The organism is Nonomuraea sp. 3N208 (genome assembly GCF_052245935.1).
In the GTDB taxonomy this organism is placed as follows: Bacteria; Actinomycetota; Actinomycetes; order Streptosporangiales; family Streptosporangiaceae; genus Nonomuraea.
On sequence record NZ_JBQQBR010000001.1, the window covers coordinates 339,210 to 452,781 of the forward strand.

The following is a 113,572-nucleotide window of genomic DNA, read 5'->3' on the forward strand; positions in this document are numbered from 1 at the left end:
CGAGAGCAACGTGACCGAGCGTGGGCTGGCCGGCGATCGGGCGCGGGCGGTGCTCGACGTCGCGACCGGGAAGATCGCCAGCGCGAAGAACCCGCGGCTCTGGCGGGATCTGCTGACGATCGAGGGGGCGCGTGTTCCGGGTGACGCCGAGTTGTCCAGGCTGCTCGGGCGCGAGGTGCGGCTGATCGACGTGCCGCCGGAAGGCGCGGAGTTCGAGCGTTCCGTTCCCGAGCGGGTGCTGGCCGAGGGGATCGAGGCGGAGGTGCCCCACACCGTCGGCACGCTCGGGGCCGCCTCGCCCGGCGGCACGTTCTTCGACTTCGCGCCGGTGCACCTGATCTCGACCTCCGCCGTGGAGCGGATCGGCGCGCATAGCCCGCGCGGGCACGTCGAGGCCCTCCGCTACCGGCCCAACCTCGTCGTCGCGACGGCCCACCCCGGCTTCCCCGAGAACGACTGGGTGGGCAGGGAGCTGCACGTCGGCGACGTGGCGCTGGAGGTCATCGTGGCGAGCCCGCGCTGCGCCGTGCCGACGCTCGCGCACGGGCCGCTCGGGCGGGACGTGGAGGCGCTGCGCACCGTGGCCAGGCACAACCGGGTGCAGGTGTTCGACATGGGGCCGCAGCCGTGCGCGGGGGTGTACGCGCGCGTGCTGCGGCCCGGCCGGATCAGGAAGGGCGATCCGGTACGCCTCGCCTGACTCAGGCCAGCGGCGTCAGGTACTTGTCCAGGTCGTCGATGATCTTGCCGGCGGCCGTGACGCCGATGCCGAGCATCCAGATCTCGTCGTCCACGTTGTGGGCGTTGCCCGACTTGACCGCCTTCAGGTTCTTCCACAGCGGCCCGCCGGTCACTGTGGCCTGCGACTTGGCGGCGGCCTCGCCGTACGCGCTGTAGAAGATCGCATCGGCGTCGGCCTTGGTGATGTTCTCCTGGCTCAGCTTGCCGAAGCGCTTGTCCTGCTGGTCGGCGAGCTGCTGCGCTGCGGGCCTGGGGATGCCTGCGTCGCCCACCACGATGCCGCTGAACGACTCGGGGCCGTACATCCGGATTTCGGTCGGCATGAACCGCACGATGCCGACCTCCAGCTTCGAGAACTTCGCGCCGACCTCCTTGGCCCGTGTCTCGTAGGCGGACAGCAGCTGCGTGGCCTGGTCCTTCTTGCCCAGTGCCTCGGCGTCGAGCAGGAAGTTCTCCTTCCAGGTGACGCCGACCTTCTCGGTGAACACGGTGGGCGCGATCTTGCTGAGCTTGTCGTAGAAAGCCTCCTGCCGGAACTTGGAGCCGAGGATGAGGTCAGGCTTGAGCGCCATGATGGCCTCGATGTTCGGGGCCTGGAGGGTGCCCACCGCCTTGGTGGCGGACAGGGCCGAGCCCAGGTAAGCCGGCCACTTCTGGTTCTCCTGGGCCTGTGCCGCGCCCACGGGCGCCAGGCCGAGTGTGACCATCGTGTCGAGCTTGTCCGTGTCGAGCACCACGACCCGCTGCGGGGTCATCGGCACCTTCGTCTCTCCCATGGCGTGCTTGACGGTCCGGGTGGGGCCCGTCTCCTGGGAGGTGGTTGAAGTGCCGCATGCGGCGAGGGCGAGGAGGGGGAGCATGGCGGTGACGGCCAGGCGGAGACGCATGGGGATTCCTTGATCGCTAAAGTTAGGCAACCCTAAGTATCGCATGCTTGAAATCGCAATGCCGGAATGGGGCCTGTGAGGCGTCCGAAACGAACCTGAAACACCCGTGCGGCGAGATTCACGAATGTGAAACAAGCCTGGTCGCGCCACGAAACTCCGGGAGAACACGCTGTGGCAACACGTCACACGTAAGGAGGGTCGCTTCGATGATCGACAGCGGCACTACCGCCTGGATGCTGGTATGCACCGCCCTGGTGCTGCTGATGACTCCGGGCCTCGCGTTCTTCTACGGGGGCATGACCAGGGCCAAGAGCGTCCTGAACATGATGATGATGTCGTTCGTGAGCATCATCGTCGTCACCGTCGCCTGGGTGCTCTACGGCTACTCCCTCGCGTTCGACGCCGTCGGCGATGGCTCGGGCGTCGTCAACAAGATCGTCGGAGGGTTGGACTACGTCGGCTTGAGCGGGGTCTTCAACGCCGTTTACGAGGGTCTCGTCCTCGAGGGCGGCAATGTCACCGCCGAAGCCGCGGCGGCCGACAACTTCCCCCTCATGGTGTTCTCCGCCTTCCAGCTGACCTTCGCCATCATCACTGTGGCACTGATCAGCGGTGCGATCGCCGATCGGGCGAAGTTCGGCGCCTGGGTCGTGTTCTCCTTGCTGTGGGCCACCGTGGTCTACTTCCCCGTCGCTCACTGGGTCTGGGGCGGCGGCTGGCTCGGCCAGCTCGGCATCGAGGACTTCGCCGGCGGTACGGTCGTCCACATCAACGCCGGTGCCGCGGCGCTCGCGCTCGCGCTCGTCCTGGGCAAGCGCAAGGGCTGGCAGAAGGAGCCCATGCGGCCGCACAACCTCACGCTGGTGCTGCTCGGCACCGGACTGCTGTGGTTCGGCTGGTTCGGCTTCAACGCCGGCTCCGAGCTGGCTCCCGACCAGACCGCCGGTCTGGCCTTCATGAACACCCAGGTCGCCACGGCCGTCGCCGCCGGCGCCTGGATGCTGGTGGAGAAGCTGCGCGACGGCCACGCGACCACGCTCGGCGTCGCCTCCGGCGCGGTGGCCGGTCTGGTCGCCATCACCCCGGCCTGTGGTTTCGTCGACCCGTGGGCGGCCGTGGTCATCGGCCTGCTCGCCGGTGTGGGCTGCGCCTACGCCGTGGGCCTGAAGTACAAGCTGGGCTTCGACGACTCCCTCGACGTGGTCGGCGTGCACCTGGTCGGCGGTGTGATCGGCGCCGTCTCGCTGGGCTTCGTCGCGGCCTACCCGTTCCTGCCCGGCCAGAACAAGGGCATCCTGATCGAGGGCGGCCAGATCAGCCAGCTCGGCCTCCAGGTGCTCGGCCCGGTCGCCGTCGGCGTCTACTCCTTCGTGATCTCCTGGATCCTCGGTAAGATCATCGACAAGACGATGGGCTTCCGGATCCCCGAAGATGCCGAGGTCACCGGCGTCGACATCACCACCCACGCCGAGACCGGCTACGACATCGGCACCTTCCACGCCTCTGGCGTGACGTCCTCCAACGGCCCCGCCCCCGCTCCTAAGAAGGTGGACGCATGAGGCTCATCACGGCGATCATCAAGCCCTTCAAGCTGGATGACGTGAAGGCCGCGCTGGAACAGTTCGGCATCAAGGGAATGACGGTTAGCGAAGCGAGCGGCTACGGCCGGCAGCGCGGCCACACCGAGGTCTACCGCGGCGCCGAGTACCAGGTCGACCTGGTGCCGAAGGTCCGGCTCGAGGTCCTCGCCGAAGAGGATGACGCCGAAGACGTGATCGACGTCATCGTCAAGGCCGCGCACACCGGCAAGATCGGTGACGGCAAGGTCTGGTCCGTGCCCGTGGACACCGTCATCCGAGTGCGCACGGGAGAGAGGGGCCCGGAGGCCCTGTGACCTGTGATGGATCCGCAGCGAAGCGAGGACGTCCATCACAGGACCGTCCTCGCGGAGCGAGGCCATTAACACAGCAGCGACGCTCTGACAACGGGGTCCGGGCGGAGCACGGCAGGGTTTCCACGATGGATCCGCGGCGCTGCCCGGACAACGGCGTCCGGGCGGAGCTCGGCAAGGGGGCACAGGAGTGAGGGGAGAGGCCCGTTCGTACGCGGCGGCCCGCAAGGAGCGCACCGCGGACACCGACCGCTGGCTCAAGGATCTCTTCCGCACGGCGAGCGACGGCGACCACGTCTCATTGGTCGCCGTCGGCAGCCTGGGAAGGGGAGAACTGGCCCCTGGCAGCGACCTCGACCTGGTCCTGCTGCACAACGGGCGGCCGGACGTCGCCAGGATCGCCGACCGGATCTGGTATCCGGTCTGGGACTCGGCGGTCAACCTCGACCACTCCGTGCGCACGGTCGAAGAGGCCGTGGCCGTCGCCAGGAAGGATCTGAAGGCCGTGCTCGGCCTCATCCAGGCCAGGCACGTGGCCGGCGACCCCGAGCTGACCAGGAAGGCCAGGGAGGCGGTGCTCGCCGAGTGGCGGGCCGACTCCCGGCGCAGGCTGGGTGAGCTGCGTGACGCGGCCGACCAGCGGTCCCAGGTCAGCGGCGAGCTCGCTTTTCTCCTCGAACCCGATCTCAAGGACGGCCACGGGGGGCTCCGCGACGTCCAGGCCATGCAGGCCGTGGCGGCGGCCTGGGTCGCCTCCGCGCCGGGTCCCCGGGCGCGGGAGGCGTACGAGTTCATCCTCGACGTGCGGCATGCGCTGCACGTCGTCACCGGCCGCGGCACCGACCGGCTGGTCCTGCAGGAGCAGGACGCCGTGGCGGGGCTGCTCGGCCTGCTCGACGCCGAGGCACTCATGCGCAGGCTCGCCGAGGCGGGCCGCACGATCTCTCATGCTTTCGACGGCACCTGGCGCACCGTTGACAGACTTCTGTCAGGCCCCGCTCCCCGAGGCCGCCGGCCGCTGGCGGACGGTGTGGTCGAGCACGGCGGCGAAGTGGTGCTCGCCCGAGGGATCAACCCTCGCAAGGACCCTGTCCTGGTGCTGCGCGCCGCGGCGGCCGCGGCCGACTCCGGGTTGCCGCTCGCGCCCGCGACGGTGTCCGTTCTCGCAGCTCAGTCGCCTCCCATGCCGGTGCCGTGGCCCGACGAGGCCCGTGACGCGCTGGTGTCGATCCTCGGTGCGGGCCGCGCCGCCGTGCCCGTGTGGGAGGAGCTCGATCAGGCGGGCATTCTTGTCAAGCTGCTTCCTGACTGGGAACGGGTGCGCCACCGCCCGCAGCGCAACCCGATCCATCGCTTCACCGTCGACCGGCACCTGATCGAGGCCGCCGCGAACGCGGCCAGCCACACCCGCGACGTCTCCCGCCCCGACCTGCTGCTGATCGCCGCGCTGCTGCACGACGTCGGCAAGGGCTGGCCCGGCGACCACTCGGCGACCGGCGAGGTCGTGGTACGCGACATCGCCACCCGCATCGGCCTGCCCGCGCACGACGTGGACACCCTGGCCACCGTCGTACGCCACCACCTGCTGCTGCCCGAGACCGCCACCCGCAGGGATCTCGACGACCCCGTCACGATCGAGAAGGTCGCCGGCACCGTCGGCTCACGGGAAGTGCTCGACCTGCTGGCCGCGCTGGCCGTCGCCGACGGCCACGCGACCGGTCCCGCCGCCTGGAACAGCTGGAAGGCCGGGCTGGTCGCCGATCTCGTGCGCCGCGTCAGGTCCGTGCTGGCCGGCTCGCCGCCGCCCAAGCCGCCCACCCTGTCGCCCGAGCAGACCTCGCTGGCCAGGCACGGCGGCGGCGCCGTGCGGGTCAACGGGGGTGTCGTCACGGTCGTCGCCCCCGACCGGGTGGGACTGCTCTGGAGCGCCGCCGGTGTCCTGTCCGCGCACCGGCTCATCGTGCGCTCCGCCTCAAGCGCCTCAGCGGGCTCCACTGCTGTGATCGAGTTCTCCGTCATCCCCGAGTACGGCACCCCGCCGGACCCCGCTACTCTGGAGTCCGATCTTCGTCTCGTCCTTGCTGGCCGTCTTGACATCGAGCAGCGGCTGGCCCGCCGTTCCCGTGCTGTGCGGCCGCCCCGCGTACCCGTGGCCCCACCTCGGGTGACACTGGTCGAAGACGCCTCCGCGACGGCCACCGTCGTGGAAGTCAGGGCCCATGACAGGCCGGGACTACTGTGGCGCATAGGACGGGCGTTCGGGGAGTGCGGTCTTGACGTGAGAGCCGCTCGCGTAGAGACTCTCGGCGCGGAGGCGGTTGACGTCTTCTATGTTGTCGATCGCGCCGGTCGCCCCCTCAGCGACGACGCGCAGAGGGCACAAGTCCGCGATCAAGTGCTTGCCGCACTGCGATAACCAACAGCACACGACTGCCGGTCACATATGTAACGATTGTGTCGGAATTGCCGGTTAAGTCGGTTGCTCGGATACCTTGTGGACGGCTTAGGGCCCGTTGCCAACGGGACGATTTGAGGGGTAGCGGAAGCAGTGACGACGGGGAACTCCGACAGCGGCATCGCCGCGAAGCGGGACCGCGGGAAGCGGTCGCTGCCACGCCTTGGCTTGCGCAACTGGCGCGTGCGCTGGCGTCTCACCGCGCTCATCCTGGTTCCCACCATCGCCGCCGTCGTGCTGGGCGGTGCGCGCGTGGTGGGCTCGGTCCAGAGCATCGCCGACTACGACCGCACGGCCAGCTCCGCCGAGCAGGCAGGCCGCATCCGCGACCTGGTCCAGGCGATCGGTCTGGAGCGTGACACTGGCGGGTGGATCGGCGCCAGCCGCGCGATGCGCAAAACGCTCGCCGAGCCGCTCGCCGAGCGCAAGGCGGCAGTCGACAAGCTGGTCGCGACCGTCCGCGGCGACATCGACACGATCGACGACTCCTACGGCTCGCGCGTGGTCAAGGCCGCCGAGCAGGCGCGAGGCGACCTGAGCCGGCTGGCGCGGATCAGGGCCGAGGGCCAGACCCGCACCATCCAGTACGACTTCCTCACCGACAGCCTGCTCAACCTGCACGACGAGCTGAGCCTCATGTCCGAGGACTCCCAGATCATCGGTCAGTTCCGCGCGTTGAGCGCGCTCGCGCGGGCGAAGGAGGAGATCTCCCGGCAGCGGGTTCTGCTGCTCCAGGCCTCCTACAACCCCAACTCCGTGGACTCCAAGACCGTCGAGCAGTTCATCGCCTCCAACGCTCGCCAGCTGGACGACATCGCCACTGTCGGCACCGAGGCCGGCGTCGAGGCCGGCCTGGAACTGTCCAAGACGCTGACCGCCAAGCCGGAGTACGTCGGCGTCCAGCTGACCAAGTCCCGCGCGATCACGCTGGCCAGCGGTCGCGCGCCCGGCGTCCGCATCACGGACAACCTGATCTCCGCCAAGGCCAGCCGCCAGGAGTGGTTCGAGAGCAACGGCGTCGTCATCGACGTCTTCCACGACATCGAGCGGGGCCTGGCCGACAGGGTGAACCTGCGCAGCCAGGAACTGCGCGGGTCGGAGATCCGCAACGCGATCATCGCGGGTGTGCTGATCGTCGCGCTGCTGGTGCTGGTCCTGCTGCTCACCGTGGCCATCGCCCGGTCCATGGTCACCCCGCTGCGCAGGCTGCGTACTGAGGCTCTGGAGATCGCCGGCTTCCGCCTGCCCGACGTGGTCCGCCAGCTGCGGGTCAACGGCGATGCGGCGGTCACCGACATACGGCCGATCGAGATCGAGGGCAACGACGAGATCGGTGAAGTGGCGCGCGCCTTCGACCAGGTGCACCGGCAGGCCGTGCGCCTGGCGGGCGAGGAGGCCGAGCTCCGCGGCAACATCAGCTCGATGTTCGTCAACCTCTCGCGCCGCACCCAGACGCTGGTCGAGCGGCAGATCTCGCTGATCGACGGCCTGGAGAAGGGCGAGCAGGAGGGCGCCAGGCTGGCCGACCTGTTCAAGCTCGACCACCTGGCCACCCGCATGCGCCGCAACTCCGAGAACCTCCTGGTCCTCGCCGGCCACGAGGCCACCCGCCGGCGCAGCCAGCCGGCCAAGCTGGTCGACGTCGTCCGCGCCGCGCTCTCGGAGGTCGAGGGCTACGAGCGGGTCCAGGTCCGGGTCCACCGCACCACGTCGGTGCTCGGCAGCTGCGCGAACGACCTGGTCCACCTGGTCGCCGAGCTGGTCGAGAACGCCATCCAGTTCTCCCCGAACACATCCCAGGTCATGGTCACCAGCAGCCTCATCGAGGGCGGCGGCGCGCTGCTGTCGGTGAGCGACACCGGCATCAGCATGACCGAGGAGGAGCTGGCCGAGGCCAACCGCCGCCTGGCCGAGCCGCCGGTCGTTGACGTTTCAGTGTCGCGGCGCATGGGCCTGTTCGTGGTCGGCCGCCTGGCGCTGCGCCATGGCATCAGGGTGCAGCTCAGGAAGGGCGAGGGCGCCGGCCTGATCGCCATGGTGCTGCTCCCGCCCACGCTGATCGCCGACGGCACGCAGCAGCCGCTGCCGCAGCGCCCCGCGTTCGGCGGCGGGACCGTGCCCACCCCGGCCTTCGGTGCGAGCTCCGGCACGCCAGGACCGCAGACGCCGCAGAACGGCACGTTCCGGTCGTTCAGCGGCTTCGACTCCGTCGACCGCGGACCCGCCAGGCCCGGCTCGTACGACAGCACGGCCGGTGCGCCGAAGCCCGCATTCGGCTCGTTCGGCCCGGACCCCGGCCGTAGCGAGGTGTCCGGGTTCACCGCCGACACCGATGGGGGCTCCTACCGCAGGCAGGCGCCCTCGTTCGACTCCGGGTCCTACTCGTCGTACCCGAGCACGGGGTCGTACCCATCTGGCAATGGCGCGTTCCAGACGCCGCCGTCTTACGCCACGAACGACGTGCGCAGACCCGACCCGACGCCGTCGGTCGAGGTGTCGCCGATGGAGCCGGAGCAGGAGGAATTCCTGCCGATCTTCGCATCGGTGGAGTCCGCCTGGTTCCGCAGACCGCCCGGCGAGCAGCCGAAGCCGACGGGCGAGGGCGGGGCCACTCCCGCGCAACCCATACCCTCTGGGGAGGAAGCGTGGCGAACGGCCGCAGACGCCGGATGGCGGGCGGCGGCCGCAGCCAGCGAACCCAGTCTCGGCGGCACCACCGCCGCCGGGCTGCCGAAGCGCACCCCCAAGGCCAACCTGGTGCCGGGTACGGCGAGCCAGCCACCCGCGCCGGCCCAGCAGCCGCAGCAGCGGCAGGCGCCTGCGCAGCCGGTCTCAGCGGACCGGATTCGCAGCCGGATGGCCAGCTATCAGCAGGGTGTGCGCCGCGGCCGCCAGGAACTTCGTGGACAGGAGGACCAGAGTGAGTAAGCGTCCCGCCGGGGAGGATGCGTGACAACCCTTAGCCATGAGGCGCACAAGTTCGACTGGCTGATCACCGACTTCGTCCGTAACACGCCCGGAGTCGCGCATGCCGTCGTGGTCTCCGCGGACGGCCTCTGCCTGGCCGCCTCGGAGGGCTTCCCGCCGGATCGAGCCGACCAACTGGCCGCCGTTTCCGCCGGCCTGCTGAGCCTGACCGTGGGCGCGTCCAGGGTGTTCGAGGGCGGTGCGGTGACTCAGACCGTCGTCGAGATGCAGCGCGGCCTACTGCTGGTCACGGCGATCAGCGACGGCTCGGTGCTCACGGTGCTGGCGGGTCCTGATTGTGACATGGGGTTGGTGGCGTATCAGATGACGCTGCTGGTAGACAGAGCGGGACAAGCGCTGACACCGGCCTTGCGCGCCGAACTCCAGGCCGCCAGGGCGCGGTGATGTGATGGAACTGATGGGAGCGGGTCGTGTACGGCACTGACGGAATCGGGGAAGAAGAGCCCCTGTTCCGTCCTTACGCGGTGACAGGCGGCCGTTCCGAGCCGCGCTATCACCTCGCCATGGAGACGTTGATCTCCTCCATGTCGGTCGCGGACGAAGAGATGGTCCTGCTCACCCCCGAGCAGGAGGCCATCATGCACCTGTGCAGAACGTTCCGATCGGTCGCCGAGATCTCGGCCCTGCTCCGCGTCCCGCTGGGCGTGGCCAGGGTGCTTGTGGCGGACATGTCCGACGAAGGGCTTGTCCGCCTGCACCAGCCACGCCTCAGCCAGGGACAGCCAGACCTCAACATGCTCGAAAGGGTGCTCAGTGGACTACGCAGGCTCTAGCCCCGGGCTTACGTCGACGAAGATCGTCGTGGCCGGGGGGTTCGGCGTGGGCAAGACGACGTTCGTGGGTGCGGTGTCGGAGATCCTCCCGCTCACCACGGAAGCGGTCATGACCGACGCGTCCGCGGGCATCGACGACCTCGGGATGACCCCGAACAAGCAGACCACGACCGTGGCCATGGACTTCGGCAGGGTCTCGCTCGACCGCGATCTGATCCTTTACCTGTTCGGCACGCCTGGGCAGCACCGCTTCTGGTTCATGTGGGACGACCTGGTGCGGGGCGCGATCGGCGCGGTCGTGCTGACCGACACCCGCCGCTTGGCCGACAGTTTCCCCGCGATCGACTACTTCGAAGAGGCCAAGCTGCCCTTCGTGATCGGCATCAACGGGTGGGACGGCCAGTTCCTGCACTCCGACAACGAGGTCAGGGAGGCGCTCGCGCTCCCGCCGCACGTGCCGGTGGTGCGTACGGACGCTCGCGACCGCGAGTCGGTGAAGTCGACGCTGATCGCGCTGGTCGAGCACGTCGTCCGCCTGCGCGCGGCGCCCGTCCACTAGGCCCAGGGCGCCCTGGCCAGCGAGTTGAGCACCTGGGCGAGCCCGGACCCGATTGCCGTCAGCCGCTCCCTCTCGGGTAGAGCGGATGACCGTCCAGACGCTGCTCACGTACGAGCGGGCGCTGTCCGAGGACTAGCGATCGAGGCGCTGGTAGAGGCGAACGGACAGGACGAAGAACACGACGGTGATCGCCAGCGGCCACAACACCGCCATGAGGACCGAGTGCTGCGCCACCCACGAGACCCCGCCCCAGCCCGGGTTGCCGAACAGCTCCCTGGCCGCCGCCACCGTGGCCAACAGCGGATTCCACTCCGAGATCGTGCCCAGCCAGCGCGGCATGGTGTCCGGGGCGACGAAGGCGTTCGACAGGAATCCGATCGGGAACTCCAGCGTCTGAATCGCCACCACCGCACTCGGGTCCCTCGTCAGCAGCCCCAGGTACATCCCGGCCCACAGCAGCGAGAAACGCAGGAACAGCAGCAGGCCCATCGCGCCGAGCGCGCCCGGCAGCGTGGCCGGCCGCCAGCCGACCGCCAGCCCGCAGACCAGGAGGCCGGCCAGCACCAGCACCGAGTGCAGCAGGTCGGCGATGGCACGGCCGATGAGCACACCCGACGGCGCCATGGGCATCGAGCGGAATCGGTCCGTGACACCCTTGGAGGCGTCGGTGGCGACCGCGACCATGGTGGCGCTGAGGCCGAAGAGCATCGTCATGCCGTACATGCCCGGCATGAGGAACGCGAAGTAGTCCGCCCCTTCCGGCACCTTCACCGCGCCGCCGAACAGGTAGCCGAAAGCCAGTGTGATCATCACCGGGAAGAGCACCCCGAAGATCACCGTCATCGGCTGGTTGGCCCAGTGGATCAGGTCGCGCCGGGCGACCGTCCACCCGTCGGCCAGCGCCCACCACAGCCGATGTTCCTTCGTCGAGATCGTGCTCATTTCGCGCCGCCTCCCGTGAGGTCGAGGAAGACTTCGTCCAGAGTCGGCCTGCGCAGCGCGACGTCCTCGGCCTCGATCCCGGCCACCGACAGCGCCGCCAGCACCTCCGTCAGGGCTCTCACCCGATCGCCCACCGGCGCGGAGACGTGCCTGGTGTCGTGATCGACCTCTGCCGGGCCCGACGCCACCCGCCCGACGATTTCGGCGCCCTCCCCGACCCGCCCGGGGTCGTGGATCACCACGTCGAGCCGGTCGCCGCCGAGCTTGGACTTGAGCTCGTCGGGTGTGCCCTCGGCCACCACCCGGCCCGCGTCGATCACCGAGATCCGGTCCGCGAGCTGGTCGGCCTCCTCCAGGTATTGGGTGGTCAGCAGCACGGTGGTGCCGCCGGACACCAGGTCGCGGACCGCGCGCCAGATCTCTGCCCGGCTGCGTGGGTCGAGCCCCGTGGTCGGCTCGTCGAGGAAGAGTACGGGCGGGGCGAGGATCAGGCCGGCCGCGAGGTCGAGTCTGCGCCGCATGCCGCCCGAATACTCCTTGGCTGCCCCTTTGTGCTCCAGCCCGAAGCGTTCGAGCAGCTCGTCGGCCCTGACCCGGGCCGCCGCCCCGCCCAGGTGGTAGAGGCGGCCGAACAGCTCCAGGTTCTGCCGCCCGGTCAGGAGCTCGTCCACGGCCGTGTGCTGGCCGACGAGGCCGATGTTGCGGCGCACCCGGCGAGGCTGGGTCTCCACGTCGAACCCGGCCACCTCCGCGCGGCCGCCCGAAGGGCGCAGGAGCGTGGTGAGGATGCGGACGGCCGTGGTCTTGCCTGCGCCGTTGGGGCCGAGCAGGCCGCAGACCGTGCCACGGCCCACGTCCAGGTCGATGCCGTCGAGCGCCGCTTTGCTGCCGTACGTCTTGCGCAGCCCGTGCGCGAGCACTGCTGACATACCGCCTCCCTTCTCGTACGGCGTACCGTACGCCATACGAACCGAATCAGCAATCGTACGGTGTACCGTACGAGGGTGAGCGTCGAATCCTCGGGAAAGGGCGACCCGGCCCGCAGCCTTGCCCTGCTCTGGCGCAGCAGTGAGCGGACCAGCCGCAAGGGCAAGCCGGAGCTGAGTGTGGACCGCATCGTGCGCGCGGCCATCGAGGTCGCCGACGCTGAAGGGCTGCAGGCGCTGTCCATGCGCCGCGTGGCCGAGCGGCTGGGCGTGGGGACGATGTCGCTCTACACGTACGTGCCGGGCAAGCCGGAGTTGTTCGACGTCATGCTCGACACGGTCTACGGCGAGACCGCCAGGCCGGAGGACGTCCCCGGCGGCTGGCGGGGCAGGCTGGAGCAGATCGCCAGGGAGAACTGGGCACTCTACCTGCGTCATCCATGGCTGCTCCAGGTGGCGGCCAGCCGGCCGGTGCTCGGGCCGAACGTGACCGCCAAGTACGACTACGAGCTGCGCGCCGTGGACGGCATCGGCCTGACCGACGTGGAGATGGACTCGGTGATCACCTTGATTACCGGCTTCGTGCACGGCGCGGCACGGGGCGCGGTCGAGGCCGCGCAGGTCGAGAACCAGACGGGCATGAGCGACGAGCAGTGGTGGGCCGCGCACGCGCCCTTCTTCGCCCGGATCGCCTACGCCGACCGGTTCCCGACGGCCGCCAGGGTGGGCCAGGCGGCCGGTGAGGCACTCAACGCGGCCTACAGCCCGGAGCACGCCTTCGAGTTCGGCCTGCAGCGCGTGCTCGACGGCATCGAGGCCCTGGTGAACCAGCGGGCGAGGCCTACTTCGCCGGACCAGTGAGCGAGCCATGGGGTGCCGACCGAGCTGACCTCAGACCCTCCAGCGTTCCGAAGAGTAGTGTGTCGATCACTGCATGAGACTACTATAGATGTGTTCTTTATACGATAACTTTGTAGTGCACATCGTGGAGGCTGTGCAGTGTGGAAGCTGGAAATCGTCGAGCCTGTTCGCGAATGGCTGCGTACCTTGCGGAAGGACGATCCAGAGCTTTCCCGCGACATCGCCGAGGCGATCAGCGTGGTCCTGGAGATCGCTCCGGCGTTTCGTCGACCGCTCGTGGATAGTCTGGCAGGGGAGGCTGCCAAGTCCATCGGGCTGAAGGAACTACGGGCATGCGGCACGCTGCGCATTGCCTTTGTGGCACATGGCGGGACGGTGGTGCTTCTGTTGTCTCACGGTGACAAGCGCAACGTTGACAGCAAGAAGTTCTACAGCGAGTTGATCGACGTCGCGCTGGAGCGCTACCGGCAATGGCTCGCTGGCAAGGAGGAGGGCAAGTGAAGCACGACGACAGCGCCCTGGCTGAAATCTTCGACGCGCCCGGTGAAATGGAGGAGATTCGCCGCCGGGCGGCGCGTCGAGTCGCTGGGCTTCGCCTGGGAGAGATCCGCAGGCGGATGGGGCTGACGCAACAGGTGGTGGCGGACCGCATGGGCGTGAGTCAGAAGCGGGTGTCCGCCATCGAATCGGCGATGCTCTCCAACATCAAGGTGTCGACGCTGGCCGCCTACGCCGAGGCGCTGGGCGGGAACTTGGGTGTGTCCATTGACATTGATGATCTTCATCTAACCGTGGCCTGATTCATCGGGAATGTAGGTCAGGCCGGTCGCGGAGGTGATGCGGACGCCCATCGCCCTTGTGCCTTCGAACAGGAACCGTTCCACGAAAGCCGGAGTCCTGACTTCGAGGTTGCGGCCGTAGCGCACCGGATGGAGGGAGGCGCGGGCGGCGATGAGCCGGTTGGCCGGCGCGTACCCGTGCTTCCGCCGCCCACGATGACGTAGTCGAACCTCAGCGGGGGATCCAGTCCTTCCACACGATCTTGTTCTCCGCCACCCACTGGGCGGCGGCCTCCTCGGCGGTCATCTTCTCATTGATCATGTCGCCGGCGACCGCGTTCTGGTCGTCGTTGGTCCAGCTGAAGTTGCGGACCAGCTCGTACGCCTTGCCGCCGTTCTCCGCGAACCGCTTGCTGACGATCTTGTCGATCAGGTACGGCGGGTAGTCGCAGGCCACCTTCCGCGGGTCCGCGTCACAACCCACGGCGTACGGGGGGAGCGCGATCTTTACGAGTTTGACCTTGCTGAACAGCCATTGCGGCTCGTAGAAATACATCAAAAGGGGTGTCCGGTTCCGGGTCGCGTTCTGCGCCGCCTTGATCAACGCGTCCTCGCTGCCGGAGTAGACGACCTTGTAATTCAGCTTGAGATTCTTGACGAGAGCCTCGTCATTGGTGACGAAGGTCGGATCACCGTCCAGGATTTGTCCGGCATTTCCGGTTTTTTCGGTCCGGAAGAGGTGTGCGTAGTTGTTGAGGTTCCGGTAGTCCGTAATGTCGGGATATTTCTTGACCATCCACTCGGGGACGTACCAGCCGATCACACCCCTGTTCCCGGTGAGGCCGGCCGACAGGGCCACCTTCTTCTCCTCGATGAACTCCTTCTTCAGGTCCGGGTGACCCCAGTTCTCGATGATCACATCGACCTTGCCGGATTCGAAATCCCGCCAGGATTGATCTTCCTTAACCGCCCGCTTGTTCACCTTGTAGCCCAGCTCGCGCTCCAGCAGGTAGGCCAGCACGGCGGCCTGGGCCTCGTACCCGACCCAGGCGTGGATGTCGAGGTTGACGGTCCCCTTGGACCCGGCGGCGGTTTCGGGCTCCTCGCCGGTGCAGGCGGTCAGGAGCAGGGCCGCGACCAGCGGCCCGACGAGCGTCTTCAAGCGCATGGGAGGTCTCCACGGCCGCGGCCCCCGGCCAAATGGGGGCCGCAGCGTGACATGGCGATCTCATGCCGACTTCTGAGATCGCACGAGGGGGTCACTTGGGGATCCAGGCCTGCCACTTGGCGGTGTTGGCCTCCACCCACTTCTTGGCGGCCTGCTCGCCGGTCATGCCGTTGTTGGTCATGTCGTCGGCGACGGCGTTCTGGTCCTCATTGGTCCAGCTGAAGTTCTTGACCAGGTCGTAGGCCTTGCCGCCGGTGTCGGCGAACTTCTTGCTCACGATCTTGTCGAGGTCCATCTCCGGGTAGTCGCAGGCGACCTTCTTGGGGTCGGCGTCGCAACCCTCGGTGTAGGCGGGCAGGTTGACCCGGACCAGGTCGGTCTTGCTGAACAGCCAGTGCGGGTCCCAGAAGTAGAACAGCAGCGGCTTCTGCTGTGCCTGCGCCTGCTGGGCGCCCTTGATCAGGGCCGCCTCGCTGCCGCCGACCACGACCTTGTAGTTCAGCTTGAGGTTCTTGATCAGGGCTTCCTCGTTGCTGACGTAGGACGGGTCGCCGAACAGCAACTGGCCCTTGTCACCGGACTCGGAGGTCTTGAACAGCTCGGCGTACTTGTTGAGGTTCTTGTGGTCAGTGATGTCCGGGTACTTTTCGGCCATCCACTTCGGGATGTACCAGCCGATGACGCCCTTGTTGCCGGTGGAACCCGCCTCGACCGCGACCTTCTTCTCCTCGATGAACTGCTTCTTCAGGTCCGGGTGGCCCCAGTTCTCGATGATGACGTCGACGTCGCCGGTCTCGAAGCCCTCCCAGGCCAGCTGCTCCTTGATCGCGGGCAGCTCGACGTTGTAGCCGAGCTCGTTCTTCAGCAGGTACGCGACCACGTTCGCGCTGGCCTCGTACCCGACCCACGGGTTGATCGCGATCTTGACGGTGCCCGCGGCGCTGCTGGCGCCGCCCTGCGGCGCGGCGGCGGTGGAGCTGGGAGAGGTCTCGACCTTGGCCCCGCCGCAGCCGGCGGCGAGTCCTAGTGCGAGGAGGCCTGCGAGCAGGCGTATCTTCATGTGAGCTTCCTCTTTCGGGGGGAAGGGCGTCTGTCTGCGCCCTGCGTGATGCGGTCGAGCATGACTCCGAGCAGCACCGTGGCGATGCCGGCCACGAAGCCGAGCCCGAAGTCGGTTCGCTGGGAGAAGCCGAGGACCACGTCATAGCCGAGCGCCCCCGCCCCCACCAGGCCGCCGACGACGACCATGGCCAGCGTCATCACGATGCCCTGGTTGGCGGCGAGCAGGATGGCCCGCCTGGCCATCGGCAGCTGGACCTTCCACAGCAGCTGGCCGGGCGTCGAGCCGGCCGAGGCCGCCGCCTCGACCACCGTGGCGGGCACGGCCTTGATGCCGTCCTCGACCAGGCGTACCACCGGCGGCACCGCGTAGATGATCGAGGCGAAGATCGCGGTGAACCTGGTGGTCTCGAACAACGCCAGCGCCGGCAGCAGGTACACGAAGGCTGGCATCGTCTGGGCGGCGTCCAGCAGGGGACGCTGCACGGCCGAATACCGCGGCGAGCGGGCCGCGGCCACCCCGAGCAGCAGGCCGATGACGAGGGTGACCAGCACCGCGACGGCGACCGTGGTCATCGTCTGCATGGCGTGCTCCCACATGCCGAGCAGCGCGATCGCCAGCAGGCAGCCGAGCGCGGTCAGCGCCGGGCGTACACCGCTGACCCGCCAGGCGACGACAAGCACCGCGAGGGCGACCAGCCACCAGGGGGCCGAGGTGAGCACCGACTCCAGCCGGTTGAGCAGGGCGTTGGTGACGAGGTCTTTGATGAACGTCGTGACGGGATACCAGCTCGTCTCGGCCCAGAGTACGGCGGCGTTCACCTCGGCGACGACGTTGATCGTCCAGCTCTCCGGCCACATGCGCGGCAGCACGGGGATGAGTGCGAGCCCCGCGACGCCCAGCACGCCGGCCGCGGCGAGATCGATCCTGCTGAGCTTGGCGTGCGGTCCCCGGCGGGAAACCGCCATCATCGTGCGGTCAAGCATTACAGCCATGATCACGATGGCCACGCCCGCTGGGAGCATGATGCCGACCTGCGCTCGCGACAGGCCCTGGATGATGTTCTCGCCCAGGCCCGGTGCGGCGATCAGGTTCGCGATGACCACCATCGACAGGGCCATCATGATCGTCTGGTTCACCGCCAGCGCCATCGTGGACCTGGCCAGCGGCAGGTGGACCTTGAACAACGTCTGTCGGCGGGTGGCGCCCAGCGACCCGGACGCCTCGACCGCGGTGGGGGAGACCTCCGAGATGGCCAGCGCGGTGATGCGGATGGCCGGAGGGATCGAGTAGATCATCGTCGCGATGGCCCCGGCCGGCGCGCCGATGTGGAAGAACAACGCCAGCGGCGCCAGGTACGCGAACGTCGGCATGATCTGCATGACGTCCAGCACCGGCGTGATCGCCCGTCGCCCCTGGTCCGACAGCCCGGCCCAGACGCCGATCGGGATCCCGATCGCCAGCGACAGCAGCACCGCCGCCGAGACCAGGGCCAGCGTGTCCACGCTCGACTCCCAAAGGCCGAGGAAGCCGAACGCGCTCACCCCCGCGACCGCGAGCAATGCGATGCGCCAGCCGCCGGCCAGCCAGGCCAGCGCGCCCATGACGCCGGTGACGCCAGGCCAGCCGAGGGCGTACAGGGTGGTGTGGAACAGGTCGTAGAGCCCGCCGACGAAGAGCCTGATGTAGTTGAGGAAGTACAGGAAGAGCGGGTTGTCGTTGCGGTGGTCGTCGATCCACTCGCGCAGTTCGGTGACGGCCAGGAACTGCGGCGCCTCCTTGTCGTGCGGCAGCGTCCCCGTGCCGCGGAAGACCAGGTACGCCGCCGCGAACAGCACGGCGGCCCCCGCCGGCGCCGCCCACCAGGGCAGTTTTACCCTCGAAGGCGCGCTGACAGCAGTGGTACTGCTCATGCGCCCGCCTTGACCGGGACGTCCTGCCCCGAGAGGAAGGTCAGCAGGTCCACGCGGTCCACGACGCCCACCAGCTCGCCGCCGTCCACCACCTTGATCGGACGGGACGAGGCGGAGGCCAGGCCGATCGCGTCCTTGATGACCGTGGTGGCCGGTACCTCCGGCCCGTCCAGCGGCTCACCGGGCTCCGGGTCGCGGCAGATCCAGCGCAGCGTCAGCACGTGGCTCCTGGGCACGTCGCGGATGAAGTCGGACACGTAGTCGTCGGCCGGCGCGCCCACCAGCTCCTCCGGAGTGCCGAGCTGCACGATCGAGCCGGCCCGCATGATCGCGATCCGCTCGCCCAGCTTGAGCGCCTCGGACAGGTCGTGGGTGATGAACACCATCGTCTTGCCGACCTCGCGGTGCAGGCGGATCACCTCGGCCTGCATGTCCCGCCTGATCAGCGGGTCGAGCGCGCTGAACGGCTCGTCGAACAACATCACCTGCGGGTCGACGGCCAGGGCCCTGGCCAGGCCGACGCGCTGCTGCATGCCGCCGGAGAGCTGGTCCGGGTAGGCGTCGGCGTATCCGTCGAGGCCGACGAGCGAGAGGATCTCCCCGGCCCGCGCGTGCCTGGCCGCCTTGGGCGTGCCTTGGATCTCCAGGCCGTACGCCACGTTGTCGATCACCTTGCGGTGCGGCAGCAGGCCGAAGTGCTGGAAGACCATGCTGACCTGATGGCGGCGGATCTCGCGGAGCCGGGCGGGGGAGGCGCGGCCGATGTCCTCGCCGCCGATCCTGATCTCGCCCGCGCTGGGCTCGATGAGCCGGGTGAGGCAGCGTACGAGGGTGGACTTGCCGCTGCCCGACAGGCCCATGACCACGAAGACCTCGCCGGGGCGCACCTCGAAGCTCACGTCCCTGACGGCGGCGGTGCAGCCGGTCTTCCCTCGTAGCGCGGCGGGTTCGAGATGCCGGTCCTCGCTGTCCAGCACCTTTTGCGCCCTGGACCCGAAGATCTTCCAAAGGCCCTCAACGGTGATTGTCGCGCTGTCGGGAGAATCCCCCACACTCGCCTCCTCGTTTGCCGGGCTCAACATATGTGGTGAATAACGTCAATCTCAACGCTGTGACCGTCCGGAGACCGGGGTGCTTCCTGCGTGTTATGCGGTTGAAACGTTCAAATCGCCCATATGTAGACATGGGGCGAGTTGTAGGTTTATTTCTGACTTCTTGGACTTGCTAGATGGAGTTCCAGGTTTGTCCCATCAATCACAGAACTTCAATTTTGCCAAGTTATGTTCGGGTAGCCTCCCCAGCGTGTGATGTGTTCCAATTACCGGCACTTGCTGATTTCCTCAGGGGACACAGCACCCCGACAAATACGCCGATCCGGGCGAGGTGCGTTCGGTGAGTACAGAGCTGGGCCAGAGGCAGGCCAGCGAGGGTAACTGGCGCCTGCGAAATTGGCGTGTCCGGGCACGGCTCGTCGCCCTGATCCTGATTCCGACGGCCGCCGCCGTGCTGCTGGGCGGCATCCAGGTGCTCGCCTCGACGGCCGCGGCCGGCGACTTCGCACGGACGAACCAGTTCGCCCAGCTGTCGGAGGAACTGGGCGCGCTCACCCACGCCGTCTCCGGAGAACGCGCCAGGACCGCCTGGTACATCGCGCGGAACCGGCCCGCGAGCGGGCTGGCCGAGGTGCAGGGCCAGATGGCCGAGGTGGACCTGGCGGCCAAGGACGTGCGCGACATCGCCAAGCAGCTGGCGGTCGACGTCACCGGCCGTACCGCCGACCAGCTCGAGCAGTTGCTCAACCGCCTCGACGACCTGTCGGCCCTGCGGAAGCAGGCGCTGGACGCCAACCTCCTGCCTGGCCCCGCCGTCGAGCTCTACACGAAGGTGATCAACGACCTGCTCTCCGTGCACAACGAGCTGATCAAGGGCAGCGCCGACGACGAGTTGTTCCGCCAGACCCGCATGCTCGACGCGCTGGCGCGGGCCAAGGAGAGCGTCTCCTACCAGCAGGCGCTGGTCACGGTGGTGCTGGTGGAGGGGGCATTCGACCAGGACCAGCTCAAGCGCTTCCTCGGCGAGCAGTCCAAGGAGACCAACGAGCGCGAGGGCTTCATGGCCGAGGCCACCGCCGAGGAGCGCCGTTTCTTCGACGAGACCGTCAACGGCAACACCGCCGACCGCATGTTGTTCCTGCGCGAGCTGGTGCTGATCAGGGCCACGAACGGGCTGCCGCTGCGCGGCCTCGACCTGGGCAAGCGCGACGACGCCAAGGAGTGGTACGAGGCGTCCAAGGTCATCGTCGACTCCATACGCAAGGTCGAGGACCGCCAGGCCCGCGGCATCGTGGCACGCAGCGAGGCGCTCAGCGCGGACGAGCGGCAGCGCGCGTTCGTGACCGCGGGCGCCGTGCTCGCGCTGATGGTGGCCGTGTTGCTGATCACCACCGGGGTGGCCAGGTCGCTTGTGCGGCCGCTGCGCCGGCTGCGCGGCGAGGCCCTGGAGATCGCCGGCAAGCGGCTGCCCGCGTTCGTCCAGCACGTGCGCGAGTCCCGCGACGGCACGATCGACGCCGAGGTGCCGCCCATCGGGATCTTCTCCAAGGACGAGGTCGGCGAGCTCGCCCGCGCCTTCGACGAGGTGCACCGCGAGGCCGTGCGGCTGGCCGGTGACGAGGCGCGGCTGCGCGCCAACGTCAACGCGATGTTCGTCAACCTGTCCAGGCGCAGCCAGACGCTGGTCGAGCGGCAGCTGACGCTGATCGAGAAGCTGGAGCGGGGCGAGCGTGACGACGCCCGGCTCGGCGACCTGTTCAAACTCGACCACCTGGCCACCCGCATGCGCCGCAACAGCGAGAACCTGCTCGTCCTGGCCGGGCAGGAGGCCGCGCGCAAGTGGAGCGAGCCGGTCGAGCTGATGGACATCGTGCGTGCCGCGCTCGGCGAGGTCGAGAGCTACGACCGGGTCAGCATCCAGGTGCAGTCGGACGTCGCCATCGCGGGGCAGGCCGTCACCGACACGGTGCACCTCCTGGCCGAGCTGATCGAGAACGCGGTCTCGTTCTCCTCGCGGGACACGAAGGTCATCATCTCCAGCAGCCGCATCGACGGCGGTTCGCTGATGTTGTCCGTCACCGACAACGGCATCGGCATGAGCCAAGAGGAGCTGGGCGAGGCGAACTGGCGGCTGGCCAACCCGCCGGTGGTGGACGTGTCGGTGTCGCGGCGTATGGGGTTGTTCGTGGTCGGCCGGTTGGCGCTGCGGCACAACATCCGGGTCCAGTTGCGTCGCCAGGACATCGGCGGGCTGACCGCCATGGTGCTCATCCCGCCGATGCTGCTCACCGCCATGCCCGGCACGATGCCCGCCATGCCGCCTGCCACCCAGACGCCCACCACGCAGCCGCCGGCCCGGCAGCCGTTCGGCTCGGAGCCGTCGTACGGGTCCCAGTCGTTCGGCTCGGAGCCGTCGTACGGGTCCCAGTCGTTCGGGTCGGAGCCGTTCACCTCGGAGCCGCAGCCGTTCGCGCCCGAGCCGTTCGCGTCGGAACCGTTCGGCTCCCAGCCGTTCGCGTCCGAGTCGTTCGGGTCCGGGTCGTTCGAGTCGGAGTCGTTCGGGTCCGGGTCGTTCGGCTCGGGGTTCCAGGGCGACGTGCCGGTGCCGCGGCAGGGGCAGCCGTCCTTCGGTCCCGGGCACCCGTCGTTCGACGTCGCGCCGCCCGCGCCCGAGCCGTCGTCGTGGTTCAGCTCGCCGCACACGAGCACCGGCTCGGCGTCCCTAGAGTCGTCTCCCTCGTTCGCCACACCGGCGGCCTCCAAGGACGAGTTCCTTCCGATCTTCGCGTCCGTGGAGGACGGCAGCTGGTTCACCAAGCCGGCGCCCACCGCCGACCACCGGGACCCCGCCTGGTCGTCACCCGCCGACCAGGGCTGGCAGGCCGCCGGTGCGACCGCGGAGCCCGCACAGGGCGGGACCACAAACTCTGGCTTGCCGAAGCGGACGCCGAGAGCGAATCTGGTACCGGGCACCGCAAACCTGAAGCCGCCGCCCGCTTCCGCTCCTCCGCTGTCCCCTGATCGCCTGCGTAACAGGCTGGCCAGCTACCAGCAGGGTGTGCGCAAGGGTCGATCAGAGCTCGAGGAGGACTCATGAAGGAGCTGAGCCAAGCCGCCAGGGACATGAACTGGCTGGTCAGCAGCTTCGTCGACGAGGTCCCCGGCGTCGCGCACGCCGTGGTCGTCTCCGCCGACGGGCTGCCCATGGCGTTCTCCCGAGGCTTCCCCAAGGACCGCGCCGACCAACTGGCCGCCATCGCCGCCGGGCTCGTCAGCCTCACCCATGGCTCCGCGCGGGTCTTCGAAGGCGGAAGCGTCACCCAGACCCTCGTCGAGATGGACCGCGGGTTGCTGCTGGTGATGTCGATCAGCGACGGATCCTCCTTGGCGGTGCTGGCCGCGCCCGACTGCGACATGGGGCTGGTGGCGTACCAGATGACGATTCTGGTCGAGCGCGCCGGACAGGTGCTGACGCCGGCCGTGCGCGCTGAGCTTTCTGCAGGGCGCCTGTGATGGATCCGCGGCGAAGCGAGGACATCCATCACAGGACCGTCTCGCGGGGCGAGACCAGAGGGGCGCAGCGATGAGGAGCAGTCGTGGCATCGTGGCATAACGGGGAGCCGGAGGCCGAGCGCAGCTCGCTGGTCCGGATGTACGCCGTCACGGGCGGCAGGACCGCTCCGCGCAGCAACCTCGCCATGGAGGCACTGGTATCGTCTGCCACCTCGGCCCAGCTCGGCCCGACCTACGCCCGCGAATACCGTGCGATCAGCGAGCTGTGCCGTCAGGTCAGGTCCGTGGCGGAGATCTCCGCGTTGCTGAGCGTCCCGCTCGGCGTCGCGCGGGTGCTGGTCGCCGACATGGAGGCGGACGGGCTGGTCAAGGTGTACCAGCCGCAGTTGGAGGCAGGACTGCCGGACAGGGGCCTGCTCGAAAGGGTTTTAAGTGGACTTCGCAGGCTCTAGCCGGCTCACCTCCACGAAGATCGTCGTGGCAGGCGGGTTCGGTGTGGGGAAGACCACATTTGTGGGCGCGGTTTCGGAGATCATGCCGCTGACCACTGAAGCGGTGATGACCGAGGCCTCCCAGGGCATCGACGACCTCGAGCACACGCCCGGCAAGACCACCACCACCGTGGCCATGGACTTCGGCCGGCTCACGCTCGACAACGACCTGATCCTCTACCTGTTCGGCACGCCCGGACAGCACCGGTTCTGGTTCATGTGGGACGACCTCGTCCGCGGGGCCATCGGAGCCGTGGTGCTCGTGGACTCGCTGCGGCTGGCCGACAGCTTCCCGGCCGTCGACTACTTCGAGGAGTCGGGGATACCGTTCGTGGTCGGGCTGAACGGCTGGAACGGCGAGTTCCCGCACATCGAGAGCGAGGTGCGGGAGGCGCTCACGCTCTCAGCCCACGTGCCGATCGTCCGGACGGACGCCAGGCAGCGGGAGGCGGTCAAACGCACGCTCATCACGCTCGTGGAGCACGCCCTCGCCGTGCGGGCTCACTGATTCCACCAGTACGCGGCCACCAGCTCGGCCACCAGCGTCTCGGTCAGCAGCGCCACGTCCCGGTCGTCATCGTGCACGTAGCGGACGGCCGCCACGGCGTCCGGCACCTCGGCGCCCACGGTGATCACGGTGGACCCGCGCTCCCGTACCCAGTCCATGGCCTGGGCGTCATAGCGTGAGCCGGGGAAGAGCAGGGCGCGGTAGTCGAGAGTCTTGGTCAGGTACACGTCCACGTGCGCCCAGTCGCCCGTCTCGCAGGCGTCGGCCGGACGGCGCGGGCCCTCCCTGAGCATCAGCGCCGACTGCTCGGCCGAGGACAGGCGCTCGGCCGGGGCGATCGTGTAGACGCCGTGGGGGCCGTCCAGCAGCTCCATGGCCAGGGGGAGCCACTCGTCCCGGCGCTCCAGAAGGTCCGTCGTGGCCTCCGCGCTCTTCTTGATCAGGGCGGGCACGTCGCGGTGCGCTCCCGTCAGCTTTGCCTCCAGGGCCAGGAGGAGCACAAGGGTGTGCTGGAACGTGCGGCAGGCCACGCCGCCGCGTTCCTCGCCCGCATGCATCGGGATCACTAGGTCGGCGCTCTCGGCCAGGGGCGAACCGGGCGCGTTAGTGAGAGCCGCCACGAACGCCGGGCCTGCCGCGTAGCGTTCGGTCGCGTCCAGGGTCTCCCTGCTGCCACCGGTCGCCGAGATCGGGATCACCAGCGTGTCCTTCGAAGGCGGGTACGTGGCCGCCGCCGAGGCGTAGTCGGCGTACGCGTCGACGCCGGCGGCGCGCAGGCGCAGGGCCGCCACCCCGGCGGCGTACCGGGAGCTGCCCATGCCGAGGAACAGCACCCTCGTGGTGCTCTGCGGGAGCTTCTCGAAGGGGTCTTCCCTGATCAGGGCGTCGGCCAGGGCTGCCAGGGACTCCGGCTTGGACTCCAGGTCGGAAAGGTAGAGCTCAGAATTCACGAGATGTTCTCCTCGGGGTACCAGGTGTGGAGGACCCCCATGGGGGCGTAGCGCCAGCGGGGGAGGTGGCGGGCGGCGTAGATCAGCTCGCGGCACTCCTGCTCGACCTCGAACGGACGGATCAGGGTCTCATCCAGGAGGTCCGTGCGGTTCCTCGCGGCCAGACGGGCCTTGTAGGCAGTCAGCATGATCGCACGGGCCTTGGCCGTCCACGACGCTGCGTCTTCGGGTGGGGTGTTCCGTCTCTTGATCGCCACCTGGGCCACGTGCTCGAGGCTGGTCGTCAGCTGTGCCACGTCCCTGGCGCAGGGCTGGTGCGGGTCCGCGTCCGTGACGGTGGGGTTGCCGTCGAAGTCGATGACCGCGTAGCCGTCTCGCCATTTGAGTATCTGGCCCACGTGGAGGTCGCCGTGGATCCTGATGGGCGGGCTGGTGATCGGCTGGGCCAGGGGGGTCAGCTCGCGTGCCAGGTGCTCGGCCCGTGCTGCCAGCCAGCGCCCGTCCTCGCCGTCCGTGAGTTCCAGCGCCTCGGCCAGGGCCGCCTCCGCCCTGGCCGCCGTCCGGGCGCTCGATGCGTGCGTTGCGCCTCGCTCCGCCGCGCCGGTGCTGGAGAGGCAGGCGGCGGGGTCAGTAGGTGCGTCGGGCGGGGTGGGGAGGGTGGCGAGAGCGAGGTGGAGGTCGGCGGCGAGGCGGCCGAGGTCGGCGGCGAAGGCGGTCGTGCCTGCTTCGGCCTCGTCCACGCACCATTCCCAGCCGTCCCTCGCCTCGGGGAGGTAGCCGGTCACCAGGGCCAGGAGGCAGTCGCGCCCGTCCACCGGCCCGGTCAGAGCCGCGTAAGGCGGGGCGGTGTCGTCAAAGCCCGCCTCCACGAGGTGGGCGAAGATCTCAGGGGCAGGATGCGGGAGCGGCACCGGCGGCGTCAGCCACTTGACGACGACCTTCTCATCCACCACGACCGAGTAGTTGGTCTGGTCCACATGGGCCCCGAAGTCACGCTCGGCGGGGATCCCGGTTTGGAGATCCCCCCGCTCGTACGAGAGGGTGGGCAATGGAAGGAAGCGGCGTACGCCGAACGGCGGCGGCGCCTCACCCTCCAACACCGTCACAAGGGCGGCGGTGAACCCGCGGTCTCGGGCGGTAAGAGGTTTCTCACCGAGATAGATCAATCTCTGGGCTATTGAAGGCCAATTCAACACGAAGAGCAAACTTCCTGGTCGCAATGTGGGGAAAAGTCTTGCTCATGTTGATATCTGCTGCAACACTCCTGGTCTGGTCTGCTGTGTCCGGTAAGGTCGCGCGACCCCTTGTTCAACGCACATCCAGAAGGAGTAGCGGCCGTGTCCCGTATCCGGTTCACCCGTCGTCTTCCGGCCGCCGTGGCGGCGGCCGGCCTCGCGCTCGCCGTCGCGGCGTGCGGTGGTGAGTCGTCGACCAGCCCCCAAGGCACGACCGCGGCCAAGGCCGAACTCAAGCCCGACGCGGACCTGACGCAGCAATCGCTTCAGATCACGGTTTGGGAGGGCTACACGCCCGAGGAGCTCCCCGCGAAGGCCAAGGAGAAGCTCAAGGTCAAGGACGTGAAGATCAATTTCCACGACACCAACGAGACGGCGATGGCCAAGCTCACCCCCTCCGGTGACAGCGGCATCGACGTGGCGTTCGTGTCCGGCCAGTACGCCCAGGCGCTCAACGAGCAGGGCCTGCTGGAGCCGATCCATCCCGAGCTGATCCCCAACCTGGCCAACCTCTACCCCGAGGCCACCCAGCTCGCCTACGACAAGGGCAACAAGTACTCCGTGCCCTACACCTGGGGCACCACCGGCATCTGCTACCGCTCGGACCTGGCGAAGACCCCGCCGACGAGCTGGAACGACATTCTGAAGCCGCCGGCCTGGGCCGACAAGAAGGTCACCATGATGACCACCGAGCGCTGGCTGGCCCTGCCCGCGCTCAAGGCGCTCGGCTACTCGGTCAACTCCGACAATGACCAGGAGATCGCCAAGGCCAAGGAGCTGCTGCTCGCGGCCAAGCCCCACCTGCTCGCCTACGACGACACCACGTTCGGCGACAAGCTGAAGTCCGGCGAGGCCGTCATGGTCGAGGCGTGGGACGGCTGGTGCCCGACCTCGGAGAAGAACATCAAGTTCGCGTTGCCGAAGGAGGGCAGCGATCTCTGGGTGGACACCATGGTGATCATGAAGTCCTCCAAGAACAAGGAGGCGGCGCACGCCCTGATCAACTTCATCCTCGACCCCGAGATCCACAGCTGGGCCGCCGAGAACATCAACTACAAGGTCCCCAACAAGGCCGCCATGGAGCGGGTGCAGGTCCCCGAGGGTTCGCTGCTCGGCATCAAGCCCGCTGAGCTGCTCAACGGTGAGGTGATCGTCGACCTGGGCCCGTCGTCGACCAAGTACACCCGTCTGTCTAGCGAAGTCGCGACACAGTCGTAGTCGCGGTGAAGTCTGAAACACAGGCCCGGCCGGCGCCCCGTTCCCGGGGACGTCGGCTGGGTGCGTTCGTTTTCCTCTCGCCCGGGCTGGCGTACCTCGTCGTGCTGCTGCTGGTGCCGCTGGCACTGGTGCTGAGCTACACGGTGTTCCAGCGCGGGCGCTTCGGCGGCGTGGTGTACGAGTTCACCACCGAGAACTTCGCCCGCTTGCTCGACCCGCTCTACCTGGGCGTGCTCGGCGACTCCCTGCAGATCGCGGCCCTGACGACGCTGATCGCCCTGCTGCTCGGCTATCCGACGGCCTACGTGATCGCCCAGCTGCCGTCCAGGTGGAAGACGGCCGCGTTGGTCGCCATCGTGCTGCCGTTCTGGACGAACTTCATCATCCGGGTCTACGCCTGGATCATCCTGCTCAGCGGGCCCGGCCTGGTGAACTCGGTGCTCGGCACGCAGCTGGAGCTGCTCTACAAGCAGGGAACGATCGTGGTCGGCCTGCTCTACTCGTATCTGCCGCTGATGGTACTGCCGCTGTACGCGGCCATCGAGAAGCTCGACCCGCAGCTGCGCGAGGCTTCGGCCAACCTCGGCGCCTCCGGGTTCACGACGTTCCGCAAGGTGACGCTGCCGCTCACTGTGCCGGGCGTGCTGACCGGGTGCATGTTCGTGTTCGTGCCGAGCTTCGGGAACTTCGTCATTCCCGAGATGCTCGGCGGCAGCAAGACGCTGATGGTCGGCAATGTGGTCCGCAACGAGTTCCTGAAGGCGCGCGACTGGCCGTTCGCCTCGACGGTGACGCTGGCGCTCATCGCGGTGCTGGTCGTGCTGCTGCTCGCACAGGCATGGGCGGCCCGCCGTGCGTAGGTCCAAGGTCTTGTACGTCCCGTTCTGGGCCACGTACGTCTTCCTCTACCTGCCGATCGTCGTGCTGGTGGTCATGTCGTTCAACTCCGGCAGGTCGGCCTACACCTACGAGGGGTTCAGCCTCAAGTGGTACGGCGAGCTGGCCGCCGACGAACGGATCAGGACCGGCGTGGTCAACACACTCGTCGTGGCCGCCGGCTCGACGGCGATCGCGACCGTGCTCGGCACCCTGCTGGCCGTCGGCCTGCTCCGGTACACCCGGTCGAAGGCCCTGGACGCGCTGGCGATGATGCCGGCCGTGCTGCCCGACCTGGTGCTGGCGATCGGGCTGATGCTCTTCTACGGCCTGATCGACTTGACGCTCGGTCTGCACTCGGTGATGCTCTCGCACGCGCTGTTCTCGATGGCGTTCGTCGCGGCGGTGGTGCGCACCAGGCTCGTGGGCGCCGACTCCTCACTGGAGGAGGCCTCGCGCGACCTCGGGGCCGGGCCGGTGGTCACGTTCTTGAAGATCACGCTACCGCAGCTGACGCCCGGCATCGTCGCGGGCGCGCTGCTGGCGTTCACGCTGTCGGTGGACGAGTTCGTGATCGCCTTCTTCACGATCGGGAACGACGAGCCGACGCTGCCGATCGTGATCTACTCAATGATCCGTTTCGGGGTGACCCCGAAGATCAACGCGTTGGCCGCGATCCTGCTCCTGCTGAGCTTCACGGCGGTGATCGCCGGGCAGCGGCTGACCAAGATCGGGGAGAAGTCACATGCTGAAGATTGACGGCATCAGCCGCAGGTTCGGGAACGTCACCGCGCTCGACGACGTCTCGCTCCAGATCGAGCAAGGCGAGTTCTTCGCCCTCCTGGGGCCATCCGGCTGCGGCAAGACGACGTTGCTGCGCATCGTCGCCGGGTTCGAGACGCCGGACGCGGGCAGGGTGACGCTCGATGGGGACGACCTGCTGTCCAAGGCGCCCAACCGGCGGCCGATCAGCCTCATGTTCCAGTCGTACGCGCTGTTTCCTCACATGACCGTCGCCAAGAACGTGGCGTACGGGCTGGAGCGCGAGCGCCTGTCCCGCCACGAGATCAAGCAGCGTGTCGGCGAGGTGCTGGAGACCGTGGGCCTTTCCCAGCACACGAACCGCAAGCCCGCGCAGCTGTCCGGCGGGCAGCGGCAGCGGGTCGCGCTGGCCCGCTCCATCGTCAAGCGGCCCCGCCTGTTGCTGCTCGACGAGCCCCTGTCGGCCCTGGACAAGAAGGTCCGTGCCGACATGCAGCTGGAGCTCAAGCGGCTGCAGCACGAGGTCGGCATCACGTTCGTGGTCGTCACCCACGACCAGGAGGAGGCCATGTCGCTGGCCGACCGCATCGCGGTCTTCGACAGCGGCAGGGTGCGCCAGGTGGACGAGCCGGTCCCGCTCTACGAGCGGCCGCGCTCGCCGTTCGTGGCCGACTTCGTCGGCGCCAACAACCTCTTCCGTGGGACAGCGAGCGGCATGGACGCGCTCAAGAGCGAGAAGTTCGGCATGTTGCCGGGCACCCCGCTGACGGAGCTCGCCGGGGGCTCCGCGGCCCTGCTGGCGGTGCGCCCGGAGAACGTTGAGCTTGCCGACGAGAGCGCGGTCAGGGGCCTGGCGGGCAGCGTCCTGGACGTCAGCTTCTACGGCGGCGTGTCGCACATCTCGGTGGACGTGCCCGGACAGCCCAAGCCGTTGCTGGTGGCCGTGCAGGGGGCGAGCTCGATGCAGGCGGGCGCCAAGGTCAAGGTGCGCTGGAACGCCGAGGACGCCGTGATCATGGCGGTCGACCAGTGAGCCGACCAATCAGCCGGTCAGAATGCCAGGTCGTTGCCCGTGGCCGCGCGGGCGTACGAAAGGATCAGCTCCGCCGCCTCATCCGGGCCGATCATCGGGTGCCTGGCCGTGATGCGGTAACCGTACGCATCCTCCAAGGCCACCAGGTTGCGCGCGATCGTCAGGGAGTTCGAGCTCAGTCGGAACACACCGAGCGCGGCTCCCGTGTCCAGGATCGCTTGGTACATCGACACCTGGCGGTCGTAGAGCGAAGTGAGCAGCACGCCGTAGACCCGGTTGCGGCCCGCGGCCCCGCCCAGCTCGTTGAGCAGGCGCACGTCCGGGTCGAGCGGCCCGGTCGGCAGCCCCGACCTGATCGTGACCACCAGCTTCTCGGCCTGGTCGGTGAAGTCGGCCAGCCGGCGCATCCGCTGCTCGTAGAAGCGCTCCATCCCCGCGTGCTGCGCCTCGACCAGCAGCTCCCCGAGATCGGGGTAGTGGTAGAGAACGGCGCCGGAGGTCAGCCCGGCCTCCTCGGCGACGTGCGAGAGCTGCACGCGGTCGATGCCGTGGCGCACGATGGCCTTGCGCGCGGCCTCGATCAAGTCGAGACGGCGGTCGCTCCGGCTCTTGCGCTTGGCCACCCACACCACCTTCACGTCTTCGCTCACCGTTCAGTTAGCCGTGACCATAGTGCACTTAACTTGACCTTCACGCTAGATACGTTTTTGAATTCCCCTTCAACTCGCTGAAGACCCCCGGAGTGTCGATGTCTCTCACGATCTTGTTCATGCCGGAAAGCGCGTACGGCCCGACCAACAACTCCATCGGCATCGGCGACATCCTGCGCCGCCGCGGCCACCGCGTCGTCTTCGCCGCCGAGGCGTCGTGGAAGGGCAAGCTGGAGGCGCTCGGTTTCGAGGAGGATCTGGTCGATCTCGCGCCTCCAGCCGAGGACGCCACTGGAGGCGCTGAGCAAGACCCGGGCCAGTTCTGGAAGGACTTCATCCGCGAGACCGCGCCCGAATACCGCAAGAGCACGAAGGAGCAGCTCGAGACCGTCACCGCGCCCATCTGGGCCGAGCTGATCGACGGCGTGAAGTACTGCGAGCCGCAGCTCAAGGCCATCATCGAGCGGGTGGACCCGGATGTGATCGTCGAGGACAACGTGATCACGTTCCCGGCGCTGCTGACGGCGGGCAAGAAGTTCGTCCGCATCGTCTCCTGCAACCCGCTGGAGGTGCGCGGCGAGGGCATCGCGCCGGTCTTCTCCGGTCTGCCCGCCGCCGATCGCGCCGAGTGGGACGCCTTCCGCGCCGAGTACGACCGCACCCATCGCGAGCTGTGGAGCGCCTTCAACGAGTGGTGCGTCGAGCAGGGCACCGAGCCGCTGCCCGACCTCGACTTCATCCACCAAGGCGACCTGAACCTCTACGTCTACCCGGAGATCCTCGACTACACCGACGCCCGCCCGCTCGGCGCCACCTGGCACCGGCTCGACTCCTCGGTCCGGGAGACCGACGAGGACTTCACGCTGCCCTTCCAGCGCAACAACGGCTCGCTGATCTACTTCTCGCTCGGCTCGCTCGGCTCCTCCGACGTGGAGCTCATGCAGCGGGTGATCGACGTGCTGGCCACCACGCCCCACCAGTACATCGTCTCCAAGGGCCCGCTGCACGCGGAGATCAAGCTCGCCGACAACATGTGGGGCGCGGAGTTCCTCCCGCAGACCAAGATCATCCCGCAGTGCGACCTGGTCATCACCCACGGCGGCAACAACACGACCACCGAGGCGCTGCACTTCGGCAAGCCGATGATCCTGCTGCCGCTCTTCTGGGACCAGTACGACAACGCCCAGCGGGTCGATGAAATGGGCTATGGTGTCAGGCTTTCGACCTATACCTTCACCGACGAGGAACTGACCGGCGCGATCGCGCGGCTGCTCGGCGACACCGAGCTGCGGGCGCGGCTCGCCGCCGCGGGCGAGGAGATCCGGCGTCGCGACGGCCTGCGCCAGGCCGCCGACCTGATCGAGCAGCTCGGCCAGTGAGGACATGTTTTCCATGCGTGAACTGATCAACCCCGCCACCGGGCTCCCGTGTGCCGAAATTACGGACACGCCGGTGGAGGGTGTGGCGTCGGCCGTACGGGGGGCGCGTGCCGCGTACGAGGAGTGGTCGCAGGCCACCCCCGCCGAGCGCGCGCGGCTGCTGCTGCGCCTGGCCGACCTCGTTGAGGCCGACGCCGAGGAGCTGACCAGGCTCGAGGTCGAGGAGACCGGCAAGCCGGCGGCGGTGTTCAGGGACGGTGAGCTGCCGTTCGCCGTGGACAACCTGCGCTTCTTCGCCGGCGCCGCCCGTTCGCTCGACGGCTCCGGCGCCGGGGTGTTCAGCCCCGGCTACACCTCGGTCATGCTGCGCCGTCCCGTCGGGGTGGTGGGGTCGATCGCGCCGTGGAACTTCCCGTTCGTCATGGCCGTGTGGAAGGTCGGCCCAGCGGTGGCCGCGGGCAACGCGGTAGTGATCAAGCCGGCCCCGCAGACGCCGCGCACGACGCTGCGGCTGGCCGAGCTGTTCGCCAAGGCAGGTGCCCCGGAGGGGCTGGTCCAGGCGGTCACCGGGGACGCCGAGGTCGGGCAGGCGCTGGTCGGCGACCCCGATGTGGACATGGTGAGCGTCACGGGCTCCACGGAGACCGGCAGGGCCGTGATGTCCGGCGCGGCCGCCACACTCAAGCGGGTGCACCTGGAGCTCGGCGGCAAGGCGCCGGCGCTGGTCTTCGAGGACGCCGATCTGGCAGAGACGGCCCGCGGCGTGGCCATGGGCGCGACGTACAACACCGGTCAGGACTGCACGGCCGCCACCCGCGTCTACGTCGCCAGGGAGGTCTTCGACGACGCGGTGGAGGCGCTCCGGGCAACTCTTGCCGAAATTTCCTTCGGCGACCCGTGGGACCCGGCGACGGATATCGGGCCGCTGATCTCGGCCGCCCACCGGGAGCGGGTGCACGGGTTCGTCTCCCGCTCCGGAGGGCACGTGCTGCATGGCGGCGTCCCCGGCGACGGCCCCGGGTTCTTCTACCCGCCCACGCTGGTCACGGATGTCTCACAGGACAGTGAGATCGTGCAGGGCGAGTTGTTCGGGCCGGTCCTGGTGGTGCTGCCGTTCGACGGCGAGGACGAGGCGGTCCGGCTGGCCAACGACACCACCTACGGCCTGGCCTCCTCGGTGTGGACGCGTGACGTGTCCAGGGCGATGCGCGTCTCCCACCGGCTCGACGTAGGGGTGACCTGGGTGAACGACCATCTGCCCATCGCCAGCGAGGCGCCGCACGGCGGGGTGAAGGGCAGCGGGTTCGGCAAGGACATGAGCCAGGAGGCGGTCCTGGAGTACTCGGTGACGCGGCATCTCATGGTGAAGCACGCGGCACCGGTCGAGCGGGATTCCTTCCGGCCCGCCTGAGATCGTGTACGGCGAAATGCGCCCAGGTGTGCTGCGTTGGGCGCGTGTGATGGGATATGTTCTGTTGGCCGATCTGGTACGGGTTGTGTTCCAATTACCCAGCCGGACTAATTCCCATGCGCCACACGCGTGTCTGGTTTTTTCGAGCACGTACCGGCGAGAGGTTGCGAGACTCAGTGAGGACGAAAAACCCCAGGCACACTCGGTCTGGGGAGTACACAGGCGGAAGATTCCGGCTGGCTAACTGGCGTGTGCGCTCGAGGCTGGTTGCGCTCATCCTCATCCCCACGGTGGTGGGCGTGCTGCTCGCCGGCATCCAGCTGGCCAACGCCATCGGCACCAGCGTCGAGTACCAGCGCCTGACCAAAGCGGCCGAGCTCGTCCAGCGCGTCGGCGGGCTCAACCACGAGCTCGCCAAGGAGCGCACGCTCACCGCGTGGTACGTCACCGACCGCCGGGCCGGGCGGCTCGTCCAGCTGAAGACTCAGCGAGAGGCCACGGACGAGGCCAAGGCGCTGGTGATGACCGCCGCCTCCAGCATCGACGAGTCGTACTCGGAACGCGTCCGCGAAGGCGTGGATGACGCGCGCCGCTGGCTGGACGGCCTCAACAGCCTGCGTGCCTCCATGGTGGCGGCGAACGTGCCGCCGCGCGCGGCCATCAACACGTACACGACCATGATCGAGGTCCTCTCGTCGCTCAGCTCCAGCATGGCCGGCGGCGTCAACGACGACCATCTGCAGCGGGACGTGGCCGCGCTCGGCGCGCTGGAGCACATGAAGGAGGAGGTCTCGCGCCAGCAGGTCATCCTCATCGTCGCGCTCGTCCAGCGCCAGCTGGACAACGAGGCGCTCACCGACTTCCTGGGCTCCTGGGAGCAGCAGCAGGCGGAGCTGGCCACCTTCGAGCAGGTCGCCGAGCCCGTGCATCTGCAGGAGTACAGGCAGATCGTCAAGGGAAGGCAGATCGACCGCAGCGACGCCATGCGGCAGCGCGCGCTGGCCCAGATGCGCGAGTACAACCGGGTCCGGGACCTCGACGTCAGCACCACCCGCGACCTGAGCCTCTGGTACGACGGCATGTCGGTGACGGCCACCGCCATGCGCGAGGCCGAGGAGGACCTGGCCACCGAGCTCGTGGCCAGGACCCGCGAGCTGAGCGACGCCGAGCAGCGCAGCGCGATCATCTCCGGCGCGATGATCCTCGTCCTGCTGCTCCTCGTCCTGATCATCACTACCCGCGTGGCCGGCTCGCTGGTCCGCCCGCTGCGCCGGCTGCGGGCCGAGGCGCTCCAGGTGGCCACCACCCGGCTGCCCGAGACCGTTCGCGTGCTGCGCGAGTCCGGCGACGGCGCACAGGTGCCCGAAGTGCCGTCGGTCGGCGTCAACACCCGCGACGAGATCGGTGAAGTGGCGCGGGCGTTCGACGAGGTCCACCGCGAGGCCATCAGGCTGGCCGCTGACGAGGCCAAGCTGCGGTCGAACGTCAACGCCATGTTCGTCAGCCTCTCCCGCCGCAGCCAGACGCTCGTCGAGCGGCAGCTGCAGCTCATCGAGGGCCTGGAGCAGGGTGAAGAGGACGAGCAGCGGCTCGCGAACCTCTTCCGCCTCGACCACCTGGCCACCCGCATGCGCCGCAACAGCGAGAACCTCCTGGTCCTCGCCGGCCAGGAGGCCGCGCGCAAGTGGAGCGAGCCGGTGCCGCTGGTCGACATCGCCCGCGCCTCGCTGTCGGAGGTCGAGAACTACGAACGCGTCCAGATCCAGATCTCGTCCGGCACGCTGATCGTCGGCCCGGCCGTCACGGACGCCGTCCACCTGCTGGCCGAGCTGATCGAGAACGCGACCTCGTTCTCGCCCCGCGAGAGCAAGGTCGCGGTCACCAGCACGCCTGCCGAGGGCGGCGTGCTCGTCACCATCAACGACCTGGGCATCGGCATGAGCCAGGAGGAACTGGCCGAGGCCAACTGGCGGTTGGCCAACCCGCCGGTGGTGGACGTGTCGGTGTCGCGGCGCATGGGCCTGTTCGTGGTCGGCCGGCTGGCGCTGCGGCACGGCATCAGGGTCCACCTCAGCATGCGGGAGACCGGTGGCCTGAGCGCGCTGGTCCTGATGCCCGACATGTTGATCACCAGCGCGGCCGGGGTGCCGCATAAGGGCGGCCAGTACGAGGCGTTCACGTCGTTCGACCCGAGCATGTTCGGGCAGCCGTCGACGAACGGATCGGGACCGCGCCACTCGACACCTTCCGCGGACCCGTCCCACCAAGTGGTGGACACGGAGTGGCCGGGCTCGGTGCCCGCGCCGGGGACCGGCGCCTGGCCGTCCTTCGGCGAGCAGCCTGCGGGGTTCGGGGAGCAGCCCGCGTTCGGGGAGCAGCCCGCGTTCGGGGAGCAGCCCGCGGCGTTCGGCGAGCAGCCGTCTGCCGGGGTGCCCGGCGGGGCGCCGGGAGGCGTGGCCGAGGAGCCGCGCTGGCCGTCGTTCGCCGAGGAGTCGCCTGGTGCCCCGCCGCAGGAGGAGCACCGCTGGTTCGAGGAGCCCCGCTGGCCGTCGTTCGCGGAAGAGCCTCCGCCCGCGCCGGCACAGCCTAATTCCTTCGCGGAGAACCGGTGGCCGTCGTTCGCCGAGCAGCCGCCACCCCTGCAGGAGCAGGAGCCGCGCTGGCCCTCGTTCGCCACGGAGCCGCCGAAGGACCCCGACGACCCGGCCCTGTGGTCGTCCTTCGCCGACCCGCTGCCACGCAGGCCGATATTCGAGTCGGAGGATCAGCCGCGGCCGCAGCACGGCGATGACCAGCGTGCCGACTACCAGGCCGACTACCGAGGCGACTACCGGGCGCCGTTCGGCGACGAGCCCAAGCCCGCCGACAGTTTCGAGCAGAACGGGCATGCCGCCTACGATCCGTTCGGGCCCGGCCGCTACTCCTCCCAAGACATGACCGGCCCGCTCCCGGTGGTGCGCAATTCGCCCATGGAGGAGCAGGGCGAGGAGTTCCTGCCGATCTTCTCCTCGGTCGGCTCGGACTGGTTCCGCCGGCCGGATCCCGAGCAGCTGAACCCGCACTCCGAGCCTCCGTTCTCGGCCGAGCAGCAATCGCCGGCCGGGTGGGAGCGCTCGTTCGAGGGAGAGTCCGAGACCACCGCCGTGCACCCGGCCATCCCCGTGGACGCGCCCGCGCCTTCGGGGCAGGCGCCGCTGCCACAGCGCAAGCCGGGCCAGTCCGGGGCAGGCGCGTCCTGGTCCTCGCCCGCGGACTCCGGCTTCCAGGCCGCTCAGGCGGCAGCCCAGCCCGCACAGGACGGCACGACAGCCTCGGGGTTGCCACGCCGCGTCCCCAAGGCCAATCTGGTGCCCGGTACGGCCAGTCTCGCCGAGCCCCAGCCCACATCACCGGCGCCGCAGATCTCGCCCGAGCGACTGCGGAACCGGCTCTCCAGCTTCCAGCAGGGTGTCCGACAAGGCCGGGCGTTCACCCGCGGCGAAGAAAATGAGGAGGACAAATGAGAGAGATGAGCCAGGGAGCGCGTGGCATTAGCTGGCTGATCACGGACTTCGTGAACAACGTGCCAGGCGTCGCGCACACGGTCGTGGTCTCGTCTGACGGCTTGCCGCTGGCCTTCTCCGAGGGGTTTCCCAAGGATCGGGCCGATCAGCTCGCGGCGGTCGCCTCTGGCGTGATCAGCTTGACCCAGGGCGCCGCGCGGGTCTTCGAAGGCGGAATGGTGACGCAGACCGTCATCGAGATGCAGCGCGGACTATTGATGATCATGTCCATCAGCGATGGATCCTGCTTGGCGGTCCTGGCCGCGCCCGACTGTGACATGGGCCTGGTGGCGTACCAGATGACCCTGCTGGTCGAACGCGCGGGGCAGGTGCTTACTCCGGCCGTACGCGCTGAGCTGCAAGCGGCCCGCCCTCGCTAACCGGGGGCGAGTGAACGGAGATCATGGTGACAGGTCAGGGTTGGGCTGGTGATAGCACTCCGCCGCATCCGGCGGCTCCCCGTCCGCAGAAGCCGAGCTCCCTGGTACGGCCGTATGCCGTGACCGGGGGGCGCACGGCGCCGCGGATGAAGTTCGCCATGGAGGCACTGGTGTCCTCCGTGACGTCGGAATACCAAGACATTTCCCTACTGAGTCCGGAGTATCAGGCGATCATCCAACTGACCCGGAACGTCCGGTCGGTTGCTGAAATCTCCGCCCTTTTACGCCAGCCCCTTGGCGTGGTCCGGGTGCTGATCGCCGACATGGCGTCGGAGGGCCTGATCCGCGTGCACCAGCCTGCGCTGGACGCGGGAAAGCCGGACCTCAACTTGCTCGAAAGGGTACTCAGTGGACTTCGCAGGCTCTAGTCCCGGCCTGACCTCGACGAAGATCGTCGTGGCCGGGGGCTTCGGCGTGGGCAAGACGACGTTCGTGGGTGCGGTGTCGGAGATCCTCCCGCTCACCACAGAGGCGGTCATGACAGACGCCTCGGCTCACGTGGACGACGTCTCGCTCACGCCGAACAAGACGACCACGACCGTCGCCATGGACTTCGGCCGCGTCTCGCTGGACCGTGACCTGATCCTGTACCTGTTCGGCACGCCTGGACAGCACCGGTTCTGGTTCATGTGGGACGACCTGGTACGAGGGGCGATCGGCGCGGTCGTGCTGGTGGACACCCGCCGCCTGGCCGACAGCTTCCCGGCCATCGACTACTTCGAAGAGGCGAAACTGCCGTTCGTGATCGGCGTCAACGGCTGGGACGGCGAGTTCGCGCACGGCGAGGAGGATATCCGCGAGGCCATGTCGGTCGGCGGCCACATCCCCATCGTCCGCCTGGACGCCCGGCACCGAGAGTCCGTCAAATCGACCTTGATCACCTTGGTGGAGCACGCCCTGACCCGCCACACGCACACGCCCGTATAGACGTCTCCTGGGTGCCGCCTGGTCGTAGCCTCTCCCGGTGGCACCCACTCTTGCCCAACGGGAATGCGGGCCGGCGGTACCCCGAACGCCGCTGCGGGTTCAAAGGCGCGGCGGCGGGAGCGGCTTGTCGTACAGCCAGGCGGACAGCAGCGGTCCGACCGGTCGCGAGGTGTGCCGGTGGACGTGGGCGGCGAACCCCAGGGTGGTGACGCTCCCGTGCCGCCGCTCGGCCGTCCAAGCGCGCAGAGCCGCGAAGAAGACGTGGTCGCCCAGGGCCCGGCGCAACGCGTGCAGGGTCAGCGCGCCCCGCTTGTAGACGCGGTCGTCGAACAGCGCCCCCGCGCCGGGGTCGGCCAGGACGAAGTCCTGTGGGAGCTGCGCGAGCCTGTGGTGCCAGCGCTGGGCGTGGTCGTCGGCGGATGGGCCGCCGGACTCCTCCGACCAGAGCCACTCGGCGTAGGCGGCGAAGCCCTCCTGCAACCAGATGTCGCGCCAGCAGGCCACGGTGAGGCTGTTGCCGAACCACTGGTGCGCGAGCTCGTGCGCGATCAGGCGTTCGAACCCGCGCATGCCGTCGACATGGTTCCTGCCGAAGATCGACATGCCCTGGGCCTCGACCGGGATGTCCAGGTCGTCGTCGGCCACCACGACGGTGTAGCCGGTGAACGGATAGGGCCCGAACCGGTCGGTGAACAGCGCCATCATCTCGCCCTGGCGACCGAAGTCGTGCCGTGCGCGAGTGGCGAGGCGCGGCGGGTGTGCCAGCCGGGTTCCGGCGACCTCGGAGAGCTGGTAGCGCCCGATCTGCACGCTCGCCAGGTAGCTCGCCATGGGCTCGGTCTGGTCGTAGATCCACGTCGTGTCCCCGGCCGCGCGGCGCCGCGCGACGAGCACGCCGTTCGCGATGACCTGGTACGACGACGCGGTGGTCAGGGAGATCCGGTAGGACGCCTTGTCACTGGGCCGGTCGTTGCACGGGAACCAGGAGGGCGCGCCGATCGGCTGGCCGGCCACCAGCGCGCCGTCGGTCAGCTCCTCCCAGCCGAGGCCGCCCCAGGGGCTCGGTACCGGTACGGGGCTGCCCGAATAGCGCACCTCGACCTCGGCTCGCGCTCCTGCCGGCAGCGGCCGGGGCAAGGTCACGCGCAGTTTGCCCTTGCCATGCGAGTAGCGGGCCCAGCCACCGTCCACCGTGACACCCGAGATCCGGAACTTGCCGAGGTCCAGGTCGAGGGCGCTGAGGGGCTCGGCGGCGGTCACCGTCAGCCGGGCCGTGCCGTCGAGCCGGTTGGCCGGGACCCGGTACTTCAGCGTCAGGTCGTAGTGCGTGACGCCGTACCGGTGGTCGCCGTGCCCTGGAAAGTAGGACGTCATCGCCACGCCGAGATGGGGTTGCCGAACCACCTGGCCCGGCTCGGCACGGTCTCGCCGCGCATGACCAGCGAGGCGGGACCGATCGTGGTGTCGGCGCCCACTCGCGCGGCCGGCAGCACCACGCTGTGCGGGCCCAGCGTCGCGCCGGCCTCGAGCGTCACCGTGTCCATGCTCATGACCCGGTCATGGAAGAGATGCGTCTGCAGGACGCAGCCCCGGTTGACGCAGGCGCCATCGCCCAGTGTCACCAGATCCGCCTCGGGGAGCCAGTACGTGTCACATGTGACTCCATGTCCAATGCGTGCCCCGAGCGAGCGCAGCCACACGTTCAGCGGCGCGGTACCCAGCCACGGTTGCGCGAACCACGGCGCGGCCAGCACCTCGACGAAGTTGTCCGCCAGCTCGTTACGCCACACGAAGGAGCTCCACAGCGGCTGGTTCCCGGTCCGGATCCGGCCGACCAGCGCCCACTTGGCGGCCGTCGCGACCGCCGCCGCGACCACCCCGGCGGCCAGCATGACCACACCGGCCAGGGCGGCCGCCACGGCGAAGCCGTACCGTGCCGCGAGCCATTCGAAGGCGGCGGCGACCAGGAGGGCGACCGCGACCGCGCACATCGCGGGTACCACGCGGAACCCCTCGACGAGGGCCCGCGCTGCCTTGAACCGCGCGGGCGGGTCGTAGGTCCGGCTCCGGTCGGCCTCCTCGGCGGTGCGGCGCAGCTCCATGGGCGGCATGCCCACGTACGACGAGCCGGACTTGGCCTTCTTCGGCGCTGCCGACAGCACCCCGACCAGGCCGTCCTTGGGCACCTTGCGGCCCGGAGCGGTCATTCCGGAATTGCCGAGGAAGGCCCGCTTGCCGATCCGCGCGGACGCGATGCGCATCCAGCCGCCGTCCAGCTCGTACGGAGCCACCATCGTGTCGTCCGCCAGGAAGGCGCCGTCGCCGACCGACGTCATCGTGGGCAGCGCGAGGACCGTGGACAGCTCGACGCCACGGCCCACCTTCATGCCGAGAGCCCGCAGCCACGCGGGCGTCAGAACGCTCGCGTACAACGGGAAGAGCCAGACGCGGGCCGCGGCCATCAGCCGCCCCGTCGCCCAGGCCTGCCACGCCTGGCGGCTGTGCACCGGATAGTGGCCCGGACGCAGCCGCAGCCCGAGCAGCCGCACGCTGACCAGCGTGACCAGGGCGAAGGCCGCCATGCCGGTGATCGTCGCCAGCGGCACGCCGGTCAGGGCAGAGGTGAGGGCCTCGCCGAGCGTGCGGGCGTCTCCGGCGAACACGGCCAGAACCGCGAGGCCGGCCCCGGCCGCGGCCGCCGGGAGCAGGCTGAGCGCGATGGCCGTCAGGCCGTACAACGACGCCCAGAAGCGCGACCGGACGGCCCGCTCTCCTGGTTTGCGCGACTTGCCCTGCCTGAACGCGGGCACGCCGGCCCAGAGCTCGCCTGCGGGTACGGTGCCGGCGACCGCCGATCCCGGGGCGATCCGCGAGTTCTTCCCGATCCTCGCACCGGGCAGCAGCGTCGAACGGGAACCTACGGTGGCGCCCGCGCCGATCCGGATCTCGCCGATGTGCAGCAGATCGCCGTCGTACCAGTGGCCGCTGAGGTCGACCTCCTGCTCGACCGACGCGCCCCGGCCCAGCCTGAGCAGTCCTGTGACGGGCGGCGGCGAGTGCAGATCGGCGTCGGCGCCCACTTTGGCGCCGAGCATCCGGGCGTACCACGCCATCCAGGGCGCGCTGGCCAGGTCGGGGACGCCGAGCCTGACTGCGAACTGCTCGGCGAACCACAGTCTCAGATGCACGCGGCCACCGCGCGGGTGGCTGCCCGGCCGTACGCCGCGCAGCAGCAGCCGCGCCAGCGCCGCGGACAGGCCCATTCGCCCCATGGGGCTGACGAACACCAACGCGCCCAGGGCGACCCACCACCAGGACAGAGCCGGTGCCCACGGCGGCGCGAGCAGGTTGTTGAGCGCGGCCAGCAGCACGATCCAGCGCATCGCGCCGGCGGTGAGCAGCGGAACCATGAGCAACGACTGCACGAGAGCGGCCCGCCGGGGCATGGGCGCCACGGGCGGCCGCGTCGGCTCGTGCTCGCCCCGCGCGACCAGGAGCCGCGCCAGCCCGGCGAGCGTCGGCTGTGCGTACACGTCGCCCACCGCCACATCCGGATAGTCGGGACGCAGCACGGACACCAGCCGGGCCGCGGCCAGGCTGGTGCCGCCGTCGGCGAAGAAGTCGGCGCCGGGTCCTTCCGGCGCCACGCCGAGGATGCCGGTCCACCGCTCGGCCAGCAGCGCCTCGGCCGGGCTCCACTCGGCCGCGGGCGCGACCGGCTCGGCCAGCGGCCAGGGCAGCGCGTCACGATCGATCTTGCCGGAGGTCCTCGTCGGGAGAGAGTCGACCGGCGCCAGGCGCGGCACCAAGGCGGCGGGCAGCGAGTCGGCGAGCAGCTCGCGCGCCTCACCGGCGTCGAAGCCGGGTCCGGTGACGACGTACCCCACGAGAACCTGGTGGCCGCCGCCCGCGGTGCGGACGGCGGCGGCCGCGCCGGTGACGCCCGGCAACGCCTGCAACGCGGCGTCCACCTCGCCGAGCTCGATCCTGCGCCCGCCGAGTTTCACCTGGTCGTCGGCCCTGCCGACGAAGAAGAGGCCCTCGGGGTCCGCCCGTACGAGGTCACCGCTGCGGTAGGCGCGTTCCCAGGCCAGCGACGGCAGCGGCGCGTACTTCTCGGCGTCTTTCACCGGGTCCAGGTAGCGGGCCAATCCCACGCCTCCGATGACGAGTTCGCCAGTCTCGCCCATGGCCACCGGCTCGCCCGAGTCGCCGATCACCGCCAGGTCCCACCCGTCGAGGGGCAGCCCGATGCGTACGGGTCCGTCGGCTGTGAGCCGCGCCGCGGACGCCACCACTGTCGCCTCGGTGGGCCCGTACGTGTTCCACACCTCCCGCCCCGGTACGGCGAGCCGCTCCGCCAGCTCGGGAGGGCACGCCTCGCCGCCGAAGATGAGCAGCCGGATCCCGCCGAGGTGCTCGACAGGCCAGAGCGCGGCCAGCGTCGGCACGGTCGAGACGGCCGTGATGCGCTGGGCGGCCAGCCAGGGGCCCAGGTCCATGCCGGTGCGTACGAGGGCTCTGGGCGCGGGCACGAGGCAGGCGCCGTGCCGCCAGGCCAGCCACATCTCCTCGCACGAGGCGTCGAACGCCACGGACAGCCCGGCCAGCACCCGGTCGCCGGGGCCCAGCGGCCGATCCGGCAGGAAGAGTCCCGCTTCCGCGTCGGCGAACGCGGCCGCGGACCGGTGCGTCACCGCGACCCCTTTCGGCCTGCCGGTGGACCCGGACGTGAAGATGATCCACGCGTCGTCGTCCAGGCGCGGCGGCTCCGCAGCCGTCCCCGCGCCTTCGGACAGTGACGCAGCGGTCCCCGCGCCGCCGTGCATCGTCAGCTTGCCGGCGAGGACGGCGTCGACCCCGGCTTCGGCGAAGACCAGTTCGGCGCGCTCGTCCGGGTCGTCGGCGTCGACCGGCACGTACGCGGCACCGACCGCGAGCACGGCGAGGATGGAGACGTACAACTCGGCGGTCCCCGACGCGATGCGCACGCCGACCCTGGCGCCGCGGCCGATCCCGGCTTCCGCGAGCTCGGCCGCCACCCGGTCCACCTCGGCACGCAACGAGCGGTAGTCGAGGCGCACGGCGCCGTCGTCCAGTGCGGGCGCCTCCGGGTAACGGCACGTCGTCTCGTCGAGGATGTCGAGCAACGTGCGCGGTGGCGGCGCCAGCAGGCCGGCGGGATAGACGGCGGACGCGGTCTTAGGGCGTAAGTCGGCCGAGTGACGAGACAAATGCTGCTCCCTGAGTCAGGCGGTCGGTGGCGCCTGCCCAGGAGGGCATCTGCCGCGCATTCACATCATCCGCCACTTTCGTGGCGATCGCGCCACCCCAGAGCCCAACGACCGCTGTATCCGCCGCTATTCCGAGACCTGCGGCGACCTGGCATTCCACCCCCGCGTCACATTCCTCCCTCGCTCCGGGTCAGCGCAGTAGAGATCCACGAAAAGGGAGGAAGTCATGACTTCGCCGATTCTGGTCACCGGTGGGACGGGCACGCTGGGGCGCCTGGTGGTGCCGCTGCTGCGGAAGGCCGGTTGCGAGGTACGGGTGCTCAGCCGGGGCGGCCACGGGCCCGAGGACGGCATCGAGTACGTGACCGGCGACATGTCCACCGGTGAGGGGCTACAGGCCGCGATGGACGGAGTCGAGAAGATCGTGCACTGCGCGGGGAGCGCCAAAGGCGACGAGGTCAAGGCCCGCAACCTGGTGCAGGCGGCGTCGCGGGCGGGTGCCCCGCATGTGGTGTACATCTCGGTCGTGGGCGCCGACCGGATCCCGGTCGTCAGCGGCGTCGACCGCGCCATGTTCGGCTACTTCGCGGCCAAGCGGGAGGCCGAGCAGGTCATCGCCGCGTCCGGACTGCCGTGGACCACGCTGCGCGCCACCCAGTTCCACGACTGGGTCTGGATGACGCTGGGGACGATGGCCAAGCTGCCGGTGCTGATGACGTGGGGCGGTGCCAGGTTCCAGCCGGTCGACGCAGGTGAGGTGGCGGCCCGGCTGGTCGAGCTCGCCCTGGACGAGCCGGCCGGGCTCGTGCCTGACATCGCCGGACCTCGCGTGTACGGGATGGAGGAGCTTGCCCGCGACTACGTGAAGGCCACCGGCAAACGCCGGCTGATCGTGCCGGTCCGGAGCCCGGGCAAGGCCGCGGCCGCGTTCCGAGCCGGCGCCAACCTTGCCCCGGACCACGCCGTCGGCCGCCGGACCTGGGAGGACTTCCTGGCCGAGCAGAAGCGCCGAGGCCTCTAGGAGGGGACCGGCACTGCAGGGAGCAGCAGAGGCGCGGCCGCTGTGCGGAGCTCGTCGCTGAACGGCGCCGGCCGCAAAGTGATGGGGTCCAGGTTGACGTTGACGCGGTATCCCTCCGCGTGCACCACCGAGCGGTCCGCCGACAGCACGCGGAACCCGTACACCCCGCTCGTACGGCCAAGACGATCGATCCAGAAGTGCACCAGCGGCTCGCCCACCCCCGCAATAGGCACGTTGTAGGTCACCTTGAACTCCCGCACGGCCAGGAACACGTCCTTGAACGCCGACACGGCGGCATCGGGCGCCCAGCCGAGCCGGTGCCAGTACGCGCTGATCGCCCGCTCGACCAGCAACGCGTACCGGGAGTTGTGCAGCAGGCCCATCGCGTCGAGGTCATCGAAATGCACCTGAACCGGCTCGCAAACGCCATATTCGATCATGTCAGTCCTCCGGGAGCAGCTCGGGATGAGGGGAGAGGGCGCGGAGCCGCTGGAGTACGGCACGGCGGGCATGAGCGAGAGCGGCCGGCCCGTCGAGCAGCCGGGAATGAATGATGGCCATTTCGCCGAGTGCGTCGATCTCGTAGGCGAGCTGGGCCGGATCCACGCTCGCGGCCAGCTCGCCCAGCTCCACGGCCCCGGCCACCAGTCGCTGGATGAACTCCTGCCACTCGCGCATGGCCCGCGCGACGCGGTCGTGCACAGCTCCGGGGCGGTCGTCGAACTCGGCCTGCACGGCGAAGAAGAAACACCCGCCGGGCAGCACGCCGTCGTCGTAGAACGTCAGCCGCGCCTCGTGCAGCGCGAACAGGCGCCGCACGCCTGCGGGGACGCGCAGGGCGGGCTCGACCACATGCTCGGTCCATTGGCGGGTGGCCCATTCCACCGCATCAAGCTGCAGTTGCTCCTTGTCGCGCCAGTGCGCGAAAAGTCCAGACTTGCTGATGCCGGTCGTCGTCGCCAGCCGCCCCAGGGAGAGCCCGGCCAGCCCTTCGACGGAGGCCAGTCCCACCGCCTGCTGGAGGATCGTTTCGCGGCTGCGCATCCCCCGCAGCAGCCGGCCGTCTTGCGTCATGCGGCTCACACTATATGAACGACCGATCGGTCGTATAGTCGGAGCCGGGAATGCCGTGCAGCACACCCGCGTTGAGGCGGGCAGATGTAATTGAATATTCAACAGCCAGGAGGGGTCATGCCCGCCATCACCGCCGACACCCTGACGCTGCCGCGCGTCGCCGTCCCCGATCCGACCGTGGTCGCACGCCGGCCCGTGCGGTCGGTGACGACCGCGCCCAGCGGGTTCGAGGGCGAGGGCTTCCCGGTACGGCGGGCGTTCGCCGGCGTGCCGCAGTCCGCGCTGGACCCGTTCATCCACATGGACCAGATGGGCGAGATCGAGTACGCCCCCGGCGAGCCCAAGGGCACCCCCTGGCACCCGCACCGCGGCTTCGAGACCGTCACCTACATCATGGACGGCATCTTCGAGCACCAGGACTCCAACGGCGGCGGTGGCACGATCTCCGACGGCGACACTCAGTGGATGACCGCGGGCTCCGGGCTGCTGCACATCGAGAAGCCCCCGGAGCACTTGGTGGTGTCGGGCGGGCTGTTCCACGGCGTCCAGCTGTGGGTCAACCTGCCCCGCGCCCACAAGTTCCACCTGCCCCGCTACCAGGACATCCGCGGTCGCCAGACGGCGCTGCTCGCCTCGGCCGACGGCGGCGCGCTGCTGCGGGTGATCGCCGGTGAGCTGGACGGGCACGCCGGTCCCGGCATCACGTTCACCCCGATCACGATGGTGCACGCGACCGTGAGCCCCGGAGCGCGGCTGGAGCTGCCGTGGAACCCCGGCTTCAACGCGCTCGCGTACGTGCTGGCCGGGCAGGGCTTCGCCGGGGACGAACGCAGGCCGGTACGCAAGGGGCAGCTGGCCGTCTTCGGCCAGGGCGGGGCGCTCACGGTCGCCGCCGACACCGCCCAGCCCCAGGCCGAGCCCAACCTGGAGGTGCTGCTGCTCGGCGGGCAGCCGATCAAGGAGCCGGTCGTGCACTACGGCCCCTTCGTGATGAACACCCGCGCCGAGATCCTCCAGGCGATGGAGGACTACCAGGCCGGCCGCCTGGGCGTCGTCCCCGCCGACCGCGTTCCGCACGCCGACGGGCCCGTCCCGGGAAAGGAGTGACATGGCGATCGAGAACCTGGCCGAGGAGTACGAGCGCGGCCGCCTGTTCTTCGACGCGGAGGACTACATCGGGTCCGCTCGCATCCTGGCCGGCGTGGTCGCGGCGGCCCCGGAGAACCTGGCCGCGCGGCTCCTGTTGGCCCGTGCCTACTACCACTCGGCCCAGCTCGGCCGGGCCGAGGCCGAGCTCCGGCTGGTCCTGGAGCGCGACCCGGCCGAGGGGTACGCCTGCCTGCTGCTCGGCCGTACGCTGCAGCGCCAGAACAGGCCGAAGGACGCGGAGCCGTACCTGCGGCTCCACGCCGCGATGACCGGGGAGTGACCCGCTTACACCCGCTGCAGCAGGAGAGAGACGAAGCCGAGCACGCCACGGTAACCGGTGAGCCACATGTCACGGTGCTGTCTCATGGCGGCCATGGCGTGCTCGGCGTCGGGGCCGGGGTTGGCGGCGGCCCAGCGGGCCAAGGTGCCGGTCCACGACAGCTCGTACTCGTCCCATTCGGCCAGGTCGCTCACATGGCCGTAGACGGTCAGCCAGCCGCCGGACTCGGCCGCCGCGAGCGTGCCCGCCAGATCGGGGTACGTGCCGATGGCCTCGGCGAGGTCAGGAGCGGGAGTGCGTTCCCAGAATCCCTCGCCGACCAGCGCCAGCCCGCCGGGACGGACGAAGCGGGAGACGGCGTCCATGGTCTCCTTCAAGCCGCCGAAGGCGTGGGTGGAGCCGACGCAGAGCACCAGGTCGTACGGGTCGGTGGCGGGGAACTCGGCAGCGGGCGTCAGGTGCAGCGACAACCGGCCGGACAGGCCCCGCGCGGCCGCGGCCCGTTCGGCTGCGGACAGGGCGTGCGGGGAGAGGTCCACACCGTCGGCGACGGCCGACGGGACGAGCTCGAGCGCCCGCAGCGACCATGCGGCCTCGCCGCACCCTAGGTCGAGAATGCGAGCCCCGTCCGGCAACGCCGCCCGGCGCAGCAACCGGTCGAGATTGTCATCCGAGATGGGGGTGGCGACCGGGTGGTCGCGGTGTGCGATGGCGCTGAGCAGCTGTCGATCCATGACGTCCATCCTCTCGGCGCCCGCAACTCGTTTACGTGTCGCAAGGAGGCGGCGGTGGCGGCCTTCGCCACCACGCCGGGACAGTAGCCCGGCCTTCTTGCCCGGAACTCCTCCTCGGACGGCAACGCGGAGACGGGGTCAGACTGCCGCTGCGTGGCCGCGGACCAGCCGGCCCACTTCGGCGCGCAGGTGCACGAAGTCGGGGTGCTCGCGGGTGGTGATCTGGTCGCGGGGCCCGGGCAGGTCCACCTTGAGGTCGCCGACCACGTGCGCGGGCGCCTTCGACAGCACCACGACGCGGTCGCCGACATAGACACTCTCGTCGATGTCGTGCGTGATGAGCACGATCGTCATCTGGTGGTGGCCGCGCACCTTGAGCACCAGGTCCTCCAGGTCCTCCCTGGTCTGGGCGTCCACCGAGCCGAACGGCTCGTCCATGAGCATCAACGACGGCCGGTACGCCAGTGCCCGCGCGATCGCCACCCGCTGCTGCATGCCGCCCGACAGCTGGAACGGGTATTTGCGTCCGGCACCCGCCAGCCCCACCGACTCCAGCGCCTCTTCGGCGGCCTCGCGGCGCGCCTTCTTGTCCATGTTCTTGCGGCGCAGCGGTAGCGCCACGTTGTCCGCCACCGACATCCACGGGAACAACGAGCGGCTGTAATCCTGGAAGACCACGGCCAGGTTGTCCGGCGTCTGGCGTACGAGGTTGCCCTCGACCTTGACCTGGCCGCCCGTCGGCGTGATCAGGCCGGCGATCGACCGCAGCAGCGTCGACTTCCCGCAGCCCGACGGCCCGACGACGCACAGCAGCTCGCCCGCGGCGACGCTCAGGTTGAGGCTGTCGATGGCGTGGTGGGCGTTCGGGCTACCGCCGCCGTAAACGTGGGAGAGGTTCTCAATCTCGAGCAATGGAGTTCCTTGGGGGGCGAGATCGGAGTCAGCACAAGACTGTAGCGGAGCAGGGAAAGTCGGACATGTCGGTCAGGTAAACCTGTTCAGGGCGCTGATCCTACTCCGTGAGGCGCTGAGCCGTGTGGTGCCAGCCGAGCACCCGGCGCTCCACGACGAGGAACAGTTCGTTCAGCAGGTAGCCGAGCACCCCGAGCAGCACGATGCCGGCCCACATGGACAGGGGGTCGGTCTGGTGCTTCGCGAAGGTGATCTGGAAGCCGATGCCGTTCGTGGTGCCCGGGAGCAGCTCGGAGAACACCATGACGATCAAGGACAGCGACAGGGCCAGCCGCAGCCCGGCGAACATCTTGGGCAACGCCGACGGCAGGATCACCAAGCGCAGCCGCTGGGCCCGTGTCAACCGGAACACCTGGCACGTCTGCAGGTGCATGGGCTCCACCGAGCGGGCGCCGTCGGCGGTGTTGAGCAGCACCGGCCACAGGATGCTGAACATGATGAACGCCAGCTGCATCCGCAGCCCGAACCCGAACACCAGGAACACGCTGACCAGCGCGGGAGGCGGGATCGCCCGCAGGAACTGCAGCACCCCGTCGAGATAGTCGTACACCCGCGCGGACAGCCCCACCGCCAGCCCGAGCACGACCCCGGCCAGAGCGCCCCCGGTGAACCCGGCGGCCATCCGGCCGAGGCTCGGCAGGATGTTCTCGATGGCCGTGTCGGTGAGGAACAGCGTGGTGGGCGGCCCGGAGAACCACAGCGTGTGCATCCGCGCCACGATCGTGCTGGGCGCCGGGAAGAACGGGCTCCCGGCCGCCCTGGTGGCCGTCTCCCAGACCACGATCAGCACAACGAGCACGAGCCAGCGGAACGCCGCCGTCCGCACGCCCTTCCGCCGCGCGAACGTGGTCCTGGTCGCGAACGTGGCGACCTCTGCCGTGGCTTTCATCCCGGCTCTCCCAACCGCGCGTGATGCCAGCGGAACGCCCGCCGCTCGGCCGCGACCAGCAACGCGTTCACCGCGACTCCGAACAGCCCCACCCAGCACGCCCCGGCCAGGATGTCGGTCATCCGCGCGGGCACGGCGATGCCGGCGAAGAAGACGAACACGCCGATGCCCTCACCCTGGCCGGCCACGATCTCGGTGCTCACGGTCAGGATCAGCGCGACCCCGGTGGCCAGCCGGAATCCGGTCATGATGAAGGGCGCCGACGACGGCAGCGAGACCCGCAGCAGCACGGACCAGGGGCCGAAGCCGTACGACCTGAGCGACTCCTTGGCCAGGGGGTCGACGCCGCGCAGGCCGTACATCGTGTTGTAGAGAATGGGCCACAGCGAGGCGTAGATCACGAGCGTGACACGCAACTGCAGACCCGTGCCGATCATGAGCGCTACCAGCGGAATCAGCGCGACGGACGGGATCGGACGCAGGAACTCCACGACCGAGCGGGACGCGGCGTCGATGATCGGCACGCTGCCGAGCAGCAGGCCCAGCGGCACGGCGATCAGTGCCGCGATGCCGAGCCCCATGGCCCAGGCGAGCAGGCTCGTCAGGGCGTGCCCGCGGAAGGCCGGGTCGAACACGAGCGCCATGCCCCGCCCGGCGATCTCGGTCACGGGCGGCAGGTACTCGGAGGGGACCACGCCCGTCCGGCTGAGCAGCTCGATCAGTGCGGCGAAGGCGAAGGCCCCGGCCGCCCGGCGCGACCACCGCGTGGCGGTCCCGGCCGGGCGGGCGCGGGCCAGGGTCTGAGCGCTCACCCTGAGGTTGTCGGCGACATGAGCGACTTGACCTCGATCGCCTTGCCGAGCCACTTGGCCTCCAGCATCCAGTCCGCCACGCGTTGCAGCCGGACCGGGTTGTCGTTGCTGGAGAAGTACGGGAACGTGACGGTGGCCGCGGTGGCCGCGTCGATCTGGGTGAAGGTCGGCAGCACCTTGGCCACCGACTCGCGGTTGTTCTCCATCAGCTTGGCCGCGTTGTGGATGGCCCGCTGGAACGCCGCCGCGACCTTCGGGTTCTTGTCGTACCACTCCTGGGTGCTGACGTACCCGGAGATCGGGAACTCGGCCGCGGGACCGGAGGCGGGGTCGAGGATCTTGCGTGCGCCCATCGAGGCCGTGGCCGCCGTGACCATGGGCTCGCCCAGGTAGGCGGCGTCGATCTGGCCGCCCTTCCACGAGGTCATGATGTTCTGGAACGTCACCGGGACGTACTTGATCGATGCGGGGTCGACGTTGTTGGCCTTGAGCACCTGGGTGAGGGCCAGCTCCTGGAAGTTACGCAGGACGTTCACGTTGATCGTCTTGCCTTCGAGGTCCTTGGCCGTCTTGATGGGCGAGTCGGGCAGGGCCATGATGCTCAGCGAGTCAGGCGCGGCACGCGAGCCCTCGGCCAGGATCCGCAGCTTGAGCGAGCCCTTGTCGTGGGCGGCGAACATGGACACGTAGTTGCCGAACATGGCGTCGATCTCGCCGTTCAGCAACATGGGGATGGCCTCGGGGGCCGCCTGGACCACCTGCGGGGTGACCTCCAGCCCCTCCTTCTCGAAGAGCTTCTGGTCGATGGCGACGTAGATGGCCGCGCTGTCGATCGCCGGCAGGGTGGCGATCTTGATCTTCGTCTTCTCCAGGCCGCCGGCGGCGGCGGTCGGTGGCGCGCTGGCAGTCGTGGAGTCGCCCGTGCTGCACGCGACGGCGCCGAGTGTCAAAGCTAATCCGATGATGGCGGCCCTGGCGGGATGGCCAAGCCTCATGTCAGGGACTCCCTTCAGATGGAGCCAGGGGTGGGGGGACCGGGCGGGTTTTGCTGCCGGGGCTGTGTGCCTGACGCACAACAGGGATTGACCGTAGCACCAAATTGGTGGTCATTATCGCGAAGATAACACTTGTGGTTGCAATGTCCGTTTGCCGCTATATCGTGAAAATTTGACGACCGGTAAGAAACTGAGTGTTTGTCCTTTTTGGGAAAGGTGGTGTCGCCGGGACTTCGGTTACTGCTGGGACGGATCTGCCGATGCTTTCTCTGGGCCTGAAGGGGCTCCTGGGATGGCTCGTTATTGCCTGTTTTCCCAGATAAGCGGTGGTCTACCGATTCAGTCTAATTTTTCGGACAATCAGGGATAAACACCTCATCGGGGCACTATTGGTGGTTGGCCCTAGCTATCCCGTGTGCTCAAATGGCGCTTATCTCGACGTACATATTGCCCCACGTGCATTTACCTGCATGGTCACCGAGAATTCCCTCCCTGGGCGAGAGGTTGCGAAGGCAAGTGAGAACGCAGAGCGCTGAAGCGTCCGCCGACCGCGAGCCGCACGCGCACCAGAAGCGACGGCCGTCCAAATCGTCGTCTGGCAGGTTCGGGCTGGGCAACTGGCACGTGCGGTCGCGCCTCATCGCGCTGATCGTCGTTCCCACGGCCGTGGCCGTAGGTCTGGGCGGGCTGAACGTGATCACCTCGCTCAACGACGCCAACACCTACCAGACCCTCCGCGAGGTCGCCGAGCTCAGCGAGCAGCTCGGGGCCGTCACCCACGAGCTGTCCTTCGAACGTGACGAGACCGCCCTCTACATCGCCCAAGGCCGCCCCGAGAACCGCGAGGCCCAGCTCCGCACCACGTACAGCGGGGTGAACGCCGTCATCGAGGAGGCCAAGGACCGGGCACGCGCGATCACCGACACCCACGCCGAGGCCGTACGGCCGGTGCTGCGGCGCCTGGAGGAGATCCCGACACTGCGTGACACGGCCGTCAGCGGGAAGATCCAGCCGCTGCCGATGATCCAGAAGTACTCGCAGATCATCGCGGCCCTTCTGCAGTTCCACGACCAGGTCGGCCAGGTCGCGGTCGACGACCAGGTCTCCGACAGCGCCAGCTCGATGGCCACGATCGCCCGCGCCAAGGAGCAGGCGTCCAAGCAGCGCGGCATCCTGGCCAGCGCGCTCGACAAGAAGGGCTTCGACAGCGGCGAGCTCGACGCTCTCACCGACGCCAAGTCGCGCGAGGAGAGCGAGGAGACGCTCTTCGCCACGCTGGCCAACCTCGACCAGCTGGAGCTCTACCGCAACACTGTTGTCGGCCGGGACGTGGACCAGACGGACCTGTTCCGATTGCGGGCCATGGCGCAGTCGGCCGAGGGCAAGGAGCTGAGCATCGGCGTCCCGGCCAACAAGGACGTGGCCACGTGGTTCGAGGTCAGCACCGGCAAGATCGACGCGCTGCGCAGCGTGGAGAAGGAGCTGGCGTCCTCGGTGATCCTGCGGGCCCGCACTCTGGAGGAAGGCGCCAACCGCTCGGCGATGATCTCTGGGGGACTCATCCTGGTCCTGCTGCTCGTGGTGGTCGCGATCATCTCGCTCATCGCCCGCTCGCTGATCAGGCCGCTGCGCAAGCTGCGCCACGAGGCACTCGACATCGCCGGACATCGCCTGCCCGAGACCGTGCAGCAGTTGCGTGAGAGCGGCGAGGGCACGGTCGGCCCGGTCGTCCCGATCGGCGTGGACACCCATGACGAGATCGGCGAGGTGGCGCGGGCGTTCGACGAGGTGCACCGCGAGGCCGTGCGGCTCGCCGGTGAGGAGGCGCGGCTGCGCAGCAACGTCAACGCGATGTTCGTGAACTTGTCGCGGCGTAGCCAGACGCTGGTGGAGCGGCAGATCACCCTGATCGACGGGCTGGAGCAGGGTGAGCAGGACGAGCAGCGGCTCGGCAACCTGTTCAAGCTCGACCACCTGGCGACCCGCATGCGGCGCAACAGCGAGAACCTGCTGGTCCTCGCCGGCCAGGATCCGCCGCGCCGGTGGAGCCAGCCGGTGAAGCTGGTCGACGTGGCGCGGGCCTCGCTGTCGGAGGTGGAGAACTACGAGCGGGTCGTGCTGCAGGTGCCCGACGGCGTCTCGGTGGCGGGACAGGCCGTCAACGACGTCATCCACCTGCTCGCCGAGCTAGTGGAGAACGCGTTGTCGTTCTCGCCGCGCGAGACCCGGGTGACGGTGTCGGGCAGCAGGATCGACGGCGGCGGTGTGATGTTGTCGATCACCGACTCAGGCATCGGCATGACGCAGGAGGAGCTGGTCCAGTCCAACGAGCGGCTGACCGACGCGCCGAGCGTGGACGTGTCGGTCTCGCGGCGGATGGGCCTGTTCGTGGTCGCCAGGCTGGCGCACCGGCACGGCATCCGGGTGCAGCTGCGCCCGCACAGCTCCGGTGGGCTGACCGCGATGGTGCTCATCCCGGAGAACATGCTCGGCTCCCAGGCGCCGACCTTCCCCGGCCAGCCGTCCTACAGCGGCAACCAGCCGCCGTCCTTCAACCCGCCACCCGCCTTCCCCGGCGACCCGCCTTCGCCGTTCGCGCAGCCACCCGCCTTGGCGGGTGACCAACCGTCCACGTCCGGCCGGCCGCCTGCCTTCGCGGGCGATCCGCCGCTCGCCTTCTCCGGCGCGGGGAGTGGCAGGGACGAGCCGTACTCGGGACCGCATCCCGCGCCGCCCGCCACGGACTGGCCGCAGTCCACCTACCAGATGGGCCCCGGCCACCCGTCCTTCCCGTCGAACGCCGAGCCTGGCGGCTGGCCGGCCCCGCCGACCCAGTGGCATCCCGACCCGGGGGCCTGGTCCGCCGAGCCGCGTGGCGCGGGCGGCTACGACAGCTCCGATGTCTGGTCCCCGCCGCGCAACGCGGGCTGGAACGGCAGCGGCCTGCCCAAGCGGCCCGTGCCCGGTTGGAACGGCGGCGACACGATGCCGCCGCAGCGGCCGGGGTTCGAGTTCACCGACGGCGAATCGCGGGCCACCGGCCCCATGCCGTCCGTCCCGCCCGCGTCCGCGGGCGACGACTACCTGCCGATCTTCGCCGCCGTGGAGTCCGCCTGGTTCGGGCGCGACAAGAGCTGGAGCTCCACCAAGGCGGACGAGGGCTGGAGCGCTGCGGAGGCGGTTGTGGAGCCGGTACGTGGTGAATCGACGTCGGCCGGGCTGCCCAAGCGGGTGCCCAAGGCCAACCTGGTGCCGGGCTCGGCGGACACCTCGTCGGCGCCCAAGGGCGTCACGCCGATGCCGTCGGTGTCCCCGGACCGGGTGCGCAACCGGCTCTCCAGCTTCCAGCAGGGCTTCCGGGCGGCGCGCGATGACATCACCGAGGGCAGGGCGGCGTTCACCTCTGGCCCGCGGAACGACGACAGGGAGGAGGGCGTATGAATGACCTGAGCCATGCGGCACGCGGGGTCGACTGGCTGATCACCGATTTCGTCAGTACGGTTCCGGGCGTCGCGCACGCGGTGGTCGTCTCATCTGACGGGCTGCCATTGGCGGCCTCGTCGGGTTTCCCGGCTGACCGGGCTGATCAGCTGGCTGCCATCGCGTCGGGGCTGGTGAGCCTGACGCAGGGGGCGGCCAGGGTGTTCGAGGGCGGTGCGGTCAATCAGACGATCGTGGAGATGCAGCGCGGGCTCATGCTGATCATGTCGATCAGCGACGGCTCGTGCTTGGCGGTGCTGGCCGCCCCGGACTGCGACATGGGTCTGGTGGCGTACCAGATGACGCTGATGGTCGATCGCGCCGGTCAGGTGCTGACTCCGGCTGTGCGCGCGGAGCTGCGCGCCAGCCAGACCAGGTGATGTACACGTGACAGACCCACGATGGACCAGCCGCGAATGGGCGTCCCCGCCAGAACCACAGTCCCAGTCGCAGCTGAACCCAGACCCCGCTTCGCCCGTCCGTCCGTACGCGGTGACAGGTGGACGGACGGCGCCGCGGGTCAAACTGGCGATGGAGGCTCTGGTGTCCTCGGCCACGGCCGAGCACCGGGAGTTCTCGCATATCACGCCGGAGTACCAGGCGATCAGCCAGCTGTGCCGGCAGGTCCGGTCCGTGGCGGAGGTGTCGGCCCTGCTGCGGATCCCCCTCGGCGTGGTACGCGTGCTGATCGCTGATATGGCGGCCGAAGGCCTGGTCCGCGTGCACCAGCCACAGCTGGACGCCGGACGGCCCGACGTTAATCTGCTCGAAAGGGTGCTCAGTGGACTTCGCAGGCTCTAGCCCCGGCCTCACCTCGACGAAGATCGTGGTGGCTGGAGGTTTCGGGGTGGGCAAGACGACGTTCGTCGGTGCGGTGTCGGAGATCATGCCGTTGACCACGGAGGCGGTGATGACTGACGCCTCGGCGGGGATCGACGACCTGGGCATGACGCCGCTGAAGTCGACCACCACCGTGGCCATGGACTTCGGCCGGGTCTCCCTCGACCGTGACCTGATCCTCTATCTGTTCGGAACGCCTGGACAGCACCGGTTCTGGTTCATGTGGGATGACCTGGTGCGCGGCGCGATCGGCGCCGTCGTGCTGGTGGACACCCGCCGTCTTGCCGACAGTTTTCCGGCGATCGACTATTTCGAGGAGGCGCAGCTGCCGTTCATCGTGGGCGTCAACGGCTGGGACGGCCAGTACCCGCACAGCGACACCGAGGTGCGCGACGCCCTGACCCTGGCGCCGCACATCCCGCTGGTGCGGCTCGACGCCCGCAAGAAGGACTCGGTGAAGAGCACGTTGATCAACCTCGTCGAGCACGCGCTCACGGTGCGGATGGCCGTGCCGGGCTGGGGCGGCTAGCCCCCCGGCGGCGCCAGGGCGGACACCCTGACGATCATGCCGGGGTGGCTCCCCAGTCAGCGGGGCGTGTCACTGAGGCTGGGCCTCGATGAGGCTCGCTCCGGAGCCCATCTCGATGACGTCGCCGATCACCAGATCCGCCCGGCCGAGCAGCGCCGCGTACTCGTCGCGGCTGCGCTCCGCGCCGCCGTTGAAGAACGCCAGCATCCGCAGGTCGAGGTCCTTGCCCAGATGCGGCGCCTCGTCGTCGGGCAGCACCACCTCGAGCACCAGAACGCGGCCGTCGGGGTTCATGGCCTGGCGGACGTTGCGCAGGATCTTGACGGCGTCCTCGTCGTCCCAGTTGTGCAGCACACTGGCCAGCAGGTAGACGTCGCCGCCGGCCGGGACCGAGGCGAAGAAGTCGCCCGTGACGACCTCCGACCGGTCCGACAGACCCTCCGCGGCCAGCGTGCGCGCGGCGTGGGCGGTCACGTGCTCCAGATCGAACAGGATGCCCCGCATGCGCGGGTTGGCGTGCAGGACCGTCGCCAGGATGTGGCCCTTGCCGCCGGCCACGTCGACCATGGTCGCGGTGGCAGGGAAGGCGTACCGCTTGGCCAGGCCCTCGGTGAGTGGGATGGCCCGGCGCCTCATGTAGTCGTCGAACAGGCTGCTCGTCGACGGGTTCTTGGCCAGGTGGTCGTAGAGGTGGCCGTAACGCTTCACGAAGGCCGAGCTGCCGTCCCGCACCGTGGCGGGGAGCATGCCCAGCGCATACCAGAAGCCTTCCTCGCCGAGCATGCGGATGGAGGAGCGGACCGAGTCGGGCGCGTCGGAACGCAGCGCCGCGCCCCGCTCGGTGAGGTCGTAGGCGTCAGGACCGGTGGAGCGGACCACGTCCATGCTCGCCAGCTCGCGCAGCACCCGGCGCAGCGAAGGCGCGTGCGCGCCACAGCGCCTGGCCAGCTCGGCGCTGTCGAGCGGGCCGTGCGCCAGGTGGTCGGCCAGGCCCAGCTCGGCCATGGTCAGCAGGGCCGCGAAACGCGAGAGGTCGCTTACGGCTCCCCAGAGGAGGTCGTCGGAGTGCGGCATGAATCCTTCCAGCAAGATCACGCGTTATGGGTGGCCTGCCGGTGCCAGACGAGCAGGCGTCGCTCGGCCAGCACGAACAGGGAGTTCACGAGATATCCCAGCACACCGAGCAAGGCGATCGTGGCCCACACGCCGGCGCCGTCGAAGCTGCGCTGTGCCTGCAGCAGCTGGTAGCCGATGCCGTCGGTGCTGCCGAACAGCTCCGAGATCACCATGAGGATCAGTGCGAGCGACAGGCTCAGGCGCAGCCCGGCGAAGATCTTCGGCGAGGCCGCGGGAAGCACCACGACCCGCAGGTACTGCGCCTTCGACAGGTTGAACACCGTCGCCGTCTCGGTGTACGTGCGGTCCACCGCCCTGACCCCGTCGATCGTGTTGAGCAGGACCGGCCAGATCACGCCGAACACGATCGTGGCCAACTGCATGGTCAGCCCCGCGTGGAACACCACGAGGAAAAGCGGAAGCAGCAGCGGTGGTGGAACGGCCCGCCCGAACTCGATCAGCGGGTCCACGTAGTCGGTCGCCGTTCGCGAGCGCCCGAGCAGCATCCCCAGCACGACGCCGAGCACGGCGGCCAGGATCCACCCGCTGAACATGCGGCCGAGGCTCGGCAGCAGGTTCTCCACCGCGCCGTCAGTGAGGAAAATCCGCGAGACGGGGCCGGAGAACCACAGCTCGTACATGCGGGCGACGATCGTCGTGGGCGGGGGGAAGTCGCTGTCCTCCAGCCCACGCGCGATGAACTCCCAGGCGACGAGCACGACGGGGATGATCCAAAGTTTGGCGATGGATTTCACGACTCCTGCGCTCCCGTCCGCATACGGTGCCAGTGGAACAGGCGGCGCTCTCCGGACAGCAGGAGCAGGTTCGCGAGCACGCCGAACATCCCGGCCCAGAACGTCGCCGCCATCATGAGGTCCATCCGGTTGCCGCTGCTCGACTGGACCACGTAGACGCCGATGCCGGCGGTGCCGCCGGCCAGCAGCTCGGCGCTGACGGCCAGGATCAGCGCGATGCCCGCGGCGATCCGCACCCCTGTCGCGGCGAACGGGGCGGTGCTGGGCAGGCTCACCCTGGCCAGCACGGCCAGCGGGCCGAAGCCGAAGCTGCGCAGCGACTCCTTGGCCAGCGGGTCCACGTCATGCATGCCATAGAGGGTGTTGATCAGGATCGGCCACATGCAGGCGTACACGATGACCGAGACCTTCATCAGCTCGTCCACCGGGATCAGCAGGATGGCGAGCGGGATGATGGCGACGGAGGGGATGGGGCGCATGAACTCCAGCACCGGCCTGATGGCCCGCTCCACCGGCGGCAGCGCGCCGAGCAGCACGCCCAGGGGAACGGCGATCCCGATCGCGATCAGCATGCCGAGCGCCCAGTTCATGAGGGTTGTGCCGACCCCCGCCAGGAAGTCCGGGTCGATCAGCAGGAGCGCGGCTTCGTACAGGATGGCCGAGGGGGCTGGGAAGATCGCGGCGTCGCCTATGGCGAAGCGGACGTAGAGCTCCGCGACCGCGAGAAGCCCCGCGGCGCCGGCGGCGCCGCGGAGCAGCCGAGCACTGATCATCCGGCCGCGGGGGCCGCGATGACGGACTTCACGTCGATCGGGCTCGAGATGTAGCCGTATTCGAGCATGAGGTCGGCCACCTTCTGCAGGCGGTTCTCGTTCAGCTCGGTCGGGAAGGTGCCCAGCGTGATCACCGACGCCGTCTTCGCGTCGATCTTCGTGTACGTGGGCAGCATCTTCTCGATCTCCTTGCGGTCAGTCGAGGCGAGCTGCTGTGCCTTGGCGATCGCGCGCTGGAAGGCGGCCAGCGTCTTCGGGTACTTCTGCGCCCACTCCTCGGTGGCCATCCAGCCGGCGATCGGGAAGTTCTCGGTCTGGCCGGTCATCGTGTCGGCCAGCTTGCGGAAGCCGAGCCCGCTCTGGGTGGCCGTGATGAAGGGCTCGGTGATCCAGCCCGCGTCGGCCTGGCCCGTGTTGACCGCGGCGCCCATCTCGGGGAACGGCTTCTCCGCGAACTTGACGTCGGCCTTGGTGAGCCCGGCCACCTTGAGCTGCGTCTCCACGGCGAGCGTGGCGATGTTGTTGAGGTTGTTGACCATGACGGTCTTGCCCTTCAGGTCCGCCACCGTCTTGATGGGCGAGTCCTTCGGGACCATGATGTTGAACGTGTTGGGGCCGGCCTGGTAGCTGTCCGCGACCAGCTTGATCTTCTTGCCCTTGCTGACGGCCAGGAAGGTCGAGACGTAGTTGGTCTGCGAGATGTCCAGGGCGCCGCTCTCGATCTGCGGCAACGCGGCCGCGCCACCGGTGATGGTCACCGGCTCGACCGTCAGGCCCTCCTCCTTGAAGAAGCCCTTGGCGTTGGCGATGTAGAGCGCCACGGGGTCGGGGATCGGGAGCGCCCCGACCTTGATGGTGGTCTTCTCCAAGCCCTTGCTGTTGGCCGACGTGGTCGCGGAGTTGTCGGATCCGCCGCAGCCGGTAAGCACGAGAGCGACTGCGACGCCGAGTGCGACGGCGTTGCAGCGCAGTTTGCGTGTCATGGGGGGTTCTCCTACCAGGGGGAAGCTTCTGGAGATCGGCACAAGATACCGGGCGTGAAGCGTACCGGAAGGGGGGATCCGATCGGCAGCGCTGTGCCTCGTATAGGAGGTTTATCTGATAAATATGGTAACAATCGACAATAGATGTAAATATATGGATAACGTCAGATTTGTGCCTATATGTCCGGATTGACGTGCCGGTTGCGCTCCGTGTACGAGTCCTTGCCACGTGAACAATGTGTGATTTGGAACGGTTGAAAACTGCCGAGGCGTTGGCTGAACTATGAGGTTTGTGCTCAAATTGGGCCTCGAACCTGCCTGCGATCACTCGTCCGCGCGACGAAGCTGCTGAGACCCCCCTGAAGCAGGCCATGGCGAGAGGTTGCCACCAGTGAGGACAACAACGACCGACCCCGGTCGTGGTAGGGCCACGGACGCGCCCGAACTGCCGGCGGGCGGAGAGGTGCCGGAGGTGAAGCTGCCCAAGGCGGGCAGCCCGCTCGCGTTGCGCAACTGGCGAGTACGCACCCGCCTCATCGCCCTCATCGCCATTCCCACGATCGTGGGCGTCATCCTGGGCGGCCTGCGGGTCACCACGTCGATCGCCAGCGCCGAGCAGTACCAGGTCATCGGCGAGGTCGGCCGCCTGGTGACGGGTTTCGGCGAGCTCTCCCGCGATCTCGCGCTCGAACGCGACCTGGCCAGCCGCTACGTCGCCTCCGGCCGCAAGCCGGCCGAGTTGGCGCGGCTCACCGGCCAGCAGAAGGTCGTCGACGTCAGCGTCGGCCGCGTCACGTCGATCGCCAAGGAGACCGAGTCCTCCCTGTCCGACCTCGGCCGCCGGAGCCTCGACCGCATCAGGACCCGGCTCGGCCAGCTGGGCTCGTTGCGTGAGACGGTGACGAAGACGCAGATCGCGCCGCTGCCGACGATGGAGAAGTACTCCGAGACCATCGCCGACATGCTGCAGCTCTACGACGAGGTCGCCCAGGGCGCGACGGACGAACAGCTGATCTCCACCAGTGCGGCCCAGCGCGCCATCGCCCGAGCCGAGGAAGAGGCGTCCAAGCAGCGCGCGCTGCTGACGATCGCGCTCGTCAGAGAGTCCTTCGACGCGTCCGAGTTCAGCGCGTTCCTTGACGCCGGCTCCCGGCGCGACAGCGAGCGCGCCGCCTTCCTGGCGGCGGCCACGCTGGCGCAGCGCCAGATGTTCGACGACACCGTCGCCAACGTGAAGATCGGCCGTGCCGAGCTCTACATCGACCGCGCGGTGCTGCTGCACAGCAACTCCATCGGCGTCGCGTCGAACACCAGCGCGGGAAGCTCCTACCTCCGCAGGCTCGACACCTCCACCACGAGCGACACCGACCGCTGGTTCGACGCCATCAGCGAGACCGTCGACCGGCTCTTCCAGGTCCAGAAGTCGCTCGGGGACCAGGTGGCCACCCGGAGCGCCGACCTCGCCGGCGGCGACCGCCAGCTCGCCGCGGTCAACATCGCGATCGTCGTCGCCCTGCTGCTCCTGGTGCTCGCGATCACCGCCATCATGGCCGGCTCGCTCGTGCGGCCGCTGCGGCGCCTGCGCGGCGACGCACTCAAGATCGCCGGCCAGACGCTGCCCGACCTGGTGCGCCAGCTGCGCGAGACCGACGTCGACCCCGACAGACTCCGCGTGCCGCCCATCGAGATCAACTCCAAGGACGAGATCGGCGAAGTGGCGCGGGCCTTCGACGAGGTGCACCGCGAAGCGGTGCGGCTGGCCGGCGAGGAGTCCAAGCTCCGCAGCAACGTCAACGCGATGTTCGTGAACTTGTCGCGGCGTAGCCAGACGCTGGTGGAGCGGCAGATCACCCTGATCGACGGGCTGGAGCAGGGTGAGCAGGACGAGCAGCGGCTCGGCAACCTGTTCAAGCTCGACCACCTGGCGACCCGCATGCGGCGCAACAGCGAGAACCTGCTGGTCCTCGCCGGCCAGGAGCCGCCGCGCCGCTGGAGCCAGCCCGTCAAGCTCGTGGACGTCGCCCGCGCCTCGCTGTCGGAGGTCGAGAACTACGAGCGCGTCGTGCTGGAGGTGCCGGAAGGCGTCTCCATCGCCGGACAGGCCGTCAACGACGTCATCCACCTGCTCGCCGAGCTGATCGAGAACGCTCTGTCGTTCTCCCCCCGCGAGACCCGAGTGCCCGTCTCGGGCAGCAGGATCGACGGCGGCGGCATCATGCTGTCCATCAGCGACTCCGGCATCGGCATGACCGGGGAGGAACTCGCCCAGGCCAACCAGCGCCTGATCGACGCGCCCACCGTGGACGTCTCGGTGTCCCGCCGGATGGGCCTGTTCGTGGTCGCCAGGCTGGCGCACCGGCACGGCATCCGGGTGCAGCTGCGCCCGCACGGCTCCGGTGGGCTGACCGCGATGGTGCTCATCCCCGAGTCCCTGCTCGGCGCGCAGCCTCCCGCGCACGCCGGCTCCGCGCCCGCGATCGCCGGCGCCGGCGCTGGTGCCGCTCGCGAGCAGGCCTTCCACACGCCGCAGCCCGCGGCGGCCGGCCCGTGGCCGCCGGGCGGCTATCAGCCCGGCCCCGGACACCCGTCATTCCCGTCGTATCCGTCGGCGGAGCCCGCGTCGAGCAGTCCCTGGTCGTCAGCGCCGCAATGGCCCGCGACCGGCGACAACTGGATGGCGAACAACTCGGCTCCCTCGTCGGACGTGTGGGTTTCCTCGCGCGGGCCCGTGACGGGGGAGACCACCGCGCTGCCCCGGCGGGGCGGCCTGCCGCCCGAGGAGCCCAGCCCGTGGACGCGCGGCCCGGAGCAGCATCCTGCCCCCGCGTCGCAGCGCTACGACTTCCCCGAGACCGAGTCCGCGGCGACCGGTCCCATGCCGGCGGTCAAGCCCGCCTCGGCCGGGGACGAGTACCTGCCGATCTTCGCCTCGGTCGAGTCGGCCTGGTTCGAGCAGGGCGGCGAAAGCGGAGCGACGTGGGGCTCGACCAAGGCGGACGCCGGTTGGAGCGCCGCCGAGGCCGTGGTCGAGCCGGCACGCGACGGGGCCACCGCGGCCGGGCTGCCCAAGCGGGTGCCCAAGGCCAACCTGGTGCCCGGCTCCGCCGAGGCCGTCTCGGCGCCGAAGGGCGTCGCACCCATGCCGACGATCTCGCCCGACCGGGTGCGCAGCCGCCTTTCGAGCTTCCAGCAAGGCTTCAGAGCCGCACGCGACGACATCAGCGAGGGCAGGGCGTACGGGTCCGGCCCCAGGAATCACGGTAGGGACGAGGGCGCATGAGCGAGCGAAGCGAGCGGCCAATCAAACACAGCCGACCGTCGTTCATGCGACCGGCGCAGGAGGGCGAATGAACGACCTGAGCCACGCGGCACGCGGAGTGGACTGGTTAATCACCGACTTCGTCAGTACGGTTCCCGGGGTCGCGCACGCGGTGGTCGTCTCGTCGGACGGGCTGCCGCTTGCGGCTTCGTCGGGTTTCCCGGCTGACCGGGCTGATCAGCTGGCCGCCATCGCGTCGGGTCTGGTGAGCCTGACGCAGGGCGCCGCCAGGGTGTTCGAAGGCGGCGCGGTCAACCAGACGATTGTCGAGATGCAGCGGGGCCTGATGCTGATCATGTCGATCAGCGACGGCTCATGCCTGGCGGTGCTGGCGGCACCGGACTGCGACATGGGTCTGGTGGCGTACCAGATGACATTGATGGTCGATCGCGCCGGTCAGGTGCTGACTCCGGCTGTGCGCGCGGAGCTGCGCGCCAGCCAGTCCAGGTGATGTGAGTGACGAACAACCCTCCGTGGAACAGCGGCGGATGGAGCAGCGGCGGCTGGGAACCCACACCGCCCCAGCCCCCCAGCGCGGATCCCGCCTCGCCGGTGCGCCCCTACGCCGTCACAGGCGGGCGTACCGCGCCCAAGGTGAAGCTGGCGATGGAGGCGCTGGTGTCCTCGGCGACGGCCGAGCATCGGGAGTTCTCGCACATCACGCCCGAATACAAGGCGATCAGCCAGCTGTGCCTGCAGGTCAGGTCGGTGGCGGAGGTCTCGGCGCTGTTGCGGATCCCGCTCGGCGTGGTGCGGGTGCTGATCGCGGACATGGCGGCAGAAGGCCTCGTACGAGTGCATCAGCCGCAGCTGGATGCGGGTAGACCGGACGTCAACCTGCTGGAAAGGGTGCTCAGTGGACTTCGCAGGCTCTAGCCCCGGCCTGACCTCGACGAAGATCGTCGTGGCCGGGGGCTTCGGCGTGGGCAAGACGACGTTCGTCGGCGCGGTGTCGGAGATCATGCCGTTGACCACGGAGGCCGTCATGACCGACGCCTCCGCCGGCATCGATGACCTGGGCATGACGCCGTTGAAGTCGACGACGACCGTGGCCATGGACTTCGGCCGCGTCTCGCTGGACCGTGACCTGATCCTGTACCTGTTCGGCACGCCTGGACAGCACCGGTTCTGGTTCATGTGGGACGATCTGGTACGAGGGGCGATCGGTGCGGTCGTGCTGGTGGACACCCGCCGCCTGGCCGACAGCTTTCCGGCCATCGACTACTTCGAAGAGGCGCAGCTGCCGTTCATCGTGGGGGTGAACGGCTGGGAGGGCGAGTATCCGCACAGCGACGCCGAGGTGCGTGACGCCCTGACGCTGGCGCCGCACATCCCTATGGTGCGGCTCGACGCGCGCTCGAAGGACTCGGTCAAAAGCGCTCTGATCAACCTCGTCGAGCACGCGCTCACGGTTCGCATGGCCGTGCCAGGCTGGAGCGGCTAGGAGAGCGGATAGGCTGGAGTCTCCGACGTACATTCGCTTCGAGGACTGGCCAACCACGTGTTCGAGACGCTATCCGACCGGCTGACATCGGTCTTCTCCTCCCTCCGAGCCAAGGGCCGGCTGTCCGACGCCGACATCGACGCCACCACCCGTGAGATCCGCATCGCCCTGTTGGAGGCCGATGTCGCGCTGCCGGTGGTGAAGGCGTTCGTCGCCCAGGTGAAGGAGCGCGCCCGCGGGTCCGAGGTCTCCCAGGCGCTCAACCCGGCGCAGCAGGTCGTCAAGATCGTCAATGACGAGCTGATCGAGATCCTCGGCGGCGAGACCCGCAGGCTCCGCTTCGCCAAGACGCCGCCGACCGTCATCATGCTCGCGGGTCTCCAGGGCGCCGGTAAGACCACCCTGGCCGGCAAGCTGGCCAGGTGGCTGCGCGAGCAGGGCCACGTGCCCATGCTGGTCGCCGCCGACCTGCAGCGCCCCAACGCCGTGCAGCAGCTCCAGGTCGTGGGCGAGCGCGCGCAGGTCGCCGTCTACGCGCCCGAACCGGGCAACGGCATCGGCGACCCCATCGGGGTGGCCCGCAACTCCATCGACGAGGCCAAGCGCCTGCAGCACGACATCGTCATCATCGACACCGCCGGCCGCCTGGGCATCGACCAGGAGATGATGAAGCAGGCCGCCGACATCCGCGACGCGGTCCAGCCCGACGAGGTCCTGTTCGTCGTGGACGCCATGATCGGCCAGGACGCCGTCACCACGGCCCAGGCGTTCATGGAGGGCGTCGGCTTCGACGGCGTCGTGCTGACCAAGCTCGACGGCGACGCCCGCGGTGGTGCCGCGCTGTCGGTCCGGCACATCACCGGCCGGCCGATCATGTTCGCGTCGACGGGTGAGAAGCTCGAGGACTTCGACGCGTTCCACCCGGACCGGATGGCCTCCCGCATCCTCGACATGGGTGACATCCTCACCCTGATCGAGCAGGCGCAGAAGACGTTCGACGAGGAGCAGGCCGCCAAGATGGCGGGCAAGCTCACGTCGGGCGAGAGCTTCACGCTCGAGGATTTCCTCGAGCAGATGATGATGGTCCAGAAGATGGGGCCGATCAAGAATCTGCTCGGCATGATGCCCGGCATGGGGCAAATGCGCGACCAGCTCAACTCGATCGACGACCGCGATCTCGACCGCATCGCCGCGATCATCCGCTCCATGACGCCGGGTGAGCGCCAGGACCCCAAGATCCTCAACGGCTCGCGCCGGGCGCGCATCGCCGCAGGCTCCGGCGTCACGGTCACCGCGGTCAGCAACCTGGTCACTCGCTTCTTCGAGGCGCAGAAGATGATGAAGCGGATGGCCGGCGGGATGGGCATCCCGGGCATGCCGGGCGGGCGTGGCAAGGCGGCCAAGGCGCAGAAGAAGAACAAGAAGGGGCGGCGGGTCAGCGGTGACCCGCGCAAGGCGGCGCTGGAGAAGGCGTCGTCCGGCGATGCTCCGGCGCAGCCCAAGCAGGGCGGGATGCTGGGGAACCTGCACGGCAAGCTGCCTCCGGGGATGGACCTGCCGCCAGGCTTCGACCCGTCCAAGTTCAAGCTCCCCGGCCAGCAGTAACCGCCTGTCGCACCCCGAAGGCACGTCTTCGGGGTGCGGGGCTTCCCGATGGTCCGCCATTCCTGCCGGGCCGCCCCCTTCCGGGAGGTAGGGATGGGCGGCGGTCAGTCTGGGGCGGCGGGCGAAGCGGGATTGTTGCCGAGCCTTTGCGGCACCGTTCCGCATGCGGTCGTAGGCAGTGCCGTCGATCTGGCACAATGACATGTTGGAACACCGTGACCAAGGCGGGTGCCCTCTCACCTCCCGCCGGCCGCGTCTGTCCCTGGAACGTCGTCCAGCCGTGCCCCACTCGGCGAAGCGCCGTTCACCCACGCTCGAATGCAGGAGAGACCACACCCGTGGCAGTCAAGATCAAGCTCAAGCGGCTCGGCATGATCCGCAACGCTCAATACCGTATCGTCGTCGCCGACAGCCGCACCAAGCGTGACGGCCGGGCGATCGAGGAGATCGGCCTGTACCACCCGAAGGACGACCCTTCGCGCATCGAGGTCAACGCCGAGCGTGCGGCTTACTGGCTCGGGGTCGGCGCGCAGCCGACCGAGCCGGTGCTCAAGCTGCTCAAGCTCACCGGTGACTGGCAGAAGTTCAAGGGCGAGCCCGCCCCGGCGCCCATGAAGATGGCCGAGCCGAAGCCGGACCGTCACGCCATCTACGAGGCCGCGGCCAAGGAGGCGCTGTCCGGTGGCGACACCGGCACGGCCGCCACCACGCCGAAGCGGGCCAAGAAGAAGGAAGAGGCCGAGGCCCCCGTCGAGACCCCGACCGAGGGCGAGGCCTGACGTGCTCGAGGAGGCTCTCGAGCACCTCGTGAAGGGCATCGTCGAACATCCTGACGATGTCCGGGTCCGCGCACGCCGCATTCGCAGCGGGCGCGTCCTGGAGGTCCGGGTGCACCCCGAGGACCTGGGTAAGGTCATCGGACGCGGCGGGCGCACCGCCAAGGCGCTGCGCACGGTCGTGAACGCCCTGGCCGACGGGAAGTACGTGCGGGTCGACCTGCTCGATCTGCACGAAGCAGTCCGTTAGCGTCAGGTTTCCGCGCCCTCATCGGTTCGCTGACCGATGGGGGCGCTTGCGTTAAGAAAGGGCACATCACGTGCAGCTGGTCGTCGGCCGGATAGGCCGTCCGCACGGGGTACGCGGTGAGGTAACCGTGGAGGTGCGTACCGACGAACCCGAGCGGCGCTTCAACGTCGGCACGTCCATCGCGACCGACCCCGCCGAACGCGGGCCGCTCGTCGTCGCCGGCCGGCGCTGGCACAAGGACGTCCTGCTGATTGCGTTCGAAGGCGTCACCGACCGGGACGTGGCCGCGGAGCTGCGGGGCACCATGCTGGTCATCGACTCGGCAGACGTGGAGCCGTCCGACGACCCCGACGTATTCCACGACCACCAGCTCATCGGCCTGGCGGTGGAGACCGTCGCCGGCGACCCGGTGGGCGAGGTCTCCGACGTCCTGCATCACGGGCAGGACCTGCTGGTCGTCACCAGGAAGGGCGCGGACGAGGCGCTCATCCCGTTCGTCAAGGCTCTGGTGCCGGAAGTTGACCTGCAGGGCGGGCGGCTGGTCGTCGATCCGCCGGAGGGCTTGCTGTGATGCGGCTCGACATCATCTCGATCTTTCCTGAATACTTCGCGCCTCTGGACGTGTCGCTGATCGGCAAGGCACGCGATCGCGGCACGCTCGACGTACGCGTGCACCAGCTGCGCGACTGGACCCACGACGTGCACAAGACCGTCGACGACACGCCGTACGGCGGTGGTCCCGGCATGGTCATGAAGCCCGAGGTGTGGGGCGAGGCCATCGACGCGGTGATCGGGGGCGGCGCGCCGCGGATGATCGTGCCGACGCCGAGCGGGCGGCCGTTCACCCAGGAGCTTGCGCAGGAGCTGGCGGAGGAGCCGTGGCTGCTGTTCGCATGCGGACGCTACGAGGGCATCGACGCGCGAGTCATGGCCGAGTACGCCACGCGGCTGCGCGTGGACGAGGTCAGCATCGGCGACTACGTGCTGGCCGGCGGCGAGGTCGCGGTGCTGGTCATGGTGGAGGCCATCGGCCGGCTGCTGCCCGGCGTGCTGGGCAACGCCCAGTCGGCCGTGGACGACTCCTTCGCGCCCGGGTCGATGCGTAACCTGGTCGAGGGCCCCGTCTACACCAAGCCGCCCGTCTGGCGGGGCCATGAGGTGCCTCCCGTGCTGCTTTCCGGGCACCACGGGAAGGTGGCCAGGTGGCGACGGGACGAGGCGCTGCGCCGTACCGTACGAAACCGGCCCGAACTGGCGGCGGCGCTCGACCCCGGCGCGCTCGACAAGCACGACAGGAAGCTCCTGGAGGAGCTCTCGTTTCGCGTACGGCCGGAAGATATGGCAAACTGAATCGCTGCCAACCTTCCATTGGTTGGTCTGTCATGCCCGGGAAACGATCCCGGGTTCATCACATCAGCAGGCGTGTCCGCCGCGAGCCAAGGCCGGGTGGACCTCCGCGTGCTTACGAGGACTTGAGGACAGCTCTCATGCACACGAAGATCCAGGAGCTCGAGAAGGCGACCCTGCGCAGCGACGTGCCGGGTTTCCGCCCCGGTGACACGCTCGAGGTTCACGTACGAGTCGTCGAAGGCAACCGCTCCCGTATCCAGGTCTTCAAGGGCTTCGTGCTGCGCCGGCAGGGCAGCGGCGCCCGCGAGACCTTCACGGTCCGCAAGGTCAGCTACGGCGTCGGCGTCGAGCGCACCTTCCCCGTGCACAGCCCGGTCATCGAGAAGGTCGTGCTCGTGACCCGCGGCGACGTGCGCAGGGCCAAGCTCTACTACATGCGCGACCTGCGCGGCAAGGCCGCTCGCATCCGCGAGAAGCGCGAGACGACGGCCGCCAAGTAGCCCTGGTCTTTCCCCGAATGGCCCGCCCCCCGGGGCGGGCCATTCGGCTTTACAGGGCCGTTTCCTTTATGTGGAGCGACTCGTGCTCGGTGTAACGTCGGTCCCGGCTTATCGAGCCGAATCATCATCTAGGCTCGTCAGCGATGACTAGCGAGAGCCAGGAGCACGGCGCGGCGCGCCGCCCTGTCGAAGACGAGGTGGACGTGGTCGCCGAAGAGACTCAGAAGCCTGCCAAGGGCGAGAAAAAAGAGAAGGAGAAGAAAGGGTCGTTCTGGAAAGAACTTCCCGTTCTTGTCGTCGTAGCCCTGGTGCTGGCACTGATCATCAAGACGTTTGTGGTCCAGGCCTTCTACATCCCGTCGGAGTCGATGGAGAACACCCTGTTGACGAACGACAGGGTCCTGGTCAACAAGCTCGTCTACCACACGCGCGACATCGAGCGCGGCGACGTGGTGGTGTTCTCCGGCGTCGATTCCTGGGACGGCGAATTCCAACTGGAGGAGCCGTCCAACGCGGTCGCGGGGTTCTTCCGGTGGGTGGGCACGGCGTTCGGCCTCGTGCCCGGCGAGAAGGACTACATCAAGCGGGTCATCGGGATCGGTGGCGACCACGTCCGGTGTTGCGACTCCAAGGGACGCATCACGGTCAACGGCACGCCCATCGACGAGGAGAGCTACCTCTACCCGGGTAACGTGCCCTCCGACAAGTTCTTCGACATCATGGTGCCGCAAGGGCGGCTGTGGGTCATGGGAGACCACCGCTCGGTCTCGCTCGACTCGCGTTCACACACCGGCGACCCGGGTGGCGGTTCCATTCCCGAAAGTCAGGTCATCGGGCGGGCGTTCGTGATCGTCTGGCCGTTCGACCGGGCGAGCGTGATCGACATCCCGGCCACGTTCGCACAGCCCGCGCTCCAGGCGCTCGGCGGGGCGATGCCGATGGTCGCCGGATTCGGGCTGGCCATACCCTTGGTCCTGGTTCGTCGGCGCTGGTTGCGGAGGAGGCGTTGATGGCCGTCACCAAGAAGGCGGGGGGCGTGGGGAAAGAGAAGAAGAAGGGCGGCTTCCGTGAGACGGTGCTGCTGCTGGTCATGGGCGTCGGCATCGCGTTGTTGCTGCAAGCGTTCGTGGTCGGTTCGTTCTACATCCCGTCCGAGTCGATGGAGAACACTCTGCTGATCAACGACCGAGTGTTCGTCAACAAGCTCGCGGGCAAGCCGGAGCGCGGCGACATCGTGGTGTTCAAGGGCTGGAACGGCGAGGACACCATCAAGCGTGTCATCGGCGTCGGCGGCGACAAGGTGGTGTGCTGCGACGCCAAGAAGCGCATCACGGTCAACGGCACGCCGCTGGACGAGACGTCCTACCTCTACCCCGGCGATTTCGCCTCTGGCGATAAGTTCAACGTCACGGTGCCAGCGGGAAAGCTGTGGCTGATGGGTGACCACCGCAGCGCCTCGGCCGACTCCCGGGCCCACATGGAGGAGCCAGGTAAGGGCTTCATCTCGGAAGACGCGGTGGTCGGCAAGGCAGTGGTGCGTTACTGGCCGCTCAACCGCGGCTATCTCTTCTCCCGGCCCGACATTTTCGACAAGGTCAAGTAGAGGGGGCTTTCGGTCGCGGGCCGCGGCGAATGGGGCGTACGCTGCCTCTGTCATGACAGTTGCGTTCCGCCCTCGACCGAGCGTCGTCCGGCGCGATTCCGGACTCTACGCCTATGAGCGGGCGCTGGCCCGTCGCGGCCTCACCCCGATCGCCGGCGTCGACGAGGCAGGCCGCGGCGCCTGCGCCGGCCCGCTCGTGGTCGCGGCCGTGATCCTGCGCAGGGAGATCGACGGCCTGGCCGACTCGAAGCTGCTCACGCCGGTGGTGCGCGAAAGCCTCTACGATCGGATCACGCGTGTCTCCCATGTAGGCATAGTGGTGATCCCGCCAGGGGAGATCGACGCCAAAGGTCTTCACAAGTCCAACGTTTCAGGAATGCGGCGAGCTGTTGCACAGTTGCCCTGTGACCCGGAGTACATCCTGACGGACGGCTTCCCGGTGCCCGGGCTGCCCGCGCCGTCGCTCGCCGTGTGGAAGGGGGATCAGGTGGCCGCGTGCGTGGCGGCCGCGTCCATCGTGGCAAAGGTGACGAGGGACCGCCTGATGGTGGCGCTCGACGAACGTTTCCCGCAGTACGGCTTCGCCGAGCACAAGGGGTATGTCACACCTGGGCACCGGCTGGCGCTGGAAACGCACGGCCCATGTCCCGATCACCGTTACTCCTTCGTCACGGTGGCCAGGGAGATGGGTGAGAATGAATTGGGGGCCGGGGTTGCCTGAGCAGGCAAACCGGGGGACCGGTACGACAGGAGGACCGCGATGAGCGCAGAGGATCTCGAAAAGTACGAAACCGAGATGGAGCTGCAGCTTTACCGCGAATACCGTGATGTCGTCGGTTTGTTCACATACGTCGTGGAGACTGAGCGGCGCTTCTATCTGACCAACTCGGTCGACCTCGACGTCCGTACTGCGGAGAACGGCGACGTCTTCTTCGATGTGAAGATGCAGGACGCTTGGGTGTGGGACATGTATCGGCCGGCGCGGTTCGTGAAGAACGTGCGGGTGGTCACGTTTAAGGATGTAAACGTGGAGGAGTTGGCGAAGGCCGATCTGGAGATGCCGAAGGAAGGGTTCTCGGGGTAGTCCGGTCGGTCGTGGCTGGGGCTGTTGGCCGGTCGGGGTGGGCGCGGGTTAGCTGGTCGCGGGCAGGTCGCCGGGGGTTGCGTCGCGTGCAGTTGATGCGGGCCTGTTCGGTTGCCCTAGTCAGATTCTTGAGGCTGGATCCGGGCTGCTGAGCGCTGGACGGGGCTGCTGAGCGCTGGACGGGGCTGCTGAGCGCTGGGCCGGGGTGCGCTCAGCTGCAACCGCCTGCGAGGGTCCGCCCGCCGCCCGCCGCCCGCCCGCTGCCCGCAAGGTGCCCGCAGTCCGGCGGCCCGCAGGTTCCGCTGCCCGAAAGGTGCCCGCAGGCCTCGCTGCCCGCCGCACGTCGGCCCGCTGACTGCCGCCGCCCGCTAGCCCGTCTGTCGGGCCCCACCGGTTGCCCCCGCGCCACCGCTTATGCGGATTCCCACTCGTTGGCATGGCCTACCCACTTTGTGCGGCCGCTTGTCTGCGCGATGGAGGCTCAGCGCATCCGGGCGCCTGCCTCGGCGCTGAGGCCAGTTCACGTGCCGGTGCCGTGACCTGCCTCAGGCGCTGAGACGTTCCCATGCGCGCCACGTCCCGCTCTCGATGCCTACGGCGTTGGCCTGTCAGCCTCATCTCACGTGGACGCCGTGTCCGTTGTTGCCGTCCGCCGCACCGCTCTGGCCCTTCTCCCTCACGTACGTGTCAACGGACAGCGCCTACTTATCCACAGGGCGCAGCTACACACGGCCCGGCAATCCCCAGAATCGCGCTCGGCTCAACGGCCACCACCCCGCATCCGCCAAGGTCGGTTCCCGTACCGGACCGGATCGAAGCCGACCTCACCCGACCTGACGGAGGTGGCGCATGGCCACGAAGAACGACCTCGAACTCGGCAGGCAAGGCGAGCAACTAGCCGTGACCTACCTGGAGGCCAAAGGGATGAAGATCATCGAACGCAACTGGCGCTGTCGCCACGGCGAGATCGACATCATCGCCGAAGAAGGCCCCAACCTGATCGTCGTCGAGGTCAAGACCCGATCGAGCAGATCCCACGGCACTGCCCTGGAATCGGTGAGCCCGGCCAAGCTGGACAGACTCCGGATGCTCGCGGCCAAGTGGCTGGCCACGCAGTCCCGCACGTTCGACGCCGTGCGTGTGGACGTGATCGCCTTGGAGCGGTTCGCCGGCGACTTCGCCCTTCGTCACATACGGGGGGCGATCTAGATGGCCGTGGCCCGCACCCGCAGCGTGGCCCTCGTCGGCGTGACGGGCCATACCGTCGAGGTCGAGGCCGACGTGGGCAACGGTTTGGCGGGCATCCACCTCATCGGCCTCCCGGACACAGCTCTGAGCGAAGCTCGCGACCGGGTCCGATCGGCGGTGGTCAACAGCACGTACCCATGGCCCGACGCCCGCATCATCGTCAGCCTCTTCCCGGCCAGCCTCCCCAAACGCGGATCCCAGTTTGACTTGGCCATAGCGGTGGCGATCTTGGGCGCCGCCGGGGTGGTCCCCGCCGAGCGCGTAGGCGAGACGTTCTTCCTAGGGGAGCTCGGCCTCGACGGCCGCATCAGGCCGGTACGCGGGGTGCTGCCCTCCGTACTCGGCGCGGCGAAGCACGGAGATGCCACCGTCATCGTCCCGTCCGCCAACTCGGCGGAGGCGGCCCTCGTTCCCGACGTGAAAGTGATCCCGGTGGCCAGCCTGCGCCAGCTGGTGGAGTGGCTCCGCAAGGGGGAGGAGGGGCCCGAACCTCAGGTCGAAGAGTACGTCGAGCCGTCCTCCACCACCACGGATCCCGCGATCGACTTGGCGGACGTCGTTGGCCAGCCGGTCGCGCGCCGAGCGTTGGAGGTGTGCGCCGCAGGCGGCCACAACGTCTGGATGCTGGGCCCGCCCGGCACCGGTAAGACCATGCTGGCGGAGCGGCTCCCGACCCTCCTGCCCGACCTGGAGCTCGATCATGCTCTGGAGGTCACGGCGATCCATTCGGTCGCCGGCGTCCTGCCGGCGAACGCGCCCATGATGAGCAGGCCGCCGTTCGTCAGCCCGCACCACACGGCGACCGCAGCCGCGATCATCGGCGGTGGCAGCACGATCGTTCGCCCCGGGGCGGTCTCGCTCGCGCACCGTGGAGTTTTGTTCATGGACGAAGCCCCTGAGTTCCCACGCCACGTGCTGGACGCGTTGCGGCAGCCGCTGGAGTCGGGCCGCGTGACCGTCTCCAGATCGGCGGGCTCCGTCACCTTCCCGGCCAGATTCATGCTCGTCCTGGCCGCGAACCCCTGCCCATGCGCCCAATCCGAAGACCAAGGGGAAACCTGCAAATGTTCTCCCACGGTCAGGCGTCGTTACCTGGGCAGGCTGTCGGGCCCTCTGCTCGACCGCGTGGACATGAAGGTCACCGTGGCCCGCGCCTCCAGACGTGAGCTCATGGCAGACCGCCAGTTCGCGGAATCCAGCGCGACAGTGGCCGAGCGCGTCCTCGTGGCCCGTGAACGAGCCGCCAAACGCCTGGCCGGCACTCCATGGCGGACCAATGCCGAAATTCCCTCATCCGTCCTCCACAGCGACTACCGCCCGTCCCCGAAGGCCATGAAGCCCATGACGTCCTGCCTCGACTCGGGCACCCTCACTGCCCGCGGCCTGGACCGCGCGGTCCGCGTGTCCTGGACCCTCGCCGACCTGGCCGACAAGGACTGTCCCGAGGAAGACGAAACCACCGCCGCTCTCCACTTCTGGCTAGGTGTGACGTCGTAATGCGCGCTACCACCTCCACAACCCCCGGCCCAGCACCCCAAGCCCAGGAAAGGGTCATGACCCCACCCGCGACCTCACACCCTGAACGGGATGAGCAGCGCCCTCAGCTCGTCCCCTCACCGCCACCGTCGGACCACCCGTCACGGGCTACCACCCACACGCCCCAACAACCACCAGCTGCCGGGACGCCAGCCGCGCCGCCAGCCCAGCCGTCAACTGTGTCGTCTGCTGGGCCGCCAACTCGGCCGCCAGTCGTGCCGTCGGCTGGGCCGTCAGCTGCGGCGCCAGTTGTGGCGTCTGCTGGGCCGCTGACCCGGGCGCTGGTCGTGCCGCCTACCGGGCTGTCAGCTGCGCCAGCAGCTGGGCCGCCAACTCGGCCGCCAGTCGTGCCGTCGGCTGGGCCGTCAGCTGCGGCGCCAGTTGTGGCGTCTGCTGGGCCGCTGACCCGGGCGCTGGTCGTGCCGCCTACCGTGCCGTCGGCTGCGCCATCAGACGGGGCCCCTGCCATGCCGTCTGCTGGGGCGTCAGCCGCGCTCCGAACCGCCTCGGCGATAGGCGTCGAGGCTGAAATACGTGATCGCAACCCGGTCGATCAGGAGCCCCTCGATGTTGGGGATGGTCAGCGTCGTGAGGCCGGTCAGCGTCGTGAGGCCGGTCAGCGTCCTGAGGCCGGTCAGCGTCGTGAGGCCCGTCAGCATCCTGAGGCCGGTCAGCGTCGTGAGGCCCGTCAGCATCCTGAGGCCGTCCAACGTTGCGAAGTCAGAGAGCATAGTGAGGTCAAATTGCCTCACGAGGGCATAGAGCGTCATGTGGCCGGATGTGTGGAGAGGCTGCCGGACGACGTCGGTGACAATCCTGAGGGGGTCGGACACTTCGAGGCTGCTGTCGAGTGTCTTGAGGTGGTCGAGCATCCTAAGACCGCCGAGTACGAGGCAAGAGCCGCGCTCATGCGGGCAGCGGACGTCGGTGACCCGATCATGGGTCGTCTCGTGGCGCAGTATGGAGCCGCAGGTGCGGTGGAGTCGATCCGCGCCCGTACGCTTCCAGCGGACTTCACAGTCCAGGAGGCCCAGCAGGAGCGTCCCGCTGACCTGACGGTTCGTCTGAACGCCTGGCATGCGCGGCTGGCTGCCGCAAACCCCACCGCCGATCTCGAAACCGGGAAGAAAGCCGGGGCCCGCCTGATCATTCCCGGCAGCCCGGAATGGCCTACTCAACTGGACCAACTCGGTCCCAGCCGTCCCCTTGGACTATGGCTGCACGGCACGGCGGACCTCCGCTTCTCCTGCCTCAAATCTGTGGCCGTGGTGGGCGCCCGATCCGCGACCGCCTACGGTGTGCACATTGCGGCCGAGTTCGGCGTCGGCCTTGGCGAGTCCGGCTGGACTGTCGTGTCCGGCGGTGCCTTCGGGGTGGACGCCGCGGCCCATCGAGGAGCTCTGGTCGCCGACTCGCCGACAGTCGTCGTCCTGGCCTGCGGCGTGGACATCTGCTACCCGACTAGCCACGACACCCTGTTCGCGGCCGTCAGAGACCAGGGTGTGGTGGTGAGCGAATGCCCGCCGGGAGTGCATCCGACCCGGGCGCGCTTCCTCATCAGGAACCGCCTGATAGCCGCCCTGTCGAGGGGCACCGTCGTGGTCGAGGCGGCCCTGCGCAGCGGCGCTCTCAACACCGCCGCCCACACCCTGACACTCAACAGGCACCTGGCCGCCGTACCTGGCCCTGTCACATCACGCATGTCAGCCGGATGCCACAGACTCCTCCGCGAACGCAAGGCGGTATGCGTTACCTCGGCAGAGGAGATGATCGAACTCGTCGGCGTGATAGGCGACGACCTGGCCCCGCAGACCCGGGCCCCGGCGGTCCCGAGGGACGAGCTGAACGAGCCAACGAGAAGGGTCCTGGACGCGATCCCCACCCGAGGCGGTGCCGGCCCGGCCTCCATAGCGGTCGCAGCGGGGCTGGGCCTGGACGCCACCATGAGCGCACTGGGCGGCCTGGCCGCGGCAGGCTACATCGAGCGTTCCCCTGATGGCTGGCGTCTCCGCAAACAAGGGACCACGTATCGGAAGGCATCGGAAGCCGCTGTCCTGGAGCCTCCGCGGATAGTGGAGTACGCGGATCCAACCGAGGATCCACCGTTCCCGGACGACGACGATCTCGCACGCCACGAGGACGGCCTTCCCGCTCCAGAAGACAGTTCTCAAGGGGCGAAAACATGACGGTCAGAAGGAAGATCAGAGTTGCCTGGGTGAGGATCTGGCGGTGGGGAGGTGGAGGTGGGCGCCTGGTGCGTGAGACGCGGCTTGAGGCAGAGCCGACGGTGTGCGGGAATGCCGGCGGGTGTGGGTGGCCGCATGGTGGGCGGGCTGCGAGTCGGCTTCGAGAGCGAGGTCTGCCTAGCCGACGGTGTGGCCTTTGGCGCATCGCAGACCCCGAGGGTGGATGGGCCGGTGGGATCGTGCGCGCGGGGAGACAGCTCGCCTAGTGGCGCCGCCTCTGGTACGGGGATGGTGGCTGCGTGAGTCGAGAGGGCGGCATGCAGGTGGCGGCAGGCCTACGGTTGCGGCGCTGATTGAGGATGGGTGGGGCATCGGTGGCTGAGGGTCCCAACGACGCGCGAAACTGGCGCGCCTTTGGCAGAGGTGCGAAGAAGTGGGGATCACTGGTTTTCATTTGCCTCCGCGGCGGCCAAGCCTGGAGGCAGCCTGATGCCTGCGGCCATCGCTTTATGTTCCTCATCTTGGTTTCAGGCCTTCGGAGGATCGTGCGGTGGCCCGCACCATTTTCGCTGGACAGCGGGGGTCCGGCCAGGTGAATCGTCCGTCATGACCGCGTGGAGCGTAGGCACGTCACCACGCTCACCAGCTCACCGTGCTCACCAGTTCATCGGGTTCTCCATTTGCCACGTTCACCCGTGACACTGTGCGCATGAGCTGGTGGCACCGCTCGGGTGGCGCTTTCAGTCGCGCGGGTGCGTCGCGGGACCGCAAGAAGGTGCGTGCTGGTCCGGCTCGCTGTCGAGTTTGTCGGCGACGGCCCGGGTATCGCGGGTGGCCTGGTCGAGCGCTCTTCGCTTCTTGGCCGGGGAGAATCCGTGGGGCTCAGGCGGTGATGGGGTAGGTGGGACCGTTACGGCGTGGTTGTTCGCGAGGTCGTGTTTGCGGTTGGGTGAGGGTGGGACGATCGTTTTCTAGGTGGCGGTGAAGGGCAGGCCGGGAGTGGGCAGGGACGAGGTGGTGGCCGAGTTTGGTCGGTACTTGCGGTTCGAGCGCGATGTTTCCCCGCATACCGTCCGCGCCTACCTGGCAGATGTCAATTCCCTGCTCGATCACTTGAACGGGCCGATCGAGGGCCTGGACATCGGGGTGCTCAGGGCGTGGCTGGCCGAGCAGCATGGGGCGGGGAAGGCGCGAGCCACGCTGGCCCGTAGGGCGGCCTGTGCTCGTACGTTCACCGCCTATTGCCATCGTCAGGGCTGGTTGCCCGTAGACCCCGGCCTGCTCCTCGGAAGCGCCAAGGCGCCTCGCTCCTTGCCCTCCGTACTCGATCAGGAGCAGGCTCAGGCCGTCCTGGCCGAGCCTGCGACGGTGGAACCCAAGGAACTGCGGGATCAGGCTCTCCTCGAGATGCTGTACGCCACCGGCGTGCGAGTGAGCGAACTGTGCGCACTCGATGTCGACGACGTGGATCGGGACCGGCACGTCATCAGGGTGTTGGGCAAAGGGCGCAAGGAGCGTTCTGTGCCGTTCGGATTGCCTGCCCTCCGGGCGTTGGACAGGTGGTGCATCTACGGGCGGCCGCTGTGGGTTCGACCGGGGTCGGGGCCGGCGCTTTTCCTCGGGGTGCGGGGTGGGCGTATCGATGCGGGGACCGTTCGGCGGGTGGTGCATGCGCGGCTGGCGCAGGTGGAAGGGGCGCCGGACATGGGACCGCATGGCCTGCGGCACACTGCGGCGACCCATCTGCTGGAGGGGGGCGCGGATCTGCGTAGTGTTCAAGAGCTGCTGGGGCATGCGTCCCTGAACAGCACGCAGATCTATACACACGTCTCGATCGAGCGCCTGCGGGCCGCGTACAGGCAAGCTCATCCGAGGGCATGACCCCCTTCCAACTTTCACTTCGTCGGTGTTCGTGGGTTGCGCTTGCTGCCGCCGGTCAGGGTGGTGGTGAGGGTGAGGAGCGTTGATTGCGGGCTCCTCGGGCATGGCGGCTGTGGCGGCGTTTGCGGTGTAGGCCCTTTCTCGGGCTGTGATCGCTGGCTGGGGTACGGCGTCGTCGGCGTAGGGCAGTGATCAGAAAGGCTGTTCCTATCAGTGCGCCGGCCATGGCGATGGTGGGTACTGGGTTGGCCGAGGTTGAGCTGCTCAGGTGATAGCCGTTCAGAGGGCTGGGCGAGGTGGGGGTGTGTGACGGCGACTGGCGTGAGGTCGTCGGGGGTTTGGGGGCGATCGATGTGGGAGGTGTCGTTGCTTCCACGCGTGCTGGCACTGGCGATTTGTTGATCTGTGGTGGTGGTGGCGTCGTCGTTGCCGGCGGAAGACGAGGGGACCAGTAGGGGAGGAGGCGGATGGGGCCTTGGCCTAGGAGGATCAGAGGATTCAAGTAGCGGGTCTCGCGGAGGAGGCCCCAGTGCAGGCATGACTCCGGGCAGTGGTCTCCTGGGGCTTCGATGACGCCTAGTTCGGTTCCTGGGGTGACGGACTCGCCGCGTTTCACCGATGCCGCGACCGGCAGGTACGTCGTGCGGAGGCCGCCTTCATGGTCGATGGTGACCACGCCCTTTCCCGCAACGGGGCCGGCGAAGCGGACTGTGCCTCGGCCTGCTGCCAGGACAGGAGTGGTGGCGGGGGCGGCCAGGTCTATGCCGCGGTGTCCGGCGAGCCAGGGCTCGGGGGGCGGGGCGAAGCGGCGGAGGATTCGGGGGTGTCCGTCCAGAGGCCAGCGCCAGGTGGGAGGTGAGGCCCTTGCCGGGGGAGCGGTCAGGGGGAGGATCGCGGCGGCGAGGATGGTGGCGACCACTGCGGCGGTTCGGGACTTCATGGCGGGAGTCTGATCGAGACGGCGGGGACGGCGTTGGGGCGAACGTCGTTCTGTTGATGAAGCGGCCAGGGGTGGATGGCCTGTGGATACTCCCAGAGGCCCGACATGGTGGGTGGGGTCGCAGGCGTGCTGGGTGCGGTGGTCTCGGTCGCGACGTCGTGCACCCGTGCGGTGGTCTCGGTCGCGACGTCGTGCACCCGTGCGGTGGTCTCGTGTTGTGGGTCTTGTGGCGTGGAGTGGAGGGTCACGTCGTCTGGGCTTGTGGACTTTGGCGCGGATGTCGGGTTGCTGATCCTCCCGGTGGGGTGGGTCTCGGAGTCTGCGGTCGTCCGGGGTGATGGTGTCGCGGTGTCGGGGTGATGGTGTTGGGGTGTCGGGGTGTCGCGGTGCCGGGGTGTCGCGGTGCCGGGGTATCGGGGTGCCGGGGTGTCGCGGTGTCTGGGTGTCTGGGTGTCGGGGTGGGATGTTTAGCTGCTAGGTGCTGGGTCGTAAGGGTGTGGGGTGGGTGGCGTTGTGCCGGTGGCAGTCTCGGGGGCTGAGGTTGTGCGGCGCGGCCGGTACCTGCGTGGATTGCGGTGACGTGGTCTCGGTTAGGGGATGAGTGCGGGCCGTTCTAGAGGCGGTGCTTCAGTTCCAGGAGGTCGTTCAGAAGCGGTTCTGCTCTCGGGATGGCGTGGCTGGAGGGCGGTGGCGGGGGCGTAGTGGGGACGTCCAAATCCACACGGTGCTCAGGGCGATGCCGGCTGCGCAGAGGAGGATGACCGGGCGCAGGCCGAGGAAATCGGCGGCGACGCCGCCGGTCAGGCCGCCCAGGGCAAGAACGCCTTGGACCGCGAACGTCGTGGTGGCGTTCACCCGGCCGCGGAGCTCCGGGGATGTCTCGCGGAGGATGATCGCGCCCATGCACGTGGCGAAGGCCACCACTATCCCACCCGTGATCGTTCCGGTGACGGCCAGTAGGGAGAGCTTCCACCAGAGAGGGCCGGTCAGCAGACCTACTGCGAGGATTTCTATGGGGAAGAAGATGACCGTCGCGAGCAGGATGCGGTTCTCGCCGTAGCGCTTGGCGAGACGGGCCGTGATCCAGGCGCCCAGTAGACCGCCCATGCCGTTGAGAGCGATGAGGGCGCCGATCATGCCCTTGGGGATGCCCAGGGTGTTCACCATGTAGAGCATGTAAACGGCCGTGTACGCCATCGCGAAGAAGTTGATCGTGACGCCGGCTGCCAGGAGGGCACGGAGAACCAGATGGGTGAGGGTGGCTCGTAAGCCCGCCGTGACATCGCGCCACATCCCCCGGGAAGGGGCGGGTTCGTTCCGTTCCGGGGTGCGGATGGCACGCAGCAGCAGGGCCGAGGTCAGGAAGGACAATGCCTCCGCCAGTACGGCCAGTGGGGCCGTGAGGAGCTGGACCAGGAGGCCGGCCAAGCTGGGGCCACCGACCGAGGCGACCGAGTAGGAGGCGTGGAAGCCGGCCATCGCCTCCGTGTGCTGGGCGGGCGGTACCACGGCTGCCAGGTGCGGGAAGTTCGCCGCCTTGAAGAGCACTCCGGCCGTGCCGATCACCAGCGCTATGGCGATCAGCCAGGTGACGTTCAAGTGGCCGAGGAGCCAGAGCAGAGGGACCGTGGCGGCCGCCACGCAGGAGGCGAGCTCGCACGCGATCATGAGCGGGCGGTGCCGCCTGAGCCGGTCGGCGAGGGCACCCGACTGGAGGGCGAACAGGAGCGCGGGCACCGAAGCGGCCGCGGTCAGCATTCCCATCTGGGTCGGCGAGGCGGTCAGCAGGGTCACCGCTGTCAGGGGGATGGCCAGCTTGGAGACCTCGGAGCCGGTGATGGAGATCGTACGGGCGGCCCACAGCAGGCGGTAGTCGCGTTGCCTGCGGAGGGGTGGTGGATCGACAGGGGGTGAAGGGGAGTTATGAAGGGATTGCTTCATAATTTATGAAGGTATCCCTTCATAGTTCTGAAGGCAATACTTCAGATCTTGTCCAGGTACCTTTGGTGCATGAGTCGGGACAGTGACGCGGTCAGTGATCCCAAGGCGATGCGGGCGCTGGCCCACCCGGCGCGGCTGACGATCCTGAACAGGCTCGGCGTCGCGGGCAGCGCCACCGCCACAGAGGTGGCGGAGATCGCGGGCATCACGCCCAGCGCGGCCAGCTATCACCTGCGGATGCTGGCCAAGTACGGCTTCGTCGAGGACGCGCCGCCCCGGGGCGACGGCAGGGAGCGGGTGTGGCGGCCGGTCGATCGATCGATCCACGTCGGTGTCCGGCCTGGCGACCAGTCGGACGTCCGGGACGCCAAGCTGTCGTTGATGCTGGCGTTCCGGCGCCAGGCCAACGAGGAGGCCGATCGGGCGCTGGCCGGCATCGACCGCGAGCCGGAGGAGTGGCGCGACGCGACCTCGTTCAATCGAAGCCTGATCAGGGTCGACGCCGAGGAGATGGCGCGGCTCAACCAGGCGATCCAGAAGCTCATCGAGCCGTACGTCGCCTGCCACCGCGAGGAGACGGACGCGCCGAGCGGAGCCAGGATCGCCGAGGTGCAGATCAATCTGTTCCCGGTCGCGAAGAGGTCGGTTCCCGGGCTGCCTACCGAGGATCATGATTCGCGCTGATCTTCGGCGTCGGTTGATGGGATCCGGGTTGGGGGTGCTTTGGGCGCTGGTGTCGGTTGATGGGATCCGGGTTGGGGGTGCTTTGGGCGCCGGTGTCGGCCGATGGGATTCGGGTTTGAGGTGTCTTGGGCGCCGGTGTCGGCTGATGTGACTCGTGCTTGAGGTGCCTTGGTCTTCGGTATCGGCTGATGTGACCCGCGCTTGGGGGCCGGGGGAACGCCCGGGCTGCCCGATGCGATGCCAGATCGAGGGGCATGGGGTGGGAATGTCCGTTTGACCGTAGACGGTCAGCCAGGGGCGGTGTGGGAGGTAGACTTTTCGATGGCCTGTCACCACAGGCCGACTTCGCATGCCCCACTGCGGACCGCGCCATCGGTCCGGGCCCACGGCCCGGCTGGAGCGGGTTCGGGGCATCAGGGCGGCAGCCGACGTGTTGCCGCGGCACAACCGAGAACCGCGCCCATCCGCAGGGCGCCCAGACCTGGAGGACCATCAAATGGCCCCCGTCGTCACCATGCGACAGCTGCTCGAGAGCGGCGTTCACTTCGGTCACCAGACCCGGCGCTGGAACCCGAAGATGAAGCGCTTCATCTTCACTGAGCGCAACGGCATCTACATCATCGACCTGCAGAAGTCGCTCTCCTTCATCGATCGTGCGTACGACTTCGTGAAGGAGACCGTCGCCCACGGCGGCACGATTCTGTTCATCGGCACCAAGAAGCAGGCTCAGGAGGCCATCTCCGAGCAGGCCTCGAGGGTCGGCATGCCCTACGTCAACCAGCGCTGGCTGGGCGGCATGCTCACCAACTTCTCCACCGTGCACAAGAGGCTGCAGCGTCTGAAGGAGCTCGAGGAGCTCGACTTCGACAACGTCGCGGCCTCGGGGCTCACCAAGAAGGAGCTCCTCATGCGCCGTCGTGAGAAGGACAAGCTCGAGCGCACGCTCGGCGGCATCCGCGACATGGGCCGCGTGCCCAGCGCGGTGTGGATCGTCGACACCAAGAAGGAGCACATCGCGATCAGTGAGGCCAAGAAGCTTGGCATCCCTGTCGTCGCGATCCTCGACACCAACTGCGACCCCGACGAGGTCGACTACCCGATCCCGGGCAACGACGACGCCATCCGCGCCGTCGGCCTGCTGACCAGGGTCGTCGCCGACGGTGTCGCGGCCGGTCTGATGGCCCGCTCCGGCGCCGCCCGCGGTGACGAGAAGCCGGCCGCCGCCGAGCCGCTGGCCGAGTGGGAGCGCGAGCTCATCGAGCAGGGCACCGGCGAGCGTCCGGCTGAGGAGGCCGCCGCCGAGGAGGCTGCTCCGGCCGAGGCTGCTGCCGAGGAGGCTGCTCCGGCCGAGGTTGCCGCTGAGGACGCTGCTCCGGCCGAGGCTGCTGCCGAGGAGGCTGCTCCCGCCGAGGTTGCCGCCGAGGAGGCCGCTCCGGCCGAGGCCGCCGCCGAGGGCGAGACCGAGCAGCAGGCCTGATCCGAGCGACGGCGAGGACCGCGAGCGGCAGGCCTGACCTGATAGTGAGCACCATAAGGTCAGGATTGTGGCCGCGGTCGTCGCCACGGGCTCGGGTGAGGGCAAGCAAGGCAAGCTGACATCTGAATAACGGCGAATCACCGATCGGCTGGGCGATGCGCAAGGCACGTGTCCGGACTGGGCAAACGGCTGAGCTACGACCGGCGAGCCGGGCCCGCGGCACTCTGGTCAGGCTGGTAGCCAGACCAGGAGTGCGGTGAGGCAGGCGGTGGTCGGCCGGACCGGGGCACTCAGCCGGGGTGGTGAGCTCCGGTCGGGTGGCCGCGAGGTCCCGCCGCGGCGCGCCGCAGGCCATGCCGATGGTGGTGGCCGAGCTCAGGTGGTAGGTCGCGGTGATGCTGGGCAGTATGGCCAGCGGAGCAGCGGCGCAACCGACCCTGGCCCGAGCAGGGCAATGGCTTTCGCACGGCACCCGCCTGCCGTGCACAACCAAGGGTGGGCGTCGGATCCCCGGCGCCCGCCCGCTCCACGACGACGAATCCCATGACGACGAAATCCCACAAGGAATAAGAGCAATGGCTTCCGTGAACATGGCCGACGTCAAGCGGCTTCGCGAGATCACCGCTGCCGGCATGATGGACTGCAAGAAGGCGCTCGAGGAGTCCGAGGGCGACTTCGACCGCGCCATCGAGCTGCTGCGCCTCAAGGGCGCCAAGGACGTGGGCAAGCGCGAGGCCCGCACCGCCTCCAACGGCCTCGTCGCGCTCAAGCAGGACGGCGACTCCTCCGCCGCACTGCTCGAGGTCAACTGCGAGACCGACTTCGTGGCCAAGGGCGAGCGCTTCCAGGAGCTGGCCGGCCAGGTCGTCGCGCACGTCCTTGAGACCAAGCCCGCCGACGTGGCCGCGCTGCTGGAGTCCTCCTTCGACGGCAAGTCCGTCAAGGAGCACCTGGACTTGGCCAACGCCGCGCTCGGCGAGAAGATCGAGATCCGCCGCTTCGCGGTGCTCGAGGGCGGCTACATCGGTGCGTACATGCACAAGACCGACCCCGCGCTGCCTCCGGCCGTCGGTGTGCTGGTCCAGCTGGACAAGCCGAACGCCGAGGCCGCCAAGGACATCGCCCAGCACGCCGCCGCCATGGCCCCGCAGTACCTCAAGGCCGACTCGGTGCCGGCCGAGGTCGTCGACAAGGAGCGCAAGCTCTTCGAGGAGATGACCCGCGAGGAGGGCAAGCCCGAGGCGGCGATCGGCAAGATCGTCGAGGGCCGGGTCAACGGCTGGTACAAGGACTTCACGCTGCTCCAGCAGGCGTTCGTCAAGGACAACAAGAAGAGCGTCGGCAAGTACGCCGAGGAGAACGGCGTCGAGGTCCTCGCCTTTGTCCGATTCAAGGTCGGCCAGGCTTAGGCTTAGGCAAGCCGACAGCCCAACGGCTCAGGCAAGCCACCAGCCCCACGATCCACCGAATGAAGGAGGCCGCCGCCGTGCAGGACCACCGGGAGTCAGCCCACGAATCCACACGGGCGGCGGCTTCCTCATCTCCACACCCGCCCAACCTCCTGAGGTGGAAGCGGGTCATGCTGAAGCTGTCGGGCGAGGCGTTCGCCGGCAGCGAGCCGCTCGGCATCGATCCGGGCGTCGTCGATCACCTGGCCGACTCGATCGCCGAGGCGGTACGCGAGGGCGTGCAGGTCGCCGTCGTGGTGGGCGGCGGCAACATGTTCCGCGGCGCCACCCTGTCGCAGGGCGGCATCGACCGGGCCAGGGCCGACTACATGGGCATGCTCGGCACGGTCATCAACTGCCTGGCCCTGCAGGACTTCCTCGAGCGCCGGGGCGTCGAGACCCGCGTGCAGACCGCGATCACCATGCAGCAGGTGGCCGAGCCGTTCCTGCCGCGCCGCGCGATCAGGCACCTCGAGAAGGGGCGCGTGGTCATCTTCGGCGCCGGGCTCGGCTCGCCGTTCTTCTCCACCGACACCGCGGCGTCCCAGCGGGCCCTGGAGATCGGCGCCGAGGCGCTGCTCAAGGGCACGCAGGTGGACGGCATCTACGACTCCGATCCACGGAAGAATCCTGACGCGGTCAGGTTTGACCATCTCGACTACGGCGAGGTGCTGCTGCGCGACCTCGCGGTCATGGACGCCACTGCGATCAGCCTGTGCAAGGACAACGATCTGCCGATCGTGGTCTTCGACCTGATGGGCGAGGGCAACATCCTGCGAGCCGTACGCGGTGAGAAAATCGGCACGCTGGTGAGTCCCGCAGGCAAATGACGGAGCGAGCCCGACACCGGCAGCTAGTAGACGACAGGGAGCCGCTGTGATCGACGAAACCCTCCTCGAAGCCGAGGAAAAGATGGACAAGGCCGTCTCGGTCGCGAAGGAGGACTTCGCGAGCATCCGGACGGGCCGCGTCACGCCATCGATGTTCAACAAGATCAGTGCCGAGTACTACGGCACGCCGACGCCGATCCAGCAGCTGGCGTCGTTCCACGTGCCCGAGGCGCGCATGGTGCTGATCCAGCCCTATGACAAGAGCTCGATGGGCGCGATCGAGAAGGCCATCCGCGACTCCGACCTCGGTGTCAACCCGACGGACGACGGTCAGGTGATCCGCGTGACGTTCCCGGAGCTGTCCGAGGAACGCCGCAGGGAGTACATCAAGGTCGCCAGGAACAAGGGCGAGCACGCGAAGGTCTCCATCCGCAACATCCGCCGTTCGGCCAAGGAGATCCTCGACAAGATGATCAAGGATGGCGACGCGGGCGAGGACGAGGTCAGGCGGGCCGAGAAGGAGCTCGACGACATCACCCAGAAGCACGTCGCCAAGATCGACGAGCTGCTCAAGCACAAGGAAACCGAGCTGCTCGAGGTCTGAGCGTCGGCACACCGCACATAGCCGGTCTGGCATCTACGGCCCTCGCCCGAGGTGGCGGGGGCCGTGGCTCATGGAGAACTCTGTGGAAGAAAGTACGGCTGGCACCAGCCCGAGCGGCGGCAGCCGTAGCGGAAGGAACTTGCCTGCCGCGATCGCCGTCGGCGTGGTGCTGGGCGCACTGGTCATCGGCACCCTCTACACGATCAAGGAGCTGTTCCTCCTGGTGGTCGTCGGCGCCGTGGGCGTCGGTGTGGTGGAGCTGACCAGGGCGTTCGCCACCCGGGACATCAAAGTGCCGGCCGTGCCCGTGGTCGGCGGCCTGGCGGCGATGCAGGCGGCGGCGTACTGGGGCGGGCCGGTCTGGTTGCTCGCCACGTTCGTGGTGTTCGCGTTGGTGTTGCTGATCTGGCGCATGTTCAGCGCCGGCACGGACGGGTACGTGCGCGACGCGACGGCGTCGGTGTTCACGCTGTTCTATCCAGCGTTGCTGGCTGCGTTCGTGCCCATGTTGCTGCGCGAGGACGACGGCCACCACCGTGTGGTGATCTTCATCGCGGTGACCGTGGCCAGCGACATCGGCGGGTACGTCGCGGGCGTGTTGTTCGGCAGGCACCAGATGACCGCCATCAGCCCGAAGAAGACCTGGGAGGGGTTCGCCGGGTCACTCGTCGCGTGCACGGCGGTCGGGGCCTGGCTGGTGACGTGGCTGGTCGGCGGCGAGCTCTGGCAGGGGGCGCTGATCGGGGCGCTGGCCGCGCTGCTGGCGACCGTGGGCGACCTCATCGAGTCGATGATCAAGCGGGATCTCGGCATCAAGGACCTGGGGACGATCCTGCCCGGCCACGGCGGGCTGATGGACCGGTTGGACTCGCTGGTGACGACGTTGGTGCCGGTCTGGCTGCTGATGACGGTGTTCTTCTAGCGGTGCTGGGCTTCGAGCGTCTTTCCAGCGGTGCTGGGCTTCGAGCGTCTTTCTAGCGGTGCAGGGCTTCGAGTGCTGCCCTGGTGACGGGGGTCAGCCAGAGCCACCGTACGGCCTCGCCGCCGAAGGCGAATCCTGACATGTCGGGCATGTGGGGGACGTCGGCCTGCATCAGCACACCCGAGTACTGCGGCCCCAGCGGGAACGTCGAAGGCTCGTGATACCACTTGGCCGTGTGCCCGTGGCCCAGCCAGGTGACCGAGTGCCACGGATACTGCGACAACCACACCAGCAGCAGCGCCGCGTCCCTGGGGTCCTCGCGGGTGGCCACGGCCAGCTCGATCCTGGCGTACGCGCCGGGCTTGTCGATCCACTGCTCGACCGTCGGCATCCGCTGGCAGCTCATCCCCACCGTGGACAGCACGGTGAAGTCCCGTTTATGGTGCGGCGGCCGCTCGGTGATCCCGACGGTCGGCAGCCGCTCGCCGCTGGCGTCCCAATATCTGCCCGCCGGTCCCAGCACCCGGTCCAGATGACCCATCACGAACTGCTGGAACGACGGCCACGACCCCTCGCTGTGCCGCCAGCGCCAGTAGGACTTGGCGTTGGCGATGCGCGGCTCCAGCCCCTCCAACGCCTCCGACAGCGCCCACGCGAACGGCGACTCGCCCACCGCGTCGCGCGCGTACCCCGGCATGCCCCTGCTCATGTCGGCCCAGCCGGGGATGACCGCCAGCAGGCCGTCGTCCTCGTACAGGGCGACCCCGTCGCCTTCCTCGAACCACAGCGCGGTGAGCTGCCCGAGCGGCCGGCGGCCGTCCGGGTGCAGGGTGTTGTGCCTGGGCATCAGCGGCGGCAGGCCGGCGTTGATCCTGGCCAGGTCCACGACGGCGGGGCCCGGGCGGTGGTTGGCGAGCCAGACGGCGCCGTGGACCGTTCCGGCGGGCGAGCACAGGTAAGCTACCGAGGAGTCCTCGTCCCGCTCGACCACGAGCGTCCGGCTGCCGTACGGGTTGCCGGCGGCGAGGACGACCTCGGCGCCACCCGCGCCTGATGCCGCCCGGAAAATCGCCATACGTGAGCACTGTAGATCCGCCGGAGACCATGACGCGAGCGGTGGCGTCACCGAATAGGAAACCTGCACAATCAGCTGCCGCCCTACTGTCGTTCCAGGTCGAGACCGTAGCGGCAGTCTGCTTGGCAGGCTTCTCGTTCGCCAGGAATGCCACCTCCGATCCGAACGTTCATTACCCTGGTCGGAAACGCTTGAAGCAAAGGTCGTAACGTGTCCCAGCCACCTGGTCAGCTCACCTTCGTCGCGCCGCGCCGCGCCAAGCCCGCACGGCACCTGGCCGACCTGTCGATGGCCGACCGGCGGGCCGCGGTGACCGAGCTGGGTGAGAAGGCCTTCCGCGCCGACCAGCTCTCACGCCACTACTTCGAGCGCCTCACCACCGAGGTCGGCGCGATGACCGACCTGCCCGCCGCCTCCCGTGAGAAGCTCGGCGTGCTGCTGCCGACCCTGCTCACCTCGGTCAGGGAGCTGACCACCGACGAGGGCACCACGCGGAAGACGCTGTGGCGGCTGTTCGACGGCGCGCTGGTCGAGTCGGTGCTCATGCGTTACCCCGACCGGGTCACGATGTGCGTGTCCTCGCAGGCCGGCTGCGGCATGAACTGCCCGTTCTGCGCCACCGGCCAGGCGGGCCTGACCCGCAACATGTCCACGGCTGAGATCGTCGAGCAGGTCGTGGCCGGCGCGCGGGCGCTGGCGGCCGGCGAGGTGCCTGGCGGGCCTGGGCGGGTGAACAACGTCGTGTTCATGGGCATGGGCGAGCCGCTGGCCAACTACAAGCAGGTGATCGGCGCGGTCCGCCGCCTGGTCGAGCCCGCGCCGCACGGGCTCGGCATCTCGGCCCGCGGGGTCACGGTCTCCACGGTCGGCCTGGTGCCGGCCATCGGCAAGCTCGCCGACGAGGGGCTGCCGGTCACGCTGGCGTTGTCGCTGCACGCGCCCGACGACGAGCTGCGTGACACGCTGGTGCCGATCAACACGCGGTGGAAGGTGTCGGAGGTGCTCGACGCCGCGTGGGCGTACGCGGCGAAGACCAAGCGGCGGGTCTCGATCGAATACGCGCTGATCAAGGACATCAACGATCAGGAGTGGCGGGCCGACCTGCTGGGCAAGCTCGTCAAGAACAAGCTGGTGCACGTCAACCTGATCCCGCTCAATCCGACCCCTGGGTCCAAGTGGACGGCGTCGCGGCCGGAGGACGAGCGGGCGTTCGTCCGGCGGTTGGAGTTCCACGGCGTGCCGGTCACCGTACGCGACACGCGCGGGCGGGAGATCGACGGGGCCTGCGGGCAGCTCGCCGCCGCCGAGTAGGTCAGCCCTTCAGGCGTCGCCAGAGGTAGAACGCGAGGGCGAGCAGGCACCAGGCGAGTGAGACGGCGCCCAGCTCGGGGAGCCGGGAGATCAGGTCGCCGTCGTTCGCGGCCCGCATCCAGCGCACGACCGGGACCGTGAGCCAGTACAGCGGTGAGGCGCTCAGCAACAACATCAGCAGGAACCCGAGCACCAGGCTCATGATCGACAGAGCTGGTGAGGGCAGGATGGCGCGGCTGGTCAGCGCGCCGAGCGCGGTCCCCGTCAGGGCCGCCAGCCCGTGCAGGGCGAGGGCGGCGGCCAGCAGGCGGGGCTCCGGGGTAGAGCTCACGCCGAGCAGGAGCGCCGCCACCAGGCCGATCCCGGCGAAGACGGCACACGTCGCGAACGCCGCCACGAGCCCCGCGGCCAGTTCCCTGCCCCGGCCGCCGGCCGCGACCGCGGACATCTCACGTTGGCGGTCGGGCTCGGTGTCGAGAAGGCTCCTCGCGGCCCAGGCCAGGATGGGGATGATCAGTACGGCGCCGTCGGTGAGTACGCCCGCCTCCTCACCGCGTGGCGCCCGGCTGCCGTGCAGAATCGCCAGCATAGCCAGAGCGAGCAGGAGGGCCTGGTAGACGCGGTGGGAGCGGATGTAGGCCGCCAGTCGGAAGCCGGCCAGGGCGATGATCATCCGGTCTCCTCGATCTCGCGGGCCTGATAGCCCGCGTCGCGCATCCTGGCGAGGAAGTGGGGGAGGTCGGCGGCGGGCAGGGTGACCGCCACGGTCGCGCTGTTCTCCTGGGCGGGGGCGGCGGCGCTGGTGCTCTCCTTGAGATGGCCGTCGAGCAGCGACCAGTGACGGAGGCCGGGTAAGGCGCGCAGGCCGCCCTGGTGGTCGCTGACGATGACGATGCCGCCGCGTGCCGCGACGTCGGCGGCGATGGAAGGCAGTGACTCGCGCGTGCCGGCGTCGAGCCCGGCGAACGGCTCGTCCATGATCAGCAGTCCGGGATCGGCCATGAGCGCCTGGACCAGGCCGACCTTGTGCGCGCTGCCCTTCGACAGCTCGCCCAGGGGCACGGCCAGGAGATGCTCCATGTTCAGCCGTTCGGTCCACGGCTCCCAGCGGGCGCCGCCGCGTACGCGGGACATGTGGCGCAAGTAGGCCGTGACCGTGAACGGCTGGTCGGTGGGGAAGCGGTCGGGCGCGAACCCGACGACGTCCGGACGGCCGGTGATCGTGCCTTTCGTCGGCGCGGAGAGCCCGGCAAGCAGCCGGAGCAGGGTCGACTTGCCCGCTCCGTTGACGCCGCTCAACTCGATCACGTCACCGGGCGCGAGATGCGCGTCGGCATCGTGGATGACGAAATGATCACGTCTTCGGTAGCGGAAGGAGACGTGGGACAGACGCATGGTGGTGTAACGCTATATGCCGGGTCGCATGCTTGGGATAAAGAGCCCCACAATGGAGGTGCCCCCAGCACGAATCAAGAGGAGTGTGAGCTTGAACCGCTTTCCGCGCGTCATGGGTATGCGTTCAGGCTATGACCCCACGGAGGTCGACGCCCTGATCGGGCGAATCGAGGCGACCCTGGGCAGGGGCTCGCACACCTTTGAGCCCATCACCGCCGACGAGGTGCGTACGGCCACCTTCCGCGCCAAACGCGGCGGCTACCACGAGACCGCGGTCGACTTCGCCCTGGAAGCGTTCGTGGTGGCGCTGGAGACCCAGGCCAAGCGGCCCGTACGGCTGGCCATGGCCGAGCCCACCGGCGACATGCTGCGCGAGGAGTGGTTCGAGGGCCAGGCGGCACGCGTCGAGAGGGTGGCCTTCCGCCCGGGCCGGATGGGCAGCGGCTACAACGAGGACGAGGTCGACGCCTTCCTGGACCGCATCGTGGCCACCTTACGCAGCACCACCGACTTCCCCGTGACGGCGAAGGAGGTGCGGGAGGCGAAGTTCTCGACCGTGCTGTTCAGGGCCGGCTACTTGATCGCGGATGTGGACTCGTTCCTCGCGAGCATCGCGGACGTGCTGGAGCAGCGCCGCTAGCCGTCCCGCACGGCTGTGAGCAGGCCGTGCAGGTCGGGTAGGGCCTTCTGGATGATCGTCTCGTCCGGGGCGCGCCGGCCCATCCGGTTGATCCACACGCGGCGGATGCCCAGCCGGTGCGCGGGGACCATGTCGTGGAAGTAGCTCTGCGCCACGTGCACCCAGGCCGCCGGTTCGTGCGCCCGCTTGAACACCTCGAAGTGCGCGTTGGACGGCTTGTAGTCGCCGGCGTCCTCCGCCGTCACCACCGCGTCGAACGGCACGGGCAGACGCCGCAGCGTCTCGGCGATGAGGTCGCGGTCGCAGTTGGTGAGCAGCGCCAGGTTCCACCCGGCCGCGCGCAGCGTCGACAACTCGGCGCCGACCTCGGGGAACACCGGCCAGTACGGCAGCGTCGCCGCCGCCACGGTGGCGTCGTCCTCGTTCAGCTCCACCTTCTCCTCCTGGCACGCCCTGCTGAGGGTCTCGGCCATGACGTGCCGATAGCGGAGCGTCGGCGACTCGGCCTGCACGGCGTGCTCGTGCCGGTTGTAGGCCTCCAGCAGCCGTGCACCCTGGCCGGGCGCGATCAGCTCGGCGCTGGTGAGCAGGCCGTGTCGCGAGTCGACAAGAGTGCCGAAGCAATCGAACGTTACCCATCTCATAAGTCACATAATGCTGCTTATGACGCTCTCTGTACGACCCATCGAGCCTCGCGATCTCGAAGCGGTGTCCAAGGTGCTGAGAGACAGCTGGGGCGGCATCACGGTGGTGGCCCTGGGACGCGGCGAGCTGATCGACGCGGCCGCCCAGCCCGGGTTCGTCGCGGAGATCGGCGATGAGGTGGCCGGGGTGATCACCTATGCCGAACGCGACAGCTCAGTGGAGATCATCACGATCGACGCCGTGGTGCCCGGCAAGGGGGTCGGGAAGGCGCCGCTCGATGCGGTGCGGGCCGTCGCGGTGGAGCGGGGTGTCGCCAGGCTGTCGTTGATCACCACCAACGACAACACGCATGCCCTGCGGTTCTACCAGCGTTACGGGTTCGACCTCGTGGCCTTGCATCGCAACGGGGTGGACCGGGCCAGGGCCCTCAAACCGGACATACCGGCGGAGGCGGACGGGATCCCGATCAAGCACGAGCTGGAGCTCGTATTCACCCTGTGACCGGTGGAGTGAGGTGCGGGTGCTGGGAAAGCTTGTTCGCCTCGTACGCCTCCCGCATGGCGTTCGGCGTGCCCACCTGCGCCACGGGCACGTCCCACCACGCCTCGGAGGACGGCGCGTCGTCCGCCATGCGATCGGTGCGGACGTAGATGACCGTGGTCTCCGCCGCGGCGCGGGCCGTGTCGAGCGCCTTGCGCAGTTCGGCGACCGACTCCGCACGCAACACGGACGCGCCGAGGCTGGCGGCGTTGGCGGCCAGGTCGACCGGTAGCGGACGGCCGTCGCGGTAGGCGTAGGACGTGCCGAGCCGCTGCGCGCCCACGCTCTCCGACAGGTGGCCGATCGAGGCGAAGCCGGAGTTGTCCACCAGGACCACCACCAGCTTGATGCCCTCGGAGATCGCCGTGACCAGCTCCTGCGCCATCATGAGGTACGAGCCGTCGCCCACCAGCACGAACACCTCGCGTTCCGGTGCCGCCATCTTGACGCCAAGCCCGCCGGCGATCTCGTAGCCCATGCAGGAGTAGCCGTACTCGACGTGGTAGCTGCCCGGGCCGCTCGGACGCCAGAGTTTGTGCAGGTCGCCGGGCATCGAGCCGGCCGCGCACACCACCACGCCGTCGTCGGCCGCGGCCGTGTTGACGGCGCCGATCACCGCTGACTGCGGCGGCGGCGAGCCCTCCAGCGCGTACGCGGCGTCCACGGCCGCGTCCCACGCCCTGGTCAGCTCGGCGGCCCGCTCGCGGTAGTCGCCCGGTACGCCACGCCAGCCCCCGAACGCCTCCGCCAGCTCCGCCAGCCCTTCCCGGGCGTCGGCCACGAGCTGCAGGCCCGAGAGCTTGGCGGCGTCGAAGGCGGTGATGTTGATGTTGAGGAAGCGTGCGTCGGGGGCGAAGATCGTCCGGGAAGCGGTGGTGAAGTCGCTGTAGCGGGTGCCGACGCCGATGATCAGGTCGGCCTCGCGGGCCAGCGCGTTGGCCGCGGTCGTGCCGGTGGCGCCGATCGCGCCGACGGCGAGCGGGTGCCCGTACGGGAGCGCGCCCTTGCCTGCCTGCGTCTCGGCCACCGGGATGCCGTACGTCTCGGCGAAGAGCCGCAGCTGCTCCGTGGCGTCGCTGTAGATCGTCCCGCCCCCCGCGACGATCAGCGGGCGCGCGGCCGACTTGACCAGCTGGGCCGCTCGGAACACGGCGGCGCGCTCGGGGCGGGGCCTGGGGATGTGCCAGATGCGGTCGGCGAACAGCTCCTCCGGCCAGTCGTACGCCTCCGCCTGCACATCCTGCGGGAGCGCGATCGTGACCGCGCCGGTCTCGGCCGGGTCGGTGAGCACGCGCATGGCCGCCAGCAGCGCGGACGGCAGCTGCTCGGGGCGGTTGATCCGGTCCCAGTAGCGGGAGACCGGCTTGAAGCAGTCGTTGACGGAGATGTCGTACGAGCGCTGGTCCTCCAGCTCCTGGAGGACCGGGCCCGCCACGCGGGTGGAGAAGATGTCGCCTGGCAGGAGGAGCACCGGGAGCCGGTTGATGGTGGCGCCGGCCGCGCCGGTGATCATGTTGGTGGCGCCTGGGCCGATCGACGTGGTGCACGCCAAGGTCGCCAGGCGGTTGGCGGCCCGGGCGTAGGCGGCGGCCGTGTGGACCATGGCCTGCTCGTTGCGGCTCAGGTGGTACGGGAGGTTCTCGGTCGACGTGGCGAGTGCCTGGCCCAAGCCCGCGACGTTGCCGTGGCCGAAGATGCCCGTGCAGCCGCCGAAGAACCTGCGTTGCACGCTGTCGCGCTCGCTCCACTGGTGGGCCAGGAAACGTACGACGGCCTGTGCGACGGTCAACCGGGTCGTCATGAGGTCCTCCCGAACGGCAGTCTGGGGTCGATGAGCTGGTCGTCCCAGGACGACCGGATCCAGGCGTGGCGGGGGTCGTCGCAGAAGGCCATCGAGCGCTGCTCCGCCGACCCTGCCAGGACGTTCAAGTAGTAGAGGTCGTAGCCGGGGGCCGCCATGGAGGGGCCGTGGTAGCCGTAGGGGACCAGGACGACGTCGCCGGAGGAGACCTCGGCGAGGGTGTCGATGTGGCCGCATTCGGAGGAGTAGACGCGCTGGTAGCCGATGCCCTGGTGGGCGACCTCGAAGTAGTAGATCTCCTCCAGCACCGCCTCGCCCGGGTTGGGGGTGTCGTGTTTGTGCGGCGGGTACGAGGACCAGTTGCCGGACGGAGTGAGGACCTCCACGGCCATGAGCTTGTGGCAGTCGAAGACGTCGGGGGCGCAGAAGTTGTTCAGCTGGCGGCTGGCCTGGCCGGCGCCGCGGATCTCGACCGGGACCTCGGCGGCGGCGACGTAGCGGGGCTGCAGCGCGTGGGTGGCGTGGGCCGAGGGCAGCGCGATGCGGCCCGCGCCCTGCAAGGTCGCCCGCGACTGGATCGGGACATAGACGAAGTCTGACGGGCCGTCGAAGACAGATGCGCGGCCGGTCAGCCGGAACGTCTCGGTGGGCCGCCGTTGATCGGCGCCGGGCTCGGTGATGGTGACCGTGCATGAGCCTGCCAGCGGCAGGACCAGCATTTCCTCCTCGCCCGTGTCGAACGACACCGGCGCGTCCGTCAGGTCCGCGATCCGCAGGCCCGCATACGTCCACCCGGCCGAGGACGCGGTGATCTCCACCGACCACGGGCCGTTCGCGGTCGTGCCGTACGGAAGGTAGGTCATGCGCGGGCCTCCCGCACCGGTGCCGCGGCGCCGTCCACCGCGGTCGAGACATCGCTCAAGAACGCACCCCCGGGCCTTCCAGTAGTTCCTCCACCTCCGCCGTCGTTGGCATGGCGTCGGCGCAGGCCAGCCGGGCGGCGACGAACGCCCCCGCCGCGTTGGCGAAGCGGATCGTGCGCTCCAGCGGCCAGCCGCGCAGCAGTCCCAGGCACAGGGCGCCGCCGAAGGCGTCTCCCGCGCCGATCCCGTTGACCACGTCCACCTCCACTCGCTTGATCAGACAGCTCTCCCCGGAGGTACGCGCGAAAACCCCTTCCGGCCCCATTTTCACGATGGCGACCTGAACCCCGGCGTCCAGCAGCGCCTGCGCGGCCGCTTCGGGGTCACGGACGCCGACGGCGGTCTCCACCTCCTCCAGGTTGCCGACCGCCACGTTGGCGTGCGGAAGCGCCCGGCCGGCCGCCTCGCGGGCCGCCGCACGCGACTCCCAGAGCGGGGCCCGGTAGTCCAGGTCGAACACCGTCCAGCCCGACGTACGCGCCGACAGGGCCGCGTGGTGGGCCGCGCGGCTCGGCTCCTTGCTCAGGCCGGTCAGCGAGAACCAGAACAGGCTCGTCGCGCGGATGGCGTCCAGATCCAGGTGGCCGGACGTGATCCGCAGGTCTGGGGGATGCTCGCCGCGGTAGAAGTAGATCGGGAAGTGGTCGGGCGGGAAGATCTCGCAGAACGTGACGGGCGTCGGCGCCTCCGTGAAGGTGGCCACAAAGCGGTCGTCGACGCCGAAGTCGCGGATCGCCCGGCGCACGTACTCGCCGAAGGGGTCCGCGCCCACGCCGGTGATCACCGCGGGGCGCAGCCCGTGGCGGGCCGCCGCGACCGCGACGTTGGTGGGGCTGCCCCCGAGGAACTTGCCGAAGGTCTCGACATCGGCCAGCCCGACGCCGGTCTGCAGCGGATAGACGTCGACGCCGCAGCGGCCGATCGTGATCAGGTCGTACAACGCACCTCCCGAGGCCGAGCTCGGCTCCGACACTATGGCGTCTTGTCATGACATCCTGATGTCCATTATGTAGCTACATGGAGCTTCGCTCTTCACATCGTCTAGTGTTCGGTTGTTAGATGGCCACTGTCCGGTCGAAGACGCAGTATGCGGCGCATCTCCCGGAAATATGATCAGGCCTTTACGTCATATGAATGTCATGACATATTGGCCCATGGCTTACCTCCTTAACGGATCTGTCGGAGGGTTTGATGGCATTGCGTAAGGTCGCCGCGGTTCTCGCCGCGGTCGGAATAGGGTTAACCGCCTGCGGCCAGTCATCCGGCGGCGGCGATGGCACCATCGAGTTGACCATCGCCCAGAACGCCATCGCGGGCGGCAAGAACGCCGCCGCCGCGGACTTCGTCGCCAACTGGGTGATCCCCAAGTTCGAGGCGGCCCAGAAGGCGAAGGGCAAGGACGTCAAGGTCAAGTTCGTTCCCAGCGGCGTCGACGACGAGCAGTACAAGACCAAGCTCTCCCTGGACCTCAAGTCGGGCAAGGGCGCGGACGTGATCGACATCGACGGCATCTGGGCCGGCGAGTTCGCCGAGGCCGGTTACATCAAGCCGCTGGCGGACCTGGTCGGCGCCGAGGCCGACAGTTGGGACGGCTGGGCGCAGATCCCCGAGTCCGTGCAGGGGCTGGCTACGTACAACGGCAAGAAGTACGCGCTGCCTGTCGGCACCGACGGCCGGGTGCTCTACTTCAACAAGACGCTCTTCCAGAAGGCCGGGCTGCCGGCCGACTGGCAGCCGAAGAGCTGGCAGGAGATCCTCGACGCGGGGACCAAGCTGAAGTCCGCGGGCGTGCCGGTGCCGATCCAGGTCAACGCCGGGACGGCGATGGGCGAGGCCACCTCGATGCAGGGCGTGCTGCCGCTGCTCGCGGGCGCGGGCGGCGAGGTGCAGAAGGACGGCAAGTGGACCGGCGCGTCCCAGCCGCTCAAGGACGCGCTCGGCTTTTACCAGAAGATCTACGGCGGCGGCCTCGGCGACCCCAAGCTGCAGCAGGAGGCCAAGGGCCGCGACAAGTCGTTCCAGCAGTTCGCCGAGGGCAAGATCGGCATCCTGATGGAAGGCGACTACTTCTGGCGCGGCGTCATCAACCCCAAGGACGGCGTGGCCCCGATGGCCGACCGTGACCAGAGTGTCGGCTACGCGCTCATCCCGGCCATGGAGCCCGGCAAGGGCCTCCGCGGCCAGGACTTCGTCAGCATGTCCGGCGGCGCCCTGCGCACGCTCAACCCCAACAGCAAGCACCCGAAGGAAGCGTTCGAGCTGCTGACCTTCACGCTCTCGCCGGAGGCGCTGAAGGAGGAGACCAAGGACGGCAACGTGCGCATCACGCCGCGCACGGACGTCAACAAGGAGATCCTCGCCGGTGAGCCGCTGCTGACCTTCATCTCGGACAAGGTGCTGCCGTTGACGGCCTTCCGGCCGCCGGTGGCCGTCTACCCGCAGGTGTCGGTGGCGCTGCAGGAGTCCACCGCCGCGGTCGTCGGTGGCACCGCGCCGGATCAGGCGGCGGCCGCGTACCAGAAGAAGCTCGAAGGACTCGTCGGTGGCGCAGGCAACATCATCGCCCCCTGACATCATCGATGGGCAGGCCCCCGCCCGCCGCTCCTACAGCTCGGACGCGGCGGGCCTGGGCCGGCTCAGGGCCGGGATCTTCGTGGCCCCGGCGCTGCTGCTCATCGCGGCCTTCCTCGTGTTCCCCGCGCTCTGGGTGCTCTACCTGGGGCTGACCAACTACCGGCTGACCGGGATCGCGGCGGCCGAGCCGCAGTTCGTGGGGCTGGACAACTTCATCGACGCGGTCTCCGATCCGGCGTTCTGGAACTCCACGTGGCTGACCGTGCAGTTCGTCCTGGGCTCGGCCGTCATCGGGCAGGTCGGGCTCGGTTTCACCATCGCCTGGCTGCTGCGTGACCGGCGTGGTCCGCTGAAGCGGCTGGTCGAGGGCCTGGTCATCCTGGCCTGGATCCTGCCGAGCGCGGTGGTGTCGTTCCTGTGGGTGGCGCTGCTCGACCGCGACGGCGGCACGCTCAACGCGCTGCTCGGCCTGCCCGGCTTCGCCTGGCTGCTCGATCACCCGATGTTGTCGATCGTCATCTTCAACACGTGGCGTGGCACCGCGTTCTCGATGATGTTGTACGGCGCCGCGCTCGGCAACGTGCCGCCTTCGCACCTGGAGAGCGCCCGCCTGGCCGGGGCCTCCGGCTGGCAGCAGCTAAGGGATGTGGTGTTCCCGCACATCAGAGGCCACATCCTGACGAACCTGCTGCTGATCAGCCTGTGGACGTTCAACGACTTCACCCCCTTCCTGATCACGGCGGGCGGGCCGGACGGGAAGTCGGAGATCCTGGCCGTGCACGTGTACAAGGTCGCGCTCCAGAGCGGCGAGCTTGGTTACGGCGCGGCGGTCTCCACGGTCATCCTGCTGATCAATCTGGTGGTGGCGGTGTTCTACCTGCGGTTGCTGCGGAGCAAGAAATGACGGCGCGGTTCGTGGCCGGCCGGATCGGCTTCTACACGCTGATCGCGGTGCTGCTGGCGTTCTTCACGATCCCGTTGCTCTGGCTGGCGACCGCGCCGTTCACGTCGGACCCGACGTACGAAGTGGCGGTGCCCGACTTCACCTGGGAGAACTTCCGGGCGGTCGTGGAGCATCCGTACGCGCTGCCGTCGCTGTACAACTCATTGGTGTTGTCGGTGGGCACGGCGGTTCTGGTGGTGGCGATGGCGGCGCTGGCGGCGTACGCGCTGAGCCGGGTGCGGCTGCCGGGGCGGGATGCGCTGTTGTACGCGTTGTTGCTGCTGTCATCGATCATCACGGGGACGGCGGCCATGGTGCCGCTGTTCCAGCTGGCGGTGGAGCTCAACCTCATCGACTCGCACCTCGGGCTGATCCTCATCCTGACGGGCGGGCTGCTGCCGGCGGCGATCTTCATGCTGAAGGACTTCATGGACTCGACGCCGAAGTCCTATGAGGAGTCGGCGCGGGTGTTCGGGGCGTCGCCGCTGCAGATCGTGCGGCACGTGGTGGTGCCCTTGGTACGGCCGGGGCTGGCGACCATCGGGGTCTGGGCCGTGGCCAACGTATGGGGAAATTTCCTGATGCCGTACCTGCTGCTGAGCGACGTCGAGAAGCAGCCGGCGGCCGTGATCACGTACACGTTGTACACCGAGGGCGGCCAGGCCAACCTGCGGATGTTGTCCACGTTCGGGCTGCTGTACTCGGTCCCCGTGGTGCTCATGTACCTGTTCGTCAGCAAGAAATACGGCTTCCGCTTCCACGGAGGGATCAAGCGTTAAATGGCCGCCATTGAACTACGCGGGCTGACCAAGGTCTACCCCGGCGGTGTGAAAGCCCTCGACGCGCTCGACCTGGCCATCCCGGACGGCGAGTTCTTCGCCCTGCTCGGCCCCTCCGGCTGCGGCAAGACCACGTTGCTGCGGACGATCGCCGGCCTGGAGACCGCCACCGGTGGCGCGGTGGTCATCGGCGAGCGCGACGTGACCGGGGTGCAACCGGGCGGCCGTGACGTCGCGATGGTCTTCCAGGACTACGCGTTGTTCCCGCACATGGACGTCACGGAGAACATCGCCTACCCGCTGCGGATCAAGAAGGTCGCCAAGTCCGCGCGCCGCGACAAGGCGGTCGAGGTGGGGGCGCGGCTCGGGCTCGAACAGCTCATGGACCGCCGCCCCGGCCAGCTGTCCGGCGGGCAGCAGCAGCGGGTCGCGCTGGCGCGGGTGATGGCCACGCAGGCGCAGGCGTTCCTGTTCGACGAGCCGCTGTCCAACCTGGACGCCCGGCTGCGGCTGGAGGCGCGGACGTTCCTCAAGAAGCTCCAGCGCGAGCTCGGCGTCACCACTGTCTTCGTCACCCATGACCAGGCCGAGGCGCTGGCCATGGCCGACCGGATGGCGGTGATGGAGTCCGGGCACATCCGGCAGATCGGCACGCCGGCCGAGGTGTTCCAGCGGCCCGCCAACACGTTCGTGGCCGGATTCATCGGCTCCACGCCCATGAACCTGCTGGACGGGGCCGCACGAGGTGACAGGCTGGACGTGGCAGGGTGCAAGGTGGCCGTCCCGTCCTCGGCCGAGGGACGGCTGAGCGACGGAGAGAAGATCGTGTACGGCGTGCGACCCGAGTACATGTCCTACTCGGCCGAGCCCGCGGAGGGCGCGCTCGGCGGGAAGGTGGCCATCGTGGAGAACCTCGGCGCCTCCCACCTGGTGACCCTCGACGTCAACGACGTGACCGTGCAGGCCGTCGTGCCGGAGGGCCGCGAGCCGGCGCTCGGCGACGAGGGGTACGCCCTTCCCCGGCGCGATCGGGCCCTCGTCTACCGGGACGGAGAGTTGGTGTGAGAGGTCAGTGGAGCCTGGATGACCGGCTGGAGCGGACGCTTCGGGAGGTGCCGTTCGAGGTGCCCGCGGGAAGCGCCGCCGTGACGGTGAGGTTGTCCTACGACCGGTCGCAGGGTGTGCTCGACCTTGGGTGCGGCTCGCCCGGCGGGTTCCGCGGCTGGTCGGGCGGGGCGCGTGACGAGTACACGATCACGGCCGACTGGGCGACGCCCGGTTACCTGCCTGGTGCTCTGGAGCCCGGGACCTGGCACGTGTGGGTGCGGTTGCACCGCATCCCGCTGCACGGCCTCGACTACACGCTGGAGATCTCCACGGAGTCCGCCGCCCCGCCGGAGCCGGTCGCCGAGGAACCGCCGCACGGGGAGCGGCCGCCGCGTCGCGACATTCCAGATCTCGACGGCATGCGGTGGTTCGCCGGGGACTTCCACGCCCACACCGTGCACAGCGACGGCAACCTGACCATCGCCGAGCTGGCCGAGCTCGCTCACGGGCGAGGGCTCGACTTCCTGGCCGTCACCGACCACAACACCGTCAGCCACCACCCCTGGCTGTCCAAGATCGACCGCGAGATCACGCTCATCCCGGGCCAGGAGGTCACCACCGACCGCGGTCACGCGAACGTGTTCGGCGACGTCGGGTGGGTGGACTTCCGGCAGCCTGCCGACTCCTGGGTCGAGCACGCCGAGCGCACGGGCGGCCTGATCTCCGTCAACCACCCGCTCGGCGGCGACTGCGCCTGGCTGCTGCCGATCAGCCGCCGGCCCAGGATCGCCGAGGTGTGGAGCTCCGGCTGGTGGGACCGGCGCTGGGGCGCACCGTTGGCCTGGGCGGACGCCTGGCGCGACGACGTGATCGCGATCGGCGGCAGCGACTTCCACCGCCACGGCTCCGACGGCCTGCCGGGCGGGCCCACGACCTGGGTGCTGGCCGAGGATACGAGCACGGTGCTGGACGGCGTACGGGGCGGCCGCACCGCCGTCTCGGCGGGGCCCGACGCGCCGCTGCTGCTCAGGCTGGGCGACGAGTTGCTGGCCCTGGACGCGGGCGGCCTGGTCCTGGTCCGCCCGGACGGCGCCAGGCAGCTGATCCGCGACGATCGGGCGCTGATCCCGGCAGCCGATGGGCCGCACCGGTTGGAAACCCACGAGAACGAGGTGATGGCGCTGTGCGAGTGAGTGTGGCCAATGCCCCGGTGAGCTTCGGGGTGTTCGAGCTGAGCGACGCGCCGCCGCCGCTGAGCGCCGACGAGATGGTGCGCGCGCTGTCCGATGCCGGGTACGAGGGCATCGACTCCGGGCCGATCGGTTACCTGGGCACCGGCTCCGAGCTGGCCGATCGGCTGGCAGAGAGCGGGTTGTCGCTCGCGGGCGGCTGGGTGGACCTGCGGTACGGCGACGCCGAGGCGTTCGCGCGGGGTCTGCCCGCGCTGGAGGCCGCGCTGGACGTCTTCGCCGCCGCGCCGCCGGCCCCTGAGGGATTCCGGCCGCGGCCCACACTGGCCTGCTCGGGCTCGCCGGAGCGGTTCGCCCGCCCCGGCGGGAGCGTTCCAGGGTTGCCGGCGGCCGAGTGGCCCGCCTACGCCGCCCGGGTGCAGGAGGCGGTGAACCGCTGCCGCGACCGCGGCTTCGAGCCCGCCTTCCACCACCACCTGGGCACGTACGTGGAGACGTCCGAGGACGTGGAGCGGCTGCTGGAGCTGACCGACGTGCGGCTCTGCCTCGACACCGGGCACCTGCTGCTTGCCGGGGGAGACCCGGTGGCGGCACTGCGCGCTTGGGCCGGCCGGGTCGAGCACGTGCACATCAAGGACGGCGATACCAAGATCCTCGCCCAGACCCTGGCCGACGGGGCCGATCTGCGCGAGCTCATGGGCCGCGGCGGGTTCGCCTCACTCGGCGAGGGCGAGCTGGATCTGCCTGCCGTGGTGCGCACCCTCGGCGAGATCGGCTACGCAGGATGGATCGTCATCGAGCAGGACACGCTGCCCGGCCGCCGCACCGTCGCCCAGAACATCGCCGACCAGGCCGCCAACCGCAGGAAGCTGAAGGAACTGGGATTGTGAGAATCGCTCTGCTCGGGTGCGGCGCGGTGACGCAGGCGGTGTACGTGCCGCTGCTGTCCAGGCGTCGCGACCTGTTCGAGGTGACGGCCGTGTGCGACCTGTCGCGTACGCTCGCCGACGCCGTCGCGGACCGGCTCGGCGCCACCGGGCGGTACACGGCGCTGGACGACATGCTCGCCGCCGGCGGCTTCGACGCCCTGCTCGTGCTGGCCTCCGGCTCCCACGGCGAGGCCGTGCGCGGGGCGCTGGCCGCCGGCCACGCCGTGCTCTGCGAGAAGCCGCTTGCGCTGACCAGGGCCGAGGTGGCGGCGCTGCCCGAGGGGCGGCTGATGGTCGGCTACATGAAGCAATACGACCCCGCGGTGCGCCGGGCCGAGGAACTGCTGGCCGAGCTGGGCGGACCCGGTGTCATCAGGGCGGTCGAGGTGACGGTGCTGCATCCGAGCGGAGAGTCGCAGCTGGCGTTCGCGAACCTGGCGCAGGCGCGGGACGTGGACGCCGGGCTGCTGGCGTCGCTGCGCACCGCTGAGAGCGCGCTCGTGTCGCGGGCGGTGGGGGACTCGCCGCCGGTGCAGAGTGTGTACGGGGTGGCACTCGGCTCGATATGTCATGACTTGTCGCTCTTGAGGCGCTTTACCGGGTCGCCTCATGAAATTTCGTATGTCGAGACGTGGGGTCCCGCGCCCGGCTCCATCGAGATCTCCGGCCCGCTGCCCGCCCAGGGCAGGTTCTCCCTTCGCTGGCACTACCTGGAGGACTACCCCGCCTACCGCGAGACCGTGGCCATCCACCACGACAAGGGCACGCTGGAGCTGGTCTTCCCCTCGCCCTACCTGATGAACGCGCCGACGACGCTCACCGTCGTGTCCGGCGGCGAGAGCCGAACCGAATGGCGGGACGTGACCGAGGCGTTCGAAGTACAACTGGTCGCCTTCCATGCTTTCGTGAACGATGGCAAGCCGCCGCTCACCGACGTGGGCGGCGCTCTGGAGGACATCGTGACGGCCCAGCGGATCGCCGCCCGTTATGCCGTACAACATGATCTGCCCGTGGGAGGGGAGGCCGCATGAGCGAGCGGAGCGAGCGACCAATCAAACACAGTCACGTCGTGCTCATGCGACCGACGGAGGAGGGCGCATGAGCACGGAGATCGTCGTCGTACCGCACACGCACTGGGACCGGGAGTGGTACGAGCCGTTCCAGCGTTTCCGGCTGCGCCTGGTGGCGCTGCTTGACGAGGTGCTCGACACAATGGAGCGCGAGCCCGGCTACCACTTCACCCTCGACGGTCAGCTGGCCTGCGTGGACGACTACCTGGAGGTGCGGCCGGAGAACCGCGACCGCATCGCCGCGCTGGTCGAGTCGGGCCGGCTGGCGATCGGGCCGTGGCAGATCCTGCTGGACGAGTTCCTGTGCTCGGGCGAGAACATCGTCCGCAACCTCGAGCTGGGCATGGATCGGGCCGACAAGCTCGGCGGGGCGATGCCGGTCGGGTACCTGCCGGACATGTTCGGGCACACGGCGCAGATGCCGCAGATCTTGCGCAAGGCCGGGCTACTGCACGCCTGCGTGTACCGCGGCGTGCCGTCCTCCGTCACCACCGACGCCTTCGCCTGGGTCGCGCCCGACGGAACGGCGGTGCGGACCCAATACCTGCCGGCCGGCGGGTACGGCAACGGCGCCCACCTCTTCTACGACCCCGAAGGGCTGGCCGGGCGGGCGGCCGAGTTCGTCAAGACCATGCGTGAGTGGCACGGGCCCGAAGGGGCGCTGCTGGCCATGTACGGCACCGACCACTCCGCGCCCGTGCGCGGCCTGCCGCAGATGGTGGCGGCGATCGGCGCCCGCATGGACACCTTGTCCGGCTATATCGGGGCCCATTCGGGCGAAGTGGATGGGCTGCCGCGCGTGCAGGGCGAGCTGCGCTCCCACGCCCGGGCCAACATCCTCCCCGGCGTCATCTCCATCCGCCCCCACGTCAAGCAGGCCATGGGCCGCGCCGAGCGCATGGTCGAGCGTTACGCCGAGCCGCTGGCCGCGCTCTGGGGCGGTGAATGGCCTGGGCGCTTCCTCGACATGGCGTGGTGGCGCCTGGTGGACGCCAGCGGGCACGACTCGGTGACCGGGTGCGGCGTGGACGAGACCGCCCAGCAGGTGGCCGCCCGCATCGCCGAGGCCGAGCACCTCGGGCAGGCCGTACGCGACATGGTGACCGCCCGGCTGGCGGCGGCCGTGCCGTCGGACGGGGTGCTCGTGGTCAACCCCACGCCGGACGGACGCAGCGGCATCGTGATCGTGGACGTGGCCGGAACCGACCCGCTCGTGGACCCCTCAGGCGCGCCGGTGCCGGCACAGCCGCTCGAGTACGCACCCACGCTGCTGCTCGACGCGGAAATGGACCCCGCCACGGCGCTGACCTTCATCCACGGGACCGAGCTGTACGGGCAGCACATCACCGGCTGGGCGGTCGAGGGCGGCACGCTGACGTTCACGGTGGCGCGGGAGACCTCGGTCGTCTTCGACGTGGCCGACCTGCGCGCCGCGCTCGACGGCGTGACCCGCGTCCGCATCCTCGCCGAGCCCAGGCGTACGGTCGCGGCCATGGTGGAGGCGCCGCCGCTGGGCCACACCAGCCTCCGGACCCGGCCGCACGAGCAGGTGTTCAACCCACCGGTGCCGTCCGGCGGCCTGCCCAACATCCAGCACCACGCGTCGTGCTGGATGGGCTCCGACTCGGCGACCCTGCCGGTGCGCGGGGACGAAGAGGTGCTGGACAACGGGCTGCTGCGGGTCACGATCGACCGCGACGGCACGCTGACGCTGATCGGCCAGGACGGCACGACCGTGACGGGGGCGGGCCGCATCGTGGACGGCGGCGACGTCGGCGACACCTACAACTACGCGCCTCCGCCGGCCGACCTGATCGTGTCCGAGCCGTCGTCGGTCGAGGTGGAGATGCTCTGGTCGGGGCCGCTGGTGGCGGCGGTGGACGTGCGGCGCACGTACGCGTGGCCGGCCGCGGGCGACGCCCTCGACGGCGCTCCCGAGGCTCCGGCCGGCTCGCGGACGTCCCGTACCGAGGAGATCCTCGTCACCACCCGGGTCGAGCTTCGGGCCGGCGAGCCGTTCGTCCGTATGCACCTCGCCTTCGACAACCGCTGCGACGACCACCGGGTCCGCCTGCACATCCCGCTGCCCACCGCGGCCATGGAGTCGCATGCCGAAGGCCAGTTCGCCGTCGTCACCCGTGGCCTGACCGCTGAGGGCGGCTGCGGCGAGACGCCCCTGCCCACCTTCCCCGCCTCGTCATGGGTGGCGGCCGGCGGGGTGGCGGCGCTGCTGGAGCACGTGACGGAGTACGAGCTGGTGGACGGGGAACTGGCGCTGACCTTGTTGCGCTCGGTCGGCTACCTGTCCCGCAACCGCAACGCCCTCCGCCCGGAACCGGCCGGCCCGCAACTGCCGACTCCGGCCGCGCAGTCGCGAGGCGTCCGGTCGGTGAGCCTGGCGCTCATGCCGTGTGCCTCCTGGCAGGAGGTCCCCGCCGCCGCGGAGGCGTTCCGGCACGATCTGCTGGTGGTCCCGGGCCTGGGAGACCGTTCCCTGGACCTGCCCGCACCCGCTGCGGGACTGTCTGTGACAGGGGAGGGGGTCGTGATGACCTCGCTCAGGATGCGTGAGGAGTGGCGGGAACTGCGCGTGGTGGCTCTCACCCCGAGCGACACGGAGGTCGTCATTTCCGGCGACCTCCTGCAGGCTCGGCATGCCGATCTGCGTGGGCGTCCGGGTGAGTCCTTGCGCGTGACCGAGGGCGTGGTGCGGCTGCCTCTGGGGGCGTGGGAAATCGCGACCATCCAATGTCGTTAGGTTCCCGTCCACGGCGTACCGTTTCGCCGTCGGCTTGTGGCCGGCCACAACACACACCGTCATACTTCATGTGACCTCCAATTGCCCCAGGTCAGAGGCATGACGAACACTGGCCGACATGAACATTGGCCCCGTCGACTCCTCACGGGTCCCGCGATTCGCGGGGCCCGCCACCTTCGCCCGCCTGCCACGCCTCGACCAAGTGGAGCGGGCCGACGTCGCTGTCGTGGGGGTGCCCTTCGACGCCGGCGTTTCGTACCGGCCGGGTGCGAGGTTCGGGCCGGCCGCGGTCCGGGAGGCGTCCCGGCTGCTGCGGCCCTACCACCCAGCGCTTGACGTCTCGCCGTTCGAGCGGGTGCAGGTGGTCGACGCCGGGGACGTCGCGGCCAATCCGTTCGACATCCCCGCCGCCATCGAGGCGATCGAGGGGGCGGCCGAGAGCATCGACGCGAAGCTCGTCACCATCGGCGGCGATCATACGATCGCGCTGCCGCTGCTGCGGGCCGCCGCCAGGAAGCACGGGCCGGTCGCGTTGTTGCACTTCGACGCGCATCTCGACACGTGGGACACCTACTTCGGAGCCGAGTACACGCACGGGACGCCGTTCCGGCGGGCCGTGGAGGAAGGGCTGCTCGACACCGAGGCCGTCAGTCACGTCGGGATCCGGGGGCCGTTGTACGGCAAGAAGGATCTGGAGGACGATCGGCGGCTCGGGTTCGGCATTCTGACCGCGGCCGACGTGCTGCGGCGAGGGCTGGACGAGGTGATCGACGTGTTGCGGCAGCGGATCGGCGGCCGGCCGCTGTACGTGTCCGTCGACATCGACGTCCTCGACCCCGCGCATGCCCCCGGCACGGGGACTCCTGAGGCGGGCGGGCTCACCAGTCGTGAACTGCTGGAGATCCTGCGCGGACTGGCCGGGTGCGATCTCGTCGGGGCCGACGTGGTGGAGGTGGCCCCGGCCTACGACCATGCGGAGATCACCGCGATCGCCGCATCCCACGTAGCGTACGACCTCGTCAGCTTGCTGGCGCTGCAGATGCAGGAGAAGCAGACATGAGCGGCATCACCGAAATCGAGACCTACGGGGTCGAGCGCATCCCCGACGCCGACCGCACCGCGAGCCCGTTCGACCTGTTCAGGGTGGCGTTCGGCGGTGCGAACACCTTCGCCACCTGCGTGCTCGGGGCCTTCCCCATCCTGTTCGGCCTGTCGTTCTGGCAGGGGCTGGCGGCCACCGTGCTCGGGCTGGTGGTGGGGGCGTTGATCCTGGCGCCGCTGGCGTTGTTCGGGCCGCTCAACGGCACCAACAACGCCGTCTCGTCGTCGGCTCACCTCGGCGTGCACGGGCGGGTCGTCGGCTCCTTCCTGTCGCTGCTCACCGCGATCGCGTTCTTCTCGATCTCGGTGTGGTCGTCGGGGGACGCGTTGGTGGGCGGCGCCCACCGGTTGATCGGGCTGCCCGACACCGGCCTGTCGTACGGCGTCGCGTACGGGATCTTCGCGGTCCTCGTGCTCATCGTCTGCGTGTACGGGTTCCGCTTCATGCTGTTCGTCAACAAGATCGCGGTCGCGGCGGCGTCGTTGCTGTTCGTGCTGGGGGTGTTCGCCTTCGCCGGCGATTTCGACCCGTCCTACCCGGGCACGCTCCCGGTGGGCGACCCGCTGTTCTGGCCGTCGTTCATCGGTGCGGCGCTGATCGTGTTGTCGAATCCGGTGTCGTTCGGCGCGTTTCTCGGTGACTGGTCCCGTTACATCCCGGCGAGCACGCCGCGCTCGCGGGTGATGGCCGCCGCGTTCCTGTCGCAGATCGCCACCATCCTGCCGTTCTTCTTCGGCCTGGCCACCGCCTCGATCATCGCGACCAAGGCCGCCGAGTACGTGGACCCGGCCGCGCCCAACTACGTCGGCGGGCTGCTGGCCGTCTCGCCGGGCTGGTACTTCGTGCCGGTCTGCCTGATCGCGCTCATCGGCGGCATGTCCACGGGCACGACCTCGCTCTACGGCACCGGACTCGACTTCTCCAGCGTCTTCACCCGGTTCTCCCGCGTGCAGGCGACCGTGTTCATCGGCACACTGTCGATCGTGTTCATCTTCATCGGGCGGTTCGCCGCGAACCTCACCCAGAGCATCTCGACGTTCGCGACGCTGATCATCACGTGCACGGCGCCGTGGATGGTGATCATGATGTTGGGTTACGTGACCCGCCGCGGGTGGTACGACCCGGAGGCCCTCCAGGTCTTCAACCGGCGTCAGCGCGGCGGCCGCTACTGGTTCACACACGGCTGGAACTGGCGAGGGGTTGGCGCCTGGCTGGTGTCGGCGGGGCTGGCGCTGATGTTCGTCAACCTGCCGGGGCAGTTCGTGGGACCACTCGGCGACCTGGCCGGCGGCATCGACATCTCGTTGCCGCTCGGCCTCGCCGCGGCCGGGCTGCTCTACCTGGCGCTGCTGGCCGCCTTCCCCGAGCCGCGCGAGGTCTACGGGCCCGAGGGGCCGCGGCTGGTCCGCGCGGCCGACACCCCGGTGCTGCCCATCGTCGACGCGGCGGCCGAGGCGGTCACATGATGGAGCTCGTCGACCTGTCGGTGCCGATCGAGACCGGGATGCCGGTCTACCCGGGCGATCCCGAGGCCTCGATCGGCCCGGCGCTCACCGTGGCGCGGGACGGTGTGAACGTGCTGGGGCTGCACCTCGGCTCCCAGTCGGGCACCCACGTGGACGCGCCGTTCCACATCGACGACTCGCTGCCGACGCTGGACGAGCTGCCGCTGTCCCGCTTCTGCGGGCCTGCCTTCGTGGTGGACGCCACGGGTCTGGCGCCGCGCTCGCCGATCGGGGCGGCGCCGTTCCAGGACGTGCCGGCGCGGATCGTGCTCGTCGCCACCGGATGGTCGGCGCACTGGGGGACAGAGGCCTATCAGGGGCATCCGTTCCTCACCGAGGAGGCGGCGGCGCTGCTCGTCGAGCGCGGGGTCAGGACCGTCGGGATCGACGCGCTGAGCGTGGATCCCACGCCGGCCGAGGACTTCCCCGCGCACCGGGTGTTGTGCGGCGCGCACGCCGTCATCGCCGAGAACCTGACCGGCCTGGAGCGGCTCCTGGACGCGCAGGAGCGCGGCAGGCCGATCGAGGTCTTCATGTTGCCGATCCGGCTGCCGGGAGCCGACGGGGCGCCCGTCCGCGCGGTCGCGAGGGTCGGTTAGCGGGTGCCCCACGAGTACGTCTGCTTACGCAGCTTCAAGTACACGAACGACTCCGTGGCCCGCACGGAGGGGATGGCGCGGATCTTGCTGAGGATCTCCAGCAGGTGCCCGTCGCCCTCGCATACCACCTCGACGATGACGTCGAACGAGCCGGCCGTGAGGACCACGTAGTCGATCTCCTCGATGGCCGCCAGCTCGTCCGCGACCGACTCCAGGTCACCTTCGCAGTTGACCCCGATCATCGCCTGCCGGGGGAAGCCGAGCGTGAGGGGGTCGGTGACCGCGACGATCTGCATGACGCCGGCGTCCTGGAGACGCTGCACGCGCTGGCGCACCGCGGCCTCGGACAAGCCCACCGCCTTGCCGATGGCCGCGTACGGCATGCGCCCGTCGCCCTGGAGTTGCTCGATGATCTGTTTCGACAGATCATCGAGCACGACGGGAGCAGCGTTGGAGTTGCTGCGGCGTACGCGGGGCGGCGTCGTCATCGAGAGGAATCCTCCTAGCGGTCCGGCGTTACGGGGGCGTCCACGCTGGATTGCCGTCCTGGTGCGACATGTTGTCAGTTCTGGGCAGTCTGTCAAGCGAATTCGTAGCAATTTGATATCTTCACCACGAAATCCCTTGTCCGGATGCTTTCACTCTGTAAGAGTCGCGGCATCTCAGCCCACCTCACGAGGAGGTCAGACCTTGACCACCCGTCTGCAGAACTACATCAATGGTGAGTTCGTGGACGCGAAGAGCGGCCGATTCTCCGACATCATCGACCCGTGCACGGGCGAGGGCTATGTACAGGCCCCCGTCTCCGGGCCCGAGGACGTCGACGCCGCCTTCGCAGCCGCAGCCGCCGCGTTCGACTCGTGGGGCAGGACCACCCCGGGAGAGCGGGCCAACCTGCTGCTCAAGGTCGCCGACGCGATCGACGCGCGCGCCGACGAGATCAACGAGGCCGAATGCCGTAACACCGGCAAGCCGCGCGCCCGCATGGCCGAGGACGAGACGCCGGTCGCGTCCGACCACTTCCGTTTCTTCGCGGGTGCGGCCCGCACGCTCGAAGGCCCCACGGCCGGCGAGTTCCTCGCCGAGCACACCAGCGTCATCAGGCACGAGCCGATCGGCGTGATCGGCCAGGTCACGCCGTGGAACTACCCGATGATGATGGCGGTGTGGAAGATCGCCCCCGCGCTCGCGGCCGGCAACACGGTCGTGCTCAAGCCGTCCGACACCACCCCGGCCTCGACGCTCAAGCTGGCCGAGATCCTCGGCGAGGTGCTGCCCGCGGGTGTCTTCAACGTCGTCACCGGCGACCGCGAGACCGGAGCGCTCGTGGTGAGCCACCCGACGGCCTCCATGGTCGCGATCACCGGCTCGGTCGGCGCCGGCATGTCGGTGGCCAAGAGCGCCGCCGACGACCTCAAGCGGGTGCACCTGGAGCTCGGCGGCAAGGCGCCGGTCGTGGTCTTCGAGGACGTCAAGGACCTGGGCAAGGCCGCCTCCGACATCGCCACCGCCGGCCTCTACAACGCCGGCCAGGACTGTACCGCCGCCTGTCGGGTGCTGGTGCACGAGAGCGTGCACGACGAGTTCGTGGCCGCGCTGACCGAGGCCGCGGCCGGCACCGTGACCGGCGACCTGGACAACGAGGACGCCCTGTACGGGCCGCTCAACAACGAGAACCAGCTGGTCAAGGTGCAGGGCTTCATCGACCGGGTCCCCGCCCACGCCAAGGTACTCACCGGCGGCCAGCGGGTCGGCGACAAGGGCTACTTCTTCGCCCCGACGATCGTGGACGGGCTCAAGCAGGACGACGAGATGGTGCAGAACGAGGTCTTCGGGCCCGTGATCACCGTGCAGACGTTCACCGACGAGGCCGACGCCCTCGCCAAGGCCAACGACGTCAAGTACGGCCTGAGCGGTTCGGTCTGGACCTCCGACCACGGTCGCGCGATGCGCATGTCGAACCGGCTCGACTTCGGCGTGGTCTGGGTCAACACCCACATCCCGTTCGTGTCGGAGATGCCGCACGGCGGCTTCAAGCACTCCGGCTACGGCAAGGACCTGTCCGTCTTCGGCCTGCACGACTACACCAGGGTCAAGCACGTCATGCACTACATCGGTGAATAGCACACGATGACCAGTGCCATCGAGCTAGAGGACGTCGTCAAGGAATACCTCTCGCACGGAGAGGTGGTTCAGGCCGTCAAGGGCGTCTCGCTGGACATCGCCGAGGGGGAGTTCTTCTCCCTCCTCGGCCCGTCCGGCTGCGGCAAGACCACGACCATGCGAATGATCGCCGGCTTCGAGGCCCCGACGAAGGGCCTGGTGAAGCTGCACGGCCAGGACGTCACGAACGTCCCGCCGAACAAGCGAGACATCAACATGGTCTTCCAGTCCTACGCGCTCTTCCCGCACATGAGCGTCTGGGACAACGTGGCGTTCGGGCTCAAGCAGCGCAAGACCCCGCAGGAGGAGATCAAGCGGCGGGTCGGCGAGATGCTGGAGATCGTCGATCTGACCGGCAGGGAGAAGCGCCGGCCGCGCGAGATGTCCGGCGGCCAGCAGCAACGTGTCGCGCTGGCCAGGGCGCTGGTCAACCGGCCGCGGGCGCTGCTGCTCGACGAGCCGCTCGGGGCGCTCGACCTCAAACTGCGCCAGGCCATGCAGATCGAGCTCAAGCGCATCCAGCGCGAGGTCGGCATCACGTTCGTGTACGTCACGCACGACCAGAACGAGGCGCTCACCATGAGCGACCGCATCGCCGTCATGAACGACGGCCTGGTCGAGCAGCTCGCCGGGCCGCGGGAGATCTACGAGCGGCCCGCGACCTCGTTCGTGGCGGGCTTCATCGGCACCTCCAACCTGCTCGCCGGCGCCGCCACCGGCGGCGAGCTGAAGATCGCCGGAGGCCGGGTGCTGGTGCCCGGTCGCGAGGGCGACGTGTCGGTGACCGTACGCCCGGAGAAGATCACCATCGGCACCGAGGAGCCCGCGAACGGCCTGAGCTCCGTCCGCGGCACCGTGGCCGAGGTCGTCTACCTGGGCACCTACAACAGCTACGCGGTGAGTCTCGCTGACGGGGCCGAGATCACCGTGTTCCAGCAGAACGCGCATGACGCCACGGCCACGGCGGAGCGGGGCGACTCCGTGTGGTTGTCCTGGCAGGCGCAGCACTCGTACGTGATTGGAAGTTGATAGCACCTCATGAACCCCCGTCTCCGCACCCGTCGTGACGCCTTCAGGATCGCCGGCTTCTCCGCCGCCGGGCTCGCCCTCGCCGCCTGTGGCGTGCAGGGGCAGAAGGCCGCACCGCCCAAGGCCGACGCCGTCCAGGACTTCTGGTCCAAGCAGACCAAGCACGGCAAGGTCGTCTTCGCCAACTGGCCCGAGTACATGCCCGAGGACCAGGGCCCGCTGAAGAAGTTCCAGCAGGCCACCGGCATCTCGTACGAGTACAAAGAGGTCATCCAGGAGAACGCCGAGTTCTTCGGCAAGTCCGAGCCCGTGCTGCGCGCCGGGCAGTCGCTGGGCTATGACATCGTCGTCATGACCAAC

At 68.9% G+C, this 113,572-nt stretch carries 107 protein-coding genes (2 of these 107 only partly in view); 73 read left to right on the plus strand and 34 right to left on the minus strand.

Going from position 1 to position 113,572, the window contains the following annotated elements:
• Nucleotides 1–700: the 3' portion of an MOSC domain-containing protein gene (locus ACTWPT_RS01625; RefSeq protein WP_443175398.1), read on the plus strand. It extends 59 nt beyond the left edge of the window; the window shows 700 of its 759 coding nt (coding positions 60–759); its start codon lies beyond the left edge, outside the window; the stop codon is at nt 698–700.
• Nucleotide 701: 1 nt separating this feature from the next.
• On the opposite strand, the gene ACTWPT_RS01630 is transcribed toward ACTWPT_RS01625, so the two are convergent.
• The gene (locus ACTWPT_RS01630) at nt 702–1,628 is read right to left on the minus strand and encodes an ABC transporter substrate-binding protein (RefSeq protein ID WP_443175399.1); all 927 of its coding nucleotides are present in this window, start codon (nt 1,626–1,628) and stop codon (nt 702–704) included.
• A gap of 206 nt (nt 1,629–1,834) precedes the next feature.
• Between ACTWPT_RS01630 and ACTWPT_RS01635 the strand changes: the two genes are divergently transcribed.
• The 7 genes from ACTWPT_RS01635 (at nt 1,835) to ACTWPT_RS01665 (ending at nt 10,294) form a co-directional block, all read left to right on the plus strand.
• Nucleotides 1,835–3,187, plus strand: coding sequence for an ammonium transporter (locus tag ACTWPT_RS01635; RefSeq protein ID WP_443175400.1), 1,353 nt, complete (start codon nt 1,835–1,837; stop codon nt 3,185–3,187).
• On the plus strand, nt 3,184–3,522 hold the full coding sequence (locus ACTWPT_RS01640; protein WP_043616024.1) for a P-II family nitrogen regulator: 339 nt from the start codon (nt 3,184–3,186) through the stop codon (nt 3,520–3,522). The genes ACTWPT_RS01635 and ACTWPT_RS01640 overlap by 4 nt, the downstream gene beginning before the upstream one ends.
• Nucleotides 3,523–3,709: 187 nt before the next feature.
• Complete coding sequence (locus ACTWPT_RS01645) at nt 3,710–5,935, plus strand: [protein-PII] uridylyltransferase (RefSeq protein WP_443175401.1); 2,226 nt, start codon at nt 3,710–3,712, stop codon at nt 5,933–5,935.
• Between the two features lie 132 nt (nt 5,936–6,067).
• Nucleotides 6,068–8,902: a nitrate- and nitrite sensing domain-containing protein gene (locus ACTWPT_RS01650; protein WP_443175402.1), complete on the plus strand. Its 2,835-nt coding sequence runs from the start codon at nt 6,068–6,070 to the stop codon at nt 8,900–8,902.
• Between the two features lie 21 nt (nt 8,903–8,923).
• Nucleotides 8,924–9,346 (plus strand): roadblock/LC7 domain-containing protein, encoded by a 423-nt coding sequence (locus ACTWPT_RS01655; protein WP_443175403.1) that lies wholly within the window; start codon nt 8,924–8,926, stop codon nt 9,344–9,346.
• 26 nt (nt 9,347–9,372) lie between these two features.
• Entirely contained in the window at nt 9,373–9,735 is a 363-nt protein-coding gene (locus ACTWPT_RS01660; RefSeq protein ID WP_443175404.1) for a DUF742 domain-containing protein, read from the plus strand.
• A complete protein-coding gene (locus ACTWPT_RS01665; protein WP_138665683.1) occupies nt 9,716–10,294 on the plus strand; it encodes a GTP-binding protein in 579 nt (192 codons plus the stop codon). The genes ACTWPT_RS01660 and ACTWPT_RS01665 overlap by 20 nt, the downstream gene beginning before the upstream one ends.
• A 132-nt stretch (nt 10,295–10,426) precedes the next feature.
• On the opposite strand, the gene ACTWPT_RS01670 is transcribed toward ACTWPT_RS01665, so the two are convergent.
• Both ACTWPT_RS01670 and ACTWPT_RS01675 read right to left on the minus strand, forming a co-directional pair.
• A complete protein-coding gene (locus tag ACTWPT_RS01670; RefSeq protein WP_443175405.1) occupies nt 10,427–11,236 on the minus strand; it encodes an ABC transporter permease in 810 nt (269 codons plus the stop codon).
• Nucleotides 11,233–12,165 (minus strand): ATP-binding cassette domain-containing protein, encoded by a 933-nt coding sequence (locus ACTWPT_RS01675; protein WP_443175406.1) that lies wholly within the window; start codon nt 12,163–12,165, stop codon nt 11,233–11,235. The genes ACTWPT_RS01670 and ACTWPT_RS01675 overlap by 4 nt, the downstream gene beginning before the upstream one ends.
• A gap of 75 nt (nt 12,166–12,240) precedes the next feature.
• On the opposite strand from ACTWPT_RS01675, the gene ACTWPT_RS01680 reads away from it, so the two are divergent.
• From ACTWPT_RS01680 to ACTWPT_RS01690, 3 genes are all read left to right on the plus strand, one after another.
• Complete coding sequence (locus tag ACTWPT_RS01680; protein ID WP_443175407.1) at nt 12,241–13,023, plus strand: TetR/AcrR family transcriptional regulator; 783 nt, start codon at nt 12,241–12,243, stop codon at nt 13,021–13,023.
• A 138-nt stretch (nt 13,024–13,161) separates the two neighbouring features.
• The gene (locus ACTWPT_RS01685; protein WP_443175408.1) at nt 13,162–13,524 is read left to right on the plus strand and encodes a type II toxin-antitoxin system RelE/ParE family toxin; all 363 of its coding nucleotides are present in this window, start codon (nt 13,162–13,164) and stop codon (nt 13,522–13,524) included.
• Entirely contained in the window at nt 13,521–13,823 is a 303-nt protein-coding gene (locus ACTWPT_RS01690; protein ID WP_443175409.1) for a helix-turn-helix domain-containing protein, read from the plus strand. The genes ACTWPT_RS01685 and ACTWPT_RS01690 overlap by 4 nt, the downstream gene beginning before the upstream one ends.
• A 211-nt stretch (nt 13,824–14,034) precedes the next feature.
• Here ACTWPT_RS01690 and ACTWPT_RS01695 read toward each other — a convergent pair whose 3' ends face one another.
• The 4 genes from ACTWPT_RS01695 to ACTWPT_RS01710 form a co-directional block, all read right to left on the minus strand.
• Nucleotides 14,035–14,970, minus strand: coding sequence for an ABC transporter substrate-binding protein (locus ACTWPT_RS01695; protein WP_443175410.1), 936 nt, complete (start codon nt 14,968–14,970; stop codon nt 14,035–14,037).
• Nucleotides 14,971–15,061: 91 nt separating this feature from the next.
• Nucleotides 15,062–16,030 (minus strand): ABC transporter substrate-binding protein, encoded by a 969-nt coding sequence (locus tag ACTWPT_RS01700; protein WP_443175411.1) that lies wholly within the window; start codon nt 16,028–16,030, stop codon nt 15,062–15,064.
• Nucleotides 16,027–17,943, minus strand: coding sequence for an ABC transporter permease (locus tag ACTWPT_RS01705; protein WP_443175412.1), 1,917 nt, complete (start codon nt 17,941–17,943; stop codon nt 16,027–16,029). The genes ACTWPT_RS01700 and ACTWPT_RS01705 overlap by 4 nt, the downstream gene beginning before the upstream one ends.
• On the minus strand, nt 17,940–19,025 hold the full coding sequence (locus ACTWPT_RS01710) for a quaternary amine ABC transporter ATP-binding protein (RefSeq protein ID WP_443175413.1): 1,086 nt from the start codon (nt 19,023–19,025) through the stop codon (nt 17,940–17,942). The genes ACTWPT_RS01705 and ACTWPT_RS01710 overlap by 4 nt, the downstream gene beginning before the upstream one ends.
• A gap of 310 nt (nt 19,026–19,335) precedes the next feature.
• On the opposite strand from ACTWPT_RS01710, the gene ACTWPT_RS01715 reads away from it, so the two are divergent.
• The 4 genes from ACTWPT_RS01715 to ACTWPT_RS01730 all read left to right on the plus strand — a co-directional run bounded on the left by ACTWPT_RS01715 (nt 19,336) and on the right by ACTWPT_RS01730 (nt 23,507).
• Nucleotides 19,336–22,092 carry a nitrate- and nitrite sensing domain-containing protein gene (locus tag ACTWPT_RS01715; protein ID WP_443175414.1) on the plus strand — a complete coding sequence of 919 codons (2,757 nt, stop codon included), beginning with the start codon at nt 19,336–19,338 and terminating at the stop codon, nt 22,090–22,092.
• Nucleotides 22,089–22,508, plus strand: coding sequence for a roadblock/LC7 domain-containing protein (locus tag ACTWPT_RS01720; protein WP_443175415.1), 420 nt, complete (start codon nt 22,089–22,091; stop codon nt 22,506–22,508). The genes ACTWPT_RS01715 and ACTWPT_RS01720 overlap by 4 nt, the downstream gene beginning before the upstream one ends.
• Before the next feature lie 137 nt (nt 22,509–22,645).
• Complete coding sequence (locus tag ACTWPT_RS01725) at nt 22,646–22,960, plus strand: DUF742 domain-containing protein (RefSeq protein WP_327591191.1); 315 nt, start codon at nt 22,646–22,648, stop codon at nt 22,958–22,960.
• A complete protein-coding gene (locus ACTWPT_RS01730) occupies nt 22,941–23,507 on the plus strand; it encodes a GTP-binding protein (RefSeq protein WP_443175416.1) in 567 nt (188 codons plus the stop codon). Before ACTWPT_RS01725 ends, ACTWPT_RS01730 begins: the two co-directional genes overlap by 20 nt.
• Here the strand turns inward: ACTWPT_RS01730 and ACTWPT_RS01735 are convergent.
• Nucleotides 23,501–24,457 carry an SIS domain-containing protein gene (locus tag ACTWPT_RS01735; RefSeq protein ID WP_443175417.1) on the minus strand — a complete coding sequence of 319 codons (957 nt, stop codon included), beginning with the start codon at nt 24,455–24,457 and terminating at the stop codon, nt 23,501–23,503. The two genes, ACTWPT_RS01730 and ACTWPT_RS01735, sit on opposite strands and share 7 nt — an antisense overlap.
• Nucleotides 24,454–25,563 (minus strand): phosphotransferase, encoded by a 1,110-nt coding sequence (locus ACTWPT_RS01740; protein ID WP_443175418.1) that lies wholly within the window; start codon nt 25,561–25,563, stop codon nt 24,454–24,456. Before ACTWPT_RS01740 ends, ACTWPT_RS01735 begins: the two co-directional genes overlap by 4 nt.
• A gap of 231 nt (nt 25,564–25,794) precedes the next feature.
• Between ACTWPT_RS01740 and ACTWPT_RS01745 the strand changes: the two genes are divergently transcribed.
• From ACTWPT_RS01745 to ACTWPT_RS01760, 4 genes are read left to right on the plus strand one after another with little or no spacing between them, the layout of a single operon-like run.
• Nucleotides 25,795–26,910, plus strand: a complete 1,116-nt coding sequence (locus ACTWPT_RS01745; RefSeq protein WP_443175419.1) for a polyamine ABC transporter substrate-binding protein — start codon at nt 25,795–25,797, stop codon at nt 26,908–26,910.
• A gap of 5 nt (nt 26,911–26,915) precedes the next feature.
• Nucleotides 26,916–27,770: an ABC transporter permease gene (locus tag ACTWPT_RS01750; RefSeq protein ID WP_443175420.1), complete on the plus strand. Its 855-nt coding sequence runs from the start codon at nt 26,916–26,918 to the stop codon at nt 27,768–27,770.
• On the plus strand, nt 27,763–28,545 hold the full coding sequence (locus ACTWPT_RS01755; RefSeq protein ID WP_443175421.1) for an ABC transporter permease: 783 nt from the start codon (nt 27,763–27,765) through the stop codon (nt 28,543–28,545). Before ACTWPT_RS01750 ends, ACTWPT_RS01755 begins: the two co-directional genes overlap by 8 nt.
• On the plus strand, nt 28,532–29,581 hold the full coding sequence (locus ACTWPT_RS01760) for an ABC transporter ATP-binding protein (protein ID WP_443175422.1): 1,050 nt from the start codon (nt 28,532–28,534) through the stop codon (nt 29,579–29,581). The genes ACTWPT_RS01755 and ACTWPT_RS01760 overlap by 14 nt, the downstream gene beginning before the upstream one ends.
• Before the next feature lie 17 nt (nt 29,582–29,598).
• Here ACTWPT_RS01760 and ACTWPT_RS01765 read toward each other — a convergent pair whose 3' ends face one another.
• Nucleotides 29,599–30,231 (minus strand): TetR/AcrR family transcriptional regulator, encoded by a 633-nt coding sequence (locus ACTWPT_RS01765; protein ID WP_443175423.1) that lies wholly within the window; start codon nt 30,229–30,231, stop codon nt 29,599–29,601.
• Between the two features lie 98 nt (nt 30,232–30,329).
• Between ACTWPT_RS01765 and ACTWPT_RS01770 the strand changes: the two genes are divergently transcribed.
• The 6 genes from ACTWPT_RS01770 (at nt 30,330) to ACTWPT_RS01795 (ending at nt 37,930) form a co-directional block, all read left to right on the plus strand.
• Complete coding sequence (locus ACTWPT_RS01770) at nt 30,330–31,610, plus strand: glycosyltransferase (protein WP_443175424.1); 1,281 nt, start codon at nt 30,330–30,332, stop codon at nt 31,608–31,610.
• Between the two features lie 13 nt (nt 31,611–31,623).
• Nucleotides 31,624–33,021, plus strand: coding sequence for an aminobutyraldehyde dehydrogenase (locus tag ACTWPT_RS01775; protein WP_443175425.1), 1,398 nt, complete (start codon nt 31,624–31,626; stop codon nt 33,019–33,021).
• Nucleotides 33,022–33,272: 251 nt separating this feature from the next.
• The gene (locus ACTWPT_RS01780) at nt 33,273–36,524 is read left to right on the plus strand and encodes a nitrate- and nitrite sensing domain-containing protein (RefSeq protein WP_443175426.1); all 3,252 of its coding nucleotides are present in this window, start codon (nt 33,273–33,275) and stop codon (nt 36,522–36,524) included.
• On the plus strand, nt 36,521–36,943 hold the full coding sequence (locus tag ACTWPT_RS01785) for a roadblock/LC7 domain-containing protein (protein ID WP_090935862.1): 423 nt from the start codon (nt 36,521–36,523) through the stop codon (nt 36,941–36,943). The genes ACTWPT_RS01780 and ACTWPT_RS01785 overlap by 4 nt, the downstream gene beginning before the upstream one ends.
• 23 nt (nt 36,944–36,966) lie before the next feature.
• On the plus strand, nt 36,967–37,371 hold the full coding sequence (locus tag ACTWPT_RS01790; RefSeq protein ID WP_241564763.1) for a DUF742 domain-containing protein: 405 nt from the start codon (nt 36,967–36,969) through the stop codon (nt 37,369–37,371).
• Complete coding sequence (locus ACTWPT_RS01795; RefSeq protein ID WP_443175427.1) at nt 37,352–37,930, plus strand: GTP-binding protein; 579 nt, start codon at nt 37,352–37,354, stop codon at nt 37,928–37,930. Before ACTWPT_RS01790 ends, ACTWPT_RS01795 begins: the two co-directional genes overlap by 20 nt.
• Nucleotides 37,931–38,029: 99 nt before the next feature.
• Here the strand turns inward: ACTWPT_RS01795 and ACTWPT_RS01800 are convergent, their stop codons facing one another.
• Together ACTWPT_RS01800 and ACTWPT_RS01805 are read right to left on the minus strand one after the other, a co-directional pair.
• A complete protein-coding gene (locus tag ACTWPT_RS01800) occupies nt 38,030–39,304 on the minus strand; it encodes a M1 family metallopeptidase (protein WP_443175536.1) in 1,275 nt (424 codons plus the stop codon).
• Nucleotides 39,301–43,164, minus strand: a complete 3,864-nt coding sequence (locus ACTWPT_RS01805; protein WP_443175428.1) for a Pls/PosA family non-ribosomal peptide synthetase — start codon at nt 43,162–43,164, stop codon at nt 39,301–39,303. The genes ACTWPT_RS01800 and ACTWPT_RS01805 overlap by 4 nt, the downstream gene beginning before the upstream one ends.
• Nucleotides 43,165–43,390: 226 nt before the next feature.
• On the opposite strand from ACTWPT_RS01805, the gene ACTWPT_RS01810 reads away from it, so the two are divergent.
• On the plus strand, nt 43,391–44,185 hold the full coding sequence (locus ACTWPT_RS01810; protein ID WP_443175429.1) for an SDR family oxidoreductase: 795 nt from the start codon (nt 43,391–43,393) through the stop codon (nt 44,183–44,185).
• Here ACTWPT_RS01810 and ACTWPT_RS01815 read toward each other — a convergent pair.
• Both ACTWPT_RS01815 and ACTWPT_RS01820 read right to left on the minus strand, forming a co-directional pair.
• Nucleotides 44,182–44,625, minus strand: a complete 444-nt coding sequence (locus ACTWPT_RS01815) for an acyl-CoA thioesterase (RefSeq protein WP_443175430.1) — start codon at nt 44,623–44,625, stop codon at nt 44,182–44,184. The two genes, ACTWPT_RS01810 and ACTWPT_RS01815, sit on opposite strands and share 4 nt — an antisense overlap.
• Nucleotide 44,626: 1 nt before the next feature.
• A complete protein-coding gene (locus ACTWPT_RS01820) occupies nt 44,627–45,259 on the minus strand; it encodes a TetR/AcrR family transcriptional regulator (protein ID WP_443175431.1) in 633 nt (210 codons plus the stop codon).
• A gap of 117 nt (nt 45,260–45,376) precedes the next feature.
• Between ACTWPT_RS01820 and ACTWPT_RS01825 the strand changes: the two genes are divergently transcribed.
• Together ACTWPT_RS01825 and ACTWPT_RS01830 are read left to right on the plus strand one after the other, a co-directional pair.
• Nucleotides 45,377–46,366, plus strand: a complete 990-nt coding sequence (locus tag ACTWPT_RS01825) for a pirin family protein (RefSeq protein WP_443175432.1) — start codon at nt 45,377–45,379, stop codon at nt 46,364–46,366.
• A gap of 1 nt (nt 46,367) precedes the next feature.
• On the plus strand, nt 46,368–46,688 hold the full coding sequence (locus ACTWPT_RS01830) for a tetratricopeptide repeat protein (RefSeq protein ID WP_443175433.1): 321 nt from the start codon (nt 46,368–46,370) through the stop codon (nt 46,686–46,688).
• Between the two features lie 5 nt (nt 46,689–46,693).
• Here ACTWPT_RS01830 and ACTWPT_RS01835 read toward each other — a convergent pair whose 3' ends face one another.
• The 5 genes from ACTWPT_RS01835 to ACTWPT_RS01855 all read right to left on the minus strand — a co-directional run bounded on the left by ACTWPT_RS01835 (nt 46,694) and on the right by ACTWPT_RS01855 (nt 51,090).
• Complete coding sequence (locus ACTWPT_RS01835) at nt 46,694–47,422, minus strand: SAM-dependent methyltransferase (protein WP_443175434.1); 729 nt, start codon at nt 47,420–47,422, stop codon at nt 46,694–46,696.
• A 138-nt stretch (nt 47,423–47,560) separates the two neighbouring features.
• Nucleotides 47,561–48,334 (minus strand): ABC transporter ATP-binding protein, encoded by a 774-nt coding sequence (locus tag ACTWPT_RS01840; protein ID WP_443175435.1) that lies wholly within the window; start codon nt 48,332–48,334, stop codon nt 47,561–47,563.
• A gap of 100 nt (nt 48,335–48,434) precedes the next feature.
• Nucleotides 48,435–49,283: an ABC transporter permease gene (locus tag ACTWPT_RS01845; RefSeq protein WP_443175436.1), complete on the minus strand. Its 849-nt coding sequence runs from the start codon at nt 49,281–49,283 to the stop codon at nt 48,435–48,437.
• A complete protein-coding gene (locus tag ACTWPT_RS01850; protein WP_443175437.1) occupies nt 49,280–50,095 on the minus strand; it encodes an ABC transporter permease in 816 nt (271 codons plus the stop codon). The genes ACTWPT_RS01845 and ACTWPT_RS01850 overlap by 4 nt, the downstream gene beginning before the upstream one ends.
• Complete coding sequence (locus ACTWPT_RS01855; protein WP_443175438.1) at nt 50,092–51,090, minus strand: ABC transporter substrate-binding protein; 999 nt, start codon at nt 51,088–51,090, stop codon at nt 50,092–50,094. Before ACTWPT_RS01855 ends, ACTWPT_RS01850 begins: the two co-directional genes overlap by 4 nt.
• Nucleotides 51,091–51,606: 516 nt before the next feature.
• Here ACTWPT_RS01855 and ACTWPT_RS01860 point away from each other — a divergent pair.
• The 4 genes from ACTWPT_RS01860 (at nt 51,607) to ACTWPT_RS01875 (ending at nt 55,939) form a co-directional block, all read left to right on the plus strand.
• Nucleotides 51,607–54,531: a nitrate- and nitrite sensing domain-containing protein gene (locus tag ACTWPT_RS01860; protein WP_443175439.1), complete on the plus strand. Its 2,925-nt coding sequence runs from the start codon at nt 51,607–51,609 to the stop codon at nt 54,529–54,531.
• Complete coding sequence (locus tag ACTWPT_RS01865) at nt 54,528–54,950, plus strand: roadblock/LC7 domain-containing protein (RefSeq protein ID WP_020546542.1); 423 nt, start codon at nt 54,528–54,530, stop codon at nt 54,948–54,950. The genes ACTWPT_RS01860 and ACTWPT_RS01865 overlap by 4 nt, the downstream gene beginning before the upstream one ends.
• Before the next feature lie 73 nt (nt 54,951–55,023).
• Nucleotides 55,024–55,371: a DUF742 domain-containing protein gene (locus ACTWPT_RS01870; RefSeq protein WP_103956510.1), complete on the plus strand. Its 348-nt coding sequence runs from the start codon at nt 55,024–55,026 to the stop codon at nt 55,369–55,371.
• A complete protein-coding gene (locus ACTWPT_RS01875) occupies nt 55,352–55,939 on the plus strand; it encodes a GTP-binding protein (protein ID WP_327584795.1) in 588 nt (195 codons plus the stop codon). The genes ACTWPT_RS01870 and ACTWPT_RS01875 overlap by 20 nt, the downstream gene beginning before the upstream one ends.
• Before the next feature lie 69 nt (nt 55,940–56,008).
• Here the strand turns inward: ACTWPT_RS01875 and ACTWPT_RS01880 are convergent, their stop codons facing one another.
• Genes ACTWPT_RS01880 through ACTWPT_RS01895 form a run of 4 tightly spaced genes read right to left on the minus strand, consistent with a single transcriptional unit; the run spans nt 56,009 to nt 59,566 of the window.
• Nucleotides 56,009–57,034: a methyltransferase gene (locus ACTWPT_RS01880; protein ID WP_443175440.1), complete on the minus strand. Its 1,026-nt coding sequence runs from the start codon at nt 57,032–57,034 to the stop codon at nt 56,009–56,011.
• Complete coding sequence (locus tag ACTWPT_RS01885; protein ID WP_443175441.1) at nt 57,031–57,810, minus strand: ABC transporter permease; 780 nt, start codon at nt 57,808–57,810, stop codon at nt 57,031–57,033. Before ACTWPT_RS01885 ends, ACTWPT_RS01880 begins: the two co-directional genes overlap by 4 nt.
• Nucleotides 57,807–58,583, minus strand: coding sequence for an ABC transporter permease (locus ACTWPT_RS01890; protein WP_443175442.1), 777 nt, complete (start codon nt 58,581–58,583; stop codon nt 57,807–57,809). The genes ACTWPT_RS01885 and ACTWPT_RS01890 overlap by 4 nt, the downstream gene beginning before the upstream one ends.
• On the minus strand, nt 58,580–59,566 hold the full coding sequence (locus tag ACTWPT_RS01895; protein WP_443175443.1) for an ABC transporter substrate-binding protein: 987 nt from the start codon (nt 59,564–59,566) through the stop codon (nt 58,580–58,582). Before ACTWPT_RS01895 ends, ACTWPT_RS01890 begins: the two co-directional genes overlap by 4 nt.
• 391 nt (nt 59,567–59,957) lie before the next feature.
• Here ACTWPT_RS01895 and ACTWPT_RS01900 point away from each other — a divergent pair, with 391 nt between their 5' ends.
• The 16 genes from ACTWPT_RS01900 (at nt 59,958) to ACTWPT_RS01975 (ending at nt 74,242) form a co-directional block, all read left to right on the plus strand.
• The gene (locus ACTWPT_RS01900; protein WP_443175444.1) at nt 59,958–62,846 is read left to right on the plus strand and encodes a nitrate- and nitrite sensing domain-containing protein; all 2,889 of its coding nucleotides are present in this window, start codon (nt 59,958–59,960) and stop codon (nt 62,844–62,846) included.
• Between the two features lie 67 nt (nt 62,847–62,913).
• Nucleotides 62,914–63,336: a roadblock/LC7 domain-containing protein gene (locus ACTWPT_RS01905; protein WP_138667080.1), complete on the plus strand. Its 423-nt coding sequence runs from the start codon at nt 62,914–62,916 to the stop codon at nt 63,334–63,336.
• A gap of 5 nt (nt 63,337–63,341) precedes the next feature.
• Nucleotides 63,342–63,761 (plus strand): DUF742 domain-containing protein, encoded by a 420-nt coding sequence (locus ACTWPT_RS01910; RefSeq protein WP_443175445.1) that lies wholly within the window; start codon nt 63,342–63,344, stop codon nt 63,759–63,761.
• A gap of 7 nt (nt 63,762–63,768) precedes the next feature.
• Nucleotides 63,769–64,329 (plus strand): GTP-binding protein, encoded by a 561-nt coding sequence (locus tag ACTWPT_RS01915; RefSeq protein WP_443175537.1) that lies wholly within the window; start codon nt 63,769–63,771, stop codon nt 64,327–64,329.
• 57 nt (nt 64,330–64,386) lie between these two features.
• Nucleotides 64,387–65,934 (plus strand): signal recognition particle protein, encoded by a 1,548-nt coding sequence (ffh, locus tag ACTWPT_RS01920; RefSeq protein ID WP_443175446.1) that lies wholly within the window; start codon nt 64,387–64,389, stop codon nt 65,932–65,934.
• Nucleotides 65,935–66,272: 338 nt separating this feature from the next.
• Nucleotides 66,273–66,713, plus strand: coding sequence for a 30S ribosomal protein S16 (rpsP, locus tag ACTWPT_RS01925; protein WP_443175447.1), 441 nt, complete (start codon nt 66,273–66,275; stop codon nt 66,711–66,713).
• Between the two features lies 1 nt (nt 66,714).
• A complete protein-coding gene (locus ACTWPT_RS01930) occupies nt 66,715–66,960 on the plus strand; it encodes an RNA-binding protein (protein ID WP_043634919.1) in 246 nt (81 codons plus the stop codon).
• Nucleotides 66,961–67,030: 70 nt separating this feature from the next.
• The gene (gene rimM, locus ACTWPT_RS01935) at nt 67,031–67,531 is read left to right on the plus strand and encodes a ribosome maturation factor RimM (protein ID WP_443175448.1); all 501 of its coding nucleotides are present in this window, start codon (nt 67,031–67,033) and stop codon (nt 67,529–67,531) included.
• A complete protein-coding gene (gene trmD, locus ACTWPT_RS01940) occupies nt 67,531–68,310 on the plus strand; it encodes a tRNA (guanosine(37)-N1)-methyltransferase TrmD (protein ID WP_443175449.1) in 780 nt (259 codons plus the stop codon). The genes rimM and trmD overlap by 1 nt, the downstream gene beginning before the upstream one ends.
• Before the next feature lie 137 nt (nt 68,311–68,447).
• Nucleotides 68,448–68,810 (plus strand): 50S ribosomal protein L19, encoded by a 363-nt coding sequence (gene rplS, locus ACTWPT_RS01945; RefSeq protein ID WP_443175450.1) that lies wholly within the window; start codon nt 68,448–68,450, stop codon nt 68,808–68,810.
• Nucleotides 68,811–68,953: 143 nt separating this feature from the next.
• Complete coding sequence (gene lepB, locus ACTWPT_RS01950; protein WP_443175451.1) at nt 68,954–69,820, plus strand: signal peptidase I; 867 nt, start codon at nt 68,954–68,956, stop codon at nt 69,818–69,820.
• Nucleotides 69,820–70,413: a signal peptidase I gene (gene lepB, locus ACTWPT_RS01955; protein ID WP_443175452.1), complete on the plus strand. Its 594-nt coding sequence runs from the start codon at nt 69,820–69,822 to the stop codon at nt 70,411–70,413. The genes lepB (ACTWPT_RS01950) and lepB (ACTWPT_RS01955) overlap by 1 nt, the downstream gene beginning before the upstream one ends.
• A 52-nt stretch (nt 70,414–70,465) precedes the next feature.
• Nucleotides 70,466–71,134 (plus strand): ribonuclease HII, encoded by a 669-nt coding sequence (locus tag ACTWPT_RS01960; RefSeq protein ID WP_443175453.1) that lies wholly within the window; start codon nt 70,466–70,468, stop codon nt 71,132–71,134.
• Nucleotides 71,135–71,173: 39 nt separating this feature from the next.
• On the plus strand, nt 71,174–71,497 hold the full coding sequence (locus ACTWPT_RS01965) for a DUF2469 domain-containing protein (RefSeq protein ID WP_026215037.1): 324 nt from the start codon (nt 71,174–71,176) through the stop codon (nt 71,495–71,497).
• Between the two features lie 849 nt (nt 71,498–72,346).
• Nucleotides 72,347–72,706 carry a YraN family protein gene (locus ACTWPT_RS01970; RefSeq protein ID WP_443175454.1) on the plus strand — a complete coding sequence of 120 codons (360 nt, stop codon included), beginning with the start codon at nt 72,347–72,349 and terminating at the stop codon, nt 72,704–72,706.
• Nucleotides 72,707–74,242: a YifB family Mg chelatase-like AAA ATPase gene (locus tag ACTWPT_RS01975; RefSeq protein WP_443175455.1), complete on the plus strand. Its 1,536-nt coding sequence runs from the start codon at nt 72,707–72,709 to the stop codon at nt 74,240–74,242.
• 524 nt (nt 74,243–74,766) lie between these two features.
• Here the strand turns inward: ACTWPT_RS01975 and ACTWPT_RS01980 are convergent.
• A complete protein-coding gene (locus ACTWPT_RS01980) occupies nt 74,767–75,153 on the minus strand; it encodes a hypothetical protein (protein ID WP_443175456.1) in 387 nt (128 codons plus the stop codon).
• Here ACTWPT_RS01980 and dprA point away from each other — a divergent pair.
• A complete protein-coding gene (gene dprA / locus ACTWPT_RS01985; RefSeq protein WP_443175457.1) occupies nt 75,142–76,467 on the plus strand; it encodes a DNA-processing protein DprA in 1,326 nt (441 codons plus the stop codon). The two genes, ACTWPT_RS01980 and dprA, sit on opposite strands and share 12 nt — an antisense overlap.
• Before the next feature lie 975 nt (nt 76,468–77,442).
• Complete coding sequence (locus ACTWPT_RS01990; protein WP_443175458.1) at nt 77,443–78,348, plus strand: tyrosine recombinase XerC; 906 nt, start codon at nt 77,443–77,445, stop codon at nt 78,346–78,348.
• Nucleotides 78,349–78,403: 55 nt separating this feature from the next.
• On the opposite strand, the gene ACTWPT_RS01995 is transcribed toward ACTWPT_RS01990, so the two are convergent.
• A complete protein-coding gene (locus ACTWPT_RS01995; RefSeq protein WP_443175459.1) occupies nt 78,404–79,288 on the minus strand; it encodes a M23 family metallopeptidase in 885 nt (294 codons plus the stop codon).
• 645 nt (nt 79,289–79,933) lie between these two features.
• Entirely contained in the window at nt 79,934–81,229 is a 1,296-nt protein-coding gene (locus ACTWPT_RS02000) for an MFS transporter (protein WP_443175460.1), read from the minus strand.
• Between the two features lie 69 nt (nt 81,230–81,298).
• Here ACTWPT_RS02000 and ACTWPT_RS02005 point away from each other — a divergent pair, with 69 nt between their 5' ends.
• The 6 genes from ACTWPT_RS02005 to ACTWPT_RS02030 all read left to right on the plus strand — a co-directional run bounded on the left by ACTWPT_RS02005 (nt 81,299) and on the right by ACTWPT_RS02030 (nt 87,194).
• Nucleotides 81,299–81,913: an ArsR/SmtB family transcription factor gene (locus ACTWPT_RS02005; protein WP_443175461.1), complete on the plus strand. Its 615-nt coding sequence runs from the start codon at nt 81,299–81,301 to the stop codon at nt 81,911–81,913.
• 496 nt (nt 81,914–82,409) lie between these two features.
• A complete protein-coding gene (gene rpsB, locus ACTWPT_RS02010) occupies nt 82,410–83,390 on the plus strand; it encodes a 30S ribosomal protein S2 (RefSeq protein ID WP_443175462.1) in 981 nt (326 codons plus the stop codon).
• A gap of 575 nt (nt 83,391–83,965) precedes the next feature.
• The gene (gene tsf / locus ACTWPT_RS02015) at nt 83,966–84,799 is read left to right on the plus strand and encodes a translation elongation factor Ts (protein WP_443175463.1); all 834 of its coding nucleotides are present in this window, start codon (nt 83,966–83,968) and stop codon (nt 84,797–84,799) included.
• A 170-nt stretch (nt 84,800–84,969) separates the two neighbouring features.
• Nucleotides 84,970–85,668 (plus strand): UMP kinase, encoded by a 699-nt coding sequence (pyrH, locus tag ACTWPT_RS02020; protein ID WP_241563775.1) that lies wholly within the window; start codon nt 84,970–84,972, stop codon nt 85,666–85,668.
• Nucleotides 85,669–85,714: 46 nt separating this feature from the next.
• A complete protein-coding gene (frr, locus tag ACTWPT_RS02025; protein WP_443175464.1) occupies nt 85,715–86,272 on the plus strand; it encodes a ribosome recycling factor in 558 nt (185 codons plus the stop codon).
• An 82-nt stretch (nt 86,273–86,354) separates the two neighbouring features.
• Nucleotides 86,355–87,194 carry a phosphatidate cytidylyltransferase gene (locus ACTWPT_RS02030; RefSeq protein WP_443175465.1) on the plus strand — a complete coding sequence of 280 codons (840 nt, stop codon included), beginning with the start codon at nt 86,355–86,357 and terminating at the stop codon, nt 87,192–87,194.
• A 52-nt stretch (nt 87,195–87,246) separates the two neighbouring features.
• Here the strand turns inward: ACTWPT_RS02030 and ACTWPT_RS02035 are convergent, their stop codons facing one another.
• Nucleotides 87,247–88,269 (minus strand): suppressor of fused domain protein, encoded by a 1,023-nt coding sequence (locus ACTWPT_RS02035; RefSeq protein WP_443175466.1) that lies wholly within the window; start codon nt 88,267–88,269, stop codon nt 87,247–87,249.
• Nucleotides 88,270–88,479: 210 nt separating this feature from the next.
• Between ACTWPT_RS02035 and rlmN the strand changes: the two genes are divergently transcribed.
• A complete protein-coding gene (gene rlmN / locus ACTWPT_RS02040) occupies nt 88,480–89,580 on the plus strand; it encodes a 23S rRNA (adenine(2503)-C(2))-methyltransferase RlmN (RefSeq protein WP_443175467.1) in 1,101 nt (366 codons plus the stop codon).
• Nucleotide 89,581: 1 nt separating this feature from the next.
• Here the strand turns inward: rlmN and ACTWPT_RS02045 are convergent, their stop codons facing one another.
• Nucleotides 89,582–90,253: a hypothetical protein gene (locus ACTWPT_RS02045; protein ID WP_443175468.1), complete on the minus strand. Its 672-nt coding sequence runs from the start codon at nt 90,251–90,253 to the stop codon at nt 89,582–89,584.
• Nucleotides 90,250–90,975 (minus strand): ABC transporter ATP-binding protein, encoded by a 726-nt coding sequence (locus tag ACTWPT_RS02050; RefSeq protein WP_443175469.1) that lies wholly within the window; start codon nt 90,973–90,975, stop codon nt 90,250–90,252. Before ACTWPT_RS02050 ends, ACTWPT_RS02045 begins: the two co-directional genes overlap by 4 nt.
• Before the next feature lie 118 nt (nt 90,976–91,093).
• On the opposite strand from ACTWPT_RS02050, the gene ACTWPT_RS02055 reads away from it, so the two are divergent.
• Entirely contained in the window at nt 91,094–91,615 is a 522-nt protein-coding gene (locus ACTWPT_RS02055; RefSeq protein WP_443175470.1) for a DivIVA domain-containing protein, read from the plus strand.
• Here ACTWPT_RS02055 and ACTWPT_RS02060 read toward each other — a convergent pair.
• Nucleotides 91,612–92,259, minus strand: a complete 648-nt coding sequence (locus tag ACTWPT_RS02060; protein WP_443175471.1) for an HAD-IA family hydrolase — start codon at nt 92,257–92,259, stop codon at nt 91,612–91,614. The genes ACTWPT_RS02055 and ACTWPT_RS02060 overlap by 4 nt on opposite strands.
• Before the next feature lie 19 nt (nt 92,260–92,278).
• Between ACTWPT_RS02060 and ACTWPT_RS02065 the strand changes: the two genes are divergently transcribed.
• Nucleotides 92,279–92,761: a GNAT family N-acetyltransferase gene (locus ACTWPT_RS02065; RefSeq protein ID WP_443175472.1), complete on the plus strand. Its 483-nt coding sequence runs from the start codon at nt 92,279–92,281 to the stop codon at nt 92,759–92,761.
• On the opposite strand, the gene iolD is transcribed toward ACTWPT_RS02065, so the two are convergent.
• From iolD to iolC, 3 genes are read right to left on the minus strand one after another with little or no spacing between them, the layout of a single operon-like run.
• A complete protein-coding gene (iolD, locus tag ACTWPT_RS02070; RefSeq protein ID WP_443175473.1) occupies nt 92,751–94,601 on the minus strand; it encodes a 3D-(3,5/4)-trihydroxycyclohexane-1,2-dione acylhydrolase (decyclizing) in 1,851 nt (616 codons plus the stop codon). The two genes, ACTWPT_RS02065 and iolD, sit on opposite strands and share 11 nt — an antisense overlap.
• Nucleotides 94,598–95,464: a 5-deoxy-glucuronate isomerase gene (gene iolB / locus ACTWPT_RS02075; protein WP_443175474.1), complete on the minus strand. Its 867-nt coding sequence runs from the start codon at nt 95,462–95,464 to the stop codon at nt 94,598–94,600. The genes iolD and iolB overlap by 4 nt, the downstream gene beginning before the upstream one ends.
• Nucleotides 95,465–95,519: 55 nt before the next feature.
• On the minus strand, nt 95,520–96,464 hold the full coding sequence (iolC, locus tag ACTWPT_RS02080) for a 5-dehydro-2-deoxygluconokinase (protein WP_443175475.1): 945 nt from the start codon (nt 96,462–96,464) through the stop codon (nt 95,520–95,522).
• A gap of 251 nt (nt 96,465–96,715) precedes the next feature.
• On the opposite strand from iolC, the gene ACTWPT_RS02085 reads away from it, so the two are divergent.
• From ACTWPT_RS02085 to ACTWPT_RS02135, 11 genes are all read left to right on the plus strand, one after another.
• Nucleotides 96,716–98,095: an extracellular solute-binding protein gene (locus tag ACTWPT_RS02085; RefSeq protein WP_443175476.1), complete on the plus strand. Its 1,380-nt coding sequence runs from the start codon at nt 96,716–96,718 to the stop codon at nt 98,093–98,095.
• Complete coding sequence (locus ACTWPT_RS02090) at nt 98,067–99,002, plus strand: carbohydrate ABC transporter permease (RefSeq protein WP_443175477.1); 936 nt, start codon at nt 98,067–98,069, stop codon at nt 99,000–99,002. The genes ACTWPT_RS02085 and ACTWPT_RS02090 overlap by 29 nt, the downstream gene beginning before the upstream one ends.
• Nucleotides 98,999–99,820 (plus strand): carbohydrate ABC transporter permease, encoded by an 822-nt coding sequence (locus tag ACTWPT_RS02095; RefSeq protein WP_443175478.1) that lies wholly within the window; start codon nt 98,999–99,001, stop codon nt 99,818–99,820. Before ACTWPT_RS02090 ends, ACTWPT_RS02095 begins: the two co-directional genes overlap by 4 nt.
• Complete coding sequence (locus tag ACTWPT_RS02100) at nt 99,821–100,885, plus strand: ABC transporter ATP-binding protein (protein ID WP_443175479.1); 1,065 nt, start codon at nt 99,821–99,823, stop codon at nt 100,883–100,885.
• Nucleotides 100,882–102,060: a CehA/McbA family metallohydrolase gene (locus ACTWPT_RS02105; protein ID WP_443175480.1), complete on the plus strand. Its 1,179-nt coding sequence runs from the start codon at nt 100,882–100,884 to the stop codon at nt 102,058–102,060. The genes ACTWPT_RS02100 and ACTWPT_RS02105 overlap by 4 nt, the downstream gene beginning before the upstream one ends.
• Complete coding sequence (locus ACTWPT_RS02110; protein WP_443175481.1) at nt 102,051–102,947, plus strand: TIM barrel protein; 897 nt, start codon at nt 102,051–102,053, stop codon at nt 102,945–102,947. Before ACTWPT_RS02105 ends, ACTWPT_RS02110 begins: the two co-directional genes overlap by 10 nt.
• The gene (locus tag ACTWPT_RS02115; RefSeq protein ID WP_443175482.1) at nt 102,944–104,017 is read left to right on the plus strand and encodes a Gfo/Idh/MocA family protein; all 1,074 of its coding nucleotides are present in this window, start codon (nt 102,944–102,946) and stop codon (nt 104,015–104,017) included. The genes ACTWPT_RS02110 and ACTWPT_RS02115 overlap by 4 nt, the downstream gene beginning before the upstream one ends.
• Nucleotides 104,018–104,084: 67 nt before the next feature.
• Nucleotides 104,085–106,814: a glycoside hydrolase family 38 N-terminal domain-containing protein gene (locus ACTWPT_RS02120; RefSeq protein ID WP_443175483.1), complete on the plus strand. Its 2,730-nt coding sequence runs from the start codon at nt 104,085–104,087 to the stop codon at nt 106,812–106,814.
• 118 nt (nt 106,815–106,932) lie between these two features.
• Entirely contained in the window at nt 106,933–107,874 is a 942-nt protein-coding gene (speB, locus tag ACTWPT_RS02125) for an agmatinase (protein ID WP_443175484.1), read from the plus strand.
• Nucleotides 107,871–109,382 (plus strand): purine-cytosine permease family protein, encoded by a 1,512-nt coding sequence (locus ACTWPT_RS02130; protein ID WP_443175485.1) that lies wholly within the window; start codon nt 107,871–107,873, stop codon nt 109,380–109,382. Before speB ends, ACTWPT_RS02130 begins: the two co-directional genes overlap by 4 nt.
• The gene (locus ACTWPT_RS02135; RefSeq protein WP_443175486.1) at nt 109,379–110,020 is read left to right on the plus strand and encodes a cyclase family protein; all 642 of its coding nucleotides are present in this window, start codon (nt 109,379–109,381) and stop codon (nt 110,018–110,020) included. The genes ACTWPT_RS02130 and ACTWPT_RS02135 overlap by 4 nt, the downstream gene beginning before the upstream one ends.
• Here the strand turns inward: ACTWPT_RS02135 and ACTWPT_RS02140 are convergent.
• The gene (locus ACTWPT_RS02140; RefSeq protein ID WP_443175487.1) at nt 110,017–110,508 is read right to left on the minus strand and encodes an Lrp/AsnC family transcriptional regulator; all 492 of its coding nucleotides are present in this window, start codon (nt 110,506–110,508) and stop codon (nt 110,017–110,019) included. The two genes, ACTWPT_RS02135 and ACTWPT_RS02140, sit on opposite strands and share 4 nt — an antisense overlap.
• Nucleotides 110,509–110,710: 202 nt before the next feature.
• On the opposite strand from ACTWPT_RS02140, the gene ACTWPT_RS02145 reads away from it, so the two are divergent.
• The 3 genes in view from ACTWPT_RS02145 to ACTWPT_RS02155 are tightly spaced (at most 9 nt apart) and all read left to right on the plus strand, a layout consistent with a single transcriptional unit that may run on beyond the window.
• Nucleotides 110,711–112,144 (plus strand): gamma-aminobutyraldehyde dehydrogenase, encoded by a 1,434-nt coding sequence (locus ACTWPT_RS02145; RefSeq protein WP_443175488.1) that lies wholly within the window; start codon nt 110,711–110,713, stop codon nt 112,142–112,144.
• A gap of 6 nt (nt 112,145–112,150) precedes the next feature.
• Nucleotides 112,151–113,212: an ABC transporter ATP-binding protein gene (locus ACTWPT_RS02150; RefSeq protein ID WP_443175489.1), complete on the plus strand. Its 1,062-nt coding sequence runs from the start codon at nt 112,151–112,153 to the stop codon at nt 113,210–113,212.
• 9 nt (nt 113,213–113,221) lie between these two features.
• On the plus strand, nt 113,222–113,572 hold the 5' portion of the coding sequence (locus tag ACTWPT_RS02155) for a polyamine ABC transporter substrate-binding protein (protein WP_443175490.1). 846 nt of this gene lie beyond the right edge of the window; the window shows 351 of its 1,197 coding nt (coding positions 1–351); its start codon is at nt 113,222–113,224; its stop codon lies beyond the right edge, outside the window.

Excerpts from the sequence above, each read along its gene's own strand:
- tsf (WP_443175463.1), top strand. The coding sequence starts at position 83,966 with ATGGCTTCCGTGAACATGGCCGACGTCAAGCGGCTTCGCGAGATCACC.
- ACTWPT_RS01630 (WP_443175399.1), bottom strand. The coding sequence starts at position 1,628 with ATGCGTCTCCGCCTGGCCGTCACCGCCATGCTCCCCCTCCTCGCCCTC.
- ACTWPT_RS01760 (WP_443175422.1), top strand. The coding sequence starts at position 28,532 with ATGCTGAAGATTGACGGCATCAGCCGCAGGTTCGGGAACGTCACCGCG.
- ACTWPT_RS01905 (WP_138667080.1), top strand. The coding sequence starts at position 62,914 with ATGAACGACCTGAGCCACGCGGCACGCGGAGTGGACTGGTTAATCACC.
- ACTWPT_RS01975 (WP_443175455.1), top strand. The coding sequence starts at position 72,707 with ATGGCCGTGGCCCGCACCCGCAGCGTGGCCCTCGTCGGCGTGACGGGC.
- ACTWPT_RS01970 (WP_443175454.1), top strand. The coding sequence starts at position 72,347 with ATGGCCACGAAGAACGACCTCGAACTCGGCAGGCAAGGCGAGCAACTA.
- ACTWPT_RS02000 (WP_443175460.1), bottom strand. The coding sequence starts at position 81,229 with ATGAAGCAATCCCTTCATAACTCCCCTTCACCCCCTGTCGATCCACCA.
- ACTWPT_RS02135 (WP_443175486.1), top strand. The coding sequence starts at position 109,379 with ATGATGGAGCTCGTCGACCTGTCGGTGCCGATCGAGACCGGGATGCCG.
- ACTWPT_RS02120 (WP_443175483.1), top strand. The coding sequence starts at position 104,085 with ATGAGCACGGAGATCGTCGTCGTACCGCACACGCACTGGGACCGGGAG.
- ACTWPT_RS02050 (WP_443175469.1), bottom strand. The coding sequence starts at position 90,975 with ATGCGTCTGTCCCACGTCTCCTTCCGCTACCGAAGACGTGATCATTTC.
- ACTWPT_RS01705 (WP_443175412.1), bottom strand. The coding sequence starts at position 17,943 with ATGAGCAGTACCACTGCTGTCAGCGCGCCTTCGAGGGTAAAACTGCCC.
- ACTWPT_RS01815 (WP_443175430.1), bottom strand. The coding sequence starts at position 44,625 with ATGATCGAATATGGCGTTTGCGAGCCGGTTCAGGTGCATTTCGATGAC.
- ACTWPT_RS01995 (WP_443175459.1), bottom strand. The coding sequence starts at position 79,288 with ATGAAGTCCCGAACCGCCGCAGTGGTCGCCACCATCCTCGCCGCCGCG.
- ACTWPT_RS01775 (WP_443175425.1), top strand. The coding sequence starts at position 31,624 with ATGCGTGAACTGATCAACCCCGCCACCGGGCTCCCGTGTGCCGAAATT.
- ACTWPT_RS01855 (WP_443175438.1), bottom strand. The coding sequence starts at position 51,090 with ATGAGGCTTGGCCATCCCGCCAGGGCCGCCATCATCGGATTAGCTTTG.
- iolB (WP_443175474.1), bottom strand. The coding sequence starts at position 95,464 with ATGACCTACCTTCCGTACGGCACGACCGCGAACGGCCCGTGGTCGGTG.
- ACTWPT_RS01800 (WP_443175536.1), bottom strand. The coding sequence starts at position 39,304 with ATGACGTCCTACTTTCCAGGGCACGGCGACCACCGGTACGGCGTCACG.
- lepB (WP_443175452.1), top strand. The coding sequence starts at position 69,820 with ATGGCCGTCACCAAGAAGGCGGGGGGCGTGGGGAAAGAGAAGAAGAAG.
- ACTWPT_RS01980 (WP_443175456.1), bottom strand. The coding sequence starts at position 75,153 with ATGCTCGACCACCTCAAGACACTCGACAGCAGCCTCGAAGTGTCCGAC.
- ACTWPT_RS02140 (WP_443175487.1), bottom strand. The coding sequence starts at position 110,508 with ATGACGACGCCGCCCCGCGTACGCCGCAGCAACTCCAACGCTGCTCCC.
- ACTWPT_RS01720 (WP_443175415.1), top strand. The coding sequence starts at position 22,089 with ATGAAGGAGCTGAGCCAAGCCGCCAGGGACATGAACTGGCTGGTCAGC.
- pyrH (WP_241563775.1), top strand. The coding sequence starts at position 84,970 with ATGCTGAAGCTGTCGGGCGAGGCGTTCGCCGGCAGCGAGCCGCTCGGC.
- lepB (WP_443175451.1), top strand. The coding sequence starts at position 68,954 with ATGACTAGCGAGAGCCAGGAGCACGGCGCGGCGCGCCGCCCTGTCGAA.
- speB (WP_443175484.1), top strand. The coding sequence starts at position 106,933 with ATGAACATTGGCCCCGTCGACTCCTCACGGGTCCCGCGATTCGCGGGG.
- ACTWPT_RS01675 (WP_443175406.1), bottom strand. The coding sequence starts at position 12,165 with ATGTCAGCAGTGCTCGCGCACGGGCTGCGCAAGACGTACGGCAGCAAA.
- ACTWPT_RS01670 (WP_443175405.1), bottom strand. The coding sequence starts at position 11,236 with ATGAGCACGATCTCGACGAAGGAACATCGGCTGTGGTGGGCGCTGGCC.
- trmD (WP_443175449.1), top strand. The coding sequence starts at position 67,531 with ATGCGGCTCGACATCATCTCGATCTTTCCTGAATACTTCGCGCCTCTG.
- ACTWPT_RS01960 (WP_443175453.1), top strand. The coding sequence starts at position 70,466 with ATGACAGTTGCGTTCCGCCCTCGACCGAGCGTCGTCCGGCGCGATTCC.
- ACTWPT_RS01635 (WP_443175400.1), top strand. The coding sequence starts at position 1,835 with ATGATCGACAGCGGCACTACCGCCTGGATGCTGGTATGCACCGCCCTG.
- iolD (WP_443175473.1), bottom strand. The coding sequence starts at position 94,601 with ATGACGACCCGGTTGACCGTCGCACAGGCCGTCGTACGTTTCCTGGCC.
- ACTWPT_RS02005 (WP_443175461.1), top strand. The coding sequence starts at position 81,299 with ATGAGTCGGGACAGTGACGCGGTCAGTGATCCCAAGGCGATGCGGGCG.
- ACTWPT_RS01890 (WP_443175442.1), bottom strand. The coding sequence starts at position 58,583 with ATGATCAGTGCTCGGCTGCTCCGCGGCGCCGCCGGCGCCGCGGGGCTT.
- ACTWPT_RS01820 (WP_443175431.1), bottom strand. The coding sequence starts at position 45,259 with ATGACGCAAGACGGCCGGCTGCTGCGGGGGATGCGCAGCCGCGAAACG.
- rplS (WP_443175450.1), top strand. The coding sequence starts at position 68,448 with ATGCACACGAAGATCCAGGAGCTCGAGAAGGCGACCCTGCGCAGCGAC.
- ACTWPT_RS01710 (WP_443175413.1), bottom strand. The coding sequence starts at position 19,025 with ATGTTGAGCCCGGCAAACGAGGAGGCGAGTGTGGGGGATTCTCCCGAC.
- ACTWPT_RS02035 (WP_443175466.1), bottom strand. The coding sequence starts at position 88,269 with ATGGCGATTTTCCGGGCGGCATCAGGCGCGGGTGGCGCCGAGGTCGTC.
- ACTWPT_RS01785 (WP_090935862.1), top strand. The coding sequence starts at position 36,521 with ATGAGAGAGATGAGCCAGGGAGCGCGTGGCATTAGCTGGCTGATCACG.
- ACTWPT_RS02150 (WP_443175489.1), top strand. The coding sequence starts at position 112,151 with ATGACCAGTGCCATCGAGCTAGAGGACGTCGTCAAGGAATACCTCTCG.
- rpsB (WP_443175462.1), top strand. The coding sequence starts at position 82,410 with ATGGCCCCCGTCGTCACCATGCGACAGCTGCTCGAGAGCGGCGTTCAC.
- ACTWPT_RS01640 (WP_043616024.1), top strand. The coding sequence starts at position 3,184 with ATGAGGCTCATCACGGCGATCATCAAGCCCTTCAAGCTGGATGACGTG.
- ACTWPT_RS01770 (WP_443175424.1), top strand. The coding sequence starts at position 30,330 with ATGTCTCTCACGATCTTGTTCATGCCGGAAAGCGCGTACGGCCCGACC.
- ACTWPT_RS01865 (WP_020546542.1), top strand. The coding sequence starts at position 54,528 with ATGAATGACCTGAGCCATGCGGCACGCGGGGTCGACTGGCTGATCACC.
- ACTWPT_RS02100 (WP_443175479.1), top strand. The coding sequence starts at position 99,821 with ATGGCCGCCATTGAACTACGCGGGCTGACCAAGGTCTACCCCGGCGGT.
- ACTWPT_RS01725 (WP_327591191.1), top strand. The coding sequence starts at position 22,646 with ATGTACGCCGTCACGGGCGGCAGGACCGCTCCGCGCAGCAACCTCGCC.
- ACTWPT_RS01700 (WP_443175411.1), bottom strand. The coding sequence starts at position 16,030 with ATGAAGATACGCCTGCTCGCAGGCCTCCTCGCACTAGGACTCGCCGCC.
- ACTWPT_RS01825 (WP_443175432.1), top strand. The coding sequence starts at position 45,377 with ATGCCCGCCATCACCGCCGACACCCTGACGCTGCCGCGCGTCGCCGTC.
- ACTWPT_RS01835 (WP_443175434.1), bottom strand. The coding sequence starts at position 47,422 with ATGGATCGACAGCTGCTCAGCGCCATCGCACACCGCGACCACCCGGTC.
- ACTWPT_RS02085 (WP_443175476.1), top strand. The coding sequence starts at position 96,716 with ATGGCATTGCGTAAGGTCGCCGCGGTTCTCGCCGCGGTCGGAATAGGG.
- ACTWPT_RS01695 (WP_443175410.1), bottom strand. The coding sequence starts at position 14,970 with ATGCGCTTGAAGACGCTCGTCGGGCCGCTGGTCGCGGCCCTGCTCCTG.
- ACTWPT_RS02060 (WP_443175471.1), bottom strand. The coding sequence starts at position 92,259 with ATGAGATGGGTAACGTTCGATTGCTTCGGCACTCTTGTCGACTCGCGA.
- ACTWPT_RS01965 (WP_026215037.1), top strand. The coding sequence starts at position 71,174 with ATGAGCGCAGAGGATCTCGAAAAGTACGAAACCGAGATGGAGCTGCAG.
- ACTWPT_RS01830 (WP_443175433.1), top strand. The coding sequence starts at position 46,368 with ATGGCGATCGAGAACCTGGCCGAGGAGTACGAGCGCGGCCGCCTGTTC.
- ACTWPT_RS02065 (WP_443175472.1), top strand. The coding sequence starts at position 92,279 with ATGACGCTCTCTGTACGACCCATCGAGCCTCGCGATCTCGAAGCGGTG.
- ACTWPT_RS02045 (WP_443175468.1), bottom strand. The coding sequence starts at position 90,253 with ATGATCATCGCCCTGGCCGGCTTCCGACTGGCGGCCTACATCCGCTCC.
- ACTWPT_RS02055 (WP_443175470.1), top strand. The coding sequence starts at position 91,094 with ATGCGTTCAGGCTATGACCCCACGGAGGTCGACGCCCTGATCGGGCGA.
- ACTWPT_RS01895 (WP_443175443.1), bottom strand. The coding sequence starts at position 59,566 with ATGACACGCAAACTGCGCTGCAACGCCGTCGCACTCGGCGTCGCAGTC.
- ACTWPT_RS01845 (WP_443175436.1), bottom strand. The coding sequence starts at position 49,283 with ATGAAAGCCACGGCAGAGGTCGCCACGTTCGCGACCAGGACCACGTTC.
- ACTWPT_RS02095 (WP_443175478.1), top strand. The coding sequence starts at position 98,999 with ATGACGGCGCGGTTCGTGGCCGGCCGGATCGGCTTCTACACGCTGATC.
- ACTWPT_RS01790 (WP_241564763.1), top strand. The coding sequence starts at position 36,967 with ATGGTGACAGGTCAGGGTTGGGCTGGTGATAGCACTCCGCCGCATCCG.
- ACTWPT_RS01810 (WP_443175429.1), top strand. The coding sequence starts at position 43,391 with ATGACTTCGCCGATTCTGGTCACCGGTGGGACGGGCACGCTGGGGCGC.
- ACTWPT_RS02130 (WP_443175485.1), top strand. The coding sequence starts at position 107,871 with ATGAGCGGCATCACCGAAATCGAGACCTACGGGGTCGAGCGCATCCCC.